Genomic DNA, 104,341 nt, shown 5'->3' with positions numbered 1-104,341 from the left:
TGCGGGTTCCGGTGGTGACGAGAACCGAGCAGCCGCGGGCAATCATGCCCTCGATCAAGCCGACGAGCGACAGGGCCTCGCCGATGCTGGCCCCGTGCATCCAGACGAGATGACCGACGGGCCGGGCCCGGCCGGGGCGCCCGCGCCGTTCCGGTAGGCGAACCGGATCTTCCTTGCCGCGTCGGGAGCGCCACGCGAGCAACCCGGCCACGGCGGGCTCGCCGAGATAGAGGCCGTAACGGTAGGCCCGCAGGGTCGCGGGGAGGGGCGGAACCCTCACGCCGCGTGCCCCAGCGCGTCGTCGAGGGACCCGACCACGCGGTCGGGCCGACCGACGAGAGCGTAGGCGCGATCATGGACGCGGTTCAGTTCCGCCTGAACACGGGCGCGGAAGGCCTCGACCGCTTCCGGCTCGATTTCGCGGGGGACGAAGATCGATTCGCCGAACACCATGGCACCGCGGCCGAAGGGCAGGCCGAGACAGGCCCGGTCCCAGGAATTGAACCGGATGTGCCGACTCGTCACCACGGCGACGGGAACGATGGGGCAGCCCGAGAAGCGCGCCAACATGATGATGCCGGCGTCGCAGACCCGCGAGACCTTGGGCACGTCCGCCGAGAAGGCGACGGTCTCGCCCCCCTTGAGTGCCTTGACCATGGCGCGAAGACCCTCCGCGCCGCCCTTGGCACGGGCGTCGCGCACCGCACGGCCGCGGGCGCCGGAAGCCCGCATCACCCGCACGCCCATCTTGGTGAGCGCGATGGTGTTGATATTCCCGTCGGGAGAGCGCGAGATGATCGTCGCCACCCGGTCCTGTGGCCGGCTCATGAACGAGATCATGAGGTGCTGGCCATGCCACATCGCGGCGATGAAAGGGCCGGTCGCGTCGAGCCGCTCGTAGACCTCCCTCGGCTCGAGGGTGAAGCGGTTCGTGCGCTGCACCAGCTTGAGGTAGCCATAGGCAGCCGCTCCGAGAACGCGCTGGACGGCAGGCTTGCGCCCAATGGTCTTGATCAGGCCCATGGAGTCGGACCGCTCGCCTCTGTCGTTCGCGTTTCGATTCGGGCGCCGCCCAGGCCGGGCTGTCTAGCCCCGAGCCGCGCCGAGACGCAACGTGGCGAGAACCTTCCATGCGCCGATTCATGCTGCGTTGCGGCAGAGACCGGGTTGCGGCGCCCCCGCCGGAGAGAATGCAAGGGCGCCGGAATGCAGAGCACCGAATCGGGTCGAGGTGTTGACCTCGGCGCCCGATGCCCCGATGCCGTCGCCGGAAATGTTCAGGCTCGCCCATCTCACCGATCCGCATGTCGGGCCGTTGCCCCGGCTCCGCCTGCGCCAGCTTCTCAGCAAGCGGGCGACCGGCTACGTGAATTGGCATCGCGGGCGCGGCCGCCATCACGACATGGACCTCCTCGGCGCCCTCGTCGCCGACCTCCGGGCCCAGGGCAGCGACCATGTCGCCTGCACCGGCGACCTGTGTAACCTCGGATTGCCGGACGAGTGGGATACGGCCCGCATCTTCCTCGAAGCCTTGGGACCGGCCGACCAGGTCAGCTTCGTGCCGGGCAACCACGATGCCTATGTCCGGGGATCGCTGGAGGGCCTGCTCGGCACCTGCGGTGGCTGGACCGCGGCCGATGATGGCCGAAGCGGACTGTTTCCCTACCTGCGGCGGCGCGGACCGCTCGCTCTCATCGGTCTCTCCTCAGCAATCCCGACAAAGCCTTTCGCGGCGACCGGTCGGCTCGGTCCGGCTCAGATCGAGGCCGCTGAGCGATTGCTCGGCGAGTTGGCCAAGGCGCCCGACCGACCCTGCCGCGTCGTCATGATTCATCACCCGCCCCATCCGGGAGGCGCCGCCTCCGGCCGGGAGCTCAAGGATGCCGGCGCGTTCGCGGCCATGATTGGCCGGGCGGGAGCCGACCTGATCCTGCACGGTCACAATCACGTGGGGACGGTGGCCCGCATCGCAGGCCCGGATGAACGGCTGGTTCCGGTCGTCGGTGCGCCTTCGGCCTCGGCGCGCTCGCTGCTCGTGAACCGACGCGCCTCCTACTATCTCTACACGATCACCCCTGATCAGGCGGGGCACCGCATCGCCGTGGTCGAGCGCGGGCTCGACGCGGCCGGCAAGATCGCCGAACTTTCGGCCTTCGACATCGAGACCCCGCCTCCGGATCGAATCGGCCCGCCGGCGCGGCGTCGGCATTGAGGCGGACAAGGCTCAGACCAGGCTCAGTCCCTTCGACAACCCGTTGGTGCGCGGCAGGGGGCGCAGCAGGCTCTTCACCTGGGAGAACGGGCGAGGCCGATTGATGACCTCGTCGAGACGCGACCACAAAGTCTTCGGCGAGAACGGCTTGGCGATGATCTCGTTGACCCCGAGAGCGATCGCGCGATCCACGACGTTGCGCCGCGGCTGTCCCAGCATCAGGATGATCGGCACGGTCGGCGAGGGCGAGGTAGTCGGCGTCCGGGCGAGCCGAATGAACTCTTCACCGGAGAGGATCGCCAGATCCCAATCGATGATGGTCAGGTCCGGCTTGCTCTCGGCAAGGACCCCGAGCGCTTCTGCTCCGTCGGGTGCCTCGAGCACGCGCTTGATGCCGACGCGCATCAACATGTCGCGGACGATACGACGAATATAGAGGCTCTCGTCGACGACGAGAGCTGAAAGATCCGGGAAGGTCGGTGTGGCGATCATCGGCGGCTCGGGCCCGGGCTCGCGATGCGCGGGCTGACTGAGCGGGAAGCCTAGGCTCGCCCAGTTTGCATTTCCCTAAAATGCTCGGCGACATTCGCCGCGATCCCGACTTTCAGCTTTAGAATCAATCTCGGTTGAACGCCAAAAGTCTCTTCGCGCCCGCCTACCTACGCAGTTCACCACGAAAATCGGCGGTATGGAGCACGAAGGGGTTAGAAGTTCCTTGCGGTTCGGCCCCGATTGCGTCAGACCTGAGGCGTTGCTCTCGGTATCCGCTGCCGAGGGGATGATAGTGCGGGGCGTGGGCTGTCTCGGGATAGCGCGCACGCGGTATTCGAGACGTGGCGGGCGGACGGTTTTTGCGAGCTTTCAATGGGACGTGGTCGTGATTTTCGGGGGCCGCAGAAGCGCGGCTTCGACGAGGGCGGTGCCGAGCCTCAGTGGCCGGACCAGCTGCCCCCGAGCAGTGGTGGATACGGTGGTGGCGGCAACCGCTTCGGCGGCGGTGGTGGCGGCTACGGTGGTGGCGGCGGTGGCTTCGACCGCGGCCCGTCGCGGGGCGGCCCCGCAGCTGCGGCGCCTACGGGCCCGGAGCGTGATGCCACGGTGAAGTGGTTCAACAAGGAGAAGGGCTTCGGCTTCGTGGAGCTCGGCGACGGCTCCGGTGATGCCTTCCTCCATATCCGCGCGGTTGAGGCCGCCGGCCACGACGACCTCCTGCCCGGCACGCGCCTCACGGTGCAGACCGCCCAGGGCCAGAAGGGTCCGCAGGTCACTGCGGTGAACAGCGTCGACACATCGACGGCCGAGGCGGCTCCGCCCCGGCGCGAAGGCCCGCGCTTCGGCGGCGGTGATCGCTTCGGCGGCGGCGACCGTTTCGGCGGTGGTGGCCGTGACCGCTTCAGCGGCGGCGATCGCTTCGGCGGTGGCGGCGGTGGCGGCGGCGGTCGCTTCGCCTCCGGCCCGTCGGTCGAGATGACCGGCACCGTGAAGTGGTACGACCCGGCCAAGGGCTTCGGCTTCGTCTCCGTCAATGACGGCGGCAAGGACGTGTTCGTGCACCGCTCAGCCCTGTCGCGCGCCGGCCTCGATTCGCTGGCCGAAGGCCAGCAGGTGACCCTTGGCGTTGTCGAGGGTCAGAAGGGTCGCGAGGCCTCAAGCATCAGCGTCGATTACTGATCGACACACCGAGTATCGGACGAAGCGGCGGCCTCAGGGCCGCCGTTTTCGTTTGTCGGTATGCTGCAATCCGAGACGGGAAGGGACCGAGTTCCATGCGCGGGGTGATCGTCGTCTGGCTCGGTCTGTTGCTCGGTACCGGTCCTGCCGCTGCGGACGATTTCACGGGGTTTTATGCCGGTGTGAATGCCGGCTGGGCGTTCGAGCGCGGAGACAGCTCCACCCTGGCCGGATCGGTGGGATCGGCCCGAGAGGCTGAGGGCTTGCCGCCGAGCGTGTCGCGGATCGAGCAACGGCGCCTGCCGGAGAAGCCGGCCAACAGCCGCACCCGCTGAGACAGATCAGGCGACCCCATCCCAGGTTTCGGTGATGACGCGCCCGGCATGGCTGAGGCGCGCGCGCAGCACCACATCACCTGCCGGCATCGGTTCCGGCGGCCGGAACTCGGCGTAGAGGCGCCAGCCGCCCGTCTGGGGTACCCGCTCGGCATAGGGATCGACGAAGGCACCGGCGCTCGCCGAGAGCGCCACGTCGATGGCGGCCCTGGGATCCTCCGGCAGGCCGGGGCCCTCGAAATCGATGGCATAGAGGCGCCGCTTCGGACTCGGCGGGTTGGTCGGGCGCAAGCGCTCGGCTGAGCCGACGCGCGTCGAGACCACCCGGGCCAGCGGCGGCGCGATGGCGGCGGCGGGTTCCGCACCGATGGTCACCAGCGAATAGGCGCAATCGATGCGCCGGCCCGGTTCAACCGGAGCTTCCGGCACGAAGGCCGCCACGATGTTGTCGGTGGCTTCCTCCCGGGACGGGATCTCGAACAATCGCACCGCACCGGTGCCGAAACCGGATTCCGGGCGCACCCATAGGCCCGGACGATCCTCGTGGCGGGCCTGCACGTCGAGATAGGCGGCGAATCGCCGTTCGCGCTGGAGCAGGCCGAATCCCTCCAGCGGCGCCGTGCGGAAGGCGGAGGTCTGCGGCGCCGCTCGGCCATTAGTGAGCGGGCGCCAGAGCCGGTCACCGGGGGATTGTACGAGGAGTCCGTCCGAATCGTGCACCTGCGGTCGGAAATCGTCGAAGGGCAGAGCATTCCGGGCGCCGGGGCCGTTCTCCCCGTCGATGAACATGCTTGTGAGCGGTGCAAGGCCGAGCCCCGCGATCGCCCGGCGCGGAAATAGAGCTGCCGTCACGGCCACGGTCGACGAGTCACCGGGAGTGACGGTGAAGCGGTAAGCGCCGGTCAGGCTCGGCCCTTCGAGGAGGGCCAGAACGGTGATCGTGCCGGCCTCCACGGGACCGATCCAGAAGGTCGTGAAGTCCGGAAATTCCTCTCCGGTCGGAGCGCCGGTGTCGACGGCGATGCCGCGAGCCGAGAGTCCGTAGATCTGTTTTCTGCCCCGCACTCGGAAGTAGGAGGCACCGAGGAACACCAGGAACTCTTCCTGTTCGTCCGGACGCGCGGCATCGAATGCGTGGGCGATGCGGAAACCCGCATAGCCGAGCGACGCAGGGTAGCTACGCCCTTTGAGCGCCGGGCCGAGATCGAACAGCTTGGGATCGTAGCCGAATGCCGTCGGTGCTCGGCCGGACGCCTGCAGGAAGAGATCGACCCGTCGACGCTGCAGGCCACCCCGGTGGAACGGCTGCAACGAAAAGCCCGGCCCGAGCGGCACCGTCCCCTCCGGCCGGACACGGATCGCCTGGGTATCGTCGTAGTTCAGCGTCGACAATTCGGTCGGCAAATCGTCGTCATGGGGATGGTAGGGGCTACGGGCGAGCGTTTCCGCACGGGCCACCACGTCGTCGAGCGTCACGGGTCGGTTTTCCCCCTGCGACGGTGCTTCGGATTGTCCTGGGGGAAGCGTCTGAGCCATCGTTCTGTCGGCATTCAGGTCGAAGAGGTTAGGAATGCAGAGGCCGGACATGCCGGCGAGCCCGATCCGCACCATCCGCCGTCGCGAGATCTCCCCATCCGCGCGAGCATCCCCGTCCTTATCCGACGGTCCGTTCATCCGCTGCCCCTCTCGCGAGTACCCGACGCCGACCATGTCCAGCTCAGACTTGCCGCAGGTCGACGCGCCCGTCGAGACGGGCATTGCTCAGGTCCGGCCTTCCGGAACCGGCCCCGCCCCGCGGCCGGCCGCCTTCGGTCTGCGCCGTCTGGCACTGGTGGTGCCAACGCTCGTGACTGCGGGAGCGATCCTGGCCCTCGCGCTCGCCGCCTACGGCGCGCCGGAGACGTGGCTCGGTCGCACCCTCCTCACTCTCTTCGCGCTGCTGATGGCGTGGCAATCCTTCACGGCGTGGCAATACCTCTACGGTCTGGTCGCAGCCGCGATGGGCGACCGGATGCTGTCACCCCTGGAGCGGCGCGCCGCCACGATCTCGGCACGCCCGACGGGACTGAGCCGCACAGCGGCGGTCGTGGCGATCCACGCCGAGGATCCGATCGCCGTCTTCTCCGCAATCCGCGTCATGGCCCGCTCGCTCCAGCGCGAGGGTGGCGACGGATCCGACATCGACATCTTCGTCCTTTCCGACACCCGTGAGGGTGCGATCAGCGCCGTGGAGGAGCACGAATTCGCCCGCGCGGTGGCCTGGGCCGAGCGCGAGGGGCGCGGCATGCCGCAAATCCGCTACCGCCGCCGGGCACAGAATATCGGCCGCAAGGCGGGCAACATCGCCGAATTCTGTCAGACTTACGGGGCCGAGTACGATTTCATGATCGTCCTCGACGCCGACAGCCTCATGACCGGCGCGGCCATGCGCAAGCTCGCGCGGTTGATGGAGGAGAACCCCCGCGTCGGCCTGATCCAGACCGTCTCCTACGCGGCCGGACGCGACACCCTGTTCGCCCGCATCCAGCAATTCGCCGTGCGGCTCTACGCGCCGCTCTCCTTGCGCTGCCTCGAGACATGGCAGGGTCCGGACGGCTCCTATTGGGGGCACAACGCGATCCTGCGGATCGAGGCCTTCGCGCAGAACGCCGAACTGCCGGTTCTCTCCGGGAAGCCCCCGCTCGGCGGTGAGATCCTGTGCCACGATATCGTCGAGGGCGCCTTCCTGCGCCGTGCCGGCTGGGAGGTGCGCCTGCTGCCGGAGATGGGCGGTACCTGGGAGGAGATGCCGACCAACCTCATCGACCTGCTCGGCCGCGAGCGTCGGTGGTGCCAGGGCAATCTGCAGCATCTCCGCGTGCTTCCGATGAAGGGCCTGCGCGGGGCCAGCCGTTGGCATCTCGGTGTCGGCATCCTCGGCTACTGCGTCTACCCGCTCTGGATCGCCTTCCTCGGGCTCGGCACTTGGCAGGCTCTGCGCACCGACGAGCTCGGTCTGCTCGGCTACGGATTCGATCGGTCCAATGCCGCCGGTTGGGGGCTCGCGGCCCTGGTCGTGGCGGTGATGGCTCTGCCGAAGCTGCTCAGCCTCGGCTACGTCCTCGCTTCCCGCGAACGCCGCTCCGCCTTCGGCGGCACCTTCTCGCTGCTCCTGAGCGCCGCGCTCGAACAGGCGATCTGGGTGTTGCTGTGGCCCGTCATGGCTCTGTTCAGCGCCGGCGCCGTAATCTCCACGCTGTTCGGGCGGGTGGTGCGCTGGGATGCCCAATCGCGCGAGGATCGCAGCGTGCCGTGGGGAGAGGCCCTGCGCCTGCAGAGCGATGCCGTGGCTTCCGGCTTCGCCCTCGCCGTGGTCATCGGCGCCGCCGCCGATCCCCTGCTCGCCGCCTGGATGGCCCCGATCGCCGTCGCTTTGCTGACGAGCCCGGCCCAGAGCGTCCTCACCAGCAGCACGCGCCTCGGTCTCGCTTCGAGGGCCCGCGGTTTGTTCCTGACCGAGGACGATACGCGTCAGGCGCAGGAACTGTCCGAATTGCACCAGAGCCGATTGACGACCGCATTGCCGATGACGGCCGCCGAGCCGGTGACGTGGTTGCCGAACTCGATCGACGCGTCGGGAGCGCCCACGCCGCGCTAGAGCATCGTGTCGGATATCGGATCCGGCACGATGCTCTAGGTTATTGTGATGCATCGGCTTTTCCCGAAAGCCGGCTCCCACCTTTCGGGCCGATGCTCTAGAGCAGCGCCCGATCACAGAGGATCGGGACGTATCTCTGGCATTTTGATCTGTCGCGCAGGCTCGGTGTCCAAAGATCGGGATGCGCCCTGGAACATTCGGCCGGTCGCCCTGCGGCGCTGGCCCTTCTCGTCCGCTCACCTGTGAGGGAGCGCTCGGTCAGCGCTGGCTTCGACTCGGACGCTTCCCTCCGAAGCGAGCGCTGAAAACTCCCGGCCGCGCCTCAGGCTGCGGCCGGCAGGGCGCAGAGGCGGATGTCCCGCGCCAGGGCATCGACCCGAGCGGGGTCGGAATCCCAGGCGAACATGAAACGGGCGGCACCGCCGATGAAGCCGTAAAAGTGCCAGCCGCGCATCCGCAAGCGCTCTTGGACCGCCGCGGACAGATTCAGAAAGACGCCATTCGCCTCCACCGGCGCCGCCAGCGAGACGCCCGGTACCCCGACGATGGCGTCCGCGAGCCGTCGGGCGCAGGCATTGGCATGGCGGGCGTGGCGCAACCACGCGCCATCTTCCAGCATCCCGACCCACGGTGCGGACAGGTAGCGCATCTTGGAAGCAAGCTGACCCGCCTGCTTGCAGCGATAGCCGAAATCCTCGGCCAAAGCGGTATCGAAGAAGATCACCGCTTCGCCGATCGCCATGCCGTTCTTGGTGCCGCCGAAGCAGAGGACGTCCACGCCGGCCCGCCACGTCACGTCGGCCGGCGAAGCATCGAGCGCGGCGCAGGCATTTGCGAAGCGGGCTCCGTCCATGTGCAGATGCAGACCGAGCGCCCGGCAGGTTTCGGCCAAGCGTCCGATCTCCTCCGGCCGGTAGACTCGTCCGGTCTCCGTGGCCTGTGTGATCGTCACTGCCTTGGGCTTGGGGAAATGGATGTCGCTGCGTCTTTCCGCGATCGCGCGAACGGCCTCGGGCGTCAGCTTACCGTCCGCTGTCGGCAGCGCGAGAAGCTTCGAGCCGTTCGAGAAGAATTCCGGCGCGCCGCATTCGTCGGTCTCGATATGTGCCGAGTCCGCGCAGATCACGCTGTGATAGGACTGACAGAGCGAGGCCAGAGCGAGCGAGTTCGCGGCCGTGCCGTTGAAGACGAAGAAGACCTCGCAAGACGTCTCGAACAGACGGCGGAAGCCGTCGGCGGCGGCCTGGGTCCAACTGTCGGCCCCGTAAGCCGGAGCGTGGCCGGCATTGGCGGCAGCCATCGCCGCCCAAGCCTCCGGGCAAATCCCGGCATAGTTGTCGCTGGCAAATTGCTGTTCGGGCACGGCGCGCAACGCTCCTGCCAAGGAATGCAAGGATGGCTGCCCGAAAAGCCGGTCAACCCCGAGCGGTGTAAGCTAGGAAGAGCAGGCGGGCGCTGCAACCGAAAGCTTGAGTTTTGGTAAGCGCGTATGCCGCGTCACCGCGATGAACTGATTGCGCCTTACGTTGTCGCTTCGGGTGCGGCTCGAAGATCGACCCGGAACGCCTTCACACCGTCATGGGACATGTTGTCGGTCGCGATGGTCGGCCCCCGAAAGGTTCGTGGACCTTCAGGTTTTGCGCGGCCCGCTCAGAGGGTCGGTAGGCAAACCTCAGGGCGCCAGGCTCGGAACGCGCCGGCCTTACGCGGCGGCCAGAGCCATCGACATCGATTCCTTCTTCATCAGCTCGCGGTAGAAGCCGTCGAGATGGGTCAGCTTCTCGGGCGATCCGTCCTGAACGATCCGGCCGCCTTCCAGAACCACGATCCGGTCGAAATCCTTCAGGGTCGACAGGCGGTGGGCGATGGCGATGACGGTGCGGCCCTTCATGAGGTTCGCGAGCGCGGCGCGGATCGCTTCCTCGGATTCGGCATCGAGCGCCGAGGTGGCCTCGTCGAGGAGAAGGATCGGCGAGTCCTTCAGGATGGCGCGGGCGATGGCGATGCGCTGGCGCTGACCGCCCGAGAGCTTCACGCCCCGGTCGCCCACGATGGTGTCGAACCCCTCGGGCAGCGCCTGGATGAAGTCGGTGCAGTGCGCAGCCTGGGCCGCCTTCCACACCTCCTCGTCCGTGGCGTCGGGCCGTCCGTAGCGGATGTTCTCGCGCAGGGAGCGATGGAACATCGAGACGTCCTGAGGCACCACCGTGATCGCCTCGCGCAGGGATTCCTGCGTGACGCGATTGATGTCCTGGCCATTGATCAGAATGCGTCCGCCCTGGACCTCGTAGAAGCGCTGGATCAGGGAGAACAGGGTCGATTTTCCGCCGCCGGACTTGCCGACGAGCCCGACCGTCTGACCCGCCGGGATCAGCAGATCGAAATCGGAGAATACGGTTCGGCCGTCGGGGTAGCTGAAGGCGACGTGATCGAAGTGCATCTCGGCGCCGGTCTGCCCGATGAGCGTCTCGGCTTCCGGGTGATCGACCAGCTCGTGCGGCTGGAGCAGGGTGTGGAGCGCCTCCGACAGGCGGGCCGTGTGCTGGGTGGCATCGACCAGGGCGACCGCAAGATCACGGGTCGCCGCGAGGATCCGGATGCCGAGGGTGCAGACGAGCACGACCTGGCCGGTCGTCGCCTGGCCCGCCTCCCACATCTTGATCGACCAGTAGAGCAGGCCCAGGATCGAGACGACCGTGAGGATGGCGTGCGTGATGCGCAGCTTCTCGAGATAGAGGAGCGACGAGCGGCGCGCCCGCATCTCGGTGCCGATGGTCCCGTCGAAGCGCACGAATTCGCGGTTGAACGCCGAGAAGGCGCGCACCAGCGGCATGTTGCCGACGAGGTCGACCATCTCGCCATCGACGCTGGCGGCCTTCGCGGCAAAGTCGTGGTGCAGCGGCTTGCCGGCCGACGCCATCTTGAACATCAGCAGCACGACCGCGGCGAAGATGCCGGCGAGGACGAGCGCCATCGTGAGATTGACGGTGCCGATATAGATGATCGAGAGCACGGCCGCGACGCAGGGCGGCATCACGTTGAACGTGAACATGTTCTCGACCGTGAAGATCGCGTTCGAGGTCGCCGTGATGCGCGACGCCAGGGTGCCCGGCTGCCGGTCGGCGAAGAAGGACGGGGCATGTCCCGTCATGTGCCGGAACATGTCCCGGCGGATATCGCCGGTGACGCCCACGAAGGTGAAGGCGCCGACGAGCGCGGCGACGCGCCAGAGGAGATTGTCGGCGGCGATGAAGCCGATGAGAATGGCGAGCGCGGTCCAGACCTGACCCGCACTCGGGCCTTTGCCGAGCGCATCGACCACACCCTTGAGCGCGTAATCCGTGGAGACCGAGAACGAGACGGCCCCGAGGACGGCGAACAGGATGACGAGGTGCGGGACGATACGGCGCTTGAGGTAGCGCCCGACGAAAGCGAAGGGGCGGTTAGCGTATTGGCAGAGATCTTCCATCGCGACCGTCAATCCCGATTCGATCAGATCCGCAGGGCAGCCAGAAGGCGGTAACACATGCCGTGAGCGCGGCAAGTGCATGCGACACCCGTCCAACGCAACGCGAAGCGTCGCCTTATGTTTCAAGCGCGGGGCGCTTTCCGCGCGGTAGCGCGGCCAAGCTGAACGAGGCTTGAGCGACCAAGCGGCGCTTCAGCCTCACCATGCGCGTCAAAGGGCGAAGGTCAAGGCTCCGACCCCATGACGCGCTCACAGGTCGAGCGCGGGCGACGATTCATTCCGGCCGCAGCAGCACGTGCTTCTTACGCCCGAACGACAGCTTGATCACCCCATCCGCCGTGGCATCGCCCAATCCGAGCGTTGCCTTCTCATCGGTGAGCTGCACGTCGTTGACCCTCAGGCCCCCACCCTTGATCTGGCGGCGCGCCTCGCTCGTCGAGGGCACGAGTTTGGCGAAGTCGGGTCCGAAGGCGGTGAGCACGCCGAGACCCGCCTCCAGCGCGGCGCGCGGTACCGTGACGGTCGGCAGCGAATCCGCGAGCGTTCCCTCGACGAATGTCTTCCGGGCCGTCACGGCGGCGCTCTGCGCGGCCTCGGCACCGTGCATCAGGCGCGTCGCCTCGGTGGCGAGTACGGTCTTGGCCTCGTTGATCTCGGCACCTCGAAGCGCGGAGAGCCGGGCGATCTCGTCCATCGGCAGCAGCGTGAACAGCTTGAGGAAGCGGCCGACATCGGCATCCTCCGTGTTGCGCCAGAATTGCCAGTAATCGTAGGGCGAGAGCATGCCGGCATCGAGCCAGACCGCGCCGGCGGCGGTCTTGCCCATTTTCGCGCCCGAGGCCGTCGTCAGCAGCGGACAGGTCAGCCCGTAGAGCTGGGGCGTTCCCATGCGGCGGCCGAGATCGATGCCGTTGACGATGTTGCCCCATTGGTCCGAACCGCCCATCTGCATCCGGCAACCGTAGCGGCGGTTCAGTTCGACGAAGTCGTAGGACTGGAGGATCATGTAGTTGAATTCCAGGAACGACAGCTCCTGATCGCGCTCGAGCCGGAGCCGCACGCTATCCATCGACATCATGCGGTTGACCGAGAAATGGCGTCCGATGTCGCGCAACATCTCGATGTAGTTGAGCTTGGTTAGCCACTCAGCATTGTCGACCATGATGGCATCGCCCTCGCCCTCGCCGAAGCGCAGGAACCGGTCGAAGGTCTTGCGGATGCCGTTCTTGTTCTCCTCGATCTGCTCCAGCGTCAGGATCTTGCGGGTCTCGTCGCGGCCGGACGGGTCGCCGACACGGGTGGTGCCGCCGCCCATGAGCGCGATCGGCCTGCCGCCGGTCGCCTGGAGCCAGTGCAGCATCATGATCGAGAGTAGGTGCCCGACATGGAGCGAGGCCGCGGTGCAATCGTAGCCGACATAGGTCGTCAGCCGGCCTTCGCGGGCGGCTGCATCGATGCCCGCGATATCGGACGCCTGATGGATGTAGCCGCGCTCGGTCAGGACCTTCAGGAAGTCGGATTGCGGCGCGAAGCTCTCGGCGGTCATGTCGGTCTCGAGGGTGGGGCGGCGCGACAGGCGCGCGGAGCCCGTGCTAGCTCGGACCTTCGGCCGAGCGGACGGGCCGGCTCTTAGCAGGGCGGGACAGGAAAGGCACGGGGGCGGATCATGACGATGCGGCGCGCGATCGGGCTGATGAGCGGCACCTCGCTCGACGGGATCGACGTGGCCCTTATCGAGAGCGACGGGGAGAGCGTGCGCGTCCTGCGCAAAGGCAACGATGAAGTCGCCGCCCTGGGGCCGACGGGCTATCGCGAATACGCGCAGGCCGAGCGCGCCCTATTGAGCCGTGCGCTTCGCGACGCCGAGGCCGTGGCGGCCCGCACCGACCGGCCCGGATGCCTGCCCGAAGCCGAAGCGTTCCTGACCGATGCCCATGCCGAGGCGGTCGAGGCGTTCCTTTCCGACAACACGCTGACACCCGCAGACATCGCCGTCATCGGCTTCCACGGCCAGACCGTCCTGCACCGACCCCGTGAGAAGCTGACGGTCCAGATCGGTGACGGGGGGGCGCTGGCACGGCGCCTCGGGATCCCGGTGGTGGCCGACCTGCGCGCGGAGGACGTGGCGCGGGGCGGCCAGGGTGCCCCGCTCGTGCCGGTGTTTCACCGGGCGCTGGCGCAGGCTGCGGGCTATGCGGGGCCGCTCGCCGTCCTCAATATCGGCGGCGTCGCCAACGTGACGCTGATCGATTCGAAGGGCGACCTTCTCGCCTTCGATACCGGTCCCGGGAACGCGCCGATCAACGACTGGATGAAGGAGCGCGAGGGCGTCGCCTACGACGCGGGCGGCGCACGCGCTGCCGGGGGGCAAATCGACGAGGCGCTGGTCGCCTGGCTGCTCAGGCACCCCTATTTCGAGCGGACGCCACCGAAATCACTCGATCGCCACTGGTTCTCCCACAAGCTCGCCGGCCATCTCAGCACGGCGGATGGTGCCGCGACCCTCACGGCTTTCGCAGCTCGGGCCATCCGGAAGAGCCTCGATCATGTCTCCTCAGGCGAACAGCCGATGCGCTGGATCGTGGCGGGCGGTGGCACCAGGAACCTGACGCTGATGGCCATGCTGGGGGATCTGCTCGGCGATCGGCTCGTGAACGCCGATACGCTGGGCTGGTCCGCCGATTATCTGGAAGCGCAAGCCTTTGCCTATCTGGCGCTGCGCTCGCTCGAAGGCTTGCCCATCACCTACCCGAGCACCACGGGCGTCTCCGCTCCGGCGCCCGGCGGTGTGCTGCATCACCCATGAGCCTCCCTTCGTGACCCTTGGCCACGCCTTGCGGCGCATCGTCGAGGAATATCCCCTCGCACGTCTCGACCCCCCCGCCGGCCACCCGCTCGCCCACGTGATCCGCAAGGGGGCGGCGGACGAACTGCGGGGGGCCCTGGCTCCGCTCGGGGGCACCTATCTGGTCAAGGGCAGCCCTGGCCGTGGCACACGCTGGGCCGCCGTGCCCTGGCTGGCGGCCTTCGACCCGGCGGTGACCACCAGCGCGACGCGGGGCTACTACCTCGTCTACCTCTTTCCGACGCATCGCGACGTGGTGCATCTCTCGCTCGCGCAGGGAACGGTGGCGGCGATCCGCGAACACGGGCCGCGAGCGGGTGACCATCTGCGCGCGAGCGGTGCAGCCTTGCGGGCACGCCTCTCGGACTTCTCGGAGGCCCTGCCGGTGGCGGAGATCGCGTTGGGCACGGTCGGCGAACTGCCGGAGGGCTACGAGGCCGCGCATATCATGGGTCTGACCTACGGGCTTGCCGACCTCGCCGACGAGCGCCGTCTCTGGGCCGATCTCGCCAAGGGCATCGCGGCCTACCGGGCGCTGCGGGCGCGGGGCGGGCTTGCGGCGTGAGACGTGGGCCACGACTGGTCCTTCGCGGCATCCCGCGGTAAGGCACGCGCGCCATGTCCCACAACAGCTTCGGCCACCTGTTCCGCGTCACCACCTTCGGCGAGAGCCACGGCGTCGCCCTTGGCTGCGTGGTGGATGGCTGCCCGCCCGGGCTTCCGCTCGAAGCGGAGGAAATCCAGGCCGAGCTCGACCGGCGCAAGCCGGGCCAGTCACGTTTCACGACCCAGCGTCGCGAGCCGGATCAGGTCAGGATCCTCTCGGGCGTCTTCGCGGACGACCGGACCGGCGGGCGGCAGCTCACCACCGGCACGCCGATCGCGTTGATGATCGAGAACACGGACCAGCGCTCCAAGGATTACTCGGAGATCCGCGACAGCTACCGTCCCGGCCACGCCGACTACACCTATGACGCCAAGTACGGGTTTCGCGATTATCGGGGCGGAGGTCGTTCGTCGGCGCGGGAGACCGCCGCCCGGGTCGCGGCAGGGGCGATCGCCCGCAAGGTCATCCCCGGCATCACCATTCGCGCGGCGCTGGTCCAGATGGGCCCGCACGCCATCGATCGCGCCCGCTGGGACTGGGACGAGGTCAATCGCAATCCGTTCTTCGCCCCGGACGCCGAAGCCGCCGGACGCTATGAGACCTATCTCGACGAGATTCGAAAGAGCGGCTCGTCGGTCGGAGCGGTGGTCGAGGTCGTGGCCGAGGGCGTGCCCGCCGGTCTCGGCGCGCCGATCTACGGCAAGCTCGATGCGGACCTCGCCGCCGCCATGATGTCGATCAACGCGGTCAAGGGCGTCGAGATCGGGGACGGTTTCGCCGCGGCCGCTCTTCGCGGCGAGGACAATGCGGACGAGATGCGCGCCGGCAACGATGGGCGCCCGCGCTTCCTGGCCAATCATGCCGGCGGGATCCTGGGGGGCATCTCCTCGGGTGAGCCGGTGGTGGTGCGGTTTGCCGTGAAGCCCACCTCCTCGATCCTGACGCCGCGCCAGAGCGTGAATCGCGACGGCGCGGAAGTCGACCTGATCACCAAGGGCCGTCACGACCCCTGCGTCGGCATCCGCGCCGTGCCCGTCGCCGAGGCGATGATGGCCTGCGTGCTGGCGGACCATTATCTGCGCCATCGTGGGCAGATCGGCCCGCTGGCCTGATCTCCCTCCCGGAACACTGGAACGACACCCGTGCCCCATTGCAGCGTCACCGAGGCCATCGAGGCCTTCGCCCGCGGCGAGATCGTGGTCGTCACCGACGATGACGACCGCGAGAACGAGGGAGACCTCGTCGTCGCGGCCTCGCTCTGCACGCCGGATAAGATGGCGTTCATCATCCGCAACACCTGCGGCATCGTCTGTGCGCCGATCACCCTGGAAGAGGCCCGCCGGCTCCATCTCGATCCGATGGTGGCCTCGAACGACGCGCCGCTCGGCACCGCCTTCACGGTCACGGTCGATGTGCGCCATGGCCTGACCACCGGCATCTCGGCCGAGCAGCGCTGCAACACCGTCCGTGCTCTGGCCAACGGCAATATGGGCGCGGGCGACTTCGTGCGCCCCGGCCACGTCTTCCCGCTGATCGCCCGCGATGGCGGCGTCCTGATGCGCTCCGGCCATACGGAGGCCGCGGTCGACCTGTGCAAGCTCGCCGGCCTCCCCCCCGTGGGCGTGATCTGCGAACTCGCCAACGACGACGGCACCGTCATGAAGGGGCCGCAGATCGACGACTTTTCCGAGCGCCACAGTCTCAAGCGGGTCTCGGTCGCCGATCTCATCGCCTATCGCCAAGCCCGTGACCGCTTGGTCGACCGGGTCGGCACCTTCCCGGTGAAGTCGGAGTTCGGCGCGGTCACCGGCTACGCCTATGTCACGCCGTTCGAGCCGATTCAGCAATTCGCCTTCGTCCACGGCAATATCGGCGACGGCCGCAACATGCTGGTGCGCCTGCATCGCTCCAACGTGGTGGCGGATGTGATCGAGGGCGGACGCCAGATCGAGAGCGTGATGCGGCGGTTCGCGGCGGAAGGGCGAGGGGTCCTCGTCTATCTGCGCGACGGGACCGCGGGCGTGCCGCTCAACCGCTACGCGGAAGAGGGAGCCGAAGCGCAGCGGGTACGCCAGTGGCGGGAGGTCGGCCTCGGCGCGCAGATCCTGCGCGATCTCGGCGTCGTCTCGATCCGCAACCTGTCGTCCTCCGCCCGTTCCTATGTCGGCCTTTCGGGCTTCGGCATCGAACTCGTCGGCGAGGAGCCTCTGGACAGCTGACCGAACGCGCCCAAGCGGAGCCGTTCTTACCCTCCGTCAGGCGGCCCCGTCGCCGCCCGACGGAAGTGACCGACGCCTGGTCTCTGTTCCCCGTCCCGCCGGCGACCACCGCATTTCGGGCGACGCCATCGGCTGCCGACGTCTTGCTCGTTGCAGCCTCGACTTCGGCAAACTTGCCAGAAAGCGCATATCCGCCGACGCGCTTGCGAGCACGGCGGCCATGCAGATCACTCCGATCCGCGCGAGCCGGTAGGCGCCTCTGGATTGTCCCTCACCGACCCATCAAAGCATCCATATGGGCGGCGACGGAGCGGGCGAGGCCATCGAGGCTGTAGCCGCCCTCCAGGATCGAGACGACCCGCCCGCCCGCATGCCGGTCGGCCACCTCCATGAGGCGGCGCGTGGCCCATCCGAAATCGGACTCGTCGAGCTGAACATTGGCCAACGGGTCGAGCTTGTGCGCGTCGAACCCCGCCGAGATCACGATGAGGTCCGGCTGGAACGCGTCGAGCCGGGGGAGGATGCGGCTCTCGAAGGCCTCGCGGAACACGGCACCGTCGTCGAAGGCCCGAAGCGGCACGTTGACGATGGTATCGTGATCGCCCCGCTCTCCCGCCGAGCCCGTGCCTGGGAACAACGGCATCTGGTGGGTCGAGGCGTACATCACGTCCTTGTCCGCCCAGAAGATGTCCTGTGAGCCATTGCCGTGGTGGACGTCCCAATCGACCAGCGCCACCCGCGCCGCGCCGAGATTCTTCTGCGCGTGCCGCACGGCGATGGCCGCGTGATTGAACAGGCAGAAGCCCATGGCGCGGGTCAGTTCGGCGTGGTGGCCCGGCGGGCGCATGGCGACGAAGGCATTGGCGCATTCGCCCTTCATCACCGCATCGACGGCGTGTACCGACCCGCCGATGGCATGCAGGCAAGTATTCAGCGAGCCCGGTGACATCAGCGTGTCCGAATCGATCTGAAGCAGACCCTCTGTCGGCGCGGCCGCGACCAAAGCTTCGACAAAGGCGGCCGGGTGAGCGAGTTCGGCAACCGAAGCGTCGGCCTTCGGCGCATGCGCGCGCACCAGGGCCGAGAAGCGCTCCTCCTCCAGCGCCCGCTCGACCGCCTGCATGCGGGCGGGCTGCTCGGGATGGCCGGGCGGGGTCGCGTGTTCGAGGGCGCTCGGATGGGTGACGTACAGAGTGCTCAGGGCGATTCCTCCCGGGCGCGTCGTTTCGGCGTTCGCCCGGACAGTGTTGTAGCCGCGGGGCGACAAGCCCGGCAAATGACTTTACGCGTCCGAGGATGGTCGAAGCCGCTCCCAGCACTGGGAATAAGCTCGCTCCTGCATCGGTGACTGTCCTTCACGCTCTGCACCGGGCCTCTCTGGAAAGCCGGCGCGAAACCGATGTGAGCGGCGCAGGCGAGCGCGTTGCCTTTCCAGAACCGTGCGTTCCCGCAACGAGCTCGGTTCGGTGAACGAAGTCTGACCGCAATACAGCAAGAATCTCGAAAGGCTCAATCGTGAGCAGGCATTTACCTGAACACGGGTTCAGATTTAGCCATTAACCTCTTGCGCTGATGTTGCCCCGTAAAGTCAGGACATACAGGGACAAACACCGGCGACAACTGGCCGGAGAGGCATCGGATCATGACCAACATTGCTCTTCAGCTGTTCTGCGACCGGATCGTCGAGGCCGGCCGCATCACCGGTTCGGATGTCGCCGAACTCGCCCGTGACATCCTGGCCGACGTGCCCATGGGCCGTCACGACGCCGACCTGCTGCTCGCCCTCGACCGGGCGGTGGCCGACCAGCACGAGGATTTCGCCACCTTCCTCACCGCCACCATCGTCGACTTCGCCGTCTACGGCGAGCGTCCCACCGGACGCATCACCCCCGAGACCGCTGCTTGGCTCTCCGCCTCGCTCGCGGGCCGCAAGGGTCCGACCCTGACCGGCAGCCGCATCGCCCGGGAGATCGTCCGCGAGGCAACCGTGAGCGACGAGGCGCTGATCGCCTTCGCGCTGAAGGCCAATCGCTGGACCGGCCAAGCCCCCGAGTGCCGCACCGGCAAGCTGCCGCTCGCTGCATGATGAATACGGTGTGTGACCGCCAATAAGGGTAAGACGGCACAGCTTCCGCTCTTCGCACAACTGCTTTATCGGGATGAAATCGGGCTCGCCTTCGGGAGGGGTGAGCCAGGACGGTCTCCCAAGAAGAAGCGGCTGCGATGTTCGAAAAAATCCTGATTGCCAACCGTGGCGAGATCGCCTGCCGCGTCATCAAGACGGCCCGCCGGATGGGTATCAAGACGGTGGCGGTTTACTCGGATGCCGACCGCGATGCCGTCCACGTGGCGATGGCCGACGAAGCCGTTCATATCGGCCCGGCGCCCGCCGCGCAGTCCTATCTCGTCATCGAGAAGATCATCGAGGCCTGCAAGCAGACCGGCGCCCAGGCGGTGCATCCGGGCTACGGGTTCCTTTCCGAGCGCGAAGCCTTCCCGAAGGCGCTCGCGGAGCACGGAATCGTCTTCATCGGTCCCAATCCCGGCGCCATCGCCGCCATGGGCGACAAGATCGAATCGAAGAAGGCCGCGGCCGAGGCCAACGTGTCGACGGTGCCCGGTTTCCTCGGCGTCATCGAGAGCCCCGAGCACGCCGTGAAGATCGCCGACGAGATCGGTTATCCGGTCATGATCAAGGCATCCGCCGGCGGCGGCGGCAAGGGCATGCGGATCGCCGAGTCGGCCGATGAGGTGAAAGAAGGTTTCGAGCGGGCGAAGTCCGAGGCGTCCTCGTCCTTCGGCGATGATCGCGTTTTCGTCGAGAAGTTCATCACCGATCCGCGCCACATCGAAATCCAGGTGATCGGCGACAAGCACGGAAACGTGATCTATCTCGGCGAGCGCGAGTGCTCGATCCAACGCCGCAATCAGAAGGTCATCGAGGAGGCGCCGTCGCCTCTCCTCGACGAAGAGACCCGCCGCAAGATGGGCGAGCAGGCCGTCGCGCTGGCCAAGGCGGTGAGTTACGACTCCGCCGGCACGGTCGAGTTCGTCGCCGGCCAGGACAAGTCGTTCTACTTCCTCGAAATGAACACCCGCCTGCAGGTGGAGCATCCGGTCACCGAGATGATCACCGGGCTCGACCTCGTCGAGCTGATGATCCGGGTGGCGGCTGGCGAACAGCTGCCGCTGGCGCAGGACGACGTGAAGCTGAACGGCTGGGCGGTCGAGAGCCGCGTCTACGCCGAGGACCCGACCCGCAACTTCCTGCCCTCGATCGGCCGGCTCACCACGTATCAGCCGCCGGAGGAGGGCCAGTTCGGCGAGGCGATCGTCCGCAACGACACCGGCGTGGAGGAAGGCGGCGAGATCGCGATCCACTACGATCCGATGATCGCCAAGCTCGTGACCTGGGCGCCGACCCGCATTCAGGCGATCGAGTCCCAGGCGCGGGCGCTCGACGCCTTCGCCATCGACGGCATCCGCCACAACATTCCGTTCCTCGCCACCCTGATGGCCCATCCGCGCTGGCGCGAGGGCGCGCTGTCGACGGGCTTCATCAAGGAGGAGTTCCCGGAGGGCTTCACGGCCCCGCAGCCCGAGGGCAAGGTTGCCCTGCGGTTGGCGGCGGTCGCGGCGGCGATCGATCACAAGCTCAATGTCCGCAAGCGCGGCATCTCCGGCCAGATGCGCGACCCGAGCCTGCTGGCGTTCCAGCGTGAGCGCGTCGTGGTCCTGTCCGGCCAGCGCTTCGAAGTCACCGTCGACACCGTCGGGAACGATCTGCTCGTGACGGCAGCGGACGGTGCAGTCGTGCCGGTCCGTAGTGCGTGGCGTCCCGGGGAGCCGGTCTGGTCCGGTACCGTGGGCGACGAGCCGGTGGCGATCCAGGTGCGTCCGCTGCTGAACGGCGTGTTCCTACAGCATGCGGGCGCGGCGGCCGAGGCCCGCGTCTTCACCCGCCGTGAGGCCGATCTCGCCGATCTGATGCCGGTCAAGGAGAGCGCGAATTCCGGCAAGCAGCTGCTCTGCCCGATGCCGGGCCTCGTGAAGCAGATCATGGTCGCGGAAGGCCAAGAGGTGAAGAACGGCGAGGCGCTCGCCATCGTCGAGGCGATGAAGATGGAGAACGTCCTGCGCGCCGAACGCGACGGCAAGGTGTCCAAGATCGCCGCCAAGGAAGGCGACAGCCTCGCGGTCGATGCGGTCATCATGGAGTTCGAGTGATCGAACCGTAAACCGAGATCGCCGAGAACCGACCCGCTTCCGGCGACCGCTCTCGACGCGGGGCGGTCGCTTCCCTGTGCCGAGCGATCGTCCCGGCCGAGTCTCGACGCTCGATGGTCGTGCGCCAGCCCGCGATATGGGCTCGTCCGGCGGCTCGGCACATCGCTCGCATCTCTCGGAAGGCATGCCGCTCTATTTCGCCTATGGCGCCAATATGGACGCCGCCGCCATGGCCCTGCGTTGCCCGGCCTCGCGGCTGATCGGCCGCGGTCGCCTGCCACGGCACCGCTTCGTGATCATGAAGGAGGGGTGGGCCTCCGTGGTCCGGGCGCCGGGCGCGATGGTGTGGGGCGTGCTGTGGGAACTGGCGCTCTCCGACGTGCCCGCCCTCGACCGGTACGAGGGCGTGGCCGGCGGCCTCTACATCAAGGCGCATCAGCCCGTACTGACCGAGGCCGGCATCAAGCGGGCCCTGATCTATCTCGGCCGGAGCCCGCCGCCCGGCATTCCACGGCCGGGCTATCTCGAGGCGGTTCTGGCCGCCGGGGCGGCGGCGCAATTGCCGGGTCCGTATCTTCAGGAGATCAGGGGCTGGCAGCGTCGGTCACCGGCCTGACCGATCGGGGCGGACATGCTAGGCCCCGACGGCAGCGCATGGCGGGAGGCCGACCGTTTGACTTCGCAGACGAAAACGATCCGTGCGGTCATCTCCGGGCGCGTGCAGGGCGTGTCCTACCGAGCTTGGACGCGCAAGCGCGCCCTCGGTCTCGGCGTCGTCGGCTGGGTTCGCAACCGGCCGGACCGCACGGTCGAGGCCGTGTTCTCAGGGCCTGAATCCGCCGTCGACGCCCTGCTGGCCGAATGCCGCCGAGGCCCCCTGATGGCGAGGGTCGACGACATCGCGGTGAGCGAGGCCGCACCGTTCGCGGGGGAGGGTTTCGAGATCCTCTCCTGATCGGGGCTTGCCGCCTGGGCCCGCGGCCTGTAGCGGCCCGGGGGACGATGGCGAACGGGACCGGGAAGGCGATGCGCTGACGATGTGGGACATCCGCGCCTTCTCGCCCCTGGATCTCGCCGGGCTCGTGTTCTTCGTTGCCGCCTGGGTCGGCTACAGTCTCGCGGTGCAGCGGCGGCGCGGTGACCGACTGAGCCTCAGCCAGATCATGAATCGGCAGCGGCGCAATTGGGCGCTGCAGATGATCGGCCGCGACAATCGCGTGGTCGACACCACCATCAACGCCTCGCTGCAGAACGGCACCGCCTTCTTCGCATCGACGTCGCTGATCGCCCTCGGCTCGGTGCTGACCCTGTCCCGCTCGGGCGACGACGTGCTCAACCTGTTCTCGGCTCTGCCGTTCGGATCGGCGACGACCCGGGCGACTTGGGAGATCAAGGTCGCCGGGCTCGCCGTCGTGTTCGTCTACGCCTTCTTCAAGTTCGCCTGGGCCTACCGGCTCTTCAATTACGGCGCCATCCTGATCGGCGCGGTGCCGCCGAAGGGTTCCGGTGCACCGGAAGACGTCATGCGTCGGGCCGCCGAGCGCGCCGCCGCGATGAATGTGGCGGCGGGCTCCCACTTCGCGAAAGGCCAGCGCGCCTTCCTGTTCGCGCTGGCCTATCTCGGCTGGTTCGTGAGCGCGCCGGTCCTGATGCTGACGACCGGCAGCGTGGTGTTCGTGATGTGGCGGCGCCAATTCGCCTCGCCGATCCGCGCCGCCCTGCTCGCCGAGGAGGATTGCCGTGGCCAGTGACGCCGAGATCGAGGAGACGATGCTGCGCCTCGTCGCCGAACGCGGCAGCGACAAGAGCTGCTGCCCGTCCGAAGTCGCCCGCGCGCTCGGCGGCCCGCATCCCGATGGCTGGGGCCCGCTGATGCAGCCGGTACGACGCGTGGCCGTGCGCTTGACCAAGGAGGGCCGGGTGCAGATCGTGCGAAAGGGAAAGCCGGTCGCCGACCCGGACGATTTCCGTGGGATCTATCGCTTGAGCCAGCCGAGGGGCTGAGGGCTCACGGCGCCGGCATCCAGGCCTTGGTGTATCCCGCGAGCTTGTAGGCGATCAGCCCGATCCATTCCTTCACGCCGATATCGAATTCGGACAGGCCGTCCGAGGCGAAGGTGGCGAGGCGGTAAGCGTCGCGCGGTCCGCTGGTGCGGTAATCGACCGGGTAGGCCGTGACGGAGAACCCCGCCTCGCGGAAGCAGCCCATGGCCCGCGGCATGTGCCATGCCGAGGTGACGAGAAGCCAGCGCTCCTCCGGTTTCGGCTGAGTCATACGGGATGAGAACACCGCGTTCTCGCGGGTGTTGCGGGATTGCTGTTCCAGGATCAGCCGATTGCGCGGCACGCCGAGGGTATCGGCGAAGCGGCTGACGATCTCAGCCTCCGAAATCGCATGCTCGCGCATGGTGCCGCTGCCGCCGGAGAACACGAGGCGGGCCTGGGGATAGCGGCGGGCCAAGTCGCCCAGCGCGATCTCCCGCTCGCCCGCATCGTTGACGGTGATCTGATCGCGTCCGATCGAGGTATCGGCCTCGACCGCGCCGCCGAGCACGATGATCCCGGCCACCGGCTGACCGTCATCGACGAAGGCGGGGAACCGGTTCTCCAACGGCATCAGGACCCAGGCCGATAACGGCCCGAGGCCGGCCACCAGCAAGCCGAGAAATCCGGTAATTGCGAGAACGCGCCCGATATTGCGGCCGAACTCGGTGAACAGGAGCAGGCAGCCGAAGAGTCCGAGGAGGATCAGGAAGTTCGACGGCGTGATGACGAAGAAGATCAGCTTCGAGAGCGGGAAGAACATTTTTCGTCCGGATGGTCGGGGCGCGGCGTCCGTCACTGGCTGACCTCCGCCACTTCGCTCAGGTCAGCGGCAGCGTCAGAACGGACGAACTGGCCGAACGTTGCGCCAAGCGGTCGCGCCACGCGACGATGTTCGGGCGCTCCTCGCGGGGGAGGGGCAGGATCAGCCACCGATGCGCCGCACAGCCCACCGCGATGTCGGCGATCCCGAAGGTTTCACCCGCGACGTAGGGCGTATTGGCCAGATGTCGATCGAGCAGGTCGGCACAGCGTTCGCTGGCGCTTCGCGACGCCTCGATGACCGACGCGTCCCGTTTCTCGGGCGCGACCCGCACGAGTTGGAGAAAGGCGTCGCGCATGGCCGGCGTGAAGGCGGTCGCCTGCCAGTCGAGCCATTGGTCGACGAGCGCGCGTTCGCGCGGCGCGGCCGGCAGCGCGAGCACGCCACCATAGGCGTTCGCGAGGTAGCGCAGGATCGCGTTCGATTCCCAGAGGATGAAATCGTCCTCCTGAAGGGTCGGCACGAGGCCATTGGGATTCATCGCGCGGTAGCGCTCCTCGCCGACGATGCCGTGGGCGCCGCCGGCCTCGATATGCTCGTAGGGCAGGGCCAACTCGTCGAGCGCCCAGAGGGCCTTCTGGACGTTGCCGGAGCTTGCCCGTCCCCACAATCTGCGCGTCATGCTTCGTCCTTCGGCGGATAGGTGTGCACATGCCCGCGCGGGTCGGTCACGCGGAGCCCGCCCGGCGATTCGTCGAGATAGCCCGGCCCCACCGGCACCTTGCCGTGACCGCCGGGGATGTCGAGCACGTAGGTCGGCTGGGCGAGCCCCGACAAGCGCCCGCGCAGGGCCCGCATCAGCGTTTGGCCCTCCGGCAGGGTGGTGCGCAGATGGCCGGTCCCCGGAGCCAGATCGCCGTGATGCAGGTAGTAGGGCTTGATCCGGTTCTCGACGAAGCGGCGCATGAGCGCTTCCAATGTCGGCGCGTCGTCGTTGATCCCGCGCAGGAGCACGGTCTGGCTCACCATCGGGATGCCGGCATCGACCAAGCGGGCGCAAGCCGCCCGAGCGCTCTCGGTGAATTCCCGCGGATGATTGGCGTGGAGGGCGACGTAGACGGCGCCGGGAAAGCGTTTGAGCGCGGCGACGAGATCGGTGTCGACGCGTCCCGGCTCGACCACCGGCACGCGGGTGTGGAGACGCATGACCTTTACGTGCGGAATTGCGCCGAGGGCGTCCGCGATGACCGCTAGGCGCCGCGGCGAGAGTGCGAAGGGATCGCCGCCGGTGATCACCACCTCCCAGATCTCCGGTCGCGCGGCGATATAGGCGAAGGCGGCGGCGAGTTCAGCCTCGCTCAGCATGCCGTGACCGTCCGGTCCGACACGCTCGCGGCGGAAGCAGAAGCGGCAATAGACCGGGCAGATATGGAGGGGCTTCAGGAGGACCCGGTCGGGATAGCGATGGACGAGGCCGGGCAGGGGTGCGTGCGCGTCGTCGCCGATCGGATCGGCCCGCTCCTCCGGCGTCGTCTCGATTTCGTCGGCACGGGGGATGAACTGCCGGGCCATGGGGTCGAGAGGATCGGACGGGTCGATCAGCTCGGCCATGTCCGCGGTGACGGAGACGGCGTAGCGGGCGGCCACGCGCTCCAAGACGGTCACTTGCTCCGCCGGGATCATACCGGCCTGCGCTAAGGCACCGACGGTCTTGAGCGCACGCCCATCCCTCGCCGTATGGCGGGGGAGGGACGCGACCGTTCCACTCGGAGCGGAGCCCGCATCCGTCCCGGCCGCCGGGCCCACGGTCTCCTCCGCAGGCGGGGCAAGAATCTTGGTCCGGATTCCGGCCGGGGCCACGCTCAACGCCCCGTCCCCCGCGCCACCGGCGTCCAGACGACGTCGTCGATCCGCGGCGCGCCGGTGGCCAGCATGACCAGCCGGTCGAGCCCGAGGGCGATGCCGCTGGCCTCCGGCATGATCGCCAGCGCATCGAGGAACTCCTCGTCGATGGGGTAGCGCTCGCCGTAGACGCGCAGCCGCTCCGCCATCTCGGCCTCGAACCGGCGGCGCTGCTCAGTCGCGTCGGTCAATTCACCGAAGGCATTGGCGAGCTCGACCCCGCAGGCATAGAGCTCGAACCGTTCGGCCACCCGCGGGTCGTGCGGGCTCGGACGGGCGAGCGCCGCTTCGCTGACCGGATACTCGCACAGGATCGTCGGGCGATCCTTGCCGAGATGCGGCTCGATCAGTCCGACGAGGACGCGGCTGAACAGGTCGGCCCAGGTGTCGTCCGCGGCGACCCGCAAACCGCGCGTCACGACGGCGGCGGCGAGGGTCTCCCGGTCGGTGGTGCCGTCGGACGCGATCGTGCCGAGCAGATCGATGGCCGCGTAGCGCGAAAAGGCTTCGGCCAGGGTCAGCCGTTCGAAGGGGGCGAAGGGATCGGCTTGGCGGCCGCGAAAGCTCAAGCGCGTCACGCCCGCGGCCTCGGCGGCGAGCGCCAGCACGGCAGCGCAATCGGCCATCAGAGCCTCGTACGTCTCGCCGGCCCGATACCATTCGAGCATGGTGAATTCGGGATGGTGCAGCGCCCCCCGCTCACGGTTGCGGAACACGCGGGCGAGGCTGAACAGGCGCGTCTCCCCGGCCGCCAGAAGCTTCTTGCAGGCGAATTCCGGCGAGGTGTGCAGATAGAGCGATGCCCGTCCCCCGTCGGGGAGCTGCGCCTCAGTGGCGAAGGCGGCCAGATGGGCCTCGTTGCCCGGCGAGATCTGGAGCGCCGCGGCGTCCACCTCGACGAAATCCTGGTGGGCGAAATGAGCCCGCAGAGCCGCGACGATGCGGTTGCGGGTCAGCAGCAGGGGCCGGCGATCCGCATGGATGGCCGGTTGCCACCAGGACGATGCCTCGTTGCTCACGCGAAAAGGGTCTCCGGCTGGCAACAGGGGCGCGGATAGGGTAGGGCCTCGCGGATGATTCCGCTCTCACGGCCACGGGGCCTGTGGGAAGCTGCCGTTCTCGTCAAGCTAAGGTCCACGCTCGTGAAAGTGATCGCCAGTACCCTTCGCAAGGGCAACGTCGTCGAGAAGGACGGCAAGCTCTACGTCATCCTGACGGCGGAGAACATCCACCCCGGCAAGGGCACGCCGGTCACCCAGCTCGACATGCGCCGCATCACCGACGGCGTGAAGATATCCGAGCGCTATCGCACCACCGAGCAGGTCGAGCGGGCCTTCGTCGAGGATCGTGATCACACCTTCCTGTATCAGGACGGCGAGGGCTTCCACTTCATGAACCCCGAGAACTACGAGCAGATCGCCGTTCCGGAAGATGTCGTCGGCGACGCCGCTCCCTACCTGCAGGAGAGCATGACCGTCACGCTCTCGACCCATAACGGCGTGCCGCTCACCATCGAGCTGCCGCAGCGCGTCATCCTCGAGATCGTCGAGACCGAGCCGGTCACGAAGGGCCAGACGGCCTCGTCCTCCTACAAGCCGGCGATCCTGTCGAACGGCGTGAAGACCAGCGTTCCGCCCCACATCTCCGCTGGCACCCGCGTGGTCATCATGACGGCCGACGGCTCCTACGTGGAGCGCGCGAAGGACTGACCCGACGCCGCTCCTCGATCCCGAGCCTGCACCCCTCGCTTTCATGAGGGAGGGGCCGACAGCCGGGACCGTGCGGAGCCCCTCTATCGTCCGAGAATCGGCCGACCGCCGCCCGGTACGGGCAGCGGTCGGCGCGGCGGTCTTACCATCAGGGCGCGGCGTCCGTGCCCTCCGCCGCCTCGTAGCAACGCTGCGACAGCCCCTGTGCCTGAAGCCTCTGCTCGGCGCTGTAGGGTATTCCCGATCCCCACAATCCCTCCTTTCGGAGCGCCTGTTCGGTGCAGCGCGCCGCGACCCGACACGGTTCGGGCCCGCCGCCGGTGCGGACGCAATTCGCCGCATAGGTCGCTCGAAAGCTCGCTGCTCCCGCGCGCGGATGCGGGCCGGTGATGCTCACGAGACCGTAGAGCAGCGCCAGCAGGATCGGCTGATGCAGGAGGTAGACGGCAAGGCTGTGCCGTCCTGCGAAGGCCGCCCCCCGGGCGAACCCGCTCGCGGCGCGCCAGCGGCCGAGACGCTCGCTCCACACATTCGACCCGCCGAGGCGGGCCAACGCGATGCCGGCGAGCACCATTCCGAACCAGGGAAACAGCGGCACCCAATCGTTGGTGTCCGGCCGCAGCCGGCCGAGCCCGAGGAAGTAGAGTTCCGGGGCGTCGAGGATCGGATGCACGATGAAGAAGGGGGCCGCCAGGACGGCGATGGCGGTGAGGGCCGTGATCCATACGGGCGCGAAGACGAAGGGCAGGCCGAGCAGGCTCGACAACGCGATGCAATGCAGGATGCCGAAGAAAATATAGCTCTGGGGAAACGCGTAGGAGGTCGCGAGCGTGATGAGCGCGGCCGCCGCCGCGATGCGGGCGATCCGTCCGAAATAGGCGCCGAGCCGGACGCCGCCTCGGTTGGCGAGCACGAGCCCGATACCGACCAGCAGCAGGAAGGACCCGGCGATGAGGTGGGCCGCGCCACGTCCGATCGGCGTCAGCGCGTAATTTTCCGGCGTCAGCCTCAGGAAACCCAGGTCCCATAGGGTGTGATAGCCCGCCATCGAGGCAAGCGCTCCGGCTCGGGCGAGATCGATGGCATCGATGCGGCCGCGTGGCTTGGCGGTGGAGGGCAGAGGCACGGACATGCTGCGGCCCTACCATCCCGATCCAACGGGGGCGAGGAAGGCCCAGCGGCCAACTGCTCGTTCTGGCGTCACCGACAGTGAGGCGCCGCCGCCATGGCGGGCAAAATTGGTTCCCGCCTGTGTCCCGTTGCCGGTCAAACGGGCTTTCCGGGAATCGGGACTTTGTTAACGTAGCGTCGGAATTGCGCGGCGCGATTCGGCACGGGTTGCTTACATGTCGAACGAACACGGAATCGATTCGGGCCCTGCCCGAACCGCGGCGGCTAAGGATCTCGACCCTGCCGAGGGCGAGCGTCCGCTCGAGCTTCTGGAGATTTCCGGCCGCATCAAGTGGTTCGATGTGTCGAAAGGGTTCGGCTTCATCGTCCCCGACGACGGCTCGCCGGATGTCCTTCTGCACATCACCTGTCTGCGCCGGGACGGCCATCAAGCCGCGAGCGAGGGCGCACGGATCGTCGTCGAGGCCGTGCGTCGCGCCCGCGGCTGGCAGACCTTCCGCGTGATCTCCCTCGATCAATCCTCGGCGATCCACCCCTCCGAACTGCCGATGCCGCGCACGCATGTGTCCGTGACGCCGACGAGCGGCCTGGAGACGGCGGTGGTCAAATGGTTCAACCGCCTGCGCGGCTTCGGCTTCGTCAGTCGGGGCGAGGGCACGCCGGACATCTTCGTCCATATGGAGACCCTGCGACGCTACGGCATCGCCGAGCTCAAACCCGGCGAGACGGTGCTGGTGCGCTACGGCGACGGCTCGAAGGGTGCTATGGCGGCGGAAGTCCGCCTCGTCGACGGGGCGCTTCCGGCCTCTCACTGACGGGGTGTTTCCGTGCGCGTTCCCTCGAAGACCGTCCGTATCCTCGCCTGCCTCGCGGCCCTGTCCGCGCCTCTCACCGTGGCACGCGCCGAGGCGCCGGCCACCGGGACCGAGCAGGCGAAAACGGAGCCCCTCGCGATCCTCGCCCAGGACGGGCGGCGCGCCTTTCAGGTTGAGGTGATGCGCAACGACGCGCAGCGCGCCAAGGGTTTGATGTATCGTCGCTCGATGCCGGCCGATCACGGCATGCTGTTCGATTTCGAGCGCCCGCTGCCCGTCAACATGTGGATGAAGAACACCTACATCCCCCTCGACATGGTGTTCATCCGCTCCGATGGATCGATCGCCCGCATCGCCGCCGACACCGAGCCGCTGTCCACTCAGATCATCGCCTCGGGCGAACCGGTCCTCGCCGTGCTCGAATTGAATGCCGGCACGGCGGCGAAACTCGGTATCCGGGCCGGGGACCGGATCGAGCATCCGTTGTTCCGGCGCTGACGCCTTGTCCCCCCCGGCGGAGCGCGAGTCGAGTTCGGCCTGGGACGATGCGCTCCGTGCGCTCTCGCTGCTGACCGCCGATCCGCACGGGCTCGGCGGTCTCGTTCTGCGGGCGGGTGCTGGCCCCGTGCGTGACCGCTGGCTCGATCTCCTGCGTGCGCGATTCACCGGTCCGATCCGTCGCCTGCCCCCTGGCATCGGCGACGACCGCCTCATCGGCGGGCTCGATCTGCCCGCCACGCTTCGGTCGGGGCGCCCGGTGGCGCAGAGCGGCCTGCTCGCGGAAGCCGATGGTGGCGTCGTGGTGGTGCCCATGGCCGAAAGGCTGGATCCCGGCATCGTGGCCCGCCTCGCCCACGCCCTGGACACGGGCCTCGTCGTCCTGGAGCGTGACGGCCTCGCCGCCCGCCTTCCCGCCCGGTTCGGCCTCGTGCTGCTCGATGAGGGCATCGAGGACGAGACCATTGCCGAGGCGCTGTCTGACCGGTTGGCCTTTCGTCTCGATCTGACCGGTGTGAGCCTGCGGGAGACGGATGGCCACCCGGTGCCCGATCCGGATGACGCCGCATCCCGTGAAGCCCGTGCATCCGAGGCCCCGATGCGTCGCGACGCTCGCGAAGGCCGAATGCAACGGGCGGAACCACCGTCCGACCCCGACCGGGACGATCCCGTCACCGTTCTGTGCACGGCCGCCACGGCTCTCGGTATCGCCTCCCTGCGCGGGCCGCTTCTGGCTCTGCGCGCGGCACGGATCGCCGCTGGAGACAATCAGCCGTCGGAGGCCGAATTGATGGAGGCCGCCCGCCTGGTGCTGGCCCCGCGAGCGACGCGGCTTCCCGCTGCGGACCGTCACGGCGAAGCGACCGCCCCGGACGAGAAGCCGGAAACGCCGCCGGAAACCGTTACCCAGCAAACGGAGGCAGCGGAAGACAAGGACTCCGAAGCGCCCCCCTCTCCGCCGACCAAAGCTCTCGATGAGGTGGTGCTGGACGCCGCACGGGCGGCCATTCCCGACGATCTGCTGACTCGATTGCTTGCGGGCGGGCCGTCCCTGCGCCGGGCGGAGGCGGGCCGCAAGGGGTCGGCCGCGGCCTCGTCTCTCAAGGGGCGACCGGTGGGGAATCGACCGGGCGATCCGCGCCGCGGCCGGCTCGATCTGATTGCGACCCTGCGCACGGCGGCACCGTGGCAGCCTCTGCGCCGGGGAACGGACGAGGCGCAGCGGGTCGTCGTCGCGGCCGAGGATATCCGTATTCGCCGCTACCGACAGCGCAGCGAGACCACGGCGATCTTCTGTGTCGATGCCTCAGGTTCGGCGGCCCTGGAACGCCTCGCCGAAGCCAAGGGGGCGGTCGAGTTGCTGCTCGCGGAGGCCTATGTCCGGCGGGATCGGGTGGCGCTCGTTGCCTTTCGCGGGACCGGCGCCGAGGTGCTGCTGCCGCCGACCCGCTCGCTGGTGAGGGCGAAGCGCGCTCTGGCCGGCCTGCCGGGCGGCGGTGGAACGCCCCTCGCGGCCGGGCTGGATGCCGCTGCATCGCTCGGTCTCGCGGTCCGCCGCGCCGGTGGAACGCCAGTCATCGTGCTTCTCACGGACGGGCGCGCCAATGTTGCCCGCTCCGGCCTCGGCGGCCGGGCTCTGGCCGGTGAGGAAGCTCTGGGGGCGGGGAGGGCCCTGCGCCACCACGGCCTGCGCACCCTCGTGATCGACACCGGGTCCCGCCCTGATGGGGCCCGCGCACTCGCGGAGGCAGCTCAGGCGCGCTACTGCCCGCTGCCGATGGCCGATGCCGGAAGCGTGCGCGCCGCCGTACGGGCGGCGACGGCGTGAGCGCGGGATCTTTCATGCCCCTTCTCGACGACGACCGCCCGAACTGGGAGCGCGACGGCCGCGATTGGCCCCACCGCTCCGCCAGCCGCTTCGTCGAGGCCGCCGGCTTGCGCTGGCACATCCAGGAATTCGGGGAGGCGGAGAAGCCCGGACTTCTGCTCCTGCACGGAACCGGAGCGGCGACCCATTCCTGGCGCGGCCTCGCGCCGCTCTTGGCCGAACGCTACCGCGTCGTCGCCCCCGACCTGCCGGGGCACGGCTTCACCGACCCGCTGCCGCCCGGTCGCCTCTCGCTGTCCGGTATGGCCGAGGCGGTGGCTGGATTGTGCGACCATCTGGATCTCGTTCCGGCGCTCGCCGTCGGACATTCGGCGGGTGCCGCGGTGCTTGCCCGAATGTGTCTCGACCGGCGCATCACCCCGGACCTCCTCGTGGCGCTGAACGGTGCGCTGACGCCGTTTCCGGGCGTGGCCAGTTTCCTGTTTCCCAGCATGGCCCGGATGCTATTTCTCAACCCGGTCACCCCCAGACTCTTCGCCTGGAGCGCGGACAAGGCGGCGGTGCGTCGCTTGCTCGACGGCACCGGCTCCCGGCTCGACCAGCCCGGCCTCGACCTCTATCGTCGGCTGCTGTCCCGATCCGGTCACGTCTCCGGCGCGCTTGGGATGATGGCGAATTGGGACCTCGCGGCACTCGACCGCGACCTGCCGAAGCTCAGCGTTCCCGCGCTCCTCGTCGTCGGCAGCGAGGACAAGGCGATACGGCCCGACACCGCTTTCGCCCTTCGCGACCGTCTGCCATCCGCCCGCATCGAATTGCTGCGCGGCCTCGGCCATCTGGCCCATGAGGAAGCGCCGGGGCGCGTGGCCGAGATCGTTCTTCGGGAAGCGTCGTCGAACGCCTGACGTCCCCCTTGCGCCCCGCGCGGCACGCGGATTAGTGTCAACGAATGTTGACACTCGCCGTCAAGCCGATTGACGTGTCTGGACCGGATCGCCGGCCGCACGCGGTCGTGATCGGCTCCGGTTTTGGCGGGCTCGCGGCGGCGGTGCGGCTCGGGGCGCGGGGGTACCGCGTCACCGTCCTGGAGCGGCTGGAACAACCTGGCGGGCGTGCTCGGGTCCACCGCCAGGACGGCTTCACCTTCGACGCCGGCCCGACCATCGTCACCGCCCCGTTCCTCTTCGAAGAGCTTTGGCGCCTGTGCGGCCGCGACATGGCGCAGGACGTTGCCCTGGTGCCGATGCGCCCGTTCTACCGCATCCGTTTCGACGACGGGTCGAGCTTCGCCTACAGCGACGACCGCGCGGCAATGCGGGCGGAGGTGGCGCGCTTCTCGCCCGAAGATGTCGACGGCTACGAGCGTTTCATGGCCCACAGCGAAGCGGTCTGCCGCGTCGGCTTCGAGGAACTCGGCCACGTGCCGTTCGACCGGTTCGGGAGCATGCTGCGCATCGCCCCGGACCTGTTACGGCTCTCCGGCCATCGCAGCGTCTACGACGTCGTCGCCCGCTTCCTGCGCGACGAGCGCCTGCGCACGATCTTCAGCTTTCACCCCCTGCTCATCGGCGGCAATCCGTTTCGGGCGAGCGGCATCTACTGCCTGATCGCCCATCTCGAACGGCGGTGGGGCGTGCATTTCGCCATGGGCGGGACCGGCAGCCTCGTGAACGGCCTCGTCGGATTGATCCGGGGGCAGGGCGGTACGATCCGCTGCGGGGCCGACGTGGCGAGAATCCGTGTCGAGTCAGGTGTGGCGACGGGCGTGGCGCTCCGGGACGGCGAGACCATCGCCGCCGACATCGTCGTCTCCAATGCCGATTCGGCCACGACCTACCGGACGCTGCTCGGCGGGGCGACCCGTCGGTGGAGCGCGCGGCGGCTGGCCCGCGCCGCCTCGTCCATGGGCCTGTTCGTCTGGTACTTCGGAACGAACCGGAAATTCCCGCAGGTCGATCACCACACGATCCTGATGGGGCCGCGCTATCGCGAGCTTCTGGTCGACATCTTCGACCGCAAGCACTTGGCGGAGGATTTCAGCCTCTACCTCCATCGACCGACGGCGACCGACCCGCTGCTGGCGCCACCGGGATGCGACGCGTTCTACGTGCTTTCCCCGGTGCCGAACCTCGCCGGCGGGCAGGACTGGGCGCAACGGGCAGAGCCCTATCGGCGGAAGATCGAACGCCATTTGGAAGCGACGGTGATGCCGGGGCTTTCCGAGGCGATCGTGACCTCGAAAGTGACGACGCCCCAGGACTTCGCCGACGATTTCCTGAGCTTCCGCGGCTCCGGCTTCGGTCTGGAACCGGTGCTGACTCAATCCGCATGGTTCCGGCCGCATAACCGGTCGGAAGACGTGGCCAATCTCTTCCTCGTCGGCGCTGGGACGCATCCCGGCGCCGGCCTGCCGGGCGTGCTCTCCTCCGCACGCGTTCTCGATGCCGTGGTGCCGGATGCGCGCGTTCCCGTCTGATCGAACCTCATCTCCTACGGACGAGGATCACGCCGTCTGCCGGGCGGCGATTCGTGCCGGTTCCAAGAGCTTCTATGCCGCTTCGATGCTCCTGCCGCCGAAGGTGCGGCGGCCAGCTTACGGTCTCTACGCCTTCTGTCGTCTTTCCGACGACGCCGTCGATGAGGCCGGCGGTGACCGTGCCGCCGCTCTGGCGCGGCTCGAACGTCGCCTCGCCCTGGCTCAAGCCGGGCTTCCGCAGGATCATCCCGCCGACCGGGCTCTCGCCGAGGTGCTCGCCGTCCATGCGATTCCCGAGGCGCTGCCCCGCGCCCTGCTCGAAGGGCTGGCCTGGGACACGCAGGGGCGCCGCTACGCGACGCTCTCGGACCTGTCCGCCTATGCCGCCCGTGTCGCCGGAGCGGTCGGGGCGATGATGAGCCTCGTCATGGGGGTGCGCGATCCGAACGGGCTCGCCCGCGCCTGCGATCTCGGCGTCGCCATGCAATTCACCAATATCGCCCGCGACGTCGGTGAGGATGCCCGCGCCGGCCGCCTCTACCTGCCCCTCGACTGGCTCGCCGAGGCGGGCATCGAGCCGGACGCCTTCCTGGCCGATCCGCAGGCGACGCTGGCCCTACGACGGGTCGTGGCCCGATTGCTGGACGCGGCCGAACAGCTCTACGCCCGGTCCGAGGCCGGCATCGCCGTGCTGCCGCTGTCCTGTCGGCCGGCCATCCGTGCCGCCCGCCTGATCTACGCGGAGATCGGCCGTGCCGTGGAAGCGAACGGTCTCGATTCCGTCGGGCGTCGCGCCCGCGTACCGGGCGCCCGCAAGGCCGCGCTTCTCGCCCGCGCGGCTTGGCCGATGGCCCCCGTCGCCACGGTGGTGGACGCGGCCCTGCCCGAGACGGCCTTTCTCGTCGAAGCGGTCATGCGCCATCCGGCGCCGTCCGCCCCGGCGACACTGCCGGCATGGTGGGATCTATCCGGGCAGGCCGTGCGCGTCCTCGATCTGATCGAGGCCTTGGAGGAGCGGGACGCCTTCCGCCGCTCCGCACCTTCGTGAGCGACACGGGCTTCGCCGCCCTCGATATCGGCCTCGCCTTCGGGCTCGTCCTGGCGCTGGCCGTCTGGCAGCTCATCCGGGTGAAGCGCTCGATCCGACGCGACCGCGAGAGCGCCGACCGGACCTCCGCCGACCTCTGATCGTCGCACCGTCAGCTACATGCAGCCGCGTCCGGAACGGGCTCAGGCCGCCCGGCGCCGCTCCGGATACAGCGTCGCGAGCCCATCGGCACTGGCTTCGCAGACGCCGCGCTCGGTGATGATGCCGGTCACGAGGCGAGCGGGCGTCACGTCGAAGGCGGGGTTCGCCACGGGACTACCGGGTGAGACCACCTGCACGGTGGCGAAGCCCCCATCCTCCGTCCGGCCGGTGAGATGCGTGACCTCCCGCGCATCCCGCTCCTCGATCGGAATGTCCCGCACGCCGTCCTCCAGCGTCCAATCGATCGTCGAGAACGGCAGCGCCGCGTAGAACGGCACGCGGTTGTCGCTGGCGGCCAGCGCCTTCAGATAGGTGCCGATCTTGTTGCACACGTCGCCCGAGGCCGTGGTGCGATCCGAACCGACGATGCAGACATCGATGTCGCCGTGCTGCATCAGATGGCCGCCGGCATTGTCGGCGATGACGGTGTGGGGCACGCCATGAGCGTTGAGCTCGAAGGCGGTGAGCGCGGCACCCTGATTCCGCGGTCGGGTCTCATCGACATAGACATGGACCGGCACGCCGGCATCGTGCGCGACGTAGATCGGCGCTAGCGCCGTGCCCCAATCGACGGTGGCGAGCCAGCCCGCGTTGCAATGGGTCAGTACCTTGACCGGGCCGCTCTTCTTCGCGGCGATCTCGGCGAGGATCTTCGCGCCATGCTCGCCGATGGACCTACAGCTCGCCACGTCCTCGTCGGCGATACGGGCGGCCTCCGCGAAGGCGAGAGCTTCGCGCTCGGTTTCGGGTGCCCGGCGCAGCAGGCCCGCCGCGCGGTCGAGGGCCCAGCGGAGATTGATGGCGGTCGGCCGCGTGGCGGCGAGCGTCGTGCAGGCCCGCTCGATCCCGCCTTCGCTCGGATCTTCGCGCATGGCCAGCGCCAGCCCATAGGCGGCGGTGACGCCGATCAGCGGCGCGCCGCGCACGACCATGGTGCGGATCGCCACCGCCGCGTCGTCGAGGCTCGCGAGCCGCTTCAGCTCGAAGGCGAAGGGCAGTCGCGTCTGATCGATGACCTGTACGGAGCGGCCGTCGGCCTCGGGGAAGATGGTGCGGTAGTGGCGGCCGTCGATCTTCATGGGATCGCCGTGTCGCACGAAGCGGCTTGCGGAGCCAGCCCCGCCTAGCCGGACGCATCGTTTCGGTATCGTGCCTGCGACTGCTCAGTCTCCAGCATTGCCCTTCAGCGTATTCAATTGTGGAGCGCGCCGGTCAGGACCATGACAACTGCATAAAACCGATCATCCTTCGATCTGCCGCCAGCGAGTCGGCTCGCCCCGCGGCACTCGGAAGGAGTCCCGCGATGTCCACGCATCTCGACGATGTGAAAAAATACGCCAAGAAGCCGGTCAACGAGGCGGCCGTGGCCGGTTTGGAGAAGACGTATCGGCTGGTGCTGTCGAAGCCGGACACACGCTTCGTGGCCTGTTCCGACAAGGCCGAGCTCGAAACAGTGCGCAAGAACTTCCTTGAGAAGAAGCTCGGCTTGAGCGGTGACGCTCTCGACGCCTCGATCAAGGATGTCTGCATGACGATGAAGGCCAGCCGCTCGAAGTCGCGGCTGACGTTCTGTTATTTGCTGGCGGAGCATCACGGAAAGCTCGACGCGTTCGCGTGACGACACGCGTCGTACCGAGCCGTATCCCTCACCGCGAGCTGCCCTGGCAGCGCCCTCGAAGGCCCCATTCTTCGAGGCCTCGCTTTCCGCGGCCCTCGCCTCGCTGAGGACGAGGGCCCGGGTTGTTGCGCAGCCCGCCTCAGCGCGCCACGCGCTCGATGAAGACGTCGATCGCGGCATCCGGGGCGAGACCGAGTTTGTCGCGAATCAGGCCGGGCAACCGGCACATGAGATCGCGCATCGTCGGCGCTTCGCCGGTGAGGCCCGGCACCGGCGATTCTCGGACGACGTAGAGACCGGCGGCCTGATCCCAGCCGCAACGGACGGTGATCGGGTGGCTCATGGGCGGCTCCTCGATGCTGGGGAGGGAGGACGCGGCCTGTGCCGCCGCGTCGTCGTTGGGATCCGGTTCGGCGGTTTCAGAAGCGGACGGGGCGGACACGCTTCACCTGCGGAATTGCGGCGATCGCTTCGAGCACCTCGGCGGAGACCGGCGCATCCACCGCGACGAAGGCGATGGCGTTGCCGCCCTCCGTTTCGCGACCGAGGTTGAACGTGCCGATATTCACGCCCGCTTCGCCGAGCACCGTGCCGAGCCGGCCGATGAAGCCCGGCTTGTCGTAATTGCGCACGTAGAGCATGTGCGGCGCGAAGGCGGCGTCGATGTCGATGCCGCGGATCTCGATGACGCGCGGCTTGCCGTCGTGGAACACGGTGCCCGCCGCATCCCGCGGCATGTCCTCGGCATCGACCGTGATCCGCACCACCGATTCGTAGTCGCTGGCGCCGCCCTCGCGCTTGATCTCGTCCACCACGATCCCCCGCTCCTTCGCGATCACGGGCGCCGAGACCATGTTCACGTCCTGCAGGATCGGCCGCAGCACGCCGGTCACCGCCGCGGAGGTGAGCGCCCGGGTGTTCATGCCGGCCACCGCGCCCTCGTAGGTGATGCGGATGCCCTTGATCGGCGCCTCGGTGAGTTGACCGAGGAAGGAGCCCAGCTTCTCGCAGAGGGCCACGAACGGCTTCAGCCGGGGCGCCTCCTCCGCCGAGATCGAGGGAAAGTTGATCGCGTTGGTGATGGCTCCGCTGACGAGGTAATCGGCCATCTGCTCGGCCACCTGCAGGGCCACGTTCTCCTGCGCCTCGGAGGTCGAAGCGCCAAGATGCGGCGTGCAGACCACGTTCGGATGACCGAACAGCGGATTCTCGGTGGCGGGCTCGGTGACGAACACGTCGAAGGCCGCGCCCGCGACATGGCCGGAATCGAGCCGTTTGCGCAGCGCCACCTCGTCGACGAGGCCGCCGCGGGCGCAGTTGACGATGCGCACGCCGGGTTTGGTCTTGGCGAGGTTCTCGGCCGAGAGGATGTTTCGGGTGCGCTCCGTCATCGGCACATGCAGGGTGATGACGTCGGCGCGCGCCAGCAGCGCATCGAGTTCCACCTTCTCGACACCGAGTTCGAGTGCACGCTCCGGCGACAGGAAGGGATCGTAGGCGACGACTTTGAGCTTCAGTCCGATGGCACGCTCGGCGACGATGGCGCCGATATTGCCGCAGCCGATCACGCCGAGCGTCTTGCCCGTCAGCTCGACGCCCATGAAGCGGTTCTTCTCCCACTTGCCGGCCTGGGTCGAGGCGTCGGCCTGCGGGATCTGGCGGGCGAGCGCGAACATCATCGCGATGGCGTGTTCGGCGGTGGTGATCGAGTTGCCGAACGGCGTGTTCATCACGATCACGCCTTTGGCCGTCGCCGCCGGCACGTCGACATTGTCGACACCGATTCCGGCCCGGCCGATCACCTTGAGGTTCGGCGCCTCGGCGAGCAGCTTGCCCGTCACCTTGGTGGCGGAGCGGATGGCGAGGCCGTCATATTGGCCGATGGCGCGGGCGAGCGCGTCCTTGTCCTTGCCGAGATTCGGCTGGAAGTCGACGGCGATGCCGCGATCCTTGAAGATCTGCACGGCGGCGTCGGAGAGAGCGTCGGAGATCAGAACTTTGGGCTGGGGCACGGGAGCACCTGTGAGGCAGGCGCGCAGGATCGCTGGCCACGACGGGGCGCGACTGGCTGCCCATCGGCAGGACCGGCGGATCGCTGAACGCGCGGGCTGATACGAAAACGGCCGGTCGCAGGGACCGGCCGTGACTCACGGAACGATCAAGCCGCCGCGGCGGCGAGCGCCGCCTTTTCCTGGGCGAAGGCCCAGTCGAGCCAGGGCATGAGCGCTTCGAGGTCCGAGGCCTCGACGGTGGCCCCGCACCAGATCCGCAAACCCGCCGGAGCGTCGCGATAGGCGCCGAAATCGTAGCCGACGCCTTCGGCCTCGAGACGAGCGACGATGCCGGCAGCGACCTTCTTCACCACCGCGTCGCCCTTGGCGAGCACGTCCGAATCGGTCAGCACAAGGCAGACGCCCGTGTTCGAGTAGGTCGCCGGATCGACCGCCAAATGGCCGATCCAGGGAGTCTTCGCCACCCAGTCGTGCACGACCTTGGCGTTGGCATCCGCACGGGCGTGCAGCGCCGACAGACCGCCGATGCTCTCGGCCCATTTCAGGGTGTCGAGGTAATCTTCGACCGCCAGCATCGAGGGCGTGTTGATGGTGTCGCCCTTGAAGATCCCCTCGATCAGCTTGCCGCCCTTGGTCAGGCGGAACACCTTCGGGATCGGCCAAGCGGGCGTGTGGCTCTCGATGCGCGCCACGGCGCGGGGCGAGAGGATCAGCATCCCGTGCGCGGCCTCGCCGCCCATCACCTTCTGCCAGGAATAGGTGACGACATCGAGCTTGTCCCACGGCAGCGGCATCGCGAAAGCCGCCGACGTCGCGTCGCAGATGGTGACGCCGTCGCGGTCGTCGGCGATCCAGTCGCTGTGTGGGATTCTCACGCCGGCCGTGGTGCCGTTCCAGGTGAAGACGACGTCGTGATTCTTCGTATCGATCGCGTCGAGCGCCGGCAGGATGCCGTGCTCGGTGGTGCGCACGATCGGATCGATCTTGAGCTCCTTCAGCGCGTCGGTGACCCACTCGGCGCCGAAGGAATCCCAGGCCATGACCTCGACGGTCTTCGGGCCCAGCATCGACCACATCGCCATCTCGACGGCACCGGTATCGGATCCGGGGACGATGCCGATGCGGTAATCAGCCGGGATCTGCAGCACTTTGCGGGTCAGCTCGATGGCTTCCGCCAGCTTCGCCTTGCCTGCGACCGAACGGTGCGAGCGGCCGAGCGCCGCGCCGGAGAGGGCATCAAGGGTCCAGCCGGGACGCTTGGTCGTGGGGCCGGACGAGAAATAAGGCACGCGCGGACGCGCGGCAGGCTTTTGAACCGTCATGTCATCCATCCTTCCAGATGGGCGCCTCCCGTTGGGGGGAGGTGTCCCGCCGCCGGGAATGACCGATTAAGGCGTGGGACGCAAGCCGTCTCTTTAAGATTTTCCGCCGCGTGTTGCTGGGGTGACAGGCGCTGTGACAGTTCAGGCAAGATGTTTTAACGAGATATTTCTTCTACGGCGCTTCTTCGGCCAGCAGGTCAGGCCGGCGGGCGCGCGTCAGCACGAGGCTCTGCTCGTGCCGCCAGCGGGCAATGGCCGCGTGGTTGCCGCCCATCAGCACGTCGGGGATCGCGCGGCCCTCCCATTCGCGCGGACGCGTGTAGTGCGGGTATTCGAGAAGACCGCCCTCGAAGCTCTCTTCGACGCCGGATTCGTGCTTGCCCATCACGCCGGGGAGCAGGCGCACGCAGGCATCGATGAGGACGAGTGCGCCAATCTCGCCACCCGAGAGGATGTAGTCGCCGATCGACACCTCTTCGAGGCCGCGACCCTCGATGACCCGCTCGTCCACGCCCTCGAAGCGTCCGCAGACGATGACCGCGCCGGGGCCCTCGCTGAGCGCGCGCACCCGTGCCTGCGTCAGCGGCTTGCCGCGGGGCGACATGAGGAGCCGGGGACGGAGATCGCCCTCAGGCGACGCGGCATCGATGGCGGGACCGAGGACGTCGCAGCGCAGGACCATGCCGGCACCGCCTCCGGCGGGGGTGTCGTCGACGTTGCGATGGCGGCCGAGCCCGTGTTCGCGGATCTGGCGCGGCTCCAGGCACCACGCCCCGCGAGCGAGGGCATCGCCCGACAGCGACAGCCCGAGGGGGCCCGGGAACATCTCGGGATAGAGGGTCAACACGGTGGCCCGCCAGGGGGCCGCCGCGGCCGAGTCGCTACCGTCGCTCATGCCGCTTGATGGCGGGGCGGGAAGGGGCGGTCAACGCTGGGACGGCGCACGGTGAGGCAACCGCCGCGCTTTCCTCGACCGCTTCACCCCAGGCCGTTCGACATCCTCTGCCCTTCCGCGCGCGGAAAGGAACGTGTCCGGCGGAGGAGCAGGGCGGCTCGCTGTGCCGAACGGATCGGGCGAACCGGTGGCGATACCGATTGTCGCGCCGGGCATGGCGAGCGCCGCCGATGCGGAGAGACCGAGTGCCAGGGCGGCGAAGAGGTGGGGTAAGCGTCCCCTGATCATGGACCAATCCCATTGCGTCGATAACCGTTTCCGGCCGGAGAGTCGCGGGCGGGCACGTTCCGCGTCTCCACGGGTTGTTCGCGGATGATCCGTTCGACCATCCTGACCCTTCTTCTCCTGACGCTGCCGGCCGGAGCCGCCGAGCCGCTCGCCCCGCCCGCTGCCCCGGCCGAACGCTTTCCGAAACCCGACAGACCTGTGGCGGAAATCGTGGCGGCGCAATGGGCCGACCCCAAGGAACGAGACCGGGCCGACGAGGTCGGGCAGGTGGCGCGCCTCATGCGGATCGGCCCTGGACAGACGGTTGCCGATATCGGGGCCGGCAGCGGCTATTACGTGATGCGGTTGAGCCCTCGGGTCGGTCCACAGGGACGCATCCTCGCGCAGGACATCACGCCGGATTACCTGTCCGACCTGGAACGGCGCGTCGCCGCCGAGCGATTGACCAACGTCACCGTGGTGCGGGGCGAAGCGCATGATCCGCGCCTGCCCCCGGGATCGCTCGACGCGGCCGTGCTGGTTCACATGTATCACGAGGTCGCGCAGCCGTTCGGCCTGCTCTGGAATCTCGCCGCGATGATGAAACCGGGCGGAAAGGTCGGCATCGTCGATGCGGACGCGATCCCCTCGCGCCACGGTACGCCGCCGAAGCTCCTGCGCTGCGAGTTGGCGGCGGTCGGATACCGCGAGCTGTCCATGACCACGCTCAAGGGCGGCGTCGGCTATCTCGCGGTGTTCGAGGCGCCGCCGGTCGACAAGCGGCCCGATCCGGCCGCGATCACACCTTGCCGGGACGAGACGACGCGCATCCGCTGAGCGTGCTTCTTCGATTGAATGCGTTTGTCGGCTCCGTCGCTCGGTTCGATATCAAAGCTAGCGATAGTCTTGTTAGAAATCCGATCAAAACAATTTTGTAATTAAAAGTCCGCGGCATCAGAGTCGTGATACACGATTTGGCAATGTAAAAGATCTATTATCAATTATCAGTGCGAGAGCCTTTCTCCGCCAATGCTGCGCTCTCCCGCTTGAGCGGGCGGGCTTTCGGACATGCTTCCTGCACGAAACCATGCAGGGCGTTGACCAAGTTGTCGGGCACTTGTCGGTAGAAAATGAACTGCCCCCGGCGCTCGCTTTCCACCAGCCCGGCGGCTTCGAGAATCGAGAGATGCTGGGAGATGGAGGCCTTCGACATGGCGAAGCGCGCCGCGATCTCGCCGGCGTTGAGTTCCGTGTGAGACAGGTACGCTAGAATCTGGCGCCGGACGGACGATGCCAGAGCTTCGAAGACACGCTGCATCGATCAATATTTAGGCGGTAAGCTAACCATTGACAAGCCCCTACTTTTCGGTGTTTAGGAAATTTGCTAAATATCGAAAGGTAGGTGATCATGATTCCAGCGCCTCGATGCACCTCAACGACCCGCATGATCGCCGACGCCCAGACATCCGCCGCGGATGGGCGCCTGGAATAGTCGCCGGCCAAGTCCTTGTGGATCGGCGGGATGCAGCTTTCAGCCCTGCTGCTCGGTCCCGTGTTCGTCACGCCCGGCGCAGTCGCACTCTTCATGGTGACGACGATCGTCACGCTGTGTGCGGGCCATTCGGTCGGGATGCATCGCTTGCTGGTGCATCGCAGCTTCTCGGCAAAACCCTGGGCCGAGTATGTGCTGGTCTATCTGGGGACGTTGGTCGGAATGGCGGGGCCGGTGGGTATGATCCGCCTTCATGACATGCGTGATTGGGCGCAGCGCCAGCCCGCCTGCCACGATCTTCACGCCAACCGGCTCCCCCTGTGGCGCGATGCGGTGCTGCAGATGCACGCCCGTCTGGTGCTCGCGCATCCGCCCCGGTTCGTTGTCGAGCCGAGGATCACGGGTGATCGGTTTTATCGGTGGCTGGAAGCGAGTTGGATGCTACAGCAACTGCCATGGGCCGTGCTGTTCTACGCGATCGGCGGCCTACCGTGGCTTGTCTGGGGTATCCCCGTCCGGATTGCGGTCTCGTTGACCGGACACTGGCTCGTCGTGCACCTGACCCATCGGGACGGACCACAGGGGTGGATCGTCGAGGGTGAATCCGTGCAGGGGCACGACCTCCCGGCGGCAGCTTGGCTCACCTTCGGCGAGGCTTGGCACTCGACGCATCATGCATGGCCGGAATCGGCGCGTCTTGGAACCGAACCGGGTCAGGCTGATCCCGGCTGGTGGCTCCTGAGAGGCCTCGAACGTCTCGGGCTCGTCTGGGATCTGAAGGAGCCCGGTCTTCTCGAACCTCGGCTCGGCGTTCGTAAGCTTCCGAGCGATACAGGACAGGCGCGCAGTGTCCACTTCCATGCGCCCTCGTCCTGAAACTCGGCGGCTGTATGGTCGGGGGGCTACCTGATCGCGTCCATCGCGTCTCGACCCTAACCCGGATCGTCGGCGGGCTTCGGGCCCGGCGGGGCGAAGAGATCTCCCGGCGGATCGGCGACGATCCGGCCGCCGGCGATGTCGAGGCTCGGCACGAACGCTTTGGTGAAAGGCAGGAGTGCGGTCGGACCGCCGGCAGCCGGGCGAATCTCCAGGAGATCGCCGCCACCGTAATTCGGGACGGCGACGATTGTGCCGAGCGCGGTACCGCTGCCGTCTACAACGGTGAGCCCGATCAGGTCGGTGAGGAAGAACTCATCCTCCTCCGCGGCCTGACCGAGCTTGTCACGGGCAATAGCGAGCGTGAGTCGGCTGAGGGCTTCGACGCCGCTTCGATGGGTGATGCCCTTCACCCGCACGATCAGGAGATCGGGCGAGCCGCCCGGGGCCTGGCGGGCATCCTCCAGCTCGACCATGCGCCCGTCGGGCAGACGCAGGGGGCCGTAGGCGGCGATGGCGGTGGGATCGCCGGTATAGGATTTGAGGCGTACTTCGCCGTGCAGGCCGTGCGGACGACCGAATTCACCGAGCAGGACAAGGTTGGGATCCGGCGACGCGGGCGGGGCCGACGGGGCCGAGGCTTTGGCGGGCGCGGGTTTGCGCGCAGAGGTGACGGCCGTCGCGCCGAGCGGCTCGGGTCGCGCGGGTCCGCGGAAGGAGGAGCCGGGGCGGCGTGCCATGCAGGGTGCCTCGACGAAATGACCGCGGGGAAGCCCTCCCCCGCGAGGGGGAGGGCGAGAGCTGACGGCTTAGGCCGCGGCGTCCTCGGCCGGGGCGGCGGCCTTCTCGGCACGCTTGGCGGCGCGCTCCTTGGCCTTCTCGCCCGGCTCGGCCTTCTGCGGGTTGTTGCGGGCCGGGCGCTTGGCGAGGCCGGCGGCGTCGAGGAAGCGCAGGACGCGATCGGTCGGCTGCGCGCCCTTGGCGAGCCAGGACTGGATCTTCTCGTTGTCGAGCACGATGCGGGCCGGATCGTCCTTGGCCTTCATCGGGTCGTAGGCGCCGACCTTGTCGATGAAGCGGCCATCGCGCGGGGCGCGGGCATCGGCGACGACGATACGGTAGTAGGGGCGCTTCTTGGCGCCGCCGCGGGTGAGGCGGATCTTGAGGGACATCAGTCGTTCCTTTCGGGGGTCTGCGTAAGATCGGCGTTCAGCGCGATCGTCTGGTGGTGCCGGATGACTTCCTTGACCACGAAGGCGAGGAACTTCTCGGCGAAATCGGGGTCGAGCTTGGCCTCGACCGCGAGGTTTCTCAGGCGTTTGACCTGACGCGCCTCCCGGTCCGGATCGGAGGGAGGCAGGCCCTTGCGGGCCTTCAGCTCGCCGACCCGCTGCGTGCAGCGGAAGCGCTCGGCGAGCAGATGGATGAGCGCGGCATCGAAATTGTCGATGCTGTCGCGCAGCCGCGCGAGTTCGGGGTCGACCCCTTGCCCGGACAGGATGCTCATTTCTTCTTACCCGGCAGGAAGCCACCGAGTCCCGGCAGCTTCGGGCCGCCGAGGCCGGGAAGACCCGGCATCTTGGCACCGCCCATGCCGGGCGGCATCGGCGGCAGCTTGCCGCCGAACTGCTTCTCGATCTGGGCGATCTGCTCCGGCGTCGGCTCGGGCATGCCCGGCGGCATCTGGGGCATCCCCCCCGGCATGCCGCCGCCGAGGCCGAACATGTTGCCCAGCGCCTGGCCGATGCCACGCTTGCCGGACCCCATCGCCTTCATCATGTCGGCCATGGTCCGGTGCATCTTGAGGAGCTTGTTGATCTCCTCGACCTTCACGCCGGCACCCGCCGCGATGCGCTTCTTGCGGCTGTTCTTGAGCAGGTCGGGATTCTTGCGCTCCTGCACGGTCATCGACGAAATGATCGCCCGCTGACGCTTGAACATCTTCTCGTCGAGATTGGCGCCCTCGACCTGCTTCTTGATCTGTCCCATGCCGGGCAGCATGCCCATCAGACCACCGATGCCGCCCATCTTTTCCATCTGGGCGAGCTGCATCGACAGGTCTTCCAGGTCGAACTTGCCCTTGCGCATCTTCTCGGCGGTGCGCATCGCCTGCTCGGCATCGATGGTCTCCGCCGCCTTCTCGACGAGGGAGACGATGTCGCCCATGCCGAGGATGCGGTTGGCCACGCGCTGGGGATGGAACTCCTCCAGCGCGTCGACCTTCTCGCCGACGCCGACGAGCTTGATCGGCTTGCCCGTGACGGCGCGCATCGACAGAGCGGCGCCGCCGCGGGAATCGCCGTCCATGCGGGTCAGCACGATACCGGTGACGCCGAGGCGCGTGTCGAAGGCGCGGGCAGTGTTGACGGCGTCCTGACCGGTGAGGGCATCGGCCACGAGCAGGGTCTCGTGGGGCCGGGTGGCCGCCTTCACCTCGGCGGCCTCGTTCATCAGGCCTTCGTCGACCGTGGTGCGGCCGGCGGTGTCGAGCATCACCACGTCGAAGCCGCCGAGACGGGCCGCTTCCATGGCGCGCTTGGCGATCTGCACCGCGCTCTGGCCGGCAACGATCGGCAGGCTCTCGACCTCCACCTGCTTGGCGAGAACGGCCAGCTGCTCCATCGCCGCCGGGCGGCGGGTGTCGAGGGAGGCGAGCAGCACGCGCCGCTTGTCGCGCGAGGCGAGACGCCGGGCGATCTTGGCGGTGGTGGTGGTCTTGCCCGAGCCCTGGAGGCCGACCATCAGGATGGCGACGGGGGCGGGGGCATTGAGATCGATCACGCTGGCGTCGGTGCCGAGCATGGTGATGAGCTCGTCATTGACGATCTTCACCACCATTTGGCCCGGCGTCACCGACTTGAGCACCGTAGCGCCCACCGCCTTGTCGCGCACCTTGTCGGTGAACGAGCGCACCACTTCGAGCGCGACATCCGCCTCCAGCAGGGCGCGGCGCACCTCGCGCATGGCGGCGGTGACATCGGCCTCGGTGAGCGCGCCGCGGCGCGTGAGCCCGGAGAGAATGCCGGAAAGGCGGTCGGAAAGGCCTTCGAACATGCGTCGCGATCAGCCCGTGCTACTGGTGAAGGCCGGCATTGGCCACGCGGCGGGCGCGCAGAGCGTCCTCGAAGGCAGCGACCGCGCGGGCAAACTTGTCCCGGCATTCCGGATCGCAAAAGCCGACCACGGCGCCGTTATACAGGGTCAGGGCGTCGGGAACGACCGGCTTGCCCGACCAGGGGCAGAGATCGTTGACCGCATCCTCGATGCGCAGGGCGGATTCGTTGGCGGGCGCCATGGCGGGCTCGGATTTCGTCTCCGACGCTCTGACGACAACGACGAGTGCGCCCGAGGGCGCAGACGCGCTGTCGGGCGTTGACCTCCGGCCTCTCGGGCCGGTCGGCGGCTCATCGTGACGATCATACGTCGAAATGGAATTCGGGCGGATAGGCGCGATGGGCGGGCAAGTCAATCCCGGCGAAGTCGAAGCGATGCAGCCATATCCGCATCCCGTGAGGGGGGCGGCGGCGATCCCTTCGTTGGCCGGACGCCATCGTTCACCCAAGGTCGGACGCCAGCCGACTAGTCGAGTTTACCGATCGTTAAGCATAATCGGCACAGATAGCGCCATGCACCGCATGAGGTGCCCGAGGACTTCCCGATGTCGGAACCCGCGCGACACACTCCGGCCTACGATCCCGCTCCACGCGCGTCCGGCAATGCCGCGCCCTTGCGGGATTGGCTCGCCGCCATGCGAACCGCCGCCGAGGCCCGTCCGATCGATCTGCCGCGGCCACGCATCGTCGAGACGCCGCAAGCGCAAGCTCCGCTCGAGGCGGCCGATCTCGTTCAGACGACCACCGACCCTATCGAAGCGAGCCGGAACGCTTGGTCGCCGCGGCTCGTCAACGCCGCGAAAGCCGGCGAGGACGCGGCGGACGATGAGCTCGCCGAGATCATGGCCGAGAACATGATGCTGAAGGCGAAGCTGCGGCTCGAATCCGAGCGCCGCGACGAGATCCAGGTTCTGCTGGCGGCGGAGCTTCGTGAGCTGCGCAGCCACGTCCTCGAGGAGGTCAGCAAGATGGAAGATCTCCGCGCCGAGCGCGATTTGTGGCGCGCCCGCTGCGAGGCTCTGGCTTCGCCCCTGTTCCAGATCGGTCAGCGCTGACGTCAACGCTGCATCCCAAACATGCGAAAGGCCGCTCCCGGTGAAGGAGCGGCCTTTCCATTGTCGAACCGGTCAGTCCGACGAAACCCGTCGTGATCCCGCGAATGCGTTAGGCGCAGACGCCGGAGGCAACAGTCCAGGTCTTGGTCGTCGGCGACGGCTGATGACAATGAGACACTGGATCACCTCCTTTCGTTCGTTGCTGGGAACCCGAAGGTAGGGACGTTTGCCCCGGGGCGGAAGCCCCCATTGGGGTTCTCCGCTGCGTTGTCTCGCCGCGGCGCACAAAGTAACCGGGTGGGCTCCGCTGGTACGCCGCTGCCGGAGCGCCTAAACAGGGCGCCCGTTCGCTACGGTCGCATCAGTTCGCTCCATGTCTTCCGCTGCCGCTCCGCGCGCCTCCGACGATGCCCTCGATCCGAAGGCGATGCGTGAGCCGCTGCCCAATGCTTGGTACTGTGTCGGCCAAGCCGCCCGTCTCACCGGCGACGCCATGCGTGCGGTGTCGCTGAACGGCGAGCAGGTGGTGATCGGGCGAGGCAAGGACGGCGCACTCTTCGCCCTGCGGGATCGCTGCCCCCATCGCGGCATGGCCCTCTCGAAGGGTAAGTTCGACGGCGACACGCTGATGTGCCCGTTTCACGGCTGGCGCTTCGGGACCGATGGGCGCTGTCGTGACGTGCCAACCCTCTCCTCGCACGACGCCTCCGATTTTTCTCGGATTGCGGTTCAGCGCTTTCCGATCCGCGAGAGCGCCGGGTTCCTTTGGGTCAATCCGTATCTCGGCCCCTCGGACCCGGCCGCCATCCCTGACGTGCCATCGCTCGCCTTCGAGCCGGCCGGGAGCCTCGTGGTGGAGCTGGAGGTCGAGGCCTCGTTCGACCTGACGACCCTGAGCTTGGTCGATCCCGGCCATGTCGCCTTCGTCCACGATTCCTGGTGGTTCCGCCCCTCGAAGGAACTGCGGGAGAAGGTGAAGACCTTCCAACCGGTGCCGCACGGTTTCGTCATGACGAGCCACGCTACGACGACGAGTTCGCCGGTCTATCGGCTGCTCGGCGGTGTGCCGGAGGTGGAGATCGAGTTCCGCCTGCCGGGCGTTCGCCTCGAGCGGATCACGGCGGGCACCAAGCGTGTGGCCAATTACACGTTCGCGACCCCCATGGGCCCGAACCGGACCATGCTCACCAACGCGCTGTACTGGAGCATGCCGGCCCTGAACCTCCTCAAGCCGCTCGCCCGCCCCCTGATGCGCCAGTTCCTGACCCAGGATCAGCAGGTGCTCCAGCACGCGCAGCTGGGGCTCGACCGCAAACCGACCATGGTGCTGCTCGGGCAGGGCGATCTGCCCTCGCAATGGTATTTCCGTTTGAAGCGCGAGATCCTGGAGGCCGCCCGCGAAGGCCGGCCCTTTGCCAACCCGTTGATCCGCCAAGAGCTGCGCTGGCGGTCCTGAGCCTCGAACCGGATAAATCGCCCCCGGCTGAAACTTCAGCCGACGCCGCCCCGTAGATGCGGGCGCGGTGTCGTCGATGCCGCTTCCTGCATGCTGCGTTCAGGCAAGGGGGCATTTCGCGTGCCGAGTCCGCACTACGTCGTTCGCCGCAGTCGCTCTGGCCGCTTCAACTTCACCTTCCTGTCGGAGCATGGACGCATCAGCGGCGTCGTCATCGTCCCGACCGAGAAGCTGACCCGGGACGAGATCGAGCGTCGGGCGCGCACGAAAATTCAGGAACTGGCCGCGGCCCTCGCGGCGTCGGTTGGGGCGCCCCCCCAGACGTAAAGGGGCTTCAGCGCGGATCGGTTTCACGCCTGCCCGGTCCGTGAGCCGGACAAGGCGTCTTCACGCATGCTCGTCCTCAACCATGTACCCCAGGATGAAATTCCGTGTGATGACGCACGGGCGTCCCGCGGCCCCGAAGTGATGGTTCCGCTGTCGAATAGGCCGAGGCCCACATGGCCAAGGGCTCGCTGACGCCGAGATTTATAGAAATCAAGTTGTCGATCGATGAGCGTTGTCAGCGCGCAAAGCGGGATGGTCTTGCCTGTAGGGCCGTCCAATTCTCAGTGAGACAATCCAACAAAAGCCCCAAAGCGCTGTGCACGCTCTATTTGCTGTCAGAATTCAAATCTCATGAAAGTGGTGCCCAGGGACGGAATCGAACCGCCGACACTGCGATTTTCAGTCGCATGCTCTACCAACTGAGCTACCTGGGCATCGGCCGCTGCGCTGAGCGCTGGCGACGGAGCGGGGGTATAAGGAAGGCTTTCCGTCGTGTCCAGCCTCGTTTCGCCTCCGGGGACCGGGTTTTTTGACGAAGCGGCGACAGCCTCAGTGCTTGCGCTCGTCCTCCCCCTCGGCGGGCGAGCGTGGCGTGTCGTCGTCTTCCGGTCCCGGGATTACGTAGCGTTCGCCGAGCCAGCGTCCGAGGTCGATATCGGCGCAGCGGGGCGAGCAAAATGGCTTCGTGTCGGGCTGAGCCGGGCGACCGCAGATCGGACAGGGTGGGACGCCCTTGGGGCGGCTCGCACTCACGCCGCGGCTCCCCAGGCCCCGCGTACTGGAAAGCCTTCGCCTTCGAGGAGACTGATCGTCTCGTTCAGCGGCAAACCCACGACCCCGCTATACGAACCGACCAGCTTGACGGCGAAGGCGCCTGCCAAACCCTGGATGGCGTAGCCGCCGGCTTTGCCGCGCCATTCACCGGAGGACAGATAGCCCTCGATCTCGCGGGTCGAGAGGCGCTTGAACCGCACACGGGTCTCGACCATGCGCTCGCGCAGCCTGTCCTTCGGCGAGAGCACGCAGACGCCGGTATAGACCCGATGCGCCCGCCCCGAGAGCAGACGCAGGCAATCCGCGGCCTCGTCGAGGGTCTCGGCCTTCGGCAGCACACGCCGGCCGACCGCCACCACGGTGTCCGCGGAGACCAGATAGGCGGACCGGAGATCCTCCCGCCGCCGCGCCGCCGCCTGGGCGGCTTCCAGCTTCTCCCGGGCGAGGCGTCGGGCGAGCTCCCGCGGTGATTCGGACTTGCGCGGCGCTTCGTCGATATCGGCGGGGAGGAGCGCATCCGGCTCGATCCCCACCTGCTGTAGCAGGGCCAATCGCCGGGGCGAGGCCGAGGCGAGCACGAGGAGCGGACGGGCCGGAGCACCGGAGATCGGCGGCGTGCCCTGTGCGGTCGAATGGTCGGTCATCGCCGTGGTCTTACGCATAAGCCCCCGCGTATCGCAACGCGCGGACCTTTCGTCCGCGCGTCCACTCGGCTCGGATGGCTGCCGCGTTATGACCTCGATGGGCGTCGATGCGCCAATTCGTGACTCTGCGCCTTCCGCGATCGGCCTCACTGCTTCATCGTCATCGGCTGGGTGAGGTGTCCCGATCGACGAACTCTGACGCCGTCCAAGAGGATGGATCGGTCGGCCGATCAGGCGAATTGCAGGATTGCGCTGACCGCCACTGCCAGAGCGATGGTGGCACCGCAGGCTTGTCCGATTAGACGCGGGCGGTAGGAGAGAAGCAGCACGAGAGCGACAGCGGCGCCGGTCAGTGTGCCGATCCATTGCACCGGCCCGAAATTCCAGCCTTCCGCCACGCCGGCCACCATCAGGCTGAGGCCGATGCCGGTCCATCCGAGCACACGCAGCAGCAGGACCCGCCGCGCGCTGGGCTTGGATTGAAAGACCTCCGTATGGTGGCGGTTCAGGCTCAGGCAGAGCGCCGTGAGGGCCGCGAAGCAGAGGCTCAAGTTGAGCAGGAGGATCGTGGGCGTCATGCGCGTTCCGGCTCCGCCGCGGCGAGGGGAGGGGGCGCGGCGTGAAGGGGCGCTGGCCTTTCCGAGCTGCGGACCGCAGCGGAAGGACGTGGTGCCTCCCGGCTGCGCTCGGCCCGCGACGGAGCCTGATAGCGCGCGACCTTGCGGGCCGCGACCGCGAACAGGCAGGCCATCGCGAGCAGCGCGCCGTCGAACCACAGGAACAGAGCCTCGCCCGCGCCGAGCCGGCGCAGCGGATGCGTCTCGACCGTGGCGATATCCGCCAGCACGACGGCGAGACAGAGGCCGGCGACCAGCCCCAGCATCTCGCTCCAGGCCCGGCGATGCGGACGGGCGAGCGGGATCAGGGCTGCCGCGATCCAGGCGGCGAAGAAGGCGCGGATCTCCCAGTTCGAGCGGCCGGCGAGGTCGGGCGGCAGCAGGCGGTTGGCGAGGAAGTATGTCGCCACCGCGGCGGGGAGGCCGGCGACGCTGGCGATGTTGAGCGCCTGGACCAGGCGCAGCCCGAAGAAGGGGCGCTCGTTCGCCTTGGGGAGCCGCGCGAGCGACCACAGCACGAGACCCGTCGCCACCATGGCGCTGCCCATCACGCCGCAGAGGAAGAACAGCAGGCGCAACGTCGGGCCGGCGAAATGGGCCTCATGCAGGCCGACCATCGTCGAAAAGGTTTTAGCCGCGGGTTTCAGGCCACCATTGACGACCTCCAGCACCGCGCCGGTCACGCCGTCGAAGGCGATCTGGGGATGTTCGTGGGAGAGTCCGTGCGGCTCCTCGAAGGCCGCGACGACGGTGGCATGGGCATCGCCGTGATGAGCGATCGACAGGCGGCCCAGCCGCTCCGGAAAGGTCGCGAGCGCCCGCTCGACCATCGGGCCGATCGGGGCCGGGGGGGCGGGACGGTTCGCAACCGGGCGAGATGTCGTCACGAAGCCGGCCTCGGAGAAGTAGGCTTGGCTGTCGCCCCGATACGCCGTCGTCACACCCCACGGCATGTACATCAACGAGAGCGTGACGATGCCGGTATAAGTGATCATCAGGTGGTACGGGAGGGCGAGGACGCCGGTGACGTTGTGGGCGTCGAGGAAGCTGCGACGCGGTGCCTTGTCCCGGCGGAAGGTGAAGAAGTCCGAGAAGATGCGCTTGTGGGTGATGATACCGGAGATCAGTGCCACCAGCATGATCATCGCGCAGATCCCGACGATCCAGCGCCCCCAGATCGGCGGCAGGTGCAACTCGAAGTGGAAGCGATACAAGAAGTCGCCTGCCATGGTCTTGCGTAAGGCCATCTCGGCGCCGGTCCTCGCGTCGAGGATGACGTGGCCAGGCGGCGCGCCGGGCCGGATCCGCCAGAACAGGTCGAGCACCGGCTCGTCGCCGTGAGGCAGGCCAATGAACCAGGTTCGGGCCTCGGACGCGTGCTTCTCCAGATAGGCGACGGCGCGCTCGGCCGCGGCCGGCAACTCAGCGTGCGTGAGTGGGGAGACCTTGGTCAGTTCGGGCCGCATCCAGCGTGAGATGTCGGCGCGGTAGTAGCTGGCGGTGCCGGTGACGAAGACGGCGAACAATACCCAGCCGACCACGAGGCCGGCCCAGGTGTGCAGCCACGCCATCGACTGGCGGAAGCTTCCCTTCACGGCGCGCCTCCGGCGGTAAGAGCAGAGCTTACCGCCAGCCAGAGGCTGGCAGCGAGGGCGAGGATCATGACAAGAAGGATAGCGGTGGCGCGCCGTACCGAGCGCAGGGCAAAGACGAACACGACCACGCCGGCGATGATGGCGAAACTGACGAGCGTCGCCGTCGTCACGGCCTCGGAACGTTCCAAGGGCAGCGCCGCCGAGAGGAGCGCGGTGGTGAGCGCGGCAATGGTATAGCCCCCAACGGTTGCTAGGGCGATTCGCGCGAGGATTCTTGCCACTTCCACTGGTCCCGTACGCGGTCCCGCCTTCGTCGTGCCAACGCCTTGCACGCCTACCACCGATAGCGAAGGGTAGCGTACACTGTACGAGGCAGGCCGTAATAGCAACTTGAATAACCAAAACAGCCGGTGACGTAGCGTTCATCGAGAAGATTCTGGGCGTTCAACTGCATTGTAAACCCGTCCAAATTTGTATTGAGGTGCTTGAGGTCATAACTGACCAGCGCATCGAGCAGCAGGCTCTCAGGCACTTTGAACGTGTTGGTCGTATCGCCCCAAGATGGCCCGAGGTAGCGAACGCCGCCGCCGATACCGAGTCCGCGCAATGGGCCATCGGTGAAATTGTAGTCGACAAACAGCGAGGCCGTTGCGTTCGGGATCTGGACCGGCACCCGATCTACAATGGAACGGTTCGTATCCCTCACGACGCGACTGTCGATGAGGGAGAAGCCGCCGATGAGGGTCAGCCGCTCGAACAGATTGGCTCGGGCCTCGAATTCGACGCCTTGTACACCGACTTGGCCAAGCTGTACGATAAAGTTCGTGTTCTGCGGATCGGTCGCAGGAGAATTCGATCGGCGGATGTCGAAGGCTGCCGCCGTCAGGAGGATGTCGGTGCCCGGAGGCTGGTATTTGATACCGGCTTCGTATTGATCACTGGAGATCGGTTTGGGAAGGCGACCGGCTTTTCCATCGAAGATACGGCCGCTGGTGATCGGTTCAAATGCCTGACTGTAAGACACGTATGGTGCAACGCCGTTATCGAACAGATAAAGAAGGCTCGCGCGCCCGGTAAATGCCTCTGCTGGCACGTCTTGCATCGTAATACGGTTGGATGCAAAAACGCGGGTTGAGCCAGACTGATGTGCCCAATCGTAGCGACCACCGAGCGTCAACACGAGGCGATCAAATTTAATCTGATCTTGAAAATAAATTCCAGTCTGCTTCGCGGTGGTCCGAGCATCTGTGGCAAAACCGGGAATACTGAGGTTCATGTCGTAATTCGGCGCAAGGACGTTGAGGCTGGGCATCGCCGGGAATGGTGTAAGGAGCGTCCGGTTCTTGAAGATGCGATGATCGAGGCCGACGAGCGCCGTGTGTGCGAAGGGGCCTGTGCTAAAATCCGTCACAAGATTGTTGTCGATGGTCCAGGCATCGATACTGCTTTGCGAAGCAATCGAAGCACGGTTGATCAATGGACCGCTGGCGTTCGCACCATTGTTGGATGACGTGTAGATGCTACGGTAATCACCATCTGAGCGGAGGTAGCGGCCGGCAGAGTGGAAGCGTAGATTCTCGCTGAAGCGATGATCGAACACATACCCGATGGAGGCCTGTGTTCTGTCCGATCGCTCGACGCCGCGGTCTCCATCGTAGAAGTTGACTGGGAAGCGCCCGATCGCACTATTGCCGAATCTGCGGGGAAACACAGTACCAACAGAAGGTAAGGTTCCGTAGAAACCGGATTTCGGATCGCGCTGGTAGTTGCCGCTGATCGTCAGCGAGGTGTCGGCATCGGGCCGCCATGTGACGCTCGGATTGATGAACGCACGCTCCACCTCGGTCGTGACGACCGGACCGTCGCCCTTCCAGCCAAGTCCGATCACCCGATAGGCGAATTGATCGGCCGTGCCGCCGGTGCCGTCACCGAGCGGCCCGCCGACATCGAAGCCGCCGCGCACCTCGCTGAAGCCGCCGCCCTGCAAGAAAATCTCACCATGGCGCACAAATTGTGGGACCTTTGAGACGAGATTGACGATTCCCCCGGGACCCGACTGACCATATAGAACCGAAGCCGGCCCCTTGATGATATCGACGCGTTCAAGCCGGAAGGGATCCACGTTCGGCGAGGCATCGCGACTGCCAGGCAACACGAGTCCATCGAGAAAGATCGGTGCAGTAAAGCCACGAATAAAAAACTGTTCCAGGCGGGTTGATCCGGATCCACCCCGCTGCTCCGTGGTTACGCTCGGTGTGTAGCGCAGGGCTTGATTGATGGTGAGGGGGCTCTGATCCTCGATCTGTTTACGTCCGATCACGGAGATCGACTGCGCCGTCTCAAGGATCGGTGTATCGGTCTTCGTCCCGACATTGCTACGTTTTGCGACGTAGCCGGGCACGCGTCCGAGAACACTACCGGGCCCATAGAGCCTTCCTCCGAGCGATCGCCCTCGGCCGTCGCCGGCGACGCGGAGTTCCGCGAGTTCGATTTCCGTATCGACGGTCTGAGACCAGGCATGGCTCGACATGGAGCTACAGACCGTCGACAGCAGAACAAGACAAAGCGCCGTACGCGGACTTGCCGATACGGACAATGAGCGAGGATGCGCACAATTCATCATATCAAAACCTGATAGAGATATATTTGAATCTGCAGGATTGTTATAGGTAACAAATCGGCATGCTTAGATGCGGTATATATTAGATTCTGCTGTTATGGTAGGGGATATAGTGTCTAATTAAAATAGATACAAAATAATTTGCGAATTTTTGCTGTCAGCTTACTTATCGAACTAAAGCGCATTGGAAATTGATTGACAGTTGTGAGGACCTCGCGATTTTGGATCAATCAGTCGTTCCGCGATAATGATTGTCTACGGGAGCGAATCTGGGTGATGAAGCGGTTTAATCATCGCGTGATGAGTGATCTAATTGTTTGTGATTCTGCTGTTGCGCCGGAGAAACGAGGCGCCAGGTGCAAATCCAATCACTGCTGACTCATCAACGCGCTTGTGCAGAACGCAGATTACCGATCGCATTCGAGTGACGCATTTGTGCTACAGTCGTGATCTTCTGTGGAGCTTTCCCATGCGTGCTTCAATTCTGACGGCCTTGATCCTGATCGCTCTGTCCATGCCGGCTACCGCTCAAACGCAGGCCCCCTCGGCGGCGCAGGCAGCGCAGCGTGACCGCATGACATCCTGCAACGCGGATGCCGGAACGCGGAAGCTCGCCGGCGATGCCCGCAAGAGCTTCATGTCCGATTGCTTGGCCGGCAAGGCGACCGCATCGCCCGACAAGGAACTCACGCCGCAACAGGCGAAGATGAAGAACTGCAATGCGGATGCGTCCGCAAAAAGCTTGAAGGGCGCCGACCGCAAGACCTTCATGAGCACCTGTCTGAAGGGTTGAGCGAGGTTCATCATCTGCGTCGGCCGCGTACGGAATGGCCCGACAGGTTGTTCGCGACCCCGTACCGGCCTCGTCGCGGTGGCACGGACTGAGTCGACATTCCATGCGCAACTCAGCCGGCATGTCACATTCCGGCTCCGCCGATCGGGAGGCGTAGTTCGGCGCAGGGCCGTACAATCACGTCGCGATCGGCGCGTCGGTCTCAAGGGCGTTTGCACGCTCCGCTGCCGATCGGTCACCGCATGAAACCGCCGGTGAACCCCAGTCAGAACGGCGACAGCCTAACCTGGATGGCCCTCGCTCGACTAACCACCTCGAGTTGAGTTTTACCTGGCTCGGCTCGATCGCGGCAACGGCTCTCCGAATCCATCCGTTTGCCGTATCGAATTCATATTGAGGCAATCGGGAACCGTCTGCCCTCGCCAATAATTTCTGGGCCGCAGAAAAAATAGGCGGGGGACGCATGCAGGCGGTTGAGACGGTGCTCGACAATCCCGAGAAGATTGAGCAGCCGAAAGACAAACTGTCTATTTTAGGACTGGGGTTGATCGGCCTCGGCCTGATCGCAACCGCAGCTTGGATCGGCTTCCTCGGTTGGGCAGCTTTTTATATACTACAATATTTGATACTGTAGCTCAGTCAAAAGTCGTCAATATCAGGCGCCCACTGCACGAGTTCAAGAAAGACGGCTGCACAAGCAAGATAAAGCGTACCAAACAGCACGGGCGTGACCTCCTGTCGAATCAGCCGAGGTCGTCGCCGCGGTTGCCCGCTTCTGTACCGCAAAACCAGTTGCGCGCAATTGCTTTGGCGCCTTCTGAACTGTGGAGTATGGAATCTTTCTTCTTGCCGAATGCCCTCGCGGCATCAGGTTGCATTCGATCGGCAATGCCACCAAAAAGCAGGATGACGTCATCAGCTTTTGTCGTTGATTGCGATGCGATTGCGAAGTTCACGTGACGCGGCAAACGCGTTTCGCTTCCACAAACTCACATTCGCAGAGGAGTTGGAGGGGGTACAACGCCCAACCTCTTAACTCTGTCGAGGATGACCTAAGCCGATTGTCTGGCCTTATTACCGGTCCGCGCTCAGCCAGTCGTTCTGTCCCGATCTCCGCGGCGGGGCATCATGAGCATGTGTCGAGCCGGAATCGGAAAATCCTGCGGCGCCTCGCCCGCTCGAATCACCCAAGTGACCTTGCCCCCTGGCCTGCCCTCGTTCTGCAGCTAGGGTCCGTCGATCAGGAGACGGACGATGAAGAAAAGCCGGTTAGCCCCGAGCCGAGATGGCCGCCGGTGACCGACACCGCGTCGATCATCTCGGCGCGCACCGCGTCCGCCACCTTCTGCAGCTCGCTCTCCGGCAGGAGCCGCAGCCGGTCGGGCGTCTCAAGACCCTCGAGGATCGTCGTGTCCGCTAGTGCCAACGTCGTCACCCATATCTCTCACAGCGGCCCGGCCGCTCGGGCGGCTCCCGACCGGGCGGCGCCAACAGCGTCGCACCCGGATCGCGGACCGCTCCGCCTAATCCCGCGTGTCCCCTGATCTGCGGCGCATCCGCAGTTTAGAAGACATTCGAACAGGCACACTAACGCGATCCGGTCACAGGATGCCATGATCCGACTGCAACAGCGGCCCAGCATTCCGCAGGATTCGCGCATCCGGGCCACCCTTACAGTTAAGGGAAGCCCGCTGTTTCGCGCCTTGCTGGGCTCCAAGTATGAAGTTCGGGCGGTTCGATCAACATCGTGCCGTCTCGTGAGGGTGGTTCCGGTACGATGATTCCTCTTTTCGCCCATCCGGTTCTCGCTGTCGCGATCCTGATCCCAACCGTCCTACCCGCGGCGGCAGCCGATGCCGGCCGCTCCGGGATCGGCCGCCCGCGGACCTGTGCATGGCCCATCCGCTGCCGCCGTCCGCCGGGACCGCCGGATCGAGACGTGCGACCATTCGACGGGACCGAGCAGGGCGCGCTGGGCCGACCGTGCGGCATTCGCTGGCGCTATACCCCGTCGGGCCCCCGTCGGGTCCGGGTCTGCTTCTAGGGATCGGCGCAGACGCATGCCCCGCTCCTTGCCGGTGTCCCGCCTTGTTCTCGTCCTTGCCCTGCTGATGAACCTGCCGGGTTTGCGCCCGGCCTTCGCGGAAACGGCGACAGCCTGCCCCGCGCTCTTCGCGCAGGGTCGCGCCCCGCTCCTGACCAATCCGAAGCTTCAAGAGCGAACCACCGCACTCTGCTTCGACGCCTTCGCGGTGCTGCATTCCGGCATCTCGCGCACGCCGCTCTACGCGGCGGAACGGCTGACCCGCGCCAGCGTCGCCGCCGCCCGACGGGTTGAGCGGGAGGACGCCTTTCACGAAGAGGATCGCCTCCCGGAGGACGATCGTGCGAACCTGTCCGACTACGTCCATAGCGGGTTCGACCGGGGCCATCTCGCGCCCGCGGGCGACATGCCGAGTGCGGCGGCGCAGGGTCAGTCCTTCAGTCTCGCCAACATCGTGCCGCAGAACCGCGCCGCCAATCGGGGCCTCTGGGCGGGCATCGAGGAGAGCGTGCGACGCCTCGCCTCCGAACGCGGTGAAGTGTTCGTCGTGACCGGCCCCGTGTTTTCCGGTCGCTCGGTGGATACGATCAAGAACCGCGTGCTGGTGCCGACACAGCTCTACAAAGCGATCTACGATCCCCGCACCGGCGAAGCCGGGGCCTATCTCGCCCCGAACGAGGCCGGAGGAGCGTGGAAGGCGGTCTCCCTCGCCACGCTGCAGGACATCGCCGGAATCGACGTCTTCCCCGGCCTTTCCGAAGCCGCCAAGGCAAAGACCATGGATCTGCCCGAACCGCGTGAATTCTCCCGGGGCGAGGCGCGCGGCGAGTCCTTCGGCAACTTCCTGAAGCAACTGGCCCACGATGCGCTCAAACGCATCTGGCGCGAAGTGATGCGTGCGATCTTCTGATGGAGCGAGGCGCGATGACCCGCCGCAAAGCCGACCCCGCCTTCGTCCCCTTCGCGGACGATGCCGCCGTCCGGACCTTCGCCGATCTTACGATCGAGAACGGCACGGCGCGCATCGCCCTCCACGGTTCGGTCGACATCACCCGCGACCAGGCGGGGCTGAAACGCGCGCGCGAACTCAAGGCCCTGTTCGAGGCGATCGTCTCGGCCCTGGACGGTGAGTCGCTGCCGGAGGCGGTGGCGGAGGAGCCCGAAGCCACGACGACAGTGGCGAACCCGTTCGGCTGATCCGTTTTGAGGGACCGCGGAGCCTACTGCTCCGGCGTCGGCGGCGGGCTGCCGTTGGCGAAGGCCTCACCGTTTCCCGCCCCGAAGAGCTTGCGCAGGAATCCGGGCGCCACGGCGGAGAGCGGGTTCACGCTCACCGTCGGCTTGGCGATCGGTCCCGACACGTTGAAATTGACTGCGAACAGACCCTCGTTGCTGCCGCCCGCGAGGAGCGGCCCGACCAGCGGCACGTGCGCCACCACGTTGTTGAGTCCGTAGAGCGGCACGAAGGTGCCGTCGATCTGCGTGCGCTCCTTGGCGGTATCGAGCCAGCCGCCGGCCGTGAATCCCATGGCCGCGTTGGAAATGGCGGCATCGGTGAAGCTCACCCGCGATCCCGCCCGGGTGAAGTTCGCCCGCATCTTGTCGAAAGCGACATCGTTGGCGTTGGGCGCACCCCGGCGCCCGTCGGCCGGGCCCTGCGCCATGATGCTCGACAAAGCCGGCTCGTTGCGCAGGGCAAATTCCTTGATCTGGACGACTCCGGCCTGAGGCCCGTCGTTGAGATAGAGGCTCAGTGCCAAGCGGCCGCCATACATGCGCTTGTAGATGTCGAGGAAACGCAGCGTCGCGCCGGAATCATACGATTCGAGGATGAGCAGCGGCTGACCACGATCGCCCTTTGCGACATTCGCGGTGACGGGCGCCGATCCGAACCGGCCGCGGAACTGGGCCGTGCGGATATCCCCGTTGCGCACGCTCGCCTTCACCGACGCATTGGTCAGCGCCTCGCCATTGAAGCCCGACAGGATCGCGACGCCGATCTCGGCATCGACGTCCTTGCCCGAATCCTTGCCGCCCTTCTGGTCCGATCCGGTCATGTTCTTCAGGAACGGGCGCGCGTCGGCCACGCCCCCCTTCACCACGACCTTGTAACCGTTGCCGGCCTTGTCGACGCTCACCCTCATGTCGTCGCCGGGCGAGAGCTTGAAGGCGCTGAGGTCGGCCCGCTCCAGGCCGCCTTCAGCCGAAATCGTGGCGCTGCCCCGGGCCAGGGTGGGCGCCGCGTCGAGGGCGATGTCGCGCAGCTCCATCTGCCCGTTGGCGCCCTCGATCATCGCCAGGGTCAACCGCCCGGTCTTGCCCGAGGCCTTGGACCAACCGGGCAGCAATCCGTCGATCGACGCCCTGGTCAGGTCCGCCTCGATCCGGATCGGGGGCTTTCCCGCGGAGGCCGGGTGGCCGATCGGGACGATCACCCGGGCCGGGATCGTGCCCGCGAGCTGAGGCGCTGTGGGCAGGCCGCGCTTGGCCCGGAACGCGTCGTCGAGGGGGAGCGTCACCACGGCTTCGCCCGGAGCACCGGGCTTCGACTGTTTGAGGTCGATCGCGACCGGTGCTCCGGCCAACCGTCCGTCGCCCTTCAGGGCAAAGCCGTTGCGGTCGAACGAGATCGCGAAGCGGCCGGACTCGAACCGATCCTTGCCGACCGCCTTGTCCATTGACAGATCGGTCAGCGTACCGGTCAACGTAACGGGGAGTTCGGCGAGGTCGGGCACGTGCTTGAGGTTCATCGGCACGTCGATGCGCAGGTCCGCCTTGCCCTTGATCGTGCTGGGATCGATCTCGGTGCCGGTCAGCCCCTTGAACATCCGCGTCTCGAGGAGCGCCGCGAGGGAATCGGCGCTGCCGGAGAGGCGGAGGCCGAGCTGGGCCACGATCTTGTCGGGCTGCGGGTCGCGGATCAGGAACGACCCGTCGGAGATGGTCAGCGCGCGGGTCTCGGAGAGCCGCACCTCGGCGGTCGCTCCCTGAATCGTCGTGGTTCGCCCGGTGACGACACCGGAAACGCGGCCATGACTGAGCGGCGGCGCATCCTTCGAAATGGTGAGCGAGGCGTCCGATACCGAGAAGGAGGCGGCGAGGCCGTGATCCGGCATCGGGTCGCCGCGTGTGGCGGCGGCGAGCTCGCTCCCGCTCAGGTCGACCTTGATGTTCGCGCTGTCGAGCCGCCCGCTGCGCAGCTCGTCCACGAGGTAGTTGCGCACGGCCGGGGCGATGTTCTCGGGCCAGAGGCGCAGAGCGGTGCGGCCATCGGTGTTCTGAGCGACGATGGACAGCGTGATGCCGTCATCGTCTTTGGCCGTGCCGATCGTGCCGCTGAGGCGGCCATTCACGCCGTTACCGGAAAGCGTCAACGAATCGATGTTCACGCCGCCGGCCCGGCCGGTGACCCGACCCGCCACGTCGCCGATACGGAAGGACGGGTCGTAGCGCGCCGCGCCGCGCAGCATCACGTCCTTGCCGGCGAAATCGAAGGTCCAGGCATCCTCCGCGCCCGGCGGTCCGATGGCGAAGGCACCGGTCAGGTGAGCCTCGTTGCCGCCCCCCCTGTAGTCGATCGCCGTGACGTCGAGGGCGCGACGGGCCTCGTCCCAGCGCGCCTCGGCCCGTACCTGCTCGATCACGACGGGGTTAAAATCCTTCTCGTCGACGACGAACAGGCCCTCCCCGCTCTTCACCTCGAAGGTCATCGTCTCGATGCGGCTTCCCCGGAGCGCCACATCGGCTTTGGCCGAGAGCTTCAGATCGGTCTCGATCGGCATCTTCGACTGGCCCGACAGCAGCAGCAGGTCGCTGACCGGCAGGTCGTCGAGGGTGATGATGCCGACGCGTCGGCCCTCACGCTCATCGTGGACCTTGCCGCCGAAGCGCCACTCGCCGTTCGGCCCGTCGATGCGCAGTTCGAAGATCCGCGCGCCGTCGCCGCCGCCCCGGTGGAACAGACCGTTGACCTGCTCGAAAGTCGCGCGGTGACGCGCGTCGTCGTCCACCAGCGTCAGGCGCCCATTGGTGATGCGCGCGCGATCCAACGCCCCGATGACGCCCGCGGGATCGAGGACCACGCCGAAGATCGAGGCGACGGCGGCCGAGACCGGGGAGATCTGGCCGCGGGCGGCGTCGACGCTCGGCAGGGTATGCGGCTTGGCGGCGTCCGCCTGGGAGGGTGCGGAGGCCGCGAAGGCGATGGAGCCGTCGTCATGGACGAGGGCGGTCATCTGCAGGTCACGAAACTCGATGGACCGGGGCTGCACCGAGAGGCGCAGGAGGCCCCACATATCGAGACTGACGACGGCGAGGGGTGCGCGGACCACCAGCGCCCCTTCCGGATTGTAGACGTCGAGCCCACCGACGCGCAAAGCCAGGGACGATTCGGGGTCGAGTTCGAGGGCGCTGTCGTTCAGCGTGACGCGCCATCCAGGCCCGACGCTGCCGGCGATCGCCTCGGCGACGCGCTGGGTCAGCCCGTCGATGCGCAGCGGCCCCTGGGACAGCCGCAGATAGGCCAGCCCCGTTCCGAGCCCGGACAGGAAGACGAGGACGACGGCGCTCCACAGCAGGGGCCGGCGCCGTCGACGGACAGCCTTGCAGGATGCAGGCTCGACCGCTTCCTGAAGCAGGGTCCTGGCCGTTTCCTGATCCATCCACTCGTTCGCTGCTGCCGCCGGGAGGCCGGTCGGAGGCCACCGTCGCAGGTGCCTGTCCTCAGGATTCGGCCCTTCCGGCATGGCGTCTGCCGGGTGATCCGTGCTTCAGGAGGGCACACCATCAATCGGCCGAAAGGAAGGCATGATGTCCGTCGCCCCCGGTCAACCTGCGCCCGATTTCACTTTACCTGGTGCGGGCGGAGAGACCGTCAGTCTTGTGGGACTTCGGGGTCACAAGATCGTGCTCTACTTCTATCCGAAGGACGACACGAGCGGGTGCACCTTGGAGGCGCAGGGCTTCAACGCGGCTCTCGAAGCCTTCGCGGCAGCGGAGACCCGGGTCATCGGCGTCTCCCCGGATTCGGTGAAGAGCCACGACAAATTCCGGGCGAAATACGGCCTGACCTTTCCCCTCGCCTCGGACGAGGCCAAGTCGATGCTGGAGGCCTATGGCGTCTGGGTCGAGAAGAGCATGTATGGCCGCAAATATATGGGCGTGGAGCGGACCACACTCCTGATCGACCGCGAAGGCACCATCGCCCGCGTCTGGCCGAAGGTGAAGGTGCCGGGCCATGTCGAGGAGGTGCTCGCGGCCGCCCGAGCCCTGGCCTGACGCCCTCGGCGCCGCGCTCACCTGGATCCCGAACGGGGCGCAGCGCCCCGCGCGACGGGAGTCGGGATTCCTCCGTCGTCGGATCGGTCATGGGGTCAGACGAGACGACCGCGATCGCGAAGAGACCGGCGAGACGGGCCGAAGCCTTCCTTAACCTTAATGGGTTGTGATCGCCTCGTTCTCCGAAGCGGTCGCCTCGCCCATGCCCCACTCCGCCTCGCGCAGCCTCAAGCCCGTCTTGCGCACGCGTCTCGTGGCGGCTCTCGGGCTTGGCTTGACGCTCACCACCGCCTGGGCCGGAGCGGCCAGCTATTACCTGATCTTCCACGACGAGATGCTGGCCCGCTTCGTGTCGCGCCAGAGCGCGATGCAATACACCTACGAAGAGCGGCTCGACACACTCCAGCGCGCCCTCGACCGCGCCACCTCCGACCATACGGCAACGCGCAGCACCATCGAGACCCGGCTCTCCACATTGGCCGAGCGGCAGGCCGTGATCGAACGGCGGCAGGGTATCCTGACCGGCCTTCCCGGTGCGGCCGCCGAGAGCGACGTGGCCACCACGGGCTCCATTCCATCCGTCGAGCCGCCGCCCATGCCGACGCGACCGCAGAAGCCGTTCCCGACGCCCGAGTTGCGGATGCATTCCGGCGAATGGTCCGGGGGTCGCGCCGTTGACCGAGCCGAGAACGTCGACACGACGATCCTGGCCCGTCTGGCGCGGCTGGAGCGGAGTCTGGACCACGTGGCCGAGCGCCAATCCCGGGCTGTGGCCCGCGTCGCTCAGAGAGCCGGAGACAGCGCCGACCGCTTCCGCAACCTGATCGCCAGGACCGGCCTGAACCCTGCGCGCTTCGAACCGGCGATAGGTGGCGTCGGCGGTCCCCTGGTGCCGCTGCCGGCCGACGGCTTCGAGACGAGCCTCGCCGAAGCGCGGCGCCAGATCGAGGACGAGACGCATCTGCGCCGGGTCACCGCCGCCCTCCCCTTCCGCCAGCCGCTGCCGGGCGAGATCGCCTATACCAGCAGCTTCGGCACGCGGCTCGACCCGTTCACCCGCGCGATGGCGCTTCATACCGGCGTCGACATGCGCGCCGAGATCGGCGCCCCGGCCCGTGCCACCGCCGCCGGGCGAGTGACGGCGGCCGAATATGCCGGCGGGTACGGAAACATGGTCGAGGTCGATCACGGACGCGGTCTCGTGACCCGCTACGCCCATCTGTCGGGCACCGCGGTCTCGGTCGGTCAGCGGGTCGAGGCCGGCACCGTCATCGGCTTCGTCGGCTCGACCGGTCGCTCCACCGGCAGCCACCTGCATTACGAGACCCGGATCGACGGCGAGCCGGTCGATCCGCAGCGTTTCCTCCGGGCGGGGTCCGAACTGGTTTTTGCGGATTGAGGGGCCCGAATGTGAGAACGGCCCCGGTCGAGACCGGAGCCGTTCGCATCGTTCAGTCGATATCGTCGACCGCTTCGCTGCCACCGTAGACGCGCTGCGCCAACGAGGCTTCCATGAACGGGTCGAGATCCCCGTCGAGCACCTCGTCCGGATCGGTCGATTGGGTGCCGGTGCGCAGGTCCTTCACGAGCTGGTACGGCTGGAGCACGTAGCTTCGGATCTGATGGCCCCAACCGATATCCGTCTTGGCGGCGGCCTCGGCGTTGGCCTTCTCCTCGCGCTTCTGCAACTCGGCCTCGTAGAGGCGGGCGCGCAGCATGTTCCAGGCGGTCGCCCGGTTCTTGTGCTGCGAGCGCTCCTGCTGACAGGCCACGACGATGCCGGTCGGGTTGTGCGTGATGCGCACCGCCGAGTCGGTCGTGTTGACGTGCTGTCCACCGGCGCCCGACGAGCGATAGGTGTCGATGCGGCAGTCCGATTCCTTGATCTCGATCTCGATCCGGTCGTCGACGACCGGATAGACCCACACGCTCGCGAAGCTGGTGTGGCGCCGCGCGTTGGAATCGTAGGGCGAGATGCGCACCAGCCGATGAACGCCGGACTCGGTCTTGAGCCAACCATAGGCGTTGTGGCCCTTGATCAGGAGCGTCGCGCCCTTGATCCCGGCCTCTTCGCCATCGGTCATCTCGACGATATCGACCTTGAACTTCCGCCGCTCTGCCCACCGATAATACATGCGGTGCAGCATGTTGGCCCAGTCCTGGCTCTCGGTGCCGCCCGCGCCCGCATGGACTTCGAGATAGGTGTCGAAGCCGTCGGCCTCGCCCGACAGCAGGGTCTCGACCTGACGGCTCGCGGCGTCTTTCTCGATAGCCTTGATCGCCGCCTCGCCCTCGGCGATGGAGGCCTGATCCCCCTCCATCTCGCCGAGTTCGATCAGCGTCGCGGCGTCCTCGAGATCCTGCTCGAGCTTCCGGATGGCGGTGACGGCCTCGTCGAGCTGCTGGCGCTCGCGCATGACCTTCTGCGCGGCCTCGGCATCGTTCCAGAGGTCGGGGTTTTCGGACGCGGCATTCAGCTCCGCGAGGCGTTTATCAACGGTATCCCAGTCAAAGATGCCTCCTCAGCAGCCCTATAGACTGCTTGGCGGCATCCGAGGCCTGCTCGATCTCGGCGCGCATCTGGTGTGGAACTCGTGTGTGAGGGCCGCGGGTGATACCGGGCGTGCCCGACCCTTTAACGCAAGCGCCCGCCATGGTCGATGCCGGAACCCGCCGCCCCGTCCTGATCCTGTCCGTCGCCGCCGTGATCGCATCGGGAATCGCCGTGCGGTACCTGCCGCTCGGCCTGCCGACGGGTGTGGTGAAGTATGCCGGCTCCACGTTATGGGGGGCGATGGTCTACGGGCTGCTCGCCTGTCTCCGGCCGGCGATGGCGGTCCATCGCCTCGCTCTCATCGCGGCGGGACTTGCGGTTGCGGTCGAGTTCTTCCGCCTCGTCCATACGCCGCAGCTCGACGCCTTCCGGCTGACACTGGCAGGGCAGTTGCTACTGGGCCGCGTGTTTTCGTTGTGGAATCTGCTGGCTTATGCCGTCGGGATCGCGGCGGCGGCGGGCCTCGATGCGATGAGCCGCCCACCTCGAAGGTCTCTTGCGGTTCCCCAGCATGGTAGTAACATAACTACATTTAGAAGCGATTGAATGTTCGAGTTATGCCGATGACCACCTTCACCAGCCGCGAACTGAATCAGGACGTGACACGGGCGAAGAAGGCTGCGGCAGACGGCCCGGTCGTCATCACGGATCGCGGCCGACCCTCCCACGTGCTCCTGAGCTTCGAGGAATATCGGCGCCTTACCGGGCAACGGCGTAACATCGCCGACGCGCTGGCGATGCCGGATACACGAGACGACGATTTCGAGCCGCCGCGCGTGACCATCGACGCACGACCGGCCGATTTCTCGTGAGGCACCTCCTCGACACGAACGTCGTGTCCGAGTTGCGCAAGGTCCGGCTCGGCACGGCCGATCCGAACGTGACCGCTTACGCGGCGCGCCACGATGCGGCGGACCTGTTCCTGTCGGCGATCTCGGTGATGGAACTCGAACTCGGCGTTTCGCTGCTCGAGCGGAGAGACGCATCGCAGGGCGCTCGCCTCCGCGTTTGGTTGGAGCAGCAGGTATTGCCGGAATTCGTTGGCCGCATCATCGCCATCGACGAGGTCGTGGCTCGGCGTTGCGCCAAGCTCCACGTCCCGGACAAACGTAGCGAGCGGGATGCACTGATCGCCGCGACGGCGCTCGTTCACGGCCTGACGGTGGTCACCCGCAACGTTGCCGACTTCGAGGCAACCGGCGCCAGCCTCCTCAATCCCTGGGAGCCATGACGCCGGGAGGAAGCCTACGCCGCCTTTCGCCCTTCCAAGAACGCCGTGTGTTCGGCCACCAGTCCACCGCTCAACGCCTTCTCGATCAGCGCCCGCGTGCCGGCCACGCCGTAGAGCGCGATGAACGAGCCGAAACGCGGTCCCTGCGCCTCGCCGAACAGCACGTTGTAGATCGAGGCGAACCACGTCTTCGCCACGCCGGGGCGTCCATCCGGACTCTTGGCCTTGCCGGAGAGGTCGGGGAAGTGGCGCCGCCCCACCTCGTAGACCGCGGCCTGCAGCGCCTCCGGGTCGGTCGATCCCTCGTGCTCGGACAGCGTCTGAAGGAGATCGCGCAGGGCGGCGGCCTCCTCCTCTGTCGGAGCACGGTACTGCTTCTGCGGGCGCACGAAATCCCGGTAATAGGCGAGCGCGCGGGTCACGAGGGCGGCGAGCCGCGGGTGCGTCTGCGGGCCGACATTCGGGGCGTAGCGGCGGATGAAGCCCCACAGGACCGCCTCGTCCTCGGCATTGGCCACCGCCACGAGGTTGAGGAGCATGCCGAAGGACAGCGTGGTCCCGGCCTCGTCGATGGCTTCCGGCACGGGAGGGTTGCCCCCGTGGAGGTGCCACACCGGATTGCCGAGCTTGTGCTTGGCTTCCTGGCCGGGAAAGCGTCCCAGGAAATTGTCGTACTCGTCGACGTGACGCGGGATCACGTCGAAGAACAGGCGCTTGGCCTCGCGCGGCTTGTTGTACATGAACAAGGCGAGCGATTCCGGGGTGGCGTAGGTCAGCCACTCGTCGATCGTCAGACCATTGCCCTTCGACTTCGAGATCTTCTGACCCTTCTCGTCGAGAAAGAGTTCGTAGTTGAAGCCCTCCGGAGGCTCGGCGCCGAGCGCGCGGGCAATCTGGCCCGAGAGCTTGACCGAGTCGATCAGGTCCTTGCCGGCCATCTCGTAATCGACGCCGAGCGCAACCCAGCGCATCGCCCAATCGGGCTTCCACTGCAGCTTGGCATGCCCGCCCGTCACCGGCGTCTCGTAGGCTTCGCCGGTGGCGGGATCGCGCCAGACGATGGTGCCGGACGAGGGACGCACCTCGTCGATCGCGACCTGCATCACGTGACCGGTCACTGGATGGATCGGCAGGAACGGCGAGTAGGAAGCCGAACGCTCGGCGCGCAGCGACGGCAGCATGATCGCCATCACGGCCTCGTAGCGCTCCAGCACCAAGCGCAGCGCATCGTCGAACACGCCGGAGCGGTAGCATTCGGTCGCCGAGCGGAACTCGTACTCGAAGCCGAAGGCGTCGAGGAAGCGGCGCAGCTCTGCGTTGTTGTGGGCACCGAAGCTGTCATGCGTGCCGAACGGGTCGGGCACCTTGGTCAGGGGCAGATTGAGGGCGCCGGCAAGCAACTCGCGGTTCGGCACGTTGTCCGGAACCTTGCGCAGGCCGTCCATGTCGTCCGAGAAGGCGATCAGCCGGGTCGGCACCGCATCCTTCGTCAGCACCCGGAAGGCGTGGCGCACCATCGAGGTGCGGGCGACCTCGCCGAAGGTGCCGATATGCGGCAGTCCCGAGGGGCCGTAGCCGGTCTCGAACAGCACCTCCGCCTTCGGCTTGCGCTCCAGCCGCGCCACGAGTTTGCGCGCCTCCTCGAACGGCCATGCGGCGGCGGAGGCGGCGGCCTCCAGAATGTCGGGGTCGAGTTGGGGGGCGGACATCGGGAACGGCTTCGGTCGCATGGGAGCAAGGGCGCCGGGCGGCCCATGGGGCGGCCGGGGCGCGAGAGGGCGCACCCTATGGAGGGGCGCCCCGCGGGTCAACGCGAGGCGACGCGGTTCAACCGCGGCCGAGCAGCAGCAGCCAGCCCACGGTGGTCGCCGCGGCCGCGAGCGTCGAGACGAGGACGGCAGCGGCCACCAAGCCCTGCTCCGTGCGGTAGCGCGCCGCCAGCAGGTAGGCGTTGATGCCCACCGGCATCGCCGCGAACAGGGTCGCGACGCCGGCATAGGCGGGCGGCATCGTGAAGACGTGGAACGCCAGCAGGTAGACCGCGAGCGGATGCACCCCGAGCTTCAGGGCCGCCACGATGCTCGCTCCCGGCAGATCGTGCAGCACCCGGTAGCGGGTGAGGCCCGCGCCGAGGGCGATCAGCGCGCAGGTCGAGGCGGTGCCGGCCAGCCCATCCACCAGGGTCTTCGGGATGCCGGAAAAGGACAGGCCGAGCGCCTTCATCGCGCCGCCGAGGAGGAGCGCGAGGAAGATCGGGTTCTTCGCCAGCACGAGCCCGAGCGCTTTCAGGCGCTGTCCGAGCGGTCGGCCCCCCTCCGATTCGATCAGGAAGGTCGCCGCTCCCATCATCAACGGGAGGTGGACGGCGAGGAGCATGAAGAGCGGGAACGCTCCGGCCTCGCCATAGGCCTGGAAGATCATCGGCACGCCGACGAAGACCGTGTTCGACTGGCTCGCGGCGAAGCCGTGCAGGATCGCGCCGCGGCGATCCACGCCCTTGGTGCGCCGCCCGATCAGGGATCCCGCCGCCCAGGCCAGCGCGGCCCCGCCGAAGTAACTCGCCCAGAACCCCCAGGCGATCTCGCCCGAGAGGCCCGGCCGGGTCAGCGTCGCGACGATCAACGCCGGCACGGCGAGGGCGAAGACGTATTCCGACAGGCCGTCGCCGACGCGCTCCGAGATCAAACCGGACAGCGAAGCCAGCCAGCCGACGATCACGAGTCCGAAGATCGGAAGGATGAGGGTGAGCGCGGTCATCGCGCGGCAAGACCCCGAATCGTGGCGGCACGCGCCGAAACGGCGAAGGCCACCGGGGCGCGGTACGCCTGCGGTGGCCTTCAGAACACGGTCGAGGCGCGGGCCCGGCGGAGCCCGCGCGGCTTACGCAGCCGCAGGCGTCGCGGTCTCGGCGAGCTTCTTCTCGATGTCGCGCTTGAGCAGGCGGGCCGTCTGGGACAGCTCGACCTCACGGGCCTTCACCAGGAAAGCGTCGAGACCACCACGATGCTCGACCGAGCGGAGGGCGTGGGCGGTCACCCGGAGGCGGACGCGACGGTTGAGGGCATCCGACTGCAGCGTGACGTTGCAGAGGTTCGGCAGGAACCGGCACTTGGTCTTCCGGTTCGAGTGGCTCACGAGGTGACCGACCTGAACGGCCTTGCCCGTGAGTTCGCAGCGACGCGACATCGTTACAGTCCTGTCAACGTTTGGCCGGGTCTCGGCGCTCTGGTATCCGGCAAAGCCGCACGGCTTTCGCGCCGCGGGCGTCGAACCCACGCGTCAATCGATAGCGGCGGAGTCCTATGGGAGTGGCGAGCCTATAGGGGAGGCGCACCGGATTCGTCAAGGTCGCGCCGGATCGGAACGACATCCGGCGCCGAGAGAACAGAGATCGGTCAACGCTCCGGCGCGAGTCCAGCCGTCCGCGCGGGCTTGACGCCGCCGGGACGGCCCGACATCGCCCGCAGGGACTGCACGTTGGCGGCCGCTTCCGCGGGGCCGAGATCCTGGCGCAGAACGGTTTCCGCCTCGTCGTAGCGCCCCTTCAGCCCCAGGACGAGAGCGAGGTTCTGGCGCACCCGCGCATCGGCCCTGGGCTGGGCGGCGGCACGGCGCAGGGTCTCCTCGGCCAGATCGAGATGGCGCGAGAGCGCGTAGGACAGTCCGAGATTCGACAGGACGCGCGGCTCTTCCGGGACGATCTTCAGTGCCGCCTCGTAGAGGCCCTGGGCGCGGGCATGGTCTCCGGTCTGATCCGCAACCATGCCCTGCGCCGAGAGCACGCGCCAATCGGGCTGGGCCGGGCTGTGGGCGTTCTGGAGAACCTCGTTAGCCTCCTGGTAGCGTCCGGCATCGGCGAGCGCCTTGCCGTAGGCGGCGAGCACCGCCTGATCCTTGGGGTTCCGCAGGGCCGCCTGCTGCAACACCGCGACGGCCTGTGAGCGCTGCTCCGTCGCCCGCAGGGCATCGGCGTAGCGCATGGCGGTTCGAAGGTCGTTTGGATCGGCATTGTAGCGGGCAGCGAGCCCGTCGATGTCCGCCCGTGCCGACCGCTCCGGACGGGCGATCCCGAATAGGGAGGAACCGATGGAGCCCGTGGTCTCGGGCGAGCGCGATTGGCACGCCGAGGCGGCCAGGCCGATCAGGGCGGCGGCGATCAGGCGCCGGGAGCGGACGGTCCGGGCCGCGCCCGCTTCTGCGCTGACGGTCCGTATCATGTCACCTCTCCATACCTGCGGCCGGCCCGCGCTTGCGCCCTGCCGACACCGGGGTGATAGAGAATTAACCCTAATCACCGGTTAAGCTCGCCCGCACCGCATGTCTCAGGCTCTTCTTGCTCCCGGCGCCGACGCGATTCCGGTCCACCTCGTCAGCGAGACCGGGTGGGATACGCTGCAGAATGCTCTGGCGCCGATCGAGCGCGGCTTCGCCTCGGCGAGCGGCTTCGCACCCAAGGCCGGGCGGCTCGCCCTTCTCCCCGCCGAGGACGGGTCGCTGGCCCGCGTGCTGTTCGGCCTCGGCGATCCATCAGCGGTGACGTTCGACCGCTTCCTGACCGGCAAGCTGCCCGGACTGCTCCCCGCGGGCGATTACCGCCTCTTACCGGCCGAGGGGACCGATCCCGCCGAAGCGGCGCTGGCCTGGCTCCTCGGCAGCTATAAGTTCGAGCGCTACCGGAAACCCGGCCCGGCCCGGCCCCGCCTAGTCGCGCCGGACGGGGTCGATGCGACCCGCATCGAGCGGATCGCGGCGGCGGTCGCCGCAGGCCGCGACCTCATCAACACCCCCTCGAACGATCTCGGACCTGCGGAGATCGAGGCGGCGATCCGCGGTCTCGGTGAGCGGTTCAACGCCACCGTTTCGGTCGTCACGGGCGAGGCGTTGCGGACGGAGTTCCCCCTGGTCCACGCCGTCGGGGCGGCCTCGCCGCGGGTGCCGCGCCTCATCGATCTGACGTGGGGGCCGGAGGGCGCACCCCGTGTGACCCTTGTCGGCAAGGGTGTGGTCTTCGACACGGGCGGGCTCGACATCAAGCCGTCGGCCGGCATGCTGCTGATGAAGAAGGACATGGGCGGCGCCGCGGCGGCGCTCGCGGCGGCCGAGATGATCATGGGCGATGACCTGCCGATCCGGCTGCGCCTCATCGTGCCGAGCGTCGAGAACGCCATTTCCGGTGAGGCTTTCCGCCCCGGCGATGTGATCCGCTCGCGCGCCGGCCTCACCGTCGAGATCGGCAATACCGATGCGGAGGGCCGCCTGATTCTCGCCGATGCCCTGGCACTCGCCGAGGCCGACGAACCGGAATTGCTGATCGATTTCGCCACCCTCACGGGGGCCGCACGCGTCGCCCTCGGCCCGGATCTGCCGGCCTTCTTCACCGGGGACGAGGGGCTGGCGCGGGCGGTCGCGGAGGCCGGCGCCAAGGTCCACGATCCCGTCTGGCGGCTGCCGCTGCACCCGCCCTACGCAAGCCTGCTCGACTCGAAGATCGCCGATCTGAACAACGTGTCGGGCGGCCCCTTTGCCGGTGCGATCACGGCAGCCCTGTTCCTGCGCCGCTTCGCCCCCAAAACCGGAGCCCATCTTCATTTCGATCTGTACGGCTGGAATCCGTCCTCGAAGCCCGGCCGACCGGAAGGCGGCGAGGTGCAGACCGCGCGCCTCGTCCACGCGCTGGTCGCCGATCGCTACGGCGCGGCCTGACCCGTCCTAGACCGGCAACGCGATCCCTTCGCGGTCGAGGACGGTGCGGACAGCGGGCCGGGCGACCATCGCCCGCGCATGCGCAGTCCAGGCTGGGAACATCGCCTCCATGGGGAAGCCGATCGCGGGCCCGCGGGCCCAGAGCCAGATCACGAGCAGGTAGGGATCGACGATCGAGTACGGCTCTCCCAGAGCCCAGCCGCCATTGGAGAGGCGCACCTCCGTCATCGTGCAGAGATCGCCGAAGCTGTCGGCACCCTTGGCCCGGATCGCCGCGAAGGCGGTCTCGTCGGCGGCATAGCGCTCCGGTCGGCGGACCTGCGCATAGGCCACCTGATGCCCGGTCGCGAGCCAGCCGAGCCACTCGTCGGCGATGGCTGCCTGACGCGGATCCTCCGGCGACAACCGGGCTTCCGGGTGGGCGCGGGTGAGGTGGCGCAGGATGGCGGAGGCTTCGGTGAGGACCCAGCCGTCCTCGTACAGCGCCGGCACCCGGCCCCGCTCGTTCACCGACAGGTATTCCGGTGCGCGCTGATCACCCCGGGCGAGGTCGAGCCGGACCGTCTCGAACGGCGCTCCGATCTCTTCGAGGGCGATATGCACCGCGAGCGAGCAAGCGCCGGGGGCGTAATAGAGGGTGCGCGCGGTCATCCTGGTCCTTCGCATCGGCCAGGATGGAGCCTGTCCCCCATCGCCCTCGGCCAACGACCGACCCAACGGATGAACCGGTCGCCTTGTTCGGTACTCTCCCGCGACCGCCCCTCGCCCCGTGCATGACATCTCGGGACGCGGCTGGGTCGCGGGATCGAGAAAAGCCTTAGAGCGGCTCGGAACCGCGGGCCATGGCGGCGATGCCGGTACGCGAGATCTCGACGAGGCCGATCACCGTGAGAAGCCGAATGAAGCGGTCGATCTCCTCGGTCGAGCCGGTCAGCTCGAACACGAAGGAGTTGAGCGTCGCGTCGAGGGTCCGGGCCCCGAAGGCGGCGGCGAGGCGGAGCGCCTCGCTGCGATGCTCGCCGGTGCCGACCACTTTCACGAGGCACAGCTCCCGCTCCAAGGCTTGGCCCTGCAGGGTCAGATCGACCACGCGGTGGACCGGGACGAGCCGATCGAGCTGCGCCTTGATCTGATCGATCACCGCATTGGTACCGGCGGTCACGATGGTGATGCGCGAGATGTGACGCGCCTCTTCGGTCTCGGAGACGGTCAGGCTCTCGATGTTGTAGCCACGGCCCGAGAAGAGACCGGCAATGCGGGCAAGGGCGCCCGGCTCGTTGTCCACGATCACCGCCAGGGTGTGACGATTGACGCTCTCGATCCGCGTCGGCTCGGGGTAGTGGGTGTTCATGGCGTTCATCGCGGAGCGTTCCTCGTTTTCGAATGTGATTGGCCCAGGATGCTGGACCCGTGTCCCGGCGGCGTGATACCGGCCCCACCATGGATCGGCGCCAGCGTGTCTTGAATTTCGTCCAGCCGCGGGGACGAATCGGCGTCGAGATCGGCCCCCTCACCCGACCGCTCATCCTCAAGAGCGAGAGCGAGGTGCTCTACGCCGACCATATGTCGACCGAAGCCCTGCGGCATCACTATCGCAGCCACCCGACGCTGGGGCCGGAGGGCATCGACGGCATCGTCCCGGTCGATCTCGTGCTCGGCGAAGGGGGATTGCCGCAGGCGCTCGGGGAACGCGGCCCGGTCGACTACATCGTCGCCTCGCACGTCGTCGAGCACCTTCCCGACCCGATCGGCTGGCTGGCCGAGGGCGCCGAAGTCCTGCGCGAGGGCGGCCTGTTCTGCCTGATCGTGCCGGACAAGCGCTTCACCTTCGACCATTTCCGCACGCCGACCAGCGTCGGTGCGGTCGTGGCCGCGCATCTGCAGCGCCTGCGCCATCCACCTCTCTCGATCGTCTACGAGCATTTCGCCCGCGCCACCGCGATCGACTGCCGGGCCGTCTGGCAGGGACGGCCCGCCTCGATCCGGCCGCTGACCGGTGGCCCGGAAGCGGCCCTGGAGGCCACGGCGCGGATCGCCGAGCACGGTGTCTATGTCGATGTCCACTGCACGGTGTTCACTCCGTTCAGTTTCGGCACCGTACTCGCGGAGGTGCTCGGCCTCGGCCTGCTTCCGTTCGAGTGCGCCGCCCTGGAGCCGACCCGCCCGATGGGAGACGAATTCTTCGTGCTCCTTCGCAAACGGTCCGATCGGACGCCGGCCGAGCGCGCGGCAAGCGTGCCGCGCCTCGACCCGCGCCGCCACGACGCGCTGCCGATCCCGAAGCTGACGGCACGGCTTGCGGTTGCCGCGCGACGGTTTCGGGGCCGCGGGACGCCGTGAGGCGTCCCGTTCGAGAAGGCCGCACATGGCCCTGCTGCCGGGTTCGCGATGCGGACCGGATCAGACCAGCATCTTGCCCTCGGCCGAGATGACGTCGCCGAGTTCGACCCCGGTCTCGCCGAGATAGTCCGACAGCAGCATCTCGTTGTGGGCCTTGCCCGACGGGATCATCGGGAAGCAGTTCTCGGTCTTGTCGACGACGCAGTCGAAGATGACCGGACCGTCGTAGTCGAGCATCTCCTTGATGGCGGCGTCGAGCTCGCCCGGCTTCTCGCAGCGGATGCCCTTGGCGCCGTAGGCCTCCGCGAGCTTCACGAAGTCCGGCAGGCTCTCCGAGTAGCTCTGCGAGTAGCGCGAGCCGTGCAGCAGCTCCTGCCACTGGCGCACCATGCCCATGTACTCGTTGTTCAGGATGAAGATCTTGACCGGCAGGCGGTACTGAACCGCGGTCGAGAGCTCCTGCATGTTCATCAGGATCGAGGCCTCGCCCGCGATGTCGATCACGAGCCCGTCCGGGTTGGCGAGCTGCGTGCCGATGGCGGCGGGCAGACCGTAGCCCATGGTGCCGAGGCCGCCGGAGGTCATCCAGCGGTTCGGCTCATCGAACTTGAAGTACTGCGCCGCCCACATCTGGTGCTGGCCGACCTCGGTCGTGACGAAGGTCTTGCGATCCTTGCACGCCTCGTAGAGCCGCTGCACCGCGTATTGCGGCTTGATGATCGTGCCCGACGGCCAGTAGGCGAGGCAGTCGCGCGCCTTCCACCGGGTGATCGTGTTGTACCAATCGGTCAGACGATCCTTGTCGGGCTGCTTGGGTTGCGCGCGCCACTGCGCCAGCATCTCCTCCAGCACCGCGCCGCAATCGCCGAGGATGCCGACATCGACCTTGACGACCTTGTTGATCGAGGACGCGTCCACATCGATGTGGATCTTCTTCGAGAACGGCGCGAACGCGTCGAGACGACCGGTGATGCGATCGTCGAAGCGGGCGCCGACGCAGATCATCACGTCGCAATCGTGCATCGCGAGATTGGCCTCGTAGGTGCCGTGCATGCCCAGCATCCCGAGGAACTTGTCGTCGGAGGCCGGGAAGGCACCCAGGCCCATGAGCGTCGACGTGACCGGGAAGCCCGTCTCGGCCACGAGCTCGCGCAGCAGGGTCGAGGCATGCGGACCCGAATTGATGACGCCACCGCCGGTATAGAAGACCGGGCGGCGGGCCGTGGCCATCAGCTCAACCGCGGCGCGGATCTTCTCGGCATCGCCCTTGACCGGCGGATTGTAGGTCTTGTGGCCGTTCTGGGTCGGGCGGCTATAGACCCCCTTGGCGAACTGCACGTCCTTCGGCAGATCGATGACGACCGGGCCCGGCCGTCCGTGGCTCGCGACGTAGAACGCCTCGTGCAGGATGCGCGGGAGATCGTCGATCGATTTGACCAGGTAATTGTGCTTCGTGCAGTGCCGGGTGATGCCGACGGTGTCGCATTCCTGGAACGCGTCGGAGCCGATCAGATGCGTCGGCACCTGTCCCGTGACGGCGACGAGCGGGATCGAGTCCAGCATTGCGTCGGTCAGGCCGGTGATGATGTTGGTCGCGCCCGGGCCGGAGGTGACGAGGACGACGCCGACCTTGCCCGACGAGCGGGCATAGCCCTCCGCCGCATGGACGGCGCCTTGCTCGTGGCGCACCAGCACGTGCTGGATCGTGGTCTCGTCGAAGAGCGCATCGTAGATCGGGAGCACAGCGCCGCCCGGATAGCCGAACAGAGTGTCCACACCCTGATCTTGGAACGCCCGGATGACCATCTGGGCTCCGGTCATGACCTCGCCGCTCATCGACTCCTCCATCAATCCGTTCTTTGTGTCTTCGTCTTCATGTCTCGGTGGCGTCGGGTTTCCGGCAACAAAAAAGGGCCCCGAGGGACCCTGCATGCGCCACCGACCGGGTCTGCCGGGCCTGCGATCAGGCCCGCCCGTTCCGTGGCGCTTCCGTTACGATAAGACCCGTGCGCATCGTCGATTCCGTTGCCGGTTTTGTCGCGAAGTGAGGCGGGCGGGTTAAGCGATGTGCGGGCCCGCGTCAATCGATTTGATCTGCTCTTGCGGCCCGCGACATCGACGCATCATCGATCTTCGGGTCTGGCGCAGCGGTCCCTGGGCCGCACTCGGCCAGTCTTGCCCCGCGGCGCCGTCCTTGCGAGCGTTTTGCGCATGACGACGTTTCGCCCCACGCTCTCGGCCTTCCAGGCTTTCGTTCTGTCGCTGGCGATCATCGCGCCGACGCTCGCCATGGCGTTCAACGTGCCGCTGGCGGTCCAGGCGGCGGGGCGCGCGGCCCCCCTGTCCTTCCTGCTCGGCGGCGCGGCGATGGCGTTGATCGGGCTGTCCTTCGTGGCCTTCAGCCGGCGTATCGCCAGTGCGGGCTCCGCGACGACCTATGTCGGCGCCGTGCTCGGGGATCGACTCGGCTTCCTGGCCGGCTGGGGTCTGCTCCTCGCCTATCTGGCCTTCCTGGCCTCGGCGACGGCTCTGGTCGGAGGGTTCCTCTCGGTCGCGTTGGGCCATCTCGGCGTGAGCCATCCGCAGCTCTGGCTCGCCCTCGCGCTGCTGGGCGGCGGAGTGGTGATCGGGCTCGGCGGTCGCGAGATCCGGCTCGCCACCACCGTCATGCTCGTCATCGAAGCGCTGGCCGTTCTGGCGATCGTGGTGCTCGCCCTCGTCATCCTAGTTCAAACGCCGCTCGATGCCGCGCCGCTGCGGCCGGACCCGGCGAATGGCCTGTCGGGCCTCGGCTACGGCATGGTCTTCGCCGTCCTCTCCCTCGCCGGCTTCGAGGGCGCGGCGACGGTGGCGGAGGAGACGCGCGATCCCCACCGCGCCATCCCCCTGGCGATCCTCGGCTCCCTCGCCGCGGCGACGCTGCTCTACGGCTTGGTCTCCTATGCCCAGGTGATCGGCTACGGACTCGACCGCATGGAGGACCTCGCCCGCGATCCGGCGCCCCTCGACACCCTGGCCCTGCGCTACCTCTCGCGCGGCTACGGGATCTTCCTCGATGCCGCCGCCGGCATCAGCTCGCTGGCCTGCGCACTCGGCACGGCGGCCGCCGCCGCGCGCATCCTCTACGCGCTGGGGACCAGGGGGGTCGGAGCCGGCTTCGCCCGCCTCGATCCGGCGCACGGCGTCCCCGCCCGGGCTCTCCGGTTCGTCGGTGGATTGACCCTGGCCTTCCTGCTGATCTTCGGCTCTTGGAGCAGCCCGCGCGCCTTCAGCGAGGCCTTCGCCACGGTGGCGACCCTCGTCCTCATCTTGGTCTACATGGCGGTCGGGCTCGCCCAAGCCGTGTTCGCGGCGCGCCATCGAGCCTGGATCTGGTGCGGCGTGGGCTTGGCCGGGAGCCTGATGCTCGCTTGGCCGCTGCTCAACAGCCTCTATCCCGCACCGGCATGGCCCGGCCCGCTCTGGCCGCTCGTCGTACTGGCCTGGATGGCATTGGGCGTGGGCCTTCTGCGATTCCACCCCGGCGTGCGTTCCGGCGGCAGCGCCGCCTGGCTCGAAAATCGCTAGCCGCTTCGTCCATACGGACCACCGTCGGGCGCGTTGCGGTGATTTTGCCGGGGGCTTTCGGGAACAGGCCGGCGGCGATTCCGTTCTGCCGGTCAAGTTCGGCGAGCCAGCATCCGGCGTCATCCCAGCTTCGGCGGCCCATCACCACGACGAGGATCACCCACCGTCATGTGCGGAATCTGCGGAGAGATCAGCTTTGGCGGCGCGGCCGATCCGGGCGCGGTGCGGGCGATGATGGCGGTGCTGAGCCCCCGCGGACCGGACGGATCGGGCCTCCACGGCCAAGGTCCGGTGATGTTCGGCCATTGCCGGCTCAAGATCATCGATCTGTCGGAAGCCGGTCAGCAGCCGATGGTCGATCCTGAGCTGGGCCTCACGGTCGTCTTCAACGGCTGCATCTACAATTATCAGGAGCTGCGCGCCGAACTCGAGGGCAAGGGCTACCGGTTCTTCTCCACCAGCGACACCGAGGTCGTGCTCAAGGGCTATCATGCCTGGGGCAAGGATTGCGTGAAGCGCTTCCTCGGCATGTTCGCCTTCGCGGTGCATGAACGCGATTCCGGCCGGGTGGTGCTCGCCCGCGACCGGCTCGGTATCAAGCCGCTCTATTTCTCGGAATCGGGCAAGCGCTTCCGCTTCGCATCTTCGCTTCCGGCCCTGCTCGCGGCCGGCGATGTGGACACCTCGATCGATGGCGAGGCGCTGCATCACTACATGAGCTGGCACGCGGGCGTGCCGGCGCCGCTGACCATCCTCAAGGGGGTTCGAAAGATCCACCCGGCGACGATCCTGACGCTGGAGCCGGACGGGACGCACAAGAAGGAGACCTACTGGTCGCTGACGGTCGGCCCCTGCGCGGAGGATCGCGGCATGAGCGAGGCCGATTGGCGCGAGGCGGTGCTCGACTCCCTCGGAGTCGCGGTCGCCCGCCGTCAGATCGCGGACGTCCCGACCGGTGTGCTGCTCTCGGGCGGTCTCGATTCCTCGATCATCGTGGCGCTGCTCGCCCGCAACGGCCAGAAAGGGCTCAAGACCTTCTCGGTGGGCTTCGACGCGGTGAACGGCGTCGAGGGCGACGAGTTCAAGTATTCCGACATCATCGCCCAGGAGTTCGACACCGATCACGCCAAGCTCGTGGTCGACGGCTCGAAGACCCTGGAAGCGTTGCCGCTCGCGATCCACGCCATGGCCGAGCCGCAGATGAGCCACGACGCCGTGGCCTTCCTGCTGCTGTCACAGGAGGTAGCCAAGCATGTGAAGGTGATTCAGAGCGGACAAGGCGCCGACGAGGTGTTCGGCGGTTATCACTGGTACCCGAAGCTGATGGGATCGACCGATCCGGTCGCCGATTACGCGCGGGTCTACCACGACCGCGACCACGCCGAGATGCGCGAGGCGCTCTCTCCCGACCTGATCGGCGCCGATTACAGCCGCGACTACCTCGCGCGCTTCTTCGCCGATTCCAAGAGTGCCGGTGCCATCGACAAGACGCTCGAACTCGATCAGCAGATCATGCTCGTCGATGATCCGGTCAAACGCGTCGACAACATGACCATGGCCTGCGGGCTGGAAGCGCGGGTCCCCTTCCTCGACCATGAACTCGTGGAACTCGCTGCCCGCATCCCCGCCGAACTGAAGGTGCGGGACGGCGGCAAGTACATCCTCAAGGAGGCGGCGCGGCAGGTGGTGCCGGCGGCGGTGATCGACCGGCCGAAGGGGTATTTTCCGGTCCCCGCGCTCAAGCATATCCGCGGGCCGTTCATGGAGTTCGTGCGCGATGTGCTCGACAAGCCGGTGGCACGCGAGCGCGGCTTGTTCAACCGCGCCTATGTCGACAAGCTCCTGGCCGATCCCGACGGGACGCTGACGCCGAAGGGCAATTCCAAACTCTGGCAGGTGGCGCTGCTGGAGGCGTGGCTCCAATCGCACGGCGTCTGACGGGGCACGCCCTTTGACGCCGCTTTGCCCTTAAGGTGACGCGGATTCTCCACGATCATCCCCGATGCGCCGGTGAACGAGATGCCCGGGGTGGGAGCCGAATACCATGTGTCGCTGGATCGCCTATCGAGGCCGTACGATCCCGCTGGAGCACTACATCACCGAGCCGGCGCATTCGCTGGTCTCGCAGAGCATCAAGGCGCTCGAATCGACCGCCTCCACCAACGGGGACGGCTTCGGCCTCGGTTGGTACGGCGACCACCCGGAGCCGGGCCGCTTCCGTGAAGTCCAGCCGGCATGGTCGGACGAGAACCTGCGCTACCTCTGCCGGCACCTGCACTCGCACCTGTTCTTCGCCCATGTGCGGGCGGCGACCGGAACGCCGATCACCCGGCCGAACTGCCATCCCTTCGCCTGCGGGAAATGGCTGTTCATGCACAACGGCTATGTCGGTGACTGGGCGCGGTTGCGCCGGCCGATCGAAGCCCTGATCCCGGACGAACTCTACCCGTCCCGCTCCGGCACGACCGATTCCGAGGCCCTGTTCCTGGCAATCCTCGGCCAGGGCCTGATGGCCTCGGCCGAGCCCAGCGACCCGATCACCGCGACGGCGCGGGCGCTGGCACGGGTGACGGAGCTGGTCGGCGGCATCGACGACGGTCATCCGTTCCGCTTCACGGCAGCCCTGGCCGACGGGCACGACCTCTACGCCTTCCGCTACGCGGCCAACGACGCAGCCAACAGCATGTATTACCGTCAGTCGGCGGACGGTGTGGTCGTGGTCTCCGAACCCCTCGACAAGGAGCACGAGAGCTGGACCCCGGTGCCCGACAACAGCGTCGTGGTGGCCCGGCGGGACCAGCCGGTCGAAGTGCGCTCGCTCAAGGAGTTCGGGCTGGCCCGTCGCTCAGGCCTGCCGCGCCTGCAATTGCCGATGAGCGCTTGACGAGACTCCACCCCCGTCATTCCGGGTTCGCTTCGCGCCCTGGAATGTCATCGGATTTTTGAACGAGCTCGTCCGGAAGCGGTCTCGTCTCACGAAACCCAGGCTTGGCTGCCCACCGCCGACAGGGTCATGCTGTCCGAACCGACATCGCCCGCATCGTAGCCGAGGATCTGCGCCAATTGCTCGCGGGCGCGCCAGACCCGGCTCTTCACCGTCCCGATCCGGCAGTTCATCACCGTCGCCGCCTCCTCGTAGCTGAGGTTCTCGATCGCGACGAGGATCAGCGCCTGACGCATCGGCAGGGGCAGCTTGGTCAGTGCCGTCTGCGCGTCGAGAAGATCGACATGGCCGGATTGCTCCGGCGCCGCCGCGAGCCGGTCGGCATAGTCGCCATCGCTGTCGGCGATCTCGCGCACTTCCTTGCGATGACGCGAGTAGAACGCGTTGCGCATGATCGTGAACAGCCACGCGCCGAGATTGGTGCCGACGGTGAAGCGCGCGCGGCTGCGCCACGCCCGCAGGAAGGTGTCCTGCACGAGATCGTCGGCCGCGGACGGATTCTTGGTCAGCGACATGGCGAAGTTGTAGAGCCGCGGAGTCATCGCGATGATCTCCGAGCGGAAGGAATCCTCGTCGCGTCCCTCCTGCGCGACCAGCACGGTGTCGAGACGAGCGAGGAGTTCATCGAAGCGGCTCGATCCGGCGCTCGGACTCCCCGGCATTCGGGCATAGGCTTCGGCGAGAAGTGTGCCGAGTCGGTGCTGAATGTCGACGGCGACCATGGGCGGTTCGCCCAGCGGTGAGATGGCAGAAGCCAGGGCAGTCTTAGGCATCAGGTCCTGTGGCGGTCACGGACATGTGCAAGGGCGCATGCCCCCGCACCCACTTTGTCCCGCGAATGAACTAGGCCTGCGCCATCATAGATTAGGGCAACTACGTTCTGAGTACGTTCTCGAAAGCCACCTTCGAGACCTGCGACAACTCGTTCCAAGACGATTGGTGATACGCATCTGTGTACGAACGGATTATGTCACATACTAATATTTGTTTATCGGCGATCGAACGATCTCGGCGCTGCGAAGTTGTCGGCAAACGGCATAGCTGCCGGCATTGAGGGACCGTCGGAACCCATGGGTTGGCCGCTGCGCATCATCGTCGCCTCCGGTATCGCAGCCGGAGCCGTTCTCGCGGTGGGCGCCTTCGGGCGCTTCAGCTACGCGCCGATGCCCGATGCGGCCGACGTACTGAACCGCGACCGGTACGCGATGCGCACGGCCTACGATCTGCTCGGACGGCGCGTTTCGGCCGAGGAGGCGGAGCGGATGAAGGCGACACCGGAGGGCCGGGCCGCCCTCTCGCCGGAAAACGGTGCGGTCGCCATCGACGAGGCGCTGGTCCAGCGCGGGCGCGAGGCGTTCTATCGAGAAACCTTCGGCAACGAGGTGTTCCTCTCCGATGTGATGGGCATGCTCGACGGGGGCCTGTCACCCTTCGAGGTCGCCCGTGCGGTGCTGGCCCTGGGCGGTGGCGCGACCACCAACCTCAAGGTCCGGATGAGTCGCGACATGACGGTGGGGGACCGGACATGGCGCAAGGGTGAGGAGGTGCCGACCGGCCTCGACGTGGCCAAGGGCGCGCCCGCCATCATCGGCATCCGCACCTTCTACGACCGCGGGACCCTGCGGATGGGCATCACCTGCGCGCTCTGCCACGCGGCGGTCGATCCCGCCTCCGGCAAAGTCGTGGAGGGAGCGCCCAACACCGATCTCAATGCGGGCCTGCTGATGGCGCTCTCGAAGAACGCCAGCGCCTATTTCATGCATGCGAGCCTGGATCTCGCCGCACATCCCGGCGATCCGGCACGGACGGTGTCGCAGGCGGACGGCGGCAAGGCACCGCTACCCGACCCGCGGAGCTTCGAGGCGGCCGCCAAGGTTCAGGTCGGGAGTTGGCCGCCGGGCAGCTTCGATTCGTCGGCCGATCGCATCACCAATCCGACCTCGATCCCGTCGAGCTTCTCCGCTTACGGTGAGCCCTATAGCTGGAGCGGACGTGAGGCGGTGGGCCCGTTCAAGGGTCTCTCGTCCCTCAACAACAACGTCCACGCCGCCAACTCGGACACGACGCAGCAGACGGCTGCCGCCCGCACGCTGTTCGGACTGGATCCGGAACTTTATCTCGGCACGGTCCTTCAGGGCGCCGCCCGGGAGGCCCTGCGCTACGATCCCGCCGGGACGAAGCGCCCGACCGAGGTGCTGGCGGCCGCCGATCCGACGCCGGAATCGCCGGGCCTCAACCGATACGCGGTGCTGCCGAGTTTCCCCGCGACCAATTACATGACCGATAACGGGCTGTTCGCCTCCGTCCTCGGCGAACCCGCCAACCACGCCAATAACGCCATGTCGGCATACCAGAATCTTCTGCGGGCGCCGAACGCTGCCTCGGGCGACGCCGCTTCGATCAAGGCGGGCCGCGGCGTGTTCGAACGGGCCGGCTGTGCCGGGTGCCATTCGGGCCCCGCCCTCACCAACAACCGCATCATACCCGTGGAGGAGATCGGCACGGAGCCGACGCGGGCGCGGGCCGGAGCCAAGATGGAGGCGCGGCTCTCGCCGCCGGCGATGTTCGCCACCGATACGCCCTTCCCGCTTCCCGAATCCCCGAAGATCGTGCCGATCCCTCTCGAAGGCGATGCACTGAAACAGGTTCAGCTCGGCTGGGCCCATGCGGGCACCAAGGGAGGCTACAAGGTGCCGAATCTCGTCGGTCTCGCCTGGACGGCGCCCTACCTGCACGATTCCGGGGTGTCGGTCGGTCCCGACGCGATCCGGCAACTGGGCGTGCCCGGCACGGTCGATGCGGGCGTCATGCCCGATCCGGCCAACAGCCTGCGCGCCCTGGTCGATCGCGACCTGCGTGCCAAGGTGGTGGCGGCGAATGCCGGTTCCGAGAAGACGCGCACCGCCCGCGTCACCGGCGAGGGCCATATGATCTGGGCCGATCGCGCGGCGGGGTTCTCGGACGAGGAGCAGACCGCGCTCGTCGCCTACCTGCTCTCGGTCGATCGCCTGACCGAGGACGTGGCGACGCCCTGATCGCGCCGCGCCCGCTGCATCAGCACCCGCGCGGCCTCCGCGAAGGCCGCGACCCAGGCATCCGGATCATGGTGCGGCCGATCCGATCGGAGCGGGCGCTTCGTTCTCGCCGGCATCGGGATGTGCAGGAAGATCGCCGGACAGTCTTGAGCCAGAGCGCGGAAATACGCGGCGTTGCAGAGGTAGCGTCCGGCATCGCGCGAGGCCACGACCTTCAACCCGGCCCGCATCAGCGAAACCCGCACCGCCTCCGTCGCCGGACTTCGCCGCAGGGCCGGCGCCCCGGATTCGAAGGCTAGACTTCGCGAGACGGCACCTGACGCGTCGGGAAACAGCCGACTGACGCGGTTGACCGCGCGGGTCTCCACGCAGATGCGCCGCCGGCTCGCCGCGACGCCGATCATCAGCACCGCCGCAGGCTGACGCGCGAGGGCCGGCGCCAATTGCGCATCGAGGGCCGCGTAGCGGGTGTCCAGGATCAGGCAATCCGGTGCGGCCCCGAGGATCCGCCGCAGATGGGGTGAACTGGCAAGACGCCGCGCCACGCGGGCGCTCGGGTTGTCGGGCACCCGGGGAAACGGGCCGAAGCCGGTGATCAGCAGGCGGGCCACCGACAATTCCCCGTCACGAGCCCTCAGGAAACAAATGGGCAGGGCGAGCGGATCAAAAACGCTTCACAACCCGATCAGCTCCGCGATCGCCTGAGCCCCCGCGGCCGGCGAATGATCGCCGGAGGCCACCGATTTCTCCGCCTCGGCGGTGGCCTTGCGCACTTCGGGGGAACCGACGAGGCGCTGGTGAAGCCGCTCATGGACGAGGGCCCACATCCATTTCACGTCCTGCTCGCGGCGCTTCTTCTCGATTTCGCCGGTGGCCGTGAGCTTCTGGCGGTGATCCTCGATCTTCGACCACAGCGCGTCGAGGCCCTTGCCGTGAAGCCCGGAGATGGTGACGACCGGCGGCGTCCAAGTGGACGAGGGCGGCGTCAGGATGTGGAGCGCCGCGCGGTATTCCGAGGCCGCCGCGCTGGCCCGGCGCTCGCCCTCGCCGTCATCGGCCTTGTTGACCGCGATCATGTCGGCGAGTTCGAGGATGCCCTTCTTGATGCCCTGCAGCTCGTCGCCGGCCCCCGGCAGCATCAGCACGAGGAAGAAGTCGGTGAGGTCGGCCACCGCCGTCTCCGATTGCCCGACGCCCACCGTCTCCACCAGGATCACGTCAAAGCCCGCCGCCTCGCAGAGCAGCATCGTCTCGCGGGTCTTCGCGGCGACGCCGCCAAGAGTGCCGGAGGAGGGTGAGGGCCGGATGAAGGCGTTGCGGTCGTGCGAGAGTCGGGCCATCCGCGTCTTGTCGCCGAGGATCGAGCCGCCGGTGCGGGTCGAGGACGGATCGACCGCCAGCACCGCCACCTTGTGGCCGGCCTCGGTGAGAAGCGAGCCGAGGGCGTCGATGGTCGTCGATTTGCCGACCCCCGGCACTCCGGTGATGCCGACGCGGATCGCCTTCCCGGTCTGCGGCAGCACCGCATCGATCAGGTCGCGCACCGCCGCGCGGTGATCGGCCCGGCGGGACTCGGCCAACGTGATCGAGCGGGCGAGCGCGGCGCGGTCACCGCGCAGAAGGCGTTCGCGGAGGGTGTTGATATCGGGGAGGACGGCGCTCATGCCGTCTTCATGCCGGGCCGACACGCGGTCGTCGAGAGGTGTTCGGCGTTCCTGCCCCGCCATGGCCAAGATCATGCGCGAAAGCCGCCGCATTGCCGGGGGACGAACTGACCATGACGATCGATGCCAGCCGCCGCTCCTTTCTGAGCCTCGCCGCAGCGGCGGGCCTCGCGCCCGCCCTCTCGGGCTGCGTGATGGATGGTCTGGCCACCGGCTCGGTGGCGGAAACGCAATCGGCGCTCGATGTCAGCCCGGTCCTGCTCGTCGCCACCACCCGCCGGCCGGCGGCCGGCACTCCGCCGAAGGCACCGTTCTTCGGCTCGGACCGCGGCCGCGGCCTGAGCTTCACCGAGGCGCGCATGTCCGCGCCCGACCGCTCGCTCATCGGGAAGGTCTCGGCGGTGGTGTCGGGGGATTGGGGCGTGCGCTCGGTCGGCGACGTGACGACCGGCCCCGGCGCGGCCTCCGCCTTCGCGCAGGCCGCTTTCGGCCGCGACGTGCTGATCTACGTGCACGGCTATCGCGAGAGCTTCGAATCGGCCGCCGTCAGCGCGGCACGGCTCTCGGACGGCGTGCGCTTCTCCGGGGCATCGGCCCTGTTCACCTGGCCCTCGGCCGCGGCGACCTTCGATTACGGTTACGACCGGGAGAGCGCGCTCTGGTCGCGCGACGCCTTCCAAGATCTGCTGAAGGCCTTCGCCAGTTCGCCGAGCGGCGGGCGTATCCACATCGTCGCCCATTCCATGGGCACGCTCCTGACACTGGAAACCCTGAGGATGCTGCGCGCCGAAGCGGGCGAGGCCGCGGTGGCACGGATCGGCGCGGTGGTCCTCGCCGCGCCCGACATCGACATCGACCTCTTCACCAACGGCGTCGAGCGGCTCGGACCCGACGCCAAGCGCATCACGGTGATCTCGGCCACCAACGACCGGGCGCTCGAACTCTCTGGTGCCATCGCCGGCGGCGTCGTGCGGGCGGGCGCCGCCGACCGCGAACGTCTGGAGGCCCTCGGGGTGCGCGTGGCCGATGCATCGGACTACGGTGGCGGCCTGTTCAACCACGACCTGTTCCTCACGAACCGCGAGGTCCAGGCGGTGGTCAAGCGCGCCATCGCCCGCGGCAGCAGCGGCGGCTGAGGCGGACCGCTCCCGCCCGATCCCGGCGATTATCCCGCGGCCACCGCATTCGCCATCGACGAATCCGGTGCCGCCGGCCTACAAGCCCCCAGCCCCTTCTCCTTCCAAGGCTTGCCCATGTTCACCCTCGAGATCGACGGCACGGCGATCGCGGTCATCAATGGCGACGAGGCGACCGCCCGCGACCTGTTCACCTGCGACGGCTTCAAGGAGGACATCCGTACGCTGACCGTCGACGGCAACCCGATCTGGAACGGGACCTCCGAGCTCAAGGTCCGTCCGGCGAGCCAGGACGAGATCGACGAGTTCGACGAGGCCATCGCCGCCGATCAGGGCGAGGGTGATTTCGAGCCCGATCCGCAGCATGCGAGCCAGGGCGACGGCGCGGACGATGAGGAAGACGAGGCCGACATCGTGTTCCTCGTTGATATCGACGACGAGGACGACGGCGAGGAGCAGGACGAGGCCTGAGCGGCCGAAATCCCCATCACACCCTTATCCTGAGGTGGCGCCGCGCAGCGGCGCCCTCGAAGGAGGGTTCCAGTTCGCGCGCGATTGACTGGAGCCCTTGTTCGGGGCTGAACTGACGCTCAGCACCTTCGGATAAGAGGGTTGGGTCGGAATGAGCGGGCTTGAGCCGCTCACCACCACGCCTGCCCAGCCCCGAGCGGCGGTAAACCGAGATGCGCCGCGACGGAGGCGCCGATATCGGCGAAACTTTCGCGCCGACCCATCGGACCCGGCGCGATCCCCGGTCCGAACGCCAGAACCGGCACCTGCTCGCGGGTGTGTTCGGTGCCGTGCCAGGTCGGGTCGTTGCCGTGATCGGCGGTGACGATGCAGAGGTCACCGGGGACGAGCGCTGCCTCGATCTCGGGCAGGCGGACGTCGAAGGCCTCCAGTTCGGCGGCATAGCCCGGCACGTCGCGGCGGTGACCGTGCTCCGTGTCGAAGTCGACGAGATTGAGGAAAACGAGGCCGCCCTCGGGCAAACCGGTGAAGGCGGAGAGTGCTGCGTCGAGGCATGCGGCGTTGCCGATGGGCTTGATCTCGAGACCCGTGGCACGGTGAGCGAAGATGTCGCCGATCTTGCCGACGCTGACGACGCTCCGGCCCGCCGCCTGCGCCACGTCCAGCAGGGTGTCGGCCGGGGGCGCCACGGAGAAATCCTTGCGATGGCCGGTGCGGCGGAAGCCGCCCACGGCGTCATCGACGAAGGGCCGGGCGATCACGCGACCGACCCGGTAAGGATCGCAGAGCCGTCGCGCGATGCGGCAGGTCTCGTAGAGACGTTCCAGGCCGAACGCCTCCTCGTGGGCTGCGATCTGGAACACGCTGTCGGCCGACGTGTAGCAGATCGGCCGACCGGTCCGGAGATGGTCGGCGCCGTGGGCGTCGATGATCGCGGTGCCCGAGGCGTGCCGGTCGCCGAGAATGCCCGGGAGATCCGCCTCCCGCACGAGCGCGGCGATCAGATCCGGCGGAAAGGCCGGCCGGGTATCGGGGAAATGGCCCCAATCCTCCAGCACCGGCACGCCCGCAATCTCCCAATGCCCCGACGGCGTATCCTTGCCCGCGGCGGTCTCGACGGCGTGGCCCCAGAGTGCACGCGCGGCGTCCACCCGCCCGAGGCCCGGCGGCACCCGGCCAGTGGCGCCCGCGCAGGCGAGGCCGAGCCCGAATGCGGCGAGGTTCGGCAGGCGCAACGGCCCAGCGCGCAGGCCCGGCCGGTCGCCCCTCCCCTCAACGCAGGCTTGCGCGATATGCCCCACGGTGTCGGAACCGGCATCGCCGTAGCGGGCGGCATCCGGCGCGCCGCCGATGCCGACGGAATCGAGGACGATGAGCAGCGCGCGCGCCATCCTCAGGCCGTGACCGGCTCGGCGGTCGTCGCCGCGTCGAGTTCGAACGCCGCCGCGAACAGGGTTCGGGTGTACTCGGTCTTCGGCGAATCGAAGATCTGATCCGCCGGCCCCTCCTCGACCACCTGCCCGTGCTGCATCACCAGCACGTAGTTCGAGAGGGCGCGCACCACCTTCAGATCGTGGCTGATGAACAGGTAGGCCAGCCCGCGCTCGCGCTGGAGATCGCGCAGGAGCGTGACGATCTGGGCCTGCACCGAGCGATCCAGGGCCGAGGTCGGCTCGTCGAGGACGACGAAGCGCGGATTGAGCACGATGGCACGGGCAATGGCGATGCGCTGCCGCTGGCCGCCGGAGAATTCGTGCGGGTAGCGGTCCATCACCGCCGGATCGAGGCCGACATCGGTGAGCGCCTTGGCGACCCGCGTCCGGCGCTCGGCCGAGGTTTTGACCAACCCCTGGACGCTGAGACCTTCGGCGACGATGTCGCCCACCGACATGCGCGGCGACAGAGAGCCGTAGGGGTCCTGAAACACCACCTGCATGTCCTTGCGCAGGGGTCGCATCGCCCCGGCGCCGAACGCCTCGATGCGCTTCCCGAGGAAGACGATCGGCCCTTCGGATTCGGTTAGACGCAATAGCGCGAGTCCGAGCGTGGTCTTGCCGGAACCGGATTCCCCGACGACGCCCACGGTCTCGCCCGCCCGCACGAGAATCTTCACGCCGTCGACCGCCTTGACGTGGCCCACGGTGCGGCGGAGCAGTCCCTCCTTCAGCGGAAACCACACCTTAAGCGGCCCCGCCTCGACCATCCATTCGGCGCTCGTATCGACCGGATTGGCGCGGCCCGAGGGTTCCGAATCGAGCAGGCGGCGCGTGTATTCGTGCTGCGGCCGAGTGAAGACCTGGGCGACGGGTCCGGCCTCGACGATGCGCCCGCGCAGCATCACGCAGACCCGGCCCGCGAGGCGACGGACGATGCCGAGATCGTGGGTGATGAACAGGATCGCCATGCCGAGCCGCTTCTGCAGGTCGGCGAGCAGGGCGAGGATCTGGGCCTGAACGGTCACGTCGAGGGCCGTCGTCGGCTCGTCGGCCACCAGCAGGTCCGGCTCGCAAGCGAGAGCCATGGCGATCATCACGCGCTGCCGCTGGCCACCGGACAATTCGTGCGGATAGGCGCCGAGCCGCCGCTCGGCGTCGCGGATGCCGACGAGTTCGAGCAGTTCGAGGATGCGCGCCCGCGCCTGCCTGCCCCGCAGATTCCGGTGGATCTCCAGCACCTCGCCGATCTGCCGTTGGATGGTGTGGAGCGGGTTGAGCGAGGTCATCGGCTCTTGGAACACCATGGTGATGTCCGCGCCGCGCACCTTGCGCAGTTCCTTCTCCGGGAGGGTCAGGAGATCGCGCCCCTTGAAGACGATCCGCCCCGAGGGGTGATGCGCGGCCCCGTCGAGAAGCCGGAGGATCGAGAGCGCGGTGACCGATTTTCCCGAGCCGGATTCTCCCACCAGCGCGAGCGTCTCGCCCCGATCGATGGAGAACGACACGCGGTCGACCGCCAGCGTCTCACCCTCCCGGGTGCGGAAGGCGACCGAGAGATCCTCGACGGTCAGAAGGGTGTCGCTCATCGGGCCCCGAAGACATGCACGCGGATCGCCACGGCTGCGCAGGGCTCGCGGCGGGTGTTGGGTTATAGCGCGCGGACCCGAACACGCGAATCGTCCGCCGCGCTGCATTCGCCGGTAGGGCCACACCTCATGCACCGGCGCACGCTACGCATGCCGCGCGAGCGACCTAGATGGGCGGCGTGTCCCGTCTCCGCTCGCCCACCCTTGCGACCTTTCTCGCACTCCCGTTCATCGCCATCGCCGGCGAGGCCGATGCGACGGCCTCGCCCGAGAGCGAGACCGTGGAGCAGGCGCTCTGCCGATTGATCGAAGGTTCGGCCAAAACCCAAAATCTTCCGGTGCCGTTCCTGACGCGCCTGATCTGGCGCGAGAGCAGTTTTCGCGTCGGCGTCGTGAGCCCGGCCGGGGCCCAGGGCGTGGCGCAGTTCATGCCGGGCACGGCCAAGGAACGCGGCCTGAGCGATCCCTTCGACCCGGAGCAGGCCATCCCGCACGCCGCCCACTTCCTGGCCGACCTGAAGCGTCAGTTCGGCAATCTCGGACTGGCGGCGGCCGCCTATAACGGGGGACCGGGCCGGGTGACGAATTGGCTCGCCGGCTCCGGCGGCCTTCCGGCGGAGACACGCGCCTACGTCATCGCCATCACCGGACGCCCGGCGGAAGAGTGGCGTCCGAATGCCGCCGTCGAGATGCCGGAGGGCAAGGGCGACGGGAATGGTGGCAAGGGCGCGAAGCCGTCCGAGAATACGCCAGCCCCCGAGGCCGAGACCCAGAGCTGCCTTCAGGTCACCGCAGCCCTGCGCATCCCATCGCGCGGCGACCGCTTCGCACTGCCCGTCGAGGGGGGCCCGGCGGCGCCTTGGGGCATCCAGCTCGCCGGCAACTTCTCCAAATCGCTGGCGCTGGCGAGCTTCCAGCGGGCGCGGACACGCTATGCCGGCGTGGTCGGCGAGGTACGGCCGATGATCATCGGCACGCGCCTGCGCTTCCGCGGCACGCGCACCTTCTACCGCGTGCGCATCCCGGCCGAGACCCGCGGCGCTGCCGATACGCTCTGCCAGAAGATCCGTGGCGTCGGCGGCGCCTGCATCGTGCTGCGCACGTGAGCCGGTCAATTCCGACGCATCTCACCTTTCGCCGTGCCCGCGCCATGAATCCGCCGCGCGCACCGCGTCAATCCCAGGCTGACATGATCAAAGCGTTCGTCTCCCTTGTCTCGCTGATCTGCCTCGGGCTCGTCGCCGTCGGCCTGAGCGGCTGTTCGCCCCTGGCCCTGTTCGACGCCCTCGGCCCCCGCGACAAGGGCGGCCGCTTGGCCCTGAAGGATGCGGCCTACGGCGAGGATCCCCGTCAGCGCCTGGACGTGTTCGTCCCGAGCGTCCCGCTGGACCGAGCCCCGGTGCTGGTATTCTTCTACGGCGGCTCTTGGAACAGCGGCAGCAAGGCCGATTACGCCTTCGCCGCTCAGGCGCTCGCGGCCCAGGGCTTCGTGACCGTGCTTCCGGACTATCGACTCTATCCGAAGGTGCGCTTCCCCGACTTCCTGGAGGACGGCGCCGCGGCGATCGCCTGGGTGCGCGACAATATCGGCAGCTACGGCGGCGATCCCGCCCGCATCGTGCTCGCGGGCCATTCGGCGGGTGCCTACAACGCCACCATGCTCGGGCTCGATCCGAGCTATCTGCGCCGGGTCGGCGTCGACCCGCGCGTGATCCGGGCGGTGGCGGGCCTGTCCGGACCCTACGATTTCCTGCCCTTCGACCAGAAGACCTCCATCGACGTGTTCGGGCAGGCCCCCGACGCGAAGGCGACGCAGCCGGTCACCTTCGCCGGCCCCCATTCCCCGCCGACCTTCCTGGCCACAGGTGACGCCGACGTCGTCGTCCGCCCCCGCAACACCGAGAGCCTCGCCGCCCGCCTGCGCAGCGCCCGCGTGCCCGTCCAGGAACGGGTCTATCCGGGGCTCGACCACGCCGACACCTTGCTCGCCCTCTCGGTCACCTTCCGGCGCAAGGCCCCCGTACTCGCCGAAATGAGCGCCTTCCTGCACCAGCATGCCGGAGCCAAGCGGCTGACGACGCTGACGATGCACTGAGCACCGCGCTCACCGTTCCGCCTCCTCCGGGATCGGGCGCGGTCGGCGATCCGGCCCGATGGCCACGAAGGTGAACAGGCCTTCGGTGACCTTCATAGTGGTCTCGCCCTCGCGCTCCCGCCGCCAGACCTCCACCTGAATCGCCATCGAGCTGCGCCCGGTCCGAACGATCCAGGCGTAGAGGCTGACCTCGTCGCCGACGACGACCGGCCGATGAAAGGTCATCGCCTCCACGGAAATGGTGGCGCAGCGGCCCCGGGCCCGACGCGCCGCGACATTGCCCGCCGCCAGATCCATCTGCGCCATCAACCAACCGCCGAAGATGTCACCGGCCGGGTTCGTATCCGCAGGCATCGCGATGGTGCGGATCACGGGCGCGCCGCGCTCCAACGGTGGCGCGGGTGGAAGATTGGCATCGCTCGTCATTGTGTTGTCTCAGTTGCGGATCCTGCATGAGGAATCTTGGCTTTAAGGTCTTCGCACCGGACCGGCGACAGGCGATTCGTACTGTCTAAAATCTGCCGAATCCCGTCGCAGAACGCCGATCCCCGTTTGGCTGGAAGCGTAGCGATTGCGAGCCCGCGTTCGTCGAGAAGCGATCGCTCGAATGCGACAGATGGCGTTAACCGATCTTTAACCTTCCGATTGCCTGCGCCGGCCCGCTGTGAGAGCTTCTTAACGTGAGCTTAAGAGTTCGGGTCGGGTCATGCGTAACCAGTTCGCCCAGCGTCGCCTCTCCGTCCTCCGCAACGGCGTCCTGGCCGGCCTCGCCCTGATCGCCGGTATCGTGACCGGCTTGGACGCGCGGGACGCTGTGGCACAGTCCCTCCCGACGATGGGACCCTCGGCGGTGACGACCGGTGCAGCCCGGCCGATCGTCGCCTGGGCCGAGTTCTGCGAGCGCTATCCGGGCGAATGCGCGGTCGATCGCACCGAGGCCGCCTCGGTCACCCTCACCCCGGCCCTCTGGCAGACCATCAACACGATCAACCGCCGCATCAACCGCGCGGTCGAGGCAGTGACGGATCAGGAGCATTGGCGGGCCGCCGATCGCTGGGACCTCGCCGAGGACGGCCGGGGCGATTGCGAGGATTTCCAGCTGCTGAAGCGCCGCCTGCTGGTCCAGGCCGGATTGCCCCGCCGGGCGCTGCGGATGACGGTGGTGATCGACGAGAAGGGCGAAGGTCACGCCGTGCTGACGATCGTCACCAACCGCGGCGATCTCGTCCTCGACAACAAGACCAGCGCCGTGCTGCCCTGGATGCAGACCGGCTACACCTTCGTGAAGCGCGAGAGTCAGGATGCCGTGGGCTGGGTGGCTCTGGGTCGCGACGCCTCGCCGGTCACCGCGGCCAATCGCTGAAAATAACCGTCCCGCTTCGGGACCGGATCGCGAGGTTGCGCGTTATCCGGTCTTAACGGGCCGGCGGTGAAGGTTGACGGATGGTTTCCGGAGCCCCGCACGGCACCGGATAACCGCTGTCCCGCCTACGGTTCGCCGCCATGCGTCGCGTTCTTCCCTTCGTGCTTCTGCCGTTCCTCGCCGTGGCCCCCGCCCGTGCCGAAGAGAGTGCCGGCGCGCGGCATGCCGCTTGGCAATCGTGCCTGGACGTAGCCTTCGCCGAGCAGGCCCGCACCGCGAGCAGAAGCTTCGCCGCGACGAAGGCGGTCACGACCTGCCGCGAGCCCGAGGACGCGTATCTCGCCGCCCTGTCCACCTCGCCGATGATGGACGGTGAGGATGTTGCGCGCATTCGACCGGCCTTGGTCGCCCGCGCCCGCGAGCGCCTGATCGGCCTTCCGCGCCTCAGCGCCCTTTAAGCCTCCCCCGGCCCAAGGCCGTCCGGTCAGGCCAGCATATAGGCCAGGAGCGAGCGCAACTGCGCCGGCTTGATCGGCTTGTGGACGAGTTCCGCCCCGTGCGAACGCGCGTGCCGCTCGATGTCGGTGCTGTGGTCGGCCGTGGTGAGGATGACCGGGGTGACCCATCCCCTGTTGCGACGCAGATAATCCACCACGTCGAAGCCGCAGGCGCCGTGATCGAGATGATAGTCGATCACCATCACGTCCGGCCGACCGAGCCCCTCCCCCAGGGCCGTCACGACACCGGCGAGGTCGGCGAAGGTGCGCACCTCCGCATCCCAATTGCGCAAGAGACGCTGCAACGCCTCCGCCGTCGAGGCATCGTTCTCGACCACCATCACCCGCGCGCCGGTCAGCGTGGTGGCCAGGGGCGCGAGCCGCACCTGGGCGTCCGGGCGCTGACTCGCGATCGGCAAGTCCAGACTCATCCGCGTGCCGTGGCCGGTGCGGGAATGCAGGGCGATGTCGTGTCCCAGCGTCGAGGCCATGCGCTGGACGATCGACAGGCCGAGCCCGAGACCGACCCCGCCATCCTCACCCTCGCGGCCACCGCGATAGAACTCCTCGAAGACGAGCGCGCGCTCGTGCTCCGCGATACCGCGACCGGTATCGACCACATCGATACGGCAGGTTTTCCCCGCCTCACCGCCGCGGCGCCGGGCGGCGATCAGGATGCCGCCGCGCTCGGTGTAGCGGATGGCGTTCGAGACGAGGTTCTGCAGGATGCGCTGCATCAGCAATCCGTCGGTCTCCACTGCGAGGTCGTCGCAGCGGGTCACGAGCCGCAACTCCTTGCGCTCGGCGAAGGGCCGGAAGCTCGCCTCGATGCCGGCGACGAGATCGATGAGTCGCACCGGCTTGATGACCGGGCGCACGACGCCGGCATCGAGCTTGGAGATATCGATCAGCGCCTTGATCAGATCCTCGATCGTCTCGAGGCCGCGCTCGACTTGGCGCGCGATGGTCTGGGCTTCGGGCCCCTTGGCGAGATCCGTCAGCGCCGAGAGGGAGAGCCGGGCCGCGTTGAGCGGCTGCAGCAGATCGTGGCTCGCCGCCGCGAGGAAGCGGGTCTTGGAGCGGTTCGCGGTCTCGGCCTCTTCCTTCGCCGCCTGGAGCGCCTCGTTGGAGCGCTCCAAGCTGTGCATCAGCGCCGTCAATTCCTCGGTGCGGGACCGGACGCGTCCCTCCAGCATGATCGCGGTCTGGAACAGCGAATAGGCGCCGCCCTGCTGGTCCATGGTCCGCTCGACATGGGCCATGAGCGACGCGTTGATGCGCTCGAGCTTCGCGACGCGGCGGCTCAGGGATTCGACGGTGTCCGGTTCGGAGGGTGCTTCCATCCAGAGGGTCGGTCGGTTCATGGCCGCTTCTCTTGGCCGGGTTCTCTTGGCCAGGTTTTCTTGGCCAATTTTCTGGCCGGATGTCCGGGATCGGGCTGTCTCAGCCTTGCCCTATGGCCCCTGAGCCCGGCCGATCGCAATACCGGTAAAAGTCTGATTGAGATGCATCGAGCGGTATTGCTCGCCATATGTCTCGAACCCGACGACACCGTAACGGCGGTAGAGATCGGCGATGCGGTGGCGGACCTGCCGGCTCTCCGCGTCGAGGCGGCGGAAGACGCAGTCGAACCCGATCACGAGGTCGAGCCCGCCCAGGGCCTCGTCGAGACCGGCGAGTTCGGCCCGAGTCGCCTCGACGATGTCGCGGGGCTGGGCCAGCGTCATCACCACGCCTTCGCCGATGGCGCAGAAGAAGGTCAGCGAGCCGTCCGGTTCCACCCGGCTGATCGAGCGGCAGTAATACTCGCCGCCGATCTTCACCGCGAGCGGATAGGCCGCGAAGCTCATCGCCGTCAGGCTCTCCGGATCGAGCCCCACCGCCATGGCGTATTCCCGCGCCGCAGGCTCCGCGTTCAGTTCGAGCACCCGCCGATCCTCCTCACGGGCGGCGGTGACCACGAAGCGGCGGCTGGTCGGCTCGAAATTGTCGCTCTTGAAGATGCGGATCGGAAAATCCGTCTCGACGAGGAGGATGATCGCCGCGTCGCGATGGACCCGGCCCTCGTGGATCAGCACGGTGGAACTGAAGGCGAGATCGTCCCCCGCCGAGCCGCCGATCAGCGGAATGCCGTCGAGGGCCCAGGCAACCGCCGAAACGACCGTCTCCTCGGCATTGGCGAGGGCATCGATCAGCGAGATCGCGAAACGGTGGTTCGTGCCCCCGTCCGAGCGGCCCTGATCGAGCGTGCGGCGCAGGCCGCGCACGGTCGAGGCGGCGCCTTCCACATCGAGCCGGGCGATCTGCGTCAGCACGTCGGCGACGATGCGGAATCCCCGACTCGGAAAGGCGATGGCGACGAGGCCGCGATCGATCGGCCCGGCCGGACTGATGCCGCCCGACGTCGTGCAGCCGCTCACGGCGACCCCGGGGAAATGCGCGGCGAGGGCCGCCGTCAGCTTTTCCGTATCGTAGGCCGGCGAGAAGAACACGATGATGTGACCGAGCCCGTCGTGCTCGATCGTCCCTGCCAAAGCTTCGACGGCCTCCTCGGCGCGTCCGGCATCCGTCCAGGCCGTCTGTATTCCGCACAGATGCCGACGCATCTGCGTGCCCTGCACCACCGCGCTTCTCCCTCGAACGGGTCTTGTCCGGTGTCCCGGCCGCCCTTGCTCGTCCATCGTCGACTATGTGCGCGGCGCCGGATACTCGCAATGGGGCGCAGCGGCAAAAGACGACGCAGTTGCGGACACTCGCTGTGACACGCGTTCCGGAAATCGGCGGCGGTCGTGTTACCGGATGCTCACCATAGGTTTGGAGGACATTGTGCGGCCTGTTGTGGATTAAGGCCACTTTAGGATCTTGAACGACTGATATCCGGTTGGGCAGGAGCGGCACATGGCTGACAAACCGAAGGCCAGTTGGGGGAGCGGAGAGCTCTACGATCTCCTGTGCTTGATGATGCTCGGCACCTGCATCTGGGTGATGGGCGTGCAGCTCGGTGCCTTCGTCGCCCTCGACAGGTTCATCATCGATTACGGCCTCGGCAACCTGTTCAAGCTCGGCTTCTTCATGGGCCTCGGGGCCGTTGCCGCCAACGCCTTCAAGTCCCTCCGACTGCGCAAGGCGATGCGTGAGCGCGATGCCGCCGAGACCTTGGCCGCCGAGACCGCCCGGCACGATCCGCTCACGGGCCTCGCCAATCGCCGCCTGTTCGTCGAGCGCCTGAACGAGCGCCGCGCGACCGGAGCGGGCGAGCGGCTGACGGTCCTGGTGATTGACCTCGATCGATTCAAACCCGTGAACGAACTGTACGGCTACGAGGCGGGAAACGAGATCCTGTGCACTGTCGGCGAGCGGCTGGTGCGGACGCTGCCCGCCAACGCCACCGTGGCGCGCCTCGACAGCGACGAGTTCGCCGCCCTCGTCGAAAGCCGAGCCGGAAGCGACAGTCCGGCGAAGCTCGCCCAGGCGGTGATCGAGGCCCTGTCTCTCCCGGTATGGTGGCGCGGCCACGAAATCCGGATCGGCGCCTCCGTCGGCGTCGCCGCCGCCGGACCATCGGCCGGCAATGCCGATACGGTGATCCAGGCGGCCGACCTGGCCATGGGGCAAGCCAAGCGCGATGGACGCGGCACCTATCGCGTGTTCGAGAACGCGATGGACGAGGCCCTCAAGGCCCGAGCGCGCCTGGAGGTCGATCTGCGCGTCGCGATCGCGACCGGGCAGATCGAACCGTTCTATCAACCCGTCGTCCAGTTGCCGAGCCAGACCGTCACCGGCTTCGAGGTGCTGGCCCGCTGGCACCATCCCGAACTCGGCCTGCTGATGCCGACGACCTTCATTCCCGTCGCCGAAGAGATCGGACTGATCGGAGAACTGAGCTATCTGATCCTGCGCCAAGCCTGCGTCGATGCCCGCGCATGGCCGAGCCATCTTCAGATCGCCGTCAATATCGCGCCCCAGCAATTCCAGGATCCGGAACTGACCCAGCGCATCCTGGCGATCCTCACGGAGACCAGCTTCCCGGCCCATCGTCTCGAAGTGGAGATTACCGAGACCGCGATCGTGCAGGATCTCGCCGCGACACGGGCGACCCTCAGCGCGCTTCAAGCGCTCGGCGTGCGGGTGGCCCTCGACGATTTCGGGACGGGCTATTCGAGCCTCTATCACCTGCGCGAACTGCGCTTCGACAAGCTGAAGATCGATCGCTCCTACGTGAACTCCATCGCCGAAGGCGACGAACGCGCCAAACTGGTGGACGCGATCATCAAGCTCGGCTCCAGCCTCGGCCTTGTCACCACGGCGGAAGGCATCGAAACGGAAACGAGCGTCATCTGGCTCGCCAGTCAGGGCTGCGATTACGGCCAGGGCTATCTCTTTGGAAAGCCGATGCCGGGCACCGAGGTCAGGCGGCGGCTCAACGAGGGACTGCTCGATACCGGGGAGAACCCGCTGGTTTCTCAGGACGCACGACAGATCGTTGTGTCGGACGCTGCCGCATAAACTCAGCAGGAACGACTGTTTCGAGCGGGCCGATCCGTGACTTGGTCCATCACGATGATGTCATTGGTTCAGGTATACCAGAAAATCCGGTAACGGAGCCGGAACCCGATAGCGCGCAACCCGTTTGTGCACCGCCTCTCAAAGGGGGCGTGTGATACGAAAGGGTGGTTCGACCGGTGACCGCGGGCGTCGACAGACACGAGTTGAGGCAGATCATTGCCGGATTGAGCGAGGGCGTCATCCTCGTCGAACCGGACCAGACGATCGCCTACGCCAACGCGGCGGCCCTCGCCATGCACGGCGCCGAGAGTCTCGATGAGCTCGGGCCGACCGTGGGCGCTTATCGCGAGCGTTTCGCACTCCGCTACCGCAACAAGCGCGCGCTCGAGCATTACCCGATCGAACGCGTCGTTGAAGGCGAATCCTTCCACGATGTGGTGGTCGAAGTGCGCCGCACCGACCGTCCGGACACCGAGTTCGTTCATTCGCTGCGGAGCCTCGTGGCGACCGACCACGACGGGTCGCCGAGTTGCCTCGCGCTGATCCTCAAGGATGTGTCCGAGCAATTCGAGGCGGAGGAGCGTTTCGAGAAGACCTTCAACGCGAACCCGGCACCCGCCGTCATCACGCGCCTGTCGGACCTGCGCCACGTCAAGGTCAATGCCGGCTTCCTGGAGATGACCGGCCATACCCGCGATGCTGTCCTGGGTCGCAGCGTCTACGAGATCGATCTTCTGGCGAATGCCCGCAACCGCGATCTGGCCGTCGCGCGGCTGAACGAGGGCGGCACCATCCCGCAGATGGAGGCATGCCTCGACCTCCCGGATGGCGGCAGCCGCTTCGTCATCGTCGCTGGCCAACCCATCGCGATGGGCGACGAGCCCTGCATGCTCTTCACCTTCGCCGACCTCGAGCTGCGCCGGAAAGCCGAGACGGCTCTGCGCCAGAGCGAGGAGCGCTTTGCCAAGGCCTTCCGCCTGACGCCGGTGCCGACGCTGCTGGTACGAGACGAGAATCATCAGGTCACCAGCATCAACGAGGCCTTCACGCGCGTCTTCGGGCACGGTGAGGACGGTGTGGTCGGACGCAGCTTGGCCGAGGCGAACCTCTGGGTCAGCGACAGTCAGCGCATCGCCTTCGAGAGTTCTCTCGCCCGCATCGGCTACGTCCTCGGGGTCGAGGTCTGCCTGCGCCACGAGCAGGGAGCGAACCTCGATTGTCTGATCTCCGCCGAGCGCGTCAGCATCAACGACACCGATTTCGTCCTCCTCGTCCTGCAGGACATCACCGAGCGCAAGCACACCGAGCGTGAGCTGTTCGATGCCATCGAAGCGGTGATGGCCGACACCTCGTGGTTCAGCCGAGGCTTGATCGAGAAGCTGGCAAATCTCCGCCGACCCGGCCGCGAGGGCGGCGACGAGTCGGTGCCGAACCTGACCGTGCGCGAGCGGCAGATCCTCAACCTGATCTGCTCCGGGCTCGACGACGACGGCATCGCGCGAAAGCTCGGGCTCTCGCGCAACACCGTGCGCAACCACGGCGCCGCGCTCTACCGCAAGCTCGGTGTCCACCGTCGCACGGAGGCCGTGGTCTGGGGCCGCGAGAACGGCTTTCCGATCTCATCTACCAGTATCTAGTACCGAATAACTGGTATTTTCGTACCATTGAAAGATCCGACAGAAGCCACATCTGCAGACCGGGCGAAGACCTTCCATGGATTTCTGAGCCTCATGTCCAAAGCTTCGAAAAGTACTTCCCGCGAGCACCTCAAGGGCTCGGTGAAGGAGGCCATCGGCAAGCTGACCGGCGACAGCCGGATCGAGGCCGAAGGCCAACGTCAGAAGCGCATGGCACCCCCGCCCGGGGCGGCCAAGCCACGCGCCGACTGAGCGAAACGGCGCCTCGCGGCGTCGCGCAACCACCCCAGAAACGAGAGGAGATTCACATGGTCGATACCGACAGGATCACGGGCGCGGCCCGAGAGATCGGTGGCAAGGTACAGGGTGCCTTCGGCGACCTGACCGGCTCGAAGAGCGACGCGGCCGAGGGCCGCCTGCGCGAGGCGCAAGGGACCGCCGAGAACCTCTACGGTCAGGCTCGGGACGTGGTCCGGGACGTCGCGGACGACGCCTACGATTACGCCGAGGACGCCTACGAGCGCGGCGGTCACACCCTGCGCCGCGGCACCCGCGAGGTCAGCCATCAGGTCGCCGAATACCCGCTGGCCTCTCTGCTGATCGCCGGTTTCGTCGGGTTCGGTATCGGACTCCTCGTTAACGCGGCCCGCGACTGAGCCGCCCTTCTCCCTCCTTCAACGACCTTTTACCCGGAGTAACAGTGTGACCATCATCCAGCCCGCAACCGCGCCCCTCGCGGCGGACGCGCATGCCGATACCCGTGCGGTCCTTCTCAATACCGTGTCCTGGGGCGCCATCTTCGCGGGCGCCGTCACGGCCCTCGTGACCCAGATCGTGGTCAACCTGATCGGCGTCGGCGCGGGCCTCGCCTCGGTCGGCATCAACGCGACCGACAACCCGACCGCATCGACCGTCTCGCTCGGGGCTGGATTGTGGTTCGTCGGTTCCGGCATCGTCGCTTCGCTGGCCGGTGGTCTCATCGCCGGTCGCCTCTCGGGCAAGCCCCTACCGGGCGCGGCGGCCCTGCACGGGCTCGTTTCCTGGGCCGTGACGACGCTCGTCGTACTCTATCTCCTGACCTCGGCCGCGACCGGCCTCCTCGGCGGCGCTCTCGGCACCGTATCCGGGGCCCTGGGCGGGGCGGGCAACCTCGTCGGCGGCACGGTGCAGACCGCCGCGCAGGCGGCGGCACCGTCGCTGGCCAAGATCACCAACCCGCTCGACGGCATCGAGCAGACCGTGCGCGAACAATCCGCCGGCCAGGATCCCCAGGCCGCGCGCGATGCGGCGGTCGCTGCGGTTCGCGCGGTCCTCTCCGGCGATCCGTCACAGAAGGAGCAGGCCAAGAACCGCGCTGCCGACGCTCTCGCCAAGGCGCAGAACATCTCGCCCGATCAGGCTCGCCAGCAGATCCAGGACTACGAGAAGCAGTACGACCAAGCGGTCGCAACGGCCAAGAAGAAGGCCCAGGACGCTGCCGTCGCGACGAAGTCGGCCGCCACGCAGGGCGCCTTCTACGCCGCCCTGGCGCTCGTGCTCGGAGCCATCGCCGCCTTCCTCGGCGGTCGCCTCGGCGCCCCCAAGCCCGCCACCCTGGTCGGCGCCTACGACGCGCGCCGCCTCTGATCACCCTCTGACGTCACCGGCCCCCGCCTCGCGGGGTGGGGGCCTTCACGACCCACCCGCACGACCCACACGAAGGAGACCACGATGAGCAGCACCACCGACAAGCTGAAGGGCCTCGCCAACGAGACCGTCGGCAACATCAAGCAGGGCATCGGCAACGCCACCGGCAACGACAAGCTCGTGGCCGAAGGCAAGGCGCAGGAACTCAAGGGCGAAGCCCAGAAGACGACCGGCGAAGTCAAGGACGGCGTGAAGAACGTCGCCGACAAGATCACCGGCCGCTGATCGGTCCCACGGGTCGGCGGGGCCGTGGCCCCGCCGCTCTTTCCCCATCACGACACGGAGTCAGACATGAACCGTGACCAGTTCCGCGGCGCGTCCCGCCATCTCAAGGGTCGTGCCCAGACGACGCTCGGCGGCCTCACCGGAGACCCGGCCCGCCAAGTGCGCGGGGCCGTGAACCAGATCGCCGGCGGCGCGCAGTTCGCCTATGGACGCGCCCGCGACCGGGCAGACG

General features: G+C 67.4%; 103 protein-coding genes, 1 tRNA gene and 2 pseudogenes (1 of these 106 cut by a window edge). 56 read left to right on the top strand and 50 right to left on the bottom strand.

The annotated features are described in order from the left end of the window. Together OWC43_RS02615 and OWC43_RS02610 are read right to left on the bottom strand one after the other, a co-directional pair. Positions 1-280 (bottom strand): glycosyltransferase N-terminal domain-containing protein (locus OWC43_RS02615; RefSeq protein WP_393955612.1); only part of this gene is annotated, 280 nt, incomplete at its 3' end. Continuing rightward, complete coding sequence (locus OWC43_RS02610) at positions 277-1,023, bottom strand: lysophospholipid acyltransferase family protein (protein ID WP_393955611.1); 747 nt, start codon at positions 1,021-1,023, stop codon at positions 277-279. The genes OWC43_RS02615 and OWC43_RS02610, both read right to left, overlap by 4 nt. Positions 1,024-1,273: 250 nt before the next feature. On the opposite strand from OWC43_RS02610, the gene OWC43_RS02605 reads away from it, so the two are divergent. Beyond that, positions 1,274-2,212: a metallophosphoesterase family protein gene (locus tag OWC43_RS02605; RefSeq protein ID WP_393958475.1), complete on the top strand. Its 939-nt coding sequence runs from the start codon at positions 1,274-1,276 to the stop codon at positions 2,210-2,212. A gap of 12 nt (positions 2,213-2,224) precedes the next feature. Here the strand turns inward: OWC43_RS02605 and OWC43_RS02600 are convergent, their stop codons facing one another. Next, the gene (locus tag OWC43_RS02600; protein ID WP_393955610.1) at positions 2,225-2,704 is read right to left on the bottom strand and encodes a response regulator; all 480 of its coding nucleotides are present in this window, start codon (positions 2,702-2,704) and stop codon (positions 2,225-2,227) included. Positions 2,705-3,076: 372 nt separating this feature from the next. Between OWC43_RS02600 and OWC43_RS02595 the strand changes: the two genes are divergently transcribed. Beyond that, positions 3,077-3,883 (top strand): cold-shock protein, encoded by an 807-nt coding sequence (locus OWC43_RS02595; RefSeq protein WP_137827850.1) that lies wholly within the window; start codon positions 3,077-3,079, stop codon positions 3,881-3,883. A gap of 95 nt (positions 3,884-3,978) precedes the next feature. Further along, positions 3,979-4,218, top strand: coding sequence for a hypothetical protein (locus OWC43_RS02590; protein WP_137827851.1), 240 nt, complete (start codon positions 3,979-3,981; stop codon positions 4,216-4,218). 6 nt (positions 4,219-4,224) lie between these two features. On the opposite strand, the gene OWC43_RS02585 is transcribed toward OWC43_RS02590, so the two are convergent. Next, entirely contained in the window at positions 4,225-5,892 is a 1,668-nt protein-coding gene (locus tag OWC43_RS02585) for a glucan biosynthesis protein G (protein WP_393955609.1), read from the bottom strand. Between the two features lie 34 nt (positions 5,893-5,926). On the opposite strand from OWC43_RS02585, the gene mdoH reads away from it, so the two are divergent. Further along, complete coding sequence (gene mdoH, locus OWC43_RS02580) at positions 5,927-7,855, top strand: glucans biosynthesis glucosyltransferase MdoH (RefSeq protein WP_137827853.1); 1,929 nt, start codon at positions 5,927-5,929, stop codon at positions 7,853-7,855. 322 nt (positions 7,856-8,177) lie between these two features. Here the strand turns inward: mdoH and OWC43_RS02575 are convergent, their stop codons facing one another. From OWC43_RS02575 to tyrS, 3 genes are all read right to left on the bottom strand, one after another. Further along, positions 8,178-9,218, bottom strand: a complete 1,041-nt coding sequence (locus OWC43_RS02575; RefSeq protein WP_137827854.1) for a low specificity L-threonine aldolase — start codon at positions 9,216-9,218, stop codon at positions 8,178-8,180. Positions 9,219-9,557: 339 nt separating this feature from the next. Further along, complete coding sequence (locus OWC43_RS02570; protein WP_393955608.1) at positions 9,558-11,324, bottom strand: ABC transporter ATP-binding protein; 1,767 nt, start codon at positions 11,322-11,324, stop codon at positions 9,558-9,560. Between the two features lie 274 nt (positions 11,325-11,598). After that, positions 11,599-12,870, bottom strand: coding sequence for a tyrosine--tRNA ligase (tyrS, locus tag OWC43_RS02565; protein WP_393955607.1), 1,272 nt, complete (start codon positions 12,868-12,870; stop codon positions 11,599-11,601). 120 nt (positions 12,871-12,990) lie between these two features. Here tyrS and OWC43_RS02560 point away from each other — a divergent pair, with 120 nt between their 5' ends. From OWC43_RS02560 to ribB, 4 genes are read left to right on the top strand one after another with little or no spacing between them, the layout of a single operon-like run. Beyond that, on the top strand, positions 12,991-14,130 hold the full coding sequence (locus tag OWC43_RS02560; RefSeq protein WP_393955606.1) for an anhydro-N-acetylmuramic acid kinase: 1,140 nt from the start codon (positions 12,991-12,993) through the stop codon (positions 14,128-14,130). A gap of 10 nt (positions 14,131-14,140) precedes the next feature. After that, positions 14,141-14,734 carry a DUF3578 domain-containing protein gene (locus tag OWC43_RS02555; RefSeq protein WP_393955605.1) on the top strand — a complete coding sequence of 198 codons (594 nt, stop codon included), beginning with the start codon at positions 14,141-14,143 and terminating at the stop codon, positions 14,732-14,734. Between the two features lie 53 nt (positions 14,735-14,787). Beyond that, positions 14,788-15,888 (top strand): chorismate synthase, encoded by a 1,101-nt coding sequence (aroC, locus tag OWC43_RS02550; RefSeq protein ID WP_393955604.1) that lies wholly within the window; start codon positions 14,788-14,790, stop codon positions 15,886-15,888. A gap of 30 nt (positions 15,889-15,918) precedes the next feature. Further along, positions 15,919-16,995 (top strand): 3,4-dihydroxy-2-butanone-4-phosphate synthase, encoded by a 1,077-nt coding sequence (ribB, locus tag OWC43_RS02545; RefSeq protein ID WP_393955603.1) that lies wholly within the window; start codon positions 15,919-15,921, stop codon positions 16,993-16,995. Positions 16,996-17,266: 271 nt separating this feature from the next. Here ribB and OWC43_RS02540 read toward each other — a convergent pair whose 3' ends face one another. Then, positions 17,267-18,196, bottom strand: coding sequence for a histone deacetylase family protein (locus tag OWC43_RS02540; RefSeq protein WP_393958474.1), 930 nt, complete (start codon positions 18,194-18,196; stop codon positions 17,267-17,269). 441 nt (positions 18,197-18,637) lie between these two features. Between OWC43_RS02540 and OWC43_RS02535 the strand changes: the two genes are divergently transcribed. The 6 genes from OWC43_RS02535 (at position 18,638) to OWC43_RS02510 (ending at position 23,226) form a co-directional block, all read left to right on the top strand. Then, positions 18,638-19,081 (top strand): hypothetical protein, encoded by a 444-nt coding sequence (locus OWC43_RS02535; RefSeq protein WP_137827861.1) that lies wholly within the window; start codon positions 18,638-18,640, stop codon positions 19,079-19,081. Positions 19,082-19,218: 137 nt separating this feature from the next. Continuing rightward, a complete protein-coding gene (locus OWC43_RS02530; RefSeq protein ID WP_393955602.1) occupies positions 19,219-21,222 on the top strand; it encodes an acetyl-CoA carboxylase biotin carboxylase subunit in 2,004 nt (667 codons plus the stop codon). Between the two features lie 184 nt (positions 21,223-21,406). Then, the gene (locus tag OWC43_RS02525; RefSeq protein WP_393955601.1) at positions 21,407-21,838 is read left to right on the top strand and encodes a gamma-glutamylcyclotransferase family protein; all 432 of its coding nucleotides are present in this window, start codon (positions 21,407-21,409) and stop codon (positions 21,836-21,838) included. Positions 21,839-21,895: 57 nt separating this feature from the next. Beyond that, positions 21,896-22,177 (top strand): acylphosphatase, encoded by a 282-nt coding sequence (locus tag OWC43_RS02520; RefSeq protein WP_393955600.1) that lies wholly within the window; start codon positions 21,896-21,898, stop codon positions 22,175-22,177. Positions 22,178-22,259: 82 nt separating this feature from the next. Then, positions 22,260-22,973 (top strand): DUF599 domain-containing protein, encoded by a 714-nt coding sequence (locus OWC43_RS02515; RefSeq protein ID WP_137827864.1) that lies wholly within the window; start codon positions 22,260-22,262, stop codon positions 22,971-22,973. Then, positions 22,963-23,226, top strand: coding sequence for a DUF3253 domain-containing protein (locus OWC43_RS02510; RefSeq protein ID WP_393955599.1), 264 nt, complete (start codon positions 22,963-22,965; stop codon positions 23,224-23,226). Before OWC43_RS02515 ends, OWC43_RS02510 begins: the two co-directional genes overlap by 11 nt. A 4-nt stretch (positions 23,227-23,230) precedes the next feature. Here OWC43_RS02510 and OWC43_RS02505 read toward each other — a convergent pair whose 3' ends face one another. From OWC43_RS02505 to epmA, 4 genes and pseudogenes are all read right to left on the bottom strand, one after another. Continuing rightward, positions 23,231-24,028 carry a YdcF family protein gene (locus tag OWC43_RS02505; RefSeq protein ID WP_137827866.1) on the bottom strand — a complete coding sequence of 266 codons (798 nt, stop codon included), beginning with the start codon at positions 24,026-24,028 and terminating at the stop codon, positions 23,231-23,233. 58 nt (positions 24,029-24,086) lie between these two features. Beyond that, positions 24,087-24,710, bottom strand: a complete 624-nt coding sequence (locus OWC43_RS02500) for a glutathione S-transferase family protein (RefSeq protein ID WP_393955597.1) — start codon at positions 24,708-24,710, stop codon at positions 24,087-24,089. After that, positions 24,707-25,747 (bottom strand): annotated as a pseudogene (locus tag OWC43_RS02495) (lysine-2,3-aminomutase-like protein); the annotation flags it as partial. The pseudogene OWC43_RS02495 and the gene OWC43_RS02500, both read right to left, overlap by 4 nt. A 143-nt stretch (positions 25,748-25,890) precedes the next feature. Next, positions 25,891-26,949, bottom strand: coding sequence for an EF-P lysine aminoacylase EpmA (gene epmA, locus OWC43_RS02490; protein ID WP_137827868.1), 1,059 nt, complete (start codon positions 26,947-26,949; stop codon positions 25,891-25,893). A 123-nt stretch (positions 26,950-27,072) separates the two neighbouring features. Here epmA and efp point away from each other — a divergent pair, with 123 nt between their 5' ends. After that, positions 27,073-27,639: an elongation factor P gene (gene efp, locus OWC43_RS02485; protein ID WP_137827869.1), complete on the top strand. Its 567-nt coding sequence runs from the start codon at positions 27,073-27,075 to the stop codon at positions 27,637-27,639. Between the two features lie 148 nt (positions 27,640-27,787). On the opposite strand, the gene OWC43_RS02480 is transcribed toward efp, so the two are convergent. After that, positions 27,788-28,771 (bottom strand): heparan-alpha-glucosaminide N-acetyltransferase, encoded by a 984-nt coding sequence (locus tag OWC43_RS02480; protein ID WP_393955596.1) that lies wholly within the window; start codon positions 28,769-28,771, stop codon positions 27,788-27,790. Positions 28,772-28,985: 214 nt separating this feature from the next. Here OWC43_RS02480 and OWC43_RS02475 point away from each other — a divergent pair, with 214 nt between their 5' ends. Genes OWC43_RS02475 through OWC43_RS02445 form a run of 7 tightly spaced genes read left to right on the top strand, consistent with a single transcriptional unit; the run spans position 28,986 to position 35,575 of the window. Next, positions 28,986-29,585: a cold-shock protein gene (locus OWC43_RS02475; protein WP_137827871.1), complete on the top strand. Its 600-nt coding sequence runs from the start codon at positions 28,986-28,988 to the stop codon at positions 29,583-29,585. 12 nt (positions 29,586-29,597) lie between these two features. Continuing rightward, positions 29,598-30,083: a DUF192 domain-containing protein gene (locus OWC43_RS02470; RefSeq protein ID WP_393955595.1), complete on the top strand. Its 486-nt coding sequence runs from the start codon at positions 29,598-29,600 to the stop codon at positions 30,081-30,083. A 4-nt stretch (positions 30,084-30,087) separates the two neighbouring features. Further along, positions 30,088-31,911 carry a magnesium chelatase subunit D gene (locus OWC43_RS02465; RefSeq protein WP_393955594.1) on the top strand — a complete coding sequence of 608 codons (1,824 nt, stop codon included), beginning with the start codon at positions 30,088-30,090 and terminating at the stop codon, positions 31,909-31,911. 14 nt (positions 31,912-31,925) lie between these two features. After that, on the top strand, positions 31,926-32,816 hold the full coding sequence (gene bchO / locus OWC43_RS02460) for an alpha/beta fold hydrolase BchO (protein ID WP_393955593.1): 891 nt from the start codon (positions 31,926-31,928) through the stop codon (positions 32,814-32,816). A gap of 44 nt (positions 32,817-32,860) precedes the next feature. Then, the gene (locus OWC43_RS02455) at positions 32,861-34,387 is read left to right on the top strand and encodes a phytoene desaturase (protein ID WP_393955592.1); all 1,527 of its coding nucleotides are present in this window, start codon (positions 32,861-32,863) and stop codon (positions 34,385-34,387) included. Continuing rightward, a complete protein-coding gene (locus OWC43_RS02450; protein WP_393955591.1) occupies positions 34,368-35,435 on the top strand; it encodes a phytoene/squalene synthase family protein in 1,068 nt (355 codons plus the stop codon). The genes OWC43_RS02455 and OWC43_RS02450 overlap by 20 nt, the downstream gene beginning before the upstream one ends. Then, complete coding sequence (locus OWC43_RS02445) at positions 35,432-35,575, top strand: hypothetical protein (protein ID WP_171015397.1); 144 nt, start codon at positions 35,432-35,434, stop codon at positions 35,573-35,575. The genes OWC43_RS02450 and OWC43_RS02445 overlap by 4 nt, the downstream gene beginning before the upstream one ends. 42 nt (positions 35,576-35,617) lie before the next feature. On the opposite strand, the gene mtnA is transcribed toward OWC43_RS02445, so the two are convergent. Further along, on the bottom strand, positions 35,618-36,715 hold the full coding sequence (gene mtnA, locus OWC43_RS02440; RefSeq protein ID WP_393955590.1) for an S-methyl-5-thioribose-1-phosphate isomerase: 1,098 nt from the start codon (positions 36,713-36,715) through the stop codon (positions 35,618-35,620). Positions 36,716-36,939: 224 nt separating this feature from the next. Between mtnA and OWC43_RS02435 the strand changes: the two genes are divergently transcribed. Beyond that, on the top strand, positions 36,940-37,254 hold the full coding sequence (locus OWC43_RS02435; RefSeq protein ID WP_393955589.1) for a DUF2853 family protein: 315 nt from the start codon (positions 36,940-36,942) through the stop codon (positions 37,252-37,254). 139 nt (positions 37,255-37,393) lie between these two features. On the opposite strand, the gene OWC43_RS02430 is transcribed toward OWC43_RS02435, so the two are convergent. The 4 genes from OWC43_RS02430 to trmD form a co-directional block, all read right to left on the bottom strand. Continuing rightward, entirely contained in the window at positions 37,394-37,597 is a 204-nt protein-coding gene (locus OWC43_RS02430) for a DUF1902 domain-containing protein (RefSeq protein ID WP_137827879.1), read from the bottom strand. A 76-nt stretch (positions 37,598-37,673) separates the two neighbouring features. Continuing rightward, complete coding sequence (gene serA, locus OWC43_RS02425) at positions 37,674-39,266, bottom strand: phosphoglycerate dehydrogenase (protein WP_393955588.1); 1,593 nt, start codon at positions 39,264-39,266, stop codon at positions 37,674-37,676. 146 nt (positions 39,267-39,412) lie between these two features. Then, positions 39,413-40,588: a phosphoserine transaminase gene (locus tag OWC43_RS02420; protein ID WP_393955587.1), complete on the bottom strand. Its 1,176-nt coding sequence runs from the start codon at positions 40,586-40,588 to the stop codon at positions 39,413-39,415. A 172-nt stretch (positions 40,589-40,760) separates the two neighbouring features. Further along, on the bottom strand, positions 40,761-41,483 hold the full coding sequence (gene trmD, locus OWC43_RS02415) for a tRNA (guanosine(37)-N1)-methyltransferase TrmD (RefSeq protein WP_393955586.1): 723 nt from the start codon (positions 41,481-41,483) through the stop codon (positions 40,761-40,763). A gap of 372 nt (positions 41,484-41,855) precedes the next feature. Between trmD and OWC43_RS02410 the strand changes: the two genes are divergently transcribed. Then, positions 41,856-42,587, top strand: a complete 732-nt coding sequence (locus OWC43_RS02410; protein ID WP_393955585.1) for a class I SAM-dependent methyltransferase — start codon at positions 41,856-41,858, stop codon at positions 42,585-42,587. Positions 42,588-42,747: 160 nt separating this feature from the next. Here the strand turns inward: OWC43_RS02410 and OWC43_RS02405 are convergent, their stop codons facing one another. Beyond that, positions 42,748-43,068: a metalloregulator ArsR/SmtB family transcription factor gene (locus tag OWC43_RS02405; RefSeq protein WP_393955584.1), complete on the bottom strand. Its 321-nt coding sequence runs from the start codon at positions 43,066-43,068 to the stop codon at positions 42,748-42,750. Between the two features lie 189 nt (positions 43,069-43,257). On the opposite strand from OWC43_RS02405, the gene OWC43_RS02400 reads away from it, so the two are divergent. After that, the gene (locus tag OWC43_RS02400) at positions 43,258-44,118 is read left to right on the top strand and encodes a fatty acid desaturase (RefSeq protein ID WP_393955583.1); all 861 of its coding nucleotides are present in this window, start codon (positions 43,258-43,260) and stop codon (positions 44,116-44,118) included. 56 nt (positions 44,119-44,174) lie between these two features. On the opposite strand, the gene rimM is transcribed toward OWC43_RS02400, so the two are convergent. The 5 genes from rimM to OWC43_RS02375 form a co-directional block, all read right to left on the bottom strand. Beyond that, the gene (gene rimM, locus OWC43_RS02395) at positions 44,175-44,858 is read right to left on the bottom strand and encodes a ribosome maturation factor RimM (RefSeq protein ID WP_393955582.1); all 684 of its coding nucleotides are present in this window, start codon (positions 44,856-44,858) and stop codon (positions 44,175-44,177) included. A gap of 69 nt (positions 44,859-44,927) precedes the next feature. Then, the gene (gene rpsP / locus OWC43_RS02390; RefSeq protein WP_091950264.1) at positions 44,928-45,290 is read right to left on the bottom strand and encodes a 30S ribosomal protein S16; all 363 of its coding nucleotides are present in this window, start codon (positions 45,288-45,290) and stop codon (positions 44,928-44,930) included. Continuing rightward, entirely contained in the window at positions 45,290-45,625 is a 336-nt protein-coding gene (locus tag OWC43_RS02385; protein WP_137827886.1) for a chorismate mutase, read from the bottom strand. The genes rpsP and OWC43_RS02385 overlap by 1 nt, the downstream gene beginning before the upstream one ends. Further along, entirely contained in the window at positions 45,622-47,172 is a 1,551-nt protein-coding gene (gene ffh / locus OWC43_RS02380) for a signal recognition particle protein (RefSeq protein WP_137827887.1), read from the bottom strand. The genes OWC43_RS02385 and ffh overlap by 4 nt, the downstream gene beginning before the upstream one ends. Positions 47,173-47,191: 19 nt before the next feature. Then, positions 47,192-47,413: a glutathione S-transferase gene (locus OWC43_RS02375; RefSeq protein WP_137827888.1), complete on the bottom strand. Its 222-nt coding sequence runs from the start codon at positions 47,411-47,413 to the stop codon at positions 47,192-47,194. A gap of 363 nt (positions 47,414-47,776) precedes the next feature. On the opposite strand from OWC43_RS02375, the gene OWC43_RS02370 reads away from it, so the two are divergent. The 3 genes from OWC43_RS02370 to OWC43_RS02360 all read left to right on the top strand — a co-directional run bounded on the left by OWC43_RS02370 (position 47,777) and on the right by OWC43_RS02360 (position 50,069). After that, the gene (locus tag OWC43_RS02370) at positions 47,777-48,286 is read left to right on the top strand and encodes a hypothetical protein (RefSeq protein ID WP_393955581.1); all 510 of its coding nucleotides are present in this window, start codon (positions 47,777-47,779) and stop codon (positions 48,284-48,286) included. 373 nt (positions 48,287-48,659) lie between these two features. Continuing rightward, positions 48,660-49,742 carry a Rieske 2Fe-2S domain-containing protein gene (locus tag OWC43_RS02365; RefSeq protein ID WP_393955580.1) on the top strand — a complete coding sequence of 361 codons (1,083 nt, stop codon included), beginning with the start codon at positions 48,660-48,662 and terminating at the stop codon, positions 49,740-49,742. A gap of 120 nt (positions 49,743-49,862) precedes the next feature. Then, complete coding sequence (locus tag OWC43_RS02360; RefSeq protein ID WP_393955579.1) at positions 49,863-50,069, top strand: hypothetical protein; 207 nt, start codon at positions 49,863-49,865, stop codon at positions 50,067-50,069. A 358-nt stretch (positions 50,070-50,427) separates the two neighbouring features. Here the strand turns inward: OWC43_RS02360 and OWC43_RS02355 are convergent. The 7 genes from OWC43_RS02355 to OWC43_RS02325 all read right to left on the bottom strand — a co-directional run bounded on the left by OWC43_RS02355 (position 50,428) and on the right by OWC43_RS02325 (position 56,319). Continuing rightward, a tRNA-Phe gene (locus OWC43_RS02355) sits at positions 50,428-50,503 on the bottom strand. A 115-nt stretch (positions 50,504-50,618) separates the two neighbouring features. After that, positions 50,619-50,822 carry a DNA gyrase inhibitor YacG gene (locus OWC43_RS02350; RefSeq protein WP_373324383.1) on the bottom strand — a complete coding sequence of 68 codons (204 nt, stop codon included), beginning with the start codon at positions 50,820-50,822 and terminating at the stop codon, positions 50,619-50,621. Then, on the bottom strand, positions 50,819-51,487 hold the full coding sequence (locus tag OWC43_RS02345; protein WP_137827951.1) for a Maf-like protein: 669 nt from the start codon (positions 51,485-51,487) through the stop codon (positions 50,819-50,821). Before OWC43_RS02345 ends, OWC43_RS02350 begins: the two co-directional genes overlap by 4 nt. Before the next feature lie 230 nt (positions 51,488-51,717). Continuing rightward, positions 51,718-52,065, bottom strand: coding sequence for a DUF3325 domain-containing protein (locus OWC43_RS02340; protein ID WP_393955578.1), 348 nt, complete (start codon positions 52,063-52,065; stop codon positions 51,718-51,720). After that, on the bottom strand, positions 52,062-53,699 hold the full coding sequence (locus tag OWC43_RS02335) for a PepSY-associated TM helix domain-containing protein (protein ID WP_393955577.1): 1,638 nt from the start codon (positions 53,697-53,699) through the stop codon (positions 52,062-52,064). Before OWC43_RS02335 ends, OWC43_RS02340 begins: the two co-directional genes overlap by 4 nt. Beyond that, complete coding sequence (locus tag OWC43_RS02330; protein WP_393955576.1) at positions 53,696-53,980, bottom strand: iron transporter; 285 nt, start codon at positions 53,978-53,980, stop codon at positions 53,696-53,698. The genes OWC43_RS02335 and OWC43_RS02330 overlap by 4 nt, the downstream gene beginning before the upstream one ends. Positions 53,981-54,033: 53 nt before the next feature. Continuing rightward, positions 54,034-56,319 carry a TonB-dependent siderophore receptor gene (locus OWC43_RS02325; protein ID WP_393958473.1) on the bottom strand — a complete coding sequence of 762 codons (2,286 nt, stop codon included), beginning with the start codon at positions 56,317-56,319 and terminating at the stop codon, positions 54,034-54,036. Positions 56,320-56,638: 319 nt separating this feature from the next. On the opposite strand from OWC43_RS02325, the gene OWC43_RS02320 reads away from it, so the two are divergent. Further along, the gene (locus OWC43_RS02320) at positions 56,639-57,112 is read left to right on the top strand and encodes a PsiF family protein (RefSeq protein WP_393958472.1); all 474 of its coding nucleotides are present in this window, start codon (positions 56,639-56,641) and stop codon (positions 57,110-57,112) included. Between the two features lie 463 nt (positions 57,113-57,575). Continuing rightward, positions 57,576-57,746, top strand: a complete 171-nt coding sequence (locus tag OWC43_RS02315) for a hypothetical protein (protein ID WP_171015398.1) — start codon at positions 57,576-57,578, stop codon at positions 57,744-57,746. A gap of 109 nt (positions 57,747-57,855) precedes the next feature. Here OWC43_RS02315 and OWC43_RS02310 read toward each other — a convergent pair whose 3' ends face one another. Together OWC43_RS02310 and OWC43_RS02305 are read right to left on the bottom strand one after the other, a co-directional pair. Beyond that, the gene (locus OWC43_RS02310) at positions 57,856-58,080 is read right to left on the bottom strand and encodes a hypothetical protein (protein ID WP_393955574.1); all 225 of its coding nucleotides are present in this window, start codon (positions 58,078-58,080) and stop codon (positions 57,856-57,858) included. A 302-nt stretch (positions 58,081-58,382) separates the two neighbouring features. Beyond that, a pseudogene (locus OWC43_RS02305) lies at positions 58,383-58,538 on the bottom strand (1-deoxy-D-xylulose-5-phosphate synthase N-terminal domain-containing protein); the annotation flags it as partial. Positions 58,539-59,223: 685 nt separating this feature from the next. Here OWC43_RS02305 and OWC43_RS02300 point away from each other — a divergent pair. Together OWC43_RS02300 and OWC43_RS02295 are read left to right on the top strand one after the other, a co-directional pair. Further along, positions 59,224-60,066 carry a DNA/RNA non-specific endonuclease gene (locus OWC43_RS02300; protein WP_393958471.1) on the top strand — a complete coding sequence of 281 codons (843 nt, stop codon included), beginning with the start codon at positions 59,224-59,226 and terminating at the stop codon, positions 60,064-60,066. Between the two features lie 14 nt (positions 60,067-60,080). Further along, positions 60,081-60,353 (top strand): hypothetical protein, encoded by a 273-nt coding sequence (locus tag OWC43_RS02295; protein ID WP_393955573.1) that lies wholly within the window; start codon positions 60,081-60,083, stop codon positions 60,351-60,353. Between the two features lie 23 nt (positions 60,354-60,376). Here OWC43_RS02295 and OWC43_RS02290 read toward each other — a convergent pair whose 3' ends face one another. Beyond that, positions 60,377-63,817, bottom strand: coding sequence for an AsmA-like C-terminal region-containing protein (locus OWC43_RS02290; protein ID WP_393955571.1), 3,441 nt, complete (start codon positions 63,815-63,817; stop codon positions 60,377-60,379). Positions 63,818-63,965: 148 nt separating this feature from the next. On the opposite strand from OWC43_RS02290, the gene OWC43_RS02285 reads away from it, so the two are divergent. Together OWC43_RS02285 and OWC43_RS02280 are read left to right on the top strand one after the other, a co-directional pair. Further along, positions 63,966-64,433 carry a peroxiredoxin gene (locus OWC43_RS02285; protein WP_393955569.1) on the top strand — a complete coding sequence of 156 codons (468 nt, stop codon included), beginning with the start codon at positions 63,966-63,968 and terminating at the stop codon, positions 64,431-64,433. Positions 64,434-64,635: 202 nt separating this feature from the next. Beyond that, complete coding sequence (locus OWC43_RS02280; RefSeq protein ID WP_393955567.1) at positions 64,636-65,832, top strand: M23 family metallopeptidase; 1,197 nt, start codon at positions 64,636-64,638, stop codon at positions 65,830-65,832. Between the two features lie 52 nt (positions 65,833-65,884). Here OWC43_RS02280 and prfB read toward each other — a convergent pair. Beyond that, positions 65,885-67,013 (bottom strand): peptide chain release factor 2 gene (gene prfB / locus OWC43_RS02275; RefSeq protein WP_137829258.1). Its coding sequence is split into 2 segments (ribosomal slippage): positions 65,885-66,943 and positions 66,945-67,013, totalling 1,128 coding nucleotides; the frame shifts between segments, so codons are not numbered across the junction. A gap of 73 nt (positions 67,014-67,086) precedes the next feature. Here prfB and OWC43_RS02270 point away from each other — a divergent pair. The 3 genes from OWC43_RS02270 to OWC43_RS02260 are packed head-to-tail and all read left to right on the top strand — an operon-like array spanning position 67,087 to position 68,218. Continuing rightward, on the top strand, positions 67,087-67,533 hold the full coding sequence (locus OWC43_RS02270) for a DUF2809 domain-containing protein (RefSeq protein WP_393955565.1): 447 nt from the start codon (positions 67,087-67,089) through the stop codon (positions 67,531-67,533). 11 nt (positions 67,534-67,544) lie between these two features. Next, a complete protein-coding gene (locus tag OWC43_RS02265) occupies positions 67,545-67,799 on the top strand; it encodes a type II toxin-antitoxin system Phd/YefM family antitoxin (RefSeq protein ID WP_393955563.1) in 255 nt (84 codons plus the stop codon). Further along, positions 67,796-68,218 (top strand): type II toxin-antitoxin system VapC family toxin, encoded by a 423-nt coding sequence (locus OWC43_RS02260; protein WP_393955560.1) that lies wholly within the window; start codon positions 67,796-67,798, stop codon positions 68,216-68,218. The genes OWC43_RS02265 and OWC43_RS02260 overlap by 4 nt, the downstream gene beginning before the upstream one ends. Before the next feature lie 14 nt (positions 68,219-68,232). On the opposite strand, the gene OWC43_RS02255 is transcribed toward OWC43_RS02260, so the two are convergent. From OWC43_RS02255 to OWC43_RS02240, 4 genes are all read right to left on the bottom strand, one after another. After that, positions 68,233-69,927, bottom strand: a complete 1,695-nt coding sequence (locus OWC43_RS02255; protein ID WP_393955558.1) for a lysine--tRNA ligase — start codon at positions 69,925-69,927, stop codon at positions 68,233-68,235. Positions 69,928-70,045: 118 nt separating this feature from the next. Continuing rightward, the gene (locus OWC43_RS02250) at positions 70,046-70,975 is read right to left on the bottom strand and encodes an AEC family transporter (RefSeq protein ID WP_393955556.1); all 930 of its coding nucleotides are present in this window, start codon (positions 70,973-70,975) and stop codon (positions 70,046-70,048) included. 123 nt (positions 70,976-71,098) lie between these two features. Next, entirely contained in the window at positions 71,099-71,404 is a 306-nt protein-coding gene (gene rpmB / locus OWC43_RS02245) for a 50S ribosomal protein L28 (RefSeq protein ID WP_137829264.1), read from the bottom strand. A gap of 209 nt (positions 71,405-71,613) precedes the next feature. Beyond that, complete coding sequence (locus tag OWC43_RS02240) at positions 71,614-72,435, bottom strand: tetratricopeptide repeat protein (protein WP_393955554.1); 822 nt, start codon at positions 72,433-72,435, stop codon at positions 71,614-71,616. Between the two features lie 100 nt (positions 72,436-72,535). Between OWC43_RS02240 and OWC43_RS02235 the strand changes: the two genes are divergently transcribed. Beyond that, complete coding sequence (locus OWC43_RS02235) at positions 72,536-73,921, top strand: leucyl aminopeptidase family protein (protein WP_393955553.1); 1,386 nt, start codon at positions 72,536-72,538, stop codon at positions 73,919-73,921. Positions 73,922-73,927: 6 nt separating this feature from the next. Here the strand turns inward: OWC43_RS02235 and OWC43_RS02230 are convergent, their stop codons facing one another. Further along, complete coding sequence (locus OWC43_RS02230; protein ID WP_393955551.1) at positions 73,928-74,572, bottom strand: glutathione S-transferase family protein; 645 nt, start codon at positions 74,570-74,572, stop codon at positions 73,928-73,930. A 166-nt stretch (positions 74,573-74,738) separates the two neighbouring features. Beyond that, positions 74,739-75,281 carry an acetolactate synthase small subunit gene (gene ilvN, locus OWC43_RS02225; RefSeq protein ID WP_137829268.1) on the bottom strand — a complete coding sequence of 181 codons (543 nt, stop codon included), beginning with the start codon at positions 75,279-75,281 and terminating at the stop codon, positions 74,739-74,741. A 50-nt stretch (positions 75,282-75,331) separates the two neighbouring features. Between ilvN and OWC43_RS02220 the strand changes: the two genes are divergently transcribed. Then, a complete protein-coding gene (locus tag OWC43_RS02220) occupies positions 75,332-76,261 on the top strand; it encodes a methyltransferase domain-containing protein (protein ID WP_393955550.1) in 930 nt (309 codons plus the stop codon). Between the two features lie 60 nt (positions 76,262-76,321). On the opposite strand, the gene OWC43_RS02215 is transcribed toward OWC43_RS02220, so the two are convergent. Next, a complete protein-coding gene (locus OWC43_RS02215; RefSeq protein ID WP_137829269.1) occupies positions 76,322-78,097 on the bottom strand; it encodes an acetolactate synthase 3 large subunit in 1,776 nt (591 codons plus the stop codon). Positions 78,098-78,472: 375 nt separating this feature from the next. On the opposite strand from OWC43_RS02215, the gene OWC43_RS02210 reads away from it, so the two are divergent. The 3 genes from OWC43_RS02210 to OWC43_RS02200 all read left to right on the top strand — a co-directional run bounded on the left by OWC43_RS02210 (position 78,473) and on the right by OWC43_RS02200 (position 82,712). Beyond that, positions 78,473-79,828 (top strand): APC family permease, encoded by a 1,356-nt coding sequence (locus OWC43_RS02210; protein WP_393955548.1) that lies wholly within the window; start codon positions 78,473-78,475, stop codon positions 79,826-79,828. 168 nt (positions 79,829-79,996) lie between these two features. Next, a complete protein-coding gene (locus OWC43_RS02205) occupies positions 79,997-81,766 on the top strand; it encodes an N-acetylglutaminylglutamine amidotransferase (RefSeq protein ID WP_393955546.1) in 1,770 nt (589 codons plus the stop codon). A 106-nt stretch (positions 81,767-81,872) separates the two neighbouring features. Further along, a complete protein-coding gene (locus OWC43_RS02200) occupies positions 81,873-82,712 on the top strand; it encodes a class II glutamine amidotransferase (protein WP_137829272.1) in 840 nt (279 codons plus the stop codon). Between the two features lie 89 nt (positions 82,713-82,801). Here the strand turns inward: OWC43_RS02200 and OWC43_RS02195 are convergent, their stop codons facing one another. After that, positions 82,802-83,545, bottom strand: a complete 744-nt coding sequence (locus OWC43_RS02195; RefSeq protein WP_137829273.1) for a sigma-70 family RNA polymerase sigma factor — start codon at positions 83,543-83,545, stop codon at positions 82,802-82,804. Positions 83,546-83,842: 297 nt separating this feature from the next. Between OWC43_RS02195 and OWC43_RS02190 the strand changes: the two genes are divergently transcribed. Then, the gene (locus OWC43_RS02190; RefSeq protein ID WP_393955544.1) at positions 83,843-85,807 is read left to right on the top strand and encodes a cytochrome C oxidase Cbb3; all 1,965 of its coding nucleotides are present in this window, start codon (positions 83,843-83,845) and stop codon (positions 85,805-85,807) included. Here OWC43_RS02190 and OWC43_RS02185 read toward each other — a convergent pair. After that, positions 85,759-86,418 (bottom strand): peptidase C15, encoded by a 660-nt coding sequence (locus OWC43_RS02185; protein WP_393955542.1) that lies wholly within the window; start codon positions 86,416-86,418, stop codon positions 85,759-85,761. The genes OWC43_RS02190 and OWC43_RS02185 overlap by 49 nt on opposite strands. Before the next feature lie 63 nt (positions 86,419-86,481). After that, positions 86,482-87,471 carry a methylmalonyl Co-A mutase-associated GTPase MeaB gene (meaB, locus tag OWC43_RS02180; protein ID WP_393955541.1) on the bottom strand — a complete coding sequence of 330 codons (990 nt, stop codon included), beginning with the start codon at positions 87,469-87,471 and terminating at the stop codon, positions 86,482-86,484. Positions 87,472-87,584: 113 nt separating this feature from the next. Here meaB and OWC43_RS02175 point away from each other — a divergent pair, with 113 nt between their 5' ends. Both OWC43_RS02175 and OWC43_RS02170 read left to right on the top strand, forming a co-directional pair. Beyond that, the gene (locus OWC43_RS02175; RefSeq protein WP_137829277.1) at positions 87,585-88,607 is read left to right on the top strand and encodes an alpha/beta hydrolase; all 1,023 of its coding nucleotides are present in this window, start codon (positions 87,585-87,587) and stop codon (positions 88,605-88,607) included. Positions 88,608-88,724: 117 nt separating this feature from the next. After that, positions 88,725-89,078 carry a hypothetical protein gene (locus OWC43_RS02170; protein WP_137829278.1) on the top strand — a complete coding sequence of 118 codons (354 nt, stop codon included), beginning with the start codon at positions 88,725-88,727 and terminating at the stop codon, positions 89,076-89,078. A 170-nt stretch (positions 89,079-89,248) separates the two neighbouring features. Here OWC43_RS02170 and OWC43_RS02165 read toward each other — a convergent pair whose 3' ends face one another. Beyond that, positions 89,249-90,469, bottom strand: a complete 1,221-nt coding sequence (locus OWC43_RS02165; protein ID WP_393955540.1) for a phosphopentomutase — start codon at positions 90,467-90,469, stop codon at positions 89,249-89,251. A 2-nt stretch (positions 90,470-90,471) separates the two neighbouring features. Further along, a complete protein-coding gene (locus OWC43_RS02160; RefSeq protein WP_393955539.1) occupies positions 90,472-92,100 on the bottom strand; it encodes an ABC transporter ATP-binding protein in 1,629 nt (542 codons plus the stop codon). 179 nt (positions 92,101-92,279) lie between these two features. Here OWC43_RS02160 and OWC43_RS02155 point away from each other — a divergent pair, with 179 nt between their 5' ends. Together OWC43_RS02155 and OWC43_RS02150 are read left to right on the top strand one after the other, a co-directional pair. After that, positions 92,280-93,206: a lytic transglycosylase domain-containing protein gene (locus OWC43_RS02155; protein WP_393955538.1), complete on the top strand. Its 927-nt coding sequence runs from the start codon at positions 92,280-92,282 to the stop codon at positions 93,204-93,206. Between the two features lie 83 nt (positions 93,207-93,289). Further along, positions 93,290-94,195: an alpha/beta hydrolase gene (locus OWC43_RS02150; RefSeq protein ID WP_137829282.1), complete on the top strand. Its 906-nt coding sequence runs from the start codon at positions 93,290-93,292 to the stop codon at positions 94,193-94,195. Between the two features lie 9 nt (positions 94,196-94,204). On the opposite strand, the gene OWC43_RS02145 is transcribed toward OWC43_RS02150, so the two are convergent. Continuing rightward, positions 94,205-94,621, bottom strand: coding sequence for an acyl-CoA thioesterase (locus OWC43_RS02145; protein WP_393955536.1), 417 nt, complete (start codon positions 94,619-94,621; stop codon positions 94,205-94,207). A gap of 280 nt (positions 94,622-94,901) precedes the next feature. Here OWC43_RS02145 and OWC43_RS02140 point away from each other — a divergent pair, with 280 nt between their 5' ends. Then, entirely contained in the window at positions 94,902-95,558 is a 657-nt protein-coding gene (locus OWC43_RS02140) for a transglutaminase-like cysteine peptidase (RefSeq protein WP_393955535.1), read from the top strand. Between the two features lie 140 nt (positions 95,559-95,698). Continuing rightward, positions 95,699-96,016 carry a hypothetical protein gene (locus tag OWC43_RS02135; RefSeq protein ID WP_393955533.1) on the top strand — a complete coding sequence of 106 codons (318 nt, stop codon included), beginning with the start codon at positions 95,699-95,701 and terminating at the stop codon, positions 96,014-96,016. Positions 96,017-96,042: 26 nt separating this feature from the next. Here the strand turns inward: OWC43_RS02135 and OWC43_RS02130 are convergent, their stop codons facing one another. Together OWC43_RS02130 and OWC43_RS02125 are read right to left on the bottom strand one after the other, a co-directional pair. Beyond that, on the bottom strand, positions 96,043-97,419 hold the full coding sequence (locus tag OWC43_RS02130) for a hybrid sensor histidine kinase/response regulator (RefSeq protein WP_137829286.1): 1,377 nt from the start codon (positions 97,417-97,419) through the stop codon (positions 96,043-96,045). Positions 97,420-97,509: 90 nt separating this feature from the next. Continuing rightward, on the bottom strand, positions 97,510-98,679 hold the full coding sequence (locus OWC43_RS02125) for an FIST N-terminal domain-containing protein (protein WP_393955531.1): 1,170 nt from the start codon (positions 98,677-98,679) through the stop codon (positions 97,510-97,512). Positions 98,680-98,953: 274 nt separating this feature from the next. On the opposite strand from OWC43_RS02125, the gene OWC43_RS02120 reads away from it, so the two are divergent. The 7 genes from OWC43_RS02120 to OWC43_RS02090 all read left to right on the top strand — a co-directional run. Beyond that, positions 98,954-100,561: a putative bifunctional diguanylate cyclase/phosphodiesterase gene (locus OWC43_RS02120; RefSeq protein WP_393955529.1), complete on the top strand. Its 1,608-nt coding sequence runs from the start codon at positions 98,954-98,956 to the stop codon at positions 100,559-100,561. 176 nt (positions 100,562-100,737) lie between these two features. Beyond that, positions 100,738-102,198 (top strand): helix-turn-helix transcriptional regulator, encoded by a 1,461-nt coding sequence (locus OWC43_RS02115; protein WP_393955528.1) that lies wholly within the window; start codon positions 100,738-100,740, stop codon positions 102,196-102,198. 93 nt (positions 102,199-102,291) lie between these two features. Then, positions 102,292-102,450 carry a CsbD family protein gene (locus OWC43_RS02110; RefSeq protein WP_393955527.1) on the top strand — a complete coding sequence of 53 codons (159 nt, stop codon included), beginning with the start codon at positions 102,292-102,294 and terminating at the stop codon, positions 102,448-102,450. 56 nt (positions 102,451-102,506) lie between these two features. Beyond that, positions 102,507-102,854: a CsbD family protein gene (locus tag OWC43_RS02105; RefSeq protein ID WP_393955525.1), complete on the top strand. Its 348-nt coding sequence runs from the start codon at positions 102,507-102,509 to the stop codon at positions 102,852-102,854. 46 nt (positions 102,855-102,900) lie between these two features. Continuing rightward, a complete protein-coding gene (locus OWC43_RS02100; protein ID WP_393955524.1) occupies positions 102,901-103,824 on the top strand; it encodes a PhnA-like protein in 924 nt (307 codons plus the stop codon). A gap of 84 nt (positions 103,825-103,908) precedes the next feature. Further along, on the top strand, positions 103,909-104,109 hold the full coding sequence (locus OWC43_RS02095; protein WP_137829293.1) for a CsbD family protein: 201 nt from the start codon (positions 103,909-103,911) through the stop codon (positions 104,107-104,109). A 66-nt stretch (positions 104,110-104,175) separates the two neighbouring features. Then, positions 104,176-104,341: the 5' portion of a CsbD family protein gene (locus tag OWC43_RS02090; RefSeq protein ID WP_393955522.1), read on the top strand. The gene runs 218 nt beyond the window's last position; 166 of the gene's 384 nt are visible here — the first part of the coding sequence; it begins with the start codon at positions 104,176-104,178; its stop codon lies off the right edge, out of view.

It is taken from the genome of Methylorubrum sp. POS3 (assembly GCF_043352485.1).
Taxonomy (GTDB): domain Bacteria; phylum Pseudomonadota; class Alphaproteobacteria; order Rhizobiales; family Beijerinckiaceae; genus Methylobacterium; species Methylobacterium suomiense.
Note: the sequence above shows the minus strand (reverse complement) of the source record. Positions and strands in the feature narration are given on the sequence as shown.

Coding starts and splice junctions, on each gene's coding strand:
- OWC43_RS02145 (WP_393955536.1), bottom strand. CDS start 94,621: ATGACGAGCGATGCCAATCTTCCACCCGCGCCACCGTTGGAGCGCGGC.
- OWC43_RS02420 (WP_393955587.1), bottom strand. CDS start 40,588: ATGACGGTTCAAAAGCCTGCCGCGCGTCCGCGCGTGCCTTATTTCTCG.
- rpmB (WP_137829264.1), bottom strand. CDS start 71,404: ATGTCGCGTCGCTGCGAACTCACGGGCAAGGCCGTTCAGGTCGGTCAC.
- mdoH (WP_137827853.1), top strand. CDS start 5,927: ATGTCCAGCTCAGACTTGCCGCAGGTCGACGCGCCCGTCGAGACGGGC.
- meaB (WP_393955541.1), bottom strand. CDS start 87,471: ATGAGCGCCGTCCTCCCCGATATCAACACCCTCCGCGAACGCCTTCTG.
- OWC43_RS02570 (WP_393955608.1), bottom strand. CDS start 11,324: ATGGAAGATCTCTGCCAATACGCTAACCGCCCCTTCGCTTTCGTCGGG.
- OWC43_RS02505 (WP_137827866.1), bottom strand. CDS start 24,028: ATGTTCTTCCCGCTCTCGAAGCTGATCTTCTTCGTCATCACGCCGTCG.
- OWC43_RS02530 (WP_393955602.1), top strand. CDS start 19,219: ATGTTCGAAAAAATCCTGATTGCCAACCGTGGCGAGATCGCCTGCCGC.
- OWC43_RS02120 (WP_393955529.1), top strand. CDS start 98,954: ATGGCTGACAAACCGAAGGCCAGTTGGGGGAGCGGAGAGCTCTACGAT.
- OWC43_RS02475 (WP_137827871.1), top strand. CDS start 28,986: ATGTCGAACGAACACGGAATCGATTCGGGCCCTGCCCGAACCGCGGCG.
- OWC43_RS02370 (WP_393955581.1), top strand. CDS start 47,777: ATGTCGGAACCCGCGCGACACACTCCGGCCTACGATCCCGCTCCACGC.
- OWC43_RS02315 (WP_171015398.1), top strand. CDS start 57,576: ATGCAGGCGGTTGAGACGGTGCTCGACAATCCCGAGAAGATTGAGCAG.
- OWC43_RS02150 (WP_137829282.1), top strand. CDS start 93,290: ATGATCAAAGCGTTCGTCTCCCTTGTCTCGCTGATCTGCCTCGGGCTC.
- OWC43_RS02190 (WP_393955544.1), top strand. CDS start 83,843: ATGGGTTGGCCGCTGCGCATCATCGTCGCCTCCGGTATCGCAGCCGGA.
- OWC43_RS02410 (WP_393955585.1), top strand. CDS start 41,856: ATGATCCGTTCGACCATCCTGACCCTTCTTCTCCTGACGCTGCCGGCC.
- OWC43_RS02375 (WP_137827888.1), bottom strand. CDS start 47,413: ATGGCGCCCGCCAACGAATCCGCCCTGCGCATCGAGGATGCGGTCAAC.
- mtnA (WP_393955590.1), bottom strand. CDS start 36,715: ATGAAGATCGACGGCCGCCACTACCGCACCATCTTCCCCGAGGCCGAC.
- rimM (WP_393955582.1), bottom strand. CDS start 44,858: ATGGCACGCCGCCCCGGCTCCTCCTTCCGCGGACCCGCGCGACCCGAG.
- trmD (WP_393955586.1), bottom strand. CDS start 41,483: ATGAGCGACGGTAGCGACTCGGCCGCGGCGGCCCCCTGGCGGGCCACC.
- rpsP (WP_091950264.1), bottom strand. CDS start 45,290: ATGTCCCTCAAGATCCGCCTCACCCGCGGCGGCGCCAAGAAGCGCCCC.
- OWC43_RS02560 (WP_393955606.1), top strand. CDS start 12,991: ATGACGATGCGGCGCGCGATCGGGCTGATGAGCGGCACCTCGCTCGAC.
- OWC43_RS02280 (WP_393955567.1), top strand. CDS start 64,636: ATGCCCCACTCCGCCTCGCGCAGCCTCAAGCCCGTCTTGCGCACGCGT.
- OWC43_RS02135 (WP_393955533.1), top strand. CDS start 95,699: ATGCGTCGCGTTCTTCCCTTCGTGCTTCTGCCGTTCCTCGCCGTGGCC.
- OWC43_RS02515 (WP_137827864.1), top strand. CDS start 22,260: ATGTGGGACATCCGCGCCTTCTCGCCCCTGGATCTCGCCGGGCTCGTG.
- OWC43_RS02435 (WP_393955589.1), top strand. CDS start 36,940: ATGTCCACGCATCTCGACGATGTGAAAAAATACGCCAAGAAGCCGGTC.
- OWC43_RS02600 (WP_393955610.1), bottom strand. CDS start 2,704: ATGATCGCCACACCGACCTTCCCGGATCTTTCAGCTCTCGTCGTCGAC.
- OWC43_RS02610 (WP_393955611.1), bottom strand. CDS start 1,023: ATGGGCCTGATCAAGACCATTGGGCGCAAGCCTGCCGTCCAGCGCGTT.
- OWC43_RS02175 (WP_137829277.1), top strand. CDS start 87,585: ATGACGATCGATGCCAGCCGCCGCTCCTTTCTGAGCCTCGCCGCAGCG.
- OWC43_RS02105 (WP_393955525.1), top strand. CDS start 102,507: ATGGTCGATACCGACAGGATCACGGGCGCGGCCCGAGAGATCGGTGGC.
- OWC43_RS02160 (WP_393955539.1), bottom strand. CDS start 92,100: ATGAGCGACACCCTTCTGACCGTCGAGGATCTCTCGGTCGCCTTCCGC.
- OWC43_RS02345 (WP_137827951.1), bottom strand. CDS start 51,487: ATGACCGACCATTCGACCGCACAGGGCACGCCGCCGATCTCCGGTGCT.
- bchO (WP_393955593.1), top strand. CDS start 31,926: ATGCCCCTTCTCGACGACGACCGCCCGAACTGGGAGCGCGACGGCCGC.
- OWC43_RS02205 (WP_393955546.1), top strand. CDS start 79,997: ATGTGCGGAATCTGCGGAGAGATCAGCTTTGGCGGCGCGGCCGATCCG.
- OWC43_RS02295 (WP_393955573.1), top strand. CDS start 60,081: ATGACCCGCCGCAAAGCCGACCCCGCCTTCGTCCCCTTCGCGGACGAT.
- OWC43_RS02235 (WP_393955553.1), top strand. CDS start 72,536: ATGTCTCAGGCTCTTCTTGCTCCCGGCGCCGACGCGATTCCGGTCCAC.
- OWC43_RS02195 (WP_137829273.1), bottom strand. CDS start 83,545: ATGCCTAAGACTGCCCTGGCTTCTGCCATCTCACCGCTGGGCGAACCG.
- OWC43_RS02430 (WP_137827879.1), bottom strand. CDS start 37,597: ATGAGCCACCCGATCACCGTCCGTTGCGGCTGGGATCAGGCCGCCGGT.
- OWC43_RS02095 (WP_137829293.1), top strand. CDS start 103,909: ATGAGCAGCACCACCGACAAGCTGAAGGGCCTCGCCAACGAGACCGTC.
- OWC43_RS02590 (WP_137827851.1), top strand. CDS start 3,979: ATGCGCGGGGTGATCGTCGTCTGGCTCGGTCTGTTGCTCGGTACCGGT.
- tyrS (WP_393955607.1), bottom strand. CDS start 12,870: ATGACCGCCGAGAGCTTCGCGCCGCAATCCGACTTCCTGAAGGTCCTG.
- OWC43_RS02200 (WP_137829272.1), top strand. CDS start 81,873: ATGTGTCGCTGGATCGCCTATCGAGGCCGTACGATCCCGCTGGAGCAC.
- OWC43_RS02270 (WP_393955565.1), top strand. CDS start 67,087: ATGGTCGATGCCGGAACCCGCCGCCCCGTCCTGATCCTGTCCGTCGCC.
- OWC43_RS02525 (WP_393955601.1), top strand. CDS start 21,407: ATGCCGCTCTATTTCGCCTATGGCGCCAATATGGACGCCGCCGCCATG.
- OWC43_RS02535 (WP_137827861.1), top strand. CDS start 18,638: ATGACCAACATTGCTCTTCAGCTGTTCTGCGACCGGATCGTCGAGGCC.
- OWC43_RS02240 (WP_393955554.1), bottom strand. CDS start 72,435: ATGATACGGACCGTCAGCGCAGAAGCGGGCGCGGCCCGGACCGTCCGC.
- OWC43_RS02500 (WP_393955597.1), bottom strand. CDS start 24,710: ATGACGCGCAGATTGTGGGGACGGGCAAGCTCCGGCAACGTCCAGAAG.
- OWC43_RS02340 (WP_393955578.1), bottom strand. CDS start 52,065: ATGACGCCCACGATCCTCCTGCTCAACTTGAGCCTCTGCTTCGCGGCC.
- ilvN (WP_137829268.1), bottom strand. CDS start 75,281: ATGAACGCCATGAACACCCACTACCCCGAGCCGACGCGGATCGAGAGC.
- OWC43_RS02300 (WP_393958471.1), top strand. CDS start 59,224: ATGAACCTGCCGGGTTTGCGCCCGGCCTTCGCGGAAACGGCGACAGCC.
- OWC43_RS02480 (WP_393955596.1), bottom strand. CDS start 28,771: ATGTCCGTGCCTCTGCCCTCCACCGCCAAGCCACGCGGCCGCATCGAT.
- OWC43_RS02255 (WP_393955558.1), bottom strand. CDS start 69,927: ATGTCCGCCCCCCAACTCGACCCCGACATTCTGGAGGCCGCCGCCTCC.
- ffh (WP_137827887.1), bottom strand. CDS start 47,172: ATGTTCGAAGGCCTTTCCGACCGCCTTTCCGGCATTCTCTCCGGGCTC.
- OWC43_RS02265 (WP_393955563.1), top strand. CDS start 67,545: ATGCCGATGACCACCTTCACCAGCCGCGAACTGAATCAGGACGTGACA.
- OWC43_RS02455 (WP_393955592.1), top strand. CDS start 32,861: ATGTTGACACTCGCCGTCAAGCCGATTGACGTGTCTGGACCGGATCGC.
- OWC43_RS02165 (WP_393955540.1), bottom strand. CDS start 90,469: ATGGCGCGCGCGCTGCTCATCGTCCTCGATTCCGTCGGCATCGGCGGC.
- OWC43_RS02385 (WP_137827886.1), bottom strand. CDS start 45,625: ATGAGCATCCTGTCCGGGCAAGGGGTCGACCCCGAACTCGCGCGGCTG.
- OWC43_RS02230 (WP_393955551.1), bottom strand. CDS start 74,572: ATGACCGCGCGCACCCTCTATTACGCCCCCGGCGCTTGCTCGCTCGCG.
- OWC43_RS02210 (WP_393955548.1), top strand. CDS start 78,473: ATGACGACGTTTCGCCCCACGCTCTCGGCCTTCCAGGCTTTCGTTCTG.
- OWC43_RS02290 (WP_393955571.1), bottom strand. CDS start 63,817: ATGGATCAGGAAACGGCCAGGACCCTGCTTCAGGAAGCGGTCGAGCCT.
- OWC43_RS02450 (WP_393955591.1), top strand. CDS start 34,368: ATGCGCGCGTTCCCGTCTGATCGAACCTCATCTCCTACGGACGAGGAT.
- OWC43_RS02170 (WP_137829278.1), top strand. CDS start 88,725: ATGTTCACCCTCGAGATCGACGGCACGGCGATCGCGGTCATCAATGGC.
- OWC43_RS02365 (WP_393955580.1), top strand. CDS start 48,660: ATGTCTTCCGCTGCCGCTCCGCGCGCCTCCGACGATGCCCTCGATCCG.
- OWC43_RS02130 (WP_137829286.1), bottom strand. CDS start 97,419: ATGAACCGACCGACCCTCTGGATGGAAGCACCCTCCGAACCGGACACC.
- OWC43_RS02140 (WP_393955535.1), top strand. CDS start 94,902: ATGCGTAACCAGTTCGCCCAGCGTCGCCTCTCCGTCCTCCGCAACGGC.
- OWC43_RS02110 (WP_393955527.1), top strand. CDS start 102,292: ATGTCCAAAGCTTCGAAAAGTACTTCCCGCGAGCACCTCAAGGGCTCG.
- OWC43_RS02405 (WP_393955584.1), bottom strand. CDS start 43,068: ATGCAGCGTGTCTTCGAAGCTCTGGCATCGTCCGTCCGGCGCCAGATT.
- OWC43_RS02215 (WP_137829269.1), bottom strand. CDS start 78,097: ATGAGCGGCGAGGTCATGACCGGAGCCCAGATGGTCATCCGGGCGTTC.
- OWC43_RS02595 (WP_137827850.1), top strand. CDS start 3,077: ATGGGACGTGGTCGTGATTTTCGGGGGCCGCAGAAGCGCGGCTTCGAC.
- OWC43_RS02585 (WP_393955609.1), bottom strand. CDS start 5,892: ATGAACGGACCGTCGGATAAGGACGGGGATGCTCGCGCGGATGGGGAG.
- OWC43_RS02605 (WP_393958475.1), top strand. CDS start 1,274: ATGTTCAGGCTCGCCCATCTCACCGATCCGCATGTCGGGCCGTTGCCC.
- OWC43_RS02325 (WP_393958473.1), bottom strand. CDS start 56,319: ATGAATTGTGCGCATCCTCGCTCATTGTCCGTATCGGCAAGTCCGCGT.
- OWC43_RS02250 (WP_393955556.1), bottom strand. CDS start 70,975: ATGACCGCGCTCACCCTCATCCTTCCGATCTTCGGACTCGTGATCGTC.
- OWC43_RS02285 (WP_393955569.1), top strand. CDS start 63,966: ATGTCCGTCGCCCCCGGTCAACCTGCGCCCGATTTCACTTTACCTGGT.
- aroC (WP_393955604.1), top strand. CDS start 14,788: ATGTCCCACAACAGCTTCGGCCACCTGTTCCGCGTCACCACCTTCGGC.